Consider the following 111051-nt stretch of genomic DNA (forward strand, 5'->3'; position numbering starts at 1 on the left):
TTTCCAGAGCCAGAGGGGCCTACCAGAAAGACAAATTCACCATCGTCAATGCGCATATTGACCCCCTTCAGGGCCTTGGTTCCGTTGTCGTATTCTTTGTAGACGTCAATAAAACGTATCATAATATGTAAACCCTCGTATACTTAAAATAGCTGTCATAATTTTTGACGATAACCAGGAAAGTTTGTTCCCTCTTTGGAGCACATTTCCCGGGAAAGATTTCACTATTTAGGTTACACCCGTAACCCTTCCCTTGTCAATGGGAAATTGCGGTTTTATGTCACCTTTTCCGATTTCCCTCAGGAAATACAAAAAGGCCTCCGCCTGCCTCAGGGCAGACGGAGGCCTCGTCCTGTCTTTAAGGAAGGGCGTGAGACCGCCGGAAAATCAGTGCATCAGGACTCAATTCCCCGGGAAATCAGATACTTCTTGACCATCAGAGCCACCTTGAAGGTGATGGCATCGTCAAACTCACGCAGATCCAGTCCAGTCAGCTTCTTGATCTTCTCCAGACGATAGACCAGCGTATTACGGTGTACGAACAGCTTACGGGCTGTCTCGGACACGTTCAGGTTGTTCTCAAAGAACTTGTTGATAGTGAGCAGAGTCTCCTGATCCAGGGCGTCAATGGGATTCTTCTTAAAGACCTCCTGGAGGAACATCTGACACAGAATCGTGGGCAGCTGATAGATCAGACGGCCAATACCCAGATTCTCATAGTTAATAACCGTCTTTTCGGTGTCAAACACCTTGCCCACATCGATGGCCACTCCGGCCTCTTTATAGGCCCGGGCCAGATCGCGGATATGGTTGACCACCGTACCGATACCGATCACAACCTTGATACCCAGCTCCTGGGTCACGGCAGTAGCGATCTGCTTGGCGATCTTCTGCAGCTCCTTGGCGTCCGCTCCCTCGGGCAGCTGCTTAATGAGGGCCACGTCAGTCTCGTTGATGGAGATGACGAAATCCGTCTGCTTGTCCGGGAAGAGGTTCTGGATCACGTCGATGGTAGTCACATCGGCAGGACCCAGCTGGCGCACCAGGAAGGCGGCACGGGGAGCCTCGGAGACGAAGTGGAGCTCCTTGGCCTGGGTATAAATATCTCCCAACAGGATGTTGTCGGAGATAATATTCTTTACAAAAGTAGCCTTATCATGCTTTTCTTCATAATAAGTCTTGGCGCCGTTGAATGCCACTACCGCCATGGCGCACAGCGCCCCGGCCAGATCATCCTCGCCCTTTACAAACGCGGCATAATCAAACTGGGCCCCCCAACCGGCAAGGGGTTTAAAGGTCTTGCCCTCAAAATGGGCTGTGGCATTGTCCGAGGAGTTGACCGCGGCGACAGCGCCAGACCAATGCTCTCCAATACAAGTGAGCTCACTGCAGGCCACCACGATTCCGTCTGCATCGATCACGCCTACCATGCGATCGATGCTGTCCTTCATTTGGAGCACGACTCCTTGAAACATCCTGCTGGACACGATAATCCCTCCCAAGTTATTCTCATAACACTATTGACATTATAACGGTACGCCCCCGGTTTTGGCAAGGGGGTTGTCCCATTTTTTTGTTCAAAACGCACAATTTTTTTGTCTCTTCATCCTCGAGCGGCCTTGAGGCCCTGTACTTCCTGCTCTGTCAGGAACCGCCACTGGCCTTTTTCCAGCTTTTCATCCAGCTTCAGCGGCCCCATGGACAGCCGTTTGAGGTAAAGTACCGGCTTGCCCCGGGCAGCCAGCATCCGTTTGACCTGGTGGTATTTTCCCTCCCGGAGAGTGACCAGACACTCACTTCCATCGCCCAGAGGCTCCAGGCCGGCAGGAAGGCAGACCAGGCCGTCTCCCAATGTCATGCCCTGGGACAGGATCCGGACATCTTCTTTATCAATCTGTCCATCCACTCGGGCATAATAGACCTTATCCACATGTTTGCGGGGAGAGAGCAGGTCGTGGCCCAGAGGGCCGTCATCGGTGAGCAGCAGCAGCCCTTCCGTATCCTTATCCAACCGTCCCACCGGAAACAGTCCCCGGCGGCGCAGATGCTCTGGCAGCAGATCCAGCACGGTGGACTGCTTCTTATCCTGAGTAGCGGAAAGCAGCCCGGCTGGCTTATGCAGCATGATGTACACACAAGGAGCGCAGTCCACGACCTCCCCATCCACTTGGATGCAGGCGCTCTGGGGCTCGCATTTATCCTCCGGCCGTCCCGCGGGGCGTCCGTCCACCAGCACTCGTCCCCGGGCAATGAGTTCCTTGACCTCTTTGCGGGACCAACGTCCTGTAGATGCCAGAAGCTTATCCAGACGTTCCATCGCCACGGTTGATACCTCCTCGCTTATGTGGTATGTTTCGGTTCATTTTACCAAGGGAGAGAAAAAATTTCAATCAAAACCCATTCTCTCCCACAAAAGCACTCCCCAGCCATGAATATTCCGGTCCTTTGGTACATAAACTGCACCAAGATGCTGGATGTGGAAGGAGAATGCGCTGTGTTTATTCTTACCGCCAGACTGCCAAGGCGAAAGCTGGCGATCAGCGTGGCCGCCGCGGCGCTGCTGTGCTGCGCCGGACTGGTGATGAATCTCGATCCCCCCGCCCTGCCCACGGTGGCCGCCAGTACCGCCCCGGACACTACAGGGATCAGTTCCAACGAAGACCGGGTCTCGTTTTTGAGTCAATACGGCTGGCAGGTAAACCAGGAACCTCTGGTCACAGAGGAGCTTACCATCCCCAAAGAGATGGACGAGAGCTATGACGAATATTTGGAGCTGCAAACCGCTCAGGGATTCGATTTGACCAAATATGCCGGAAAACGGGTCAAGCGGTACACCTATGAAATCACCAATTATCCCTCTGGGGAGACGGGCGTACAGGCCAACCTTTTGATCTACCGGGACAAAGTGGTGGGCGGGGAAGTCCTCTCTCCCCAGATGAACGGCTTTGTCCACGGACTATCCATGCCACAGGGATAATACAGAACACACGCGGCGGCGCGCCGGAACAGTTCCGGTGCGCCGCCGCAGTGCTGGCAGAGATTATTTCCCGGTCATCTTTTCCATATCTGTCTTGGCATCTTTGGCGGCATTTTCTACCCCCTGCCCAATGTCCTTGGCAGCATTTTTGGTATCCTTGCCTGCGTCTTTCAGGGTATTTTCCGTACCTTTCATCAATTCGTTCCAGCTATCTTCCAAGGCCTTGCCCAGCTGCTCCCACTCGCTGCTGCCCGCTTGGCGATAGCGCTTCACGGTACCATCTCCGTCAGCATAGTATCGGCTGTCCGGCAAATACTGCCGTCCAGTCGATGTTGAGGTCCGGTAGCCCGCGGCGGACATGCCGGTATTGTTCAGCATACCCACCCCGTTCTCCTGCCCCTTGGCGCTGCAGGAGGCCAGAGAAACTGTCATCACCACGGCCCCGCACAGGCCCAGCCATCTCCCATTCATCGCTGTTTCCTCCCCATCATCCGATGATTTGGATGTGCCATCCGGCATTTAGTATGGTCGGGATAGATCCAGACATGCGGGTAAAACCTTGACAGCCACGCAATGGAAACACATTTGGCATAAAAATGCCGCAAAGCTTCCGCTTTGCGGCATTTATGCGATTGATTGACGGAAGAGTGCTTACTCCTCCTCGTCCGCCTCCACAGTGTCGTCGGACAGGTCCAGAGAGAAGCGGGTCTCACAGTTGGGGCACTGGATCTCTCCGGCAGCGAGGGCCTCGTCATCAATGACCAGCGGCTCCTCACAGTTGGGGCACTCGACCTCAAAGAAGTCGTCCTCCTCGTCATCGTCTTCCTCGTCTTCACCGAACACCTCGGACTCCACGTCAGCCAGGTCGTCGGAGAGCACATCGATCTCCTCACCCAGGGCCAGGGCGTTCTCCTCCAGATCCTCGATGGACAGGCCCACCTCTTCCAGGATGCCGATCATCACAGAGATCAGCTTACCCTCCTTGGACTTCTCAGTGTCCAGATTCAGGCCCTCAGCCAAGCCCTTCAGATAAGCGACTTTTTCAGAAATGGTCATGGGGTACTCCTTTCTGAGGCGCAGCCTCAAACACGATTACTTTTTTCAGGGGACGGCATAATTGCAGCGGCTCGGGCGCTTAGCATTATCACGCCTCGCCTGCTCACGACGCGCGGCTTCCCTTCGTCTCAGAACACAAACAGACCCGCTTTGCGGCTCTTGGTTTGTATTCCTCGCTCCGGTCCATCCGCGCTGTTCACAACGGCTCGGGCGCTTAGCCCTTGCAGCGCTCCAGGTACTCGCCGGTACGGGTATCGATCTTGATCTTGTCGCCGGGGTTGATGAACAGGGGAACCTTGATCTCAGCGCCGGTCTCCAGGGTAGCGGGCTTGGTCACGTTGGTAGCGGTGTCGCCCTTAAAGCCGGGATCGGTCTCGGTGACCTCCAGCTCCACGAAGGTGGGGGGCTCCACGCCGAAGACACTGCCCTTGTAGGACATGACCTTGCAGCTCATGTTCTCCTTCACGAAGCGGAAGGAGTCGCCCAGCAGATCCTTGCTGATGGGCAGCATGTCGAAGGTTTCCATGTCCATGAAGTAGTACAGATCACCATCGTTGTAGCTGTACTCCATGTCCTTGCGCTCAACAAAGGCCTGCTCAAACTTGGCGGTGGGGTTGAAGGAGGTCTCGGTCACGCCGCCGGTGATGATGTTCTTCATCTTGGTACGGACAAAGGCGGCGCCCTTGCCGGGCTTTACGTGCTGGAACTCGACGACCTGCATGACCTTACCGTCCATCTCGAAGGTCACGCCGTTGCGGAAATCACTGGCGGAAATCATTGCCATAGGAATCATCCTCCATTGTGTTTTTAATGAACTAATTTATTTTACCCTGTTTCCCTTGTTTTGACAAGGGGGTTTGCTAAAATTCCGGCAAATCACAGAACAATCAGGTCTTTGGGGGAGCGGGTCAGGTCTTCGCAGCCTCCCTCCCGCAGTACCAGAACGTCCTCAATGCGCACTCCGAACTTGCCCGGCAGATAGATCCCCGGCTCGGCGGAGATCACCGCACCGGAAGGCATCGCTTCCTGCTGGGAGGGCGAGGCGTTGGGCGCCTCATGGATCTCCAGTCCCAGAGAGTGGCCGAAGCTGTGGGTGAAGTACTCGCCGTACCCCGCCTCAGCGATTACCTGACGTGCCGCAGCGTCGATCTCACTGCCTGTCACCCCGGCCCGCGCAGCGGCAATCCCCGCCTTCTGAGCCTGGAGAACAGTATGGTACACCTTCTCCATCTCCTCCGTGGGTTGTCCCACCGCCACGGTACGGGTCATGTCGGAGCAATAGCCGTCCCAGATGCAGCCAAAGTCCATGGTGACGAACATCCCGGCTTGGATTACGGTCTCTCCCGGCACCGCGTGGGGCATGGAGCCGTTGGCTCCCGCCGCTACGATGGGATCAAAGGACACCTTGCGGGCGCCCCGGCGCAGCATCTCATACACCAGCCGGGCAGCTACCTGCTGCTCGGTCATACCCGGACGGATAAAGTTCAAAATCTCCCGAAACGCCTGGTCAGTGATCTCCTGAGCCCGGCGCATGGCGGACAGCTCCTCCTCGTCCTTAGACGCCCGCAGCTGGGTAAGCAGCTTCTGGGCCGGTACCAACTGGCAGGGCAGCGCGTCGCACAGGCGCTGATACTGCTCTACATTCATATATCCACTCTCAAAGCCCACCCTTTCAAATCTCTGGGCACGGATATAATCCCGAGCCAGGGACAGATGTCCCTTCTGCGCCGAGATCAGGGAGAGTTGAACCCCCTTCACCTGTTTTTGCGCGGCTTCGATATACCGCCCGTCGGTGGAGTAGTGAGCCCCCTGCCTGCCTACCAGCAGCCAGCCCTCTCCCTGAAAACCCAGAGCGTAGCGCTCCCCCGGCTCGCTGGTGATCAGCATAGCGTCCAGGTTATATTCCTCCAGAGATCTGGAGATTTTTTCAATGTGATTCATGCTTATGCCTCCTCAGAGCTGCAAAAGCCCTGGTAAATTCTCTTCATCTCCACCGCGTCCTCCGCTTGAGTACCCGCGCTTTCGCAGATGAAGGTGGGACTCCAGCCCCGGCGGGCCACTTCCCGGGCCAGAGGCGTCCAGTCCGGTCCAAAGCCCCCGTGGTCTGCAAAGGTACGGTGGCGTTTTTCTCCGCCGTTGGGAGTGAACTCGATGCGGGAGAAGTGGCTGTGGAAACGGCTTGCCCGCTCCTCACCCAGCACCCGCTCCACCTTGTCCAACATCTCCCGGCAGGCCTGCTCTCCCTCCAGCTCACCCAGCGAGCGGGCGTACAGGTGGCCAAAGTCGATGCAGGGGATAAGCCGCTCATCCAGGGTACACAGCGTGAGCACCTCGTCCAAGTTTCCCAGCTGGTTGATCTTGCCCATGGTCTCCGGACACAGGGTTATGTTCCCATACCCTTGCCGGTCACAAGCCTCCAGCACCTGCTTCAAGGTCTCCTTGGCGATGTCCAAAGCCTCCTGGCGGCTGCGCTTCATAAGCGCCCCAGAGTGGATCACGATCCGCTCCGCCCCCATCACCTGGGCCACAAAGCAGCTCTCCAGCACATAATTGGTGGTTTTTGCCCGGCTTTCCGGGTCGGGGTTGGCTAGGTTAATGAAATAGGGAGCATGGACAGACAGGGCGATGCCCGCCTCTCTTGCCTTCTCCCCCAGCTTCCGGGCGGTATCCTCTCCCACGTGGACTCCCTTACCGCACTGGTACTCGTAGCAGTCCAGCCCCTGCTGGGCGATCCAGGCCGGGGCGGCCAGGGAGGATTTGTGGACCTTGGAAAAGCTCTCCGCGTTGCCCGCCGGGCCAAATCGTGCACTCACAGGAAGGGCCTCCTTCCTCCCAGCAGTCGGAAGGGGGTCTCTGCCGCGTAGCGGATATACCGTCCGGGATTGCCCGCCAGACGGATAGGCTGGATGAGCAGAGGTGTCACCCCCGCCCGATTGGCTCCCAGGGTGTCGGTGAAGATCTGGTCCCCCACCATCACAGTCTCCTGCGGGGTGCGGCCCATGCGCTCCATAGCCTTCAGGTAGCCCGCCTTCTTGGGCTTGCCCGAGTGTCCCTGATAGGGGATCCCCACCTGCTGGGCAAACTTCTGGGCCCGTCCGGGCTTACGGCTGTTGGACAGAAGGAACAGGTCGATTCCCTCCTCCTTCAGCGCTGCCATCCAGGCGGCCACCTCAGGGGAAGGCTCCAGCACCTTGTAGGGCACCAGGGTGTTGTCCAGGTCGGCCAGCACCAAGGTGATTCCCTTCTCCTTTAACTTTTTCGGGTCCAAACTGGTCACCGAGGGGTAGACCCCCCGGGGAATCGGTGAAAAGGGCACGGATGTGTCCTCCTTTGTTCTAGTTTTCCTGTCGGTCTCATAGAGTGTCTAAGACCGGACCGGCCTGCGGCCGTTTCGGCCGTGCATGGCATATCATAATGCGCCAGGCATTATCATATCACGTTCGAAAAATTTGGACAAGGGGGAGTCACCATGTCTTCCATTCGCTTTTCCATCACTGTCACACCGGACCAGCTCCGGGAGATCCGGGGCCTGCCTGTCACCCCCGCCCACCTGGCCTACCGTATGGGCCAGGGTCCTCACCTGTTCCGCACCGGAGGCAGTTCGGCCCCTTCCGGTGGATGGATGGTGCTGGACTGCCGGGACTTTGACGGTCTGGGCCGCCCCGGCCCCTTCTGTCAAGAGGTAATACGGGAGTGCGCCGCCCGGAATTTTACCGGTGTGGTATGCGACTTTGAGGCCGGCCGGCTGCCCCCACTGGAGGAGACCGTGGCCCAACTGGGCAAAGAGTGCAAGCGCCGGAATTGGGCCCTGCTTGTACCTGAACACTACGCCTCCTGCTCTCCCCACACCCAAGTGATGATCTCCTCCGCCCTGTCCGGAGGCTCTCTGGAACTGCGGCTGGAGGAGGCCCAGCAGCGCTTTGGCCGGGAGCGGGTCGTGTTGGCACTTCAAAGGACGGCAGAGGATTTCTTTCTCCCCTCCCCTACCGGAAGCGGCCGTCCGCTGACCCAGCAGCAGCTGCATCAGCTGATGGAGGAGCGCAGTCCCTCTGTCTTTTTCTCCCGGGAGCTGTGCGCCCGCTATTTTACTTACATGAGCCGGGACTCAGGGGCACATTTCGTCCTCTTTGACGATGCTCAGACCATGGCCAAGAAGGTGGAGATCGCCCGGCAGCTGTCCATCCCCACAATTTTAGGTGCGTGGTCCGATCTGCAGGACGCCATCCCGGCTCTGGGACTGTCCTCTTCTTTCCCCAGCCGTTCCCAGATTCTTCGTTGACGAACCTTCCCCATACCTTTATAATAAAGCCATCTAAATTTGACAAACGAAAGGATGTCCCATCATGGTTCGTCACATTGTTTCCTGGAATTTCAAGCCTGAACTGACCGAGCAGCAGCGCAAGGAGCTGGCTGTCCAGGTCGTGGAGCAGCTCAATGCTCTCCAGGGACAGATCCCGGGTCTTGTCCACATTCAGGCCCACTGCCCCCCCATGGACAGCAGCAACTGCGACCTGGTGCTCTACTCTGAGGTCTCCTGCCCTGAGGATTTGCCCGCCTATCAGAACCACCCCGCCCACCAGGCAGTGCTCCCCCTGATCAAAGAAAACTTCTGTGACCGCCGCTGCTGCGATTTCTGATCGGATCCACAACCTATAAAAAGAAGGGAAGATTGCTATGATCCTCACTACCACTCCCAGTGTGGAAGGCCGCTCCATTGCCGAGTACAAGGGCATCGTCTTCGGCGAGGTCATTTCCGGCGTGGATGTGATCAAGGACTTTACCGCCGGTCTGAGCAACTTCTTCGGCGGGCGCTCCGCCACCTATGAGGATGAGCTGACTTCGGCCCGGGAGCAGGCGCTCCAGGAGCTGGAGCAGCGTGCCGCCCGTCTGGGCGCCGACGCGGTGGTGGGTATCGATGTGGACTATGAGGTGCTGGGTTCCAACAATGGAATGCTGATGGTCACCGTCAGCGGCACCGCCGTTACTCTGCGCTGAATCTTCTCCCGCCTCCGGGTGTTCCCCGGGGGCGGGAAATCTTGAATTTTTTTGAAAAAACACTTGACGGGCAGACCCGATTGTGCTAGATTAGATCTTACCTGTGAATAGGGGCTTTTTTGTCGCGGGCATTTTTACGGTGTAATGGCTGTGACCCCCTTCTCCCATTGGGAACACAGGGAGGCAATCGCCGGGTCCCACCGTAACGGATTAGACGCGGAGTTTTTCGCGTCCGTACGTCGCTGGATTCGGCAGCAAGCCGCATCCAGCGTTTTTGCTTTTTGCGGCGTTTCAAGCGGGATGTCTTTCTTCCCGCAACACAATAAGGAGGTGCCGAACGTATGGCAAGCAAGGCCGGCGCGCGCATTAAGATCACCCTGCGGTGCTCTGAGTGCAAGCAGAGAAACTACAACACCATGAAGAACAAGAAGAATACCCCCGACCGTCTGGAGCTCAACAAGTACTGCCCCTTCTGCAGAAAGCACACTGTCCACAACGAGACGAAGTGATTTCTCGCATGAGGCTAAAAGGAAAGAAGGGTAATCAGAATGGCTGAGAACGAAAAGCTGGAGCAGACTGCGAAGGCTGCTTCCGACAAGGCTGAGAAGGCCAAGAAGGACAAGAAGTCCGACAAGAAGTCCAAGCCCGGATTCTTCGCCCGCATCGGCCGCTGGTTCCGGGAACTGAAGGTCGAGCTGAAGAAGGTGGTCTGGCCCACCGGAAAGCAGACCCTGAACAACACGCTGATCGTGATCGCCTGCGTGGTGTTCGTCGGTGTTTTCATCTGGATCTTCGACGCGGTGGCTGGCGGCCTGATTCAGGCCCTGATCCACCTGGTGGCAGGTTAAAGGAGACGGATATGGCTGACAACGCGAACTGGTATGTGGTCCACACTTATTCCGGCTATGAGAATACCGTGAAGGCCACCATCGAGAAGTATGTTGAAAACCGCCATCTCCAGGATATGATCCATGAGATCAGCATCCCTCTGGAAACCGTAACCGAGATCACAGACAACGGTCCTAAGGAAGTGGAGCGTAAGGTCTTCCCCGGCTATGTTCTGGTGAAGATGGTCATGAACGACGAGACCTGGCACGTGGTGCGCAACATCCGTGGCGTCACCGGCTTCCTGGGCGAGGGCAACAAGCCCATCCCCCTCTCTGAGGACGACGTGGCCTCCCTTGGCGTGGAAAAGCGCGAGGTGGTCGTAGGTTATCAGGTGGGCGACAGCGTAAAGATCACCGACGGCGCTCTGGAATCCTTCCTGGGCACCGTGGAGGAGCTGGATCTGGAGCGCGGCAAAGTCCGGGTGGTGGTGTCCATGTTCGGACGCGAGACTCCCGTGGAGCTGGAGCTGGACCAGGTCGAGCCCATGGAGCAGTAATCCCGGCAACAAACCTTTGCAACCCCGCGGCCTGAGGCCGCAAAACGTGGGAGGGACGGCACCGTCCGTTCCGCCAAACTGGGCCTAGCGCCCAACCCAACCACATTTTTTCATATGGAGGTGCTCATTCGTGGCACAGAAAGTAACTGGATATGTAAAACTGCAGATTCCCGCCGGCAAGGCGACTCCCGCCCCCCCTGTTGGTCCCGCTCTGGGCCAGCACGGCGTGAACATCGCCGCCTTTACCAAGGAGTTTAACGAGCGTACCAAGAACGACGTGGGTATGATCATCCCCGTTATCATCACCGTGTACGCTGACCGTTCCTTCTCCTTCATCACCAAGACTCCTCCCGCCGCTGTGCTCATCAAGAAGGCTTGCGGCATCGAGTCCGGCTCTGGTGTGCCCAACAAGACCAAGGTTGCCACCATCAGCAAGGAGGACGTGCGCAAGATCGCTGAGACCAAGATGCCCGACCTGAACGCCGCCAGCATCGAGGCCGCTATGAGCATGATCGCCGGTACTGCCCGCTCCATGGGCATCGTCGTGGGCGAGTAAGGAGGGTGACGAGAAATGTTTAGAGGCAAGAAATATCAGGAGAGCGCCAAGAAGATCGACAAGAACGCTCTGTACGATACCAACGAGGCTATGAGCCTGGTCGTGGAGACCGCTCCTGCCAAGTTCGACGAGACCGTCGAGCTGCACGTGAAGCTGGGCGTTGACTCCCGTCACGCTGACCAGCAGGTCCGCGGCGCCATCGTGCTGCCCCACGGCACCGGTAAGACCCAGCGCGTGCTGGTGTTCGCCAAGGCCGCCAAGGCTGACGAGGCCCGTGCCGCCGGCGCTGACTTCGTGGGCGATATGGACCTGGTGGAGAAGATCCAGAAGGAGAACTGGTTTGACTTCGACGTGGTCGTGGCTACCCCCGACATGATGGGCGTTGTGGGCCGTCTGGGTAAGGTTCTGGGCCCCAAGGGCCTGATGCCCTCCCCCAAGGCCGGCACCGTCACCATGGACGTGACCAAGGCCATCAACGAGATCAAGGCCGGTAAGGTTGAGTACCGTCTGGACAAGACCAACATCATCCACTGCCCCATCGGCAAGGTTTCCTTCGGCGCTGAGAAGCTCTCTGAGAACTTCAACGCTATCATGGGCGCCATCGTGAAGGCTAAGCCCGCCGCTGCCAAGGGCCAGTATATCAAGAGCTGCGTGGTGGCTTCCACCATGGGCCCCGGCGTCAAGGTCAACGGCGCCAAGCTGATGTAATTCATCAAAAAATATCCAATTTCCCGCGGATTTTGCTTGACAAAGTCCGCGGGAATGGATATAATAATTATCGCGTTCAAAGACAGCAGGCTGCGTAAGCGGAAGTCCTGCCGAGAGTGCAGTGAGAATTTATCTATGTAATTTCACGCTGTGTCCGTCTTTGTGCGCGGAAACAGCGTTTTTTCATTATTTCTCTGGAGGTGAATCCCAAATGCCTAACGCAAATGTCCTGGAAGCCAAGAAGGCTATCGTGGCTGAGATGACCGAGAAGCTGCAGAATGCCGCCTCCGGTGTGCTGGTCGACTATAAGGGCATCACCGTGGCTGAGGATACCGCGCTTCGTACGGAGCTGCGTAAGAACGACGTAGAGTACGCCGTTGTCAAGAACACCCTCACCCGTTTTGCTGCCGAGGGCGCTGGCCTGGGCGAGCTGTCCGAGTGCCTCAACGGCACCACTTCTCTGGCTATCAGCCACAGCGATCCCATCGCTCCCATGCGCGTCATCAACAAGTTTGCCAAGCAGTTCAATGGCTCCAAGTTCGTCATTAAGGCCGGCTTTATGGACGGCAAGGTGCTGCCCCTGAACGAGATCCTGGCTATCGCTGAGCTGCCCTCCAAGGAGGTCCTGCAGGCTCAGGTTCTGGGCACCATGCTGGCTCCCATCACCAGCCTGGCTATCGTCCTGAAGGCCATCGCCGAGGAGAAGGGCGGCTTCGTAGAGGCCGCTGCCGAGCCCGAGGCTGCCCCCGCCGAGTAAGAATTCGGCACATCATTATCATTTAAGAAATTATCATTCATTTAGGAGGTATTTTATCATGGCTAGCGAGAAGATTACCGCTCTCATCGAGGAAGTTAAGGGCCTGACCGTTCTGGAGCTGTCCGAGCTGGTGCACGCTCTGGAGGAGGAGTTCGGCGTTTCCGCCGCTGCTATGGCTGCTCCCGCCGCTGGCGGCGCTGCTGCTCCCGCTGCTGAGGAGAAGACCGAGTTCGACGTTATCCTGGCTGGCTTCGACGCCGCTGCCAAGATCAAGGTCATCAAGGCTGTCCGTGAGATCACCGGCCTGGGCCTGGCTGAGGCTAAGGGCATGGTCGAGGGCACTCCCAAGGCTCTGAAGGAGGGTGTCTCCAAGGACGAGGCCGAGGAGCTGAAGAAGAAGCTGGAAGAGGCCGGCGCCAAGGTGGAGCTGAAGTAATTTCACTTCTCTTGCTTTTTACAGGTCTGAGACATAGTCTCAGACCTGTTTTTTTATTCTCTGTTATCCTAACCCTCTCCCCTCCCCTATCTGCGTAAGTCCCCTCTCCGTTAGGCTTGGTTGTGTAAGGGGGACCATGGTTCTATTATTCTAAAGCATACAAAAGAAGCGGCACAGCAATTGCTGTGCCGCTTCTTTGATTTGTAATCGAAGGATCAGATCTCGTACCAGCGGATCTCGTTGGCAGCCAGATCCAGCTGGAAGCTGGAGCCGTCGCCCTTGTAGACCGTGGTGGACTGAGGCTCATAGGTGTTGTTGACCACGCAGTACTTGCCGTTCTTCACGTAAGCGTGGACCTCCACGTTGTAGTTGGAGGAGAACCACTTGTTCAGCTCCGCCTCATCGTGGGTGCTCCACAGGATGGAGCGGTACAGCACACGGCTGTTCTCGAAGGAGTAAGGCAGGCCGGACAGGTACACCGCACGGCCGGAACCGTACTCGTTCACCGCCATCTGGACCTCCTTGTCCTTCTGCACCAGGATCTCCGCAGTGGGCAGAGCGTAGATGCTCTTCTTGCCCTCGCCAAAGTCCATCTCGCCCTTGCAGTCGGCCAGGATGAAGTGGTCGGGATGCTGCTCCCAATTGTACTTATCGTAGCCCAGGGTGAAGCCGGTCTCCTTCTCCACGCCCAGCACCTGAGCCAGTTGCAGATAGCGGCCCTGATACTGGTGGCCGGTGGGCTCGCCCACGCCGATGAAGCCGCCGCCGTTGTAGACAAAGGCCTTGATGGCGGAGGAGATGGAGGGATCCTCCCACCAGTAGCCGCCGGTGTGAGCAGTGTCGCCGTCGCCGATGTTCAGGATGACATCAATGCCCTCCAGGCACTTGGGATCGTTCTTGATGTCATCAAAGCTGATGAACTTCACATCAAAGGGAGCGCCGGACAGGGCCTCGATCACGCCGGCATAGGAGTAGTTCTGCTTCTGATACAGGGCGTGGTGAACCATGTGGCAGCCCCAGGAACGGGCCTTGCCCCAGGCGTTGAGGACGGCCACGGTCTTGACACAGTAGGGAGTGGTACCCTTAATGTTCTCATACAGCTCCCGGAACTCGTTGCACACGCTCTCCAGGTAGTCGATGAACTCGGGGAACTGGCAGGCCAGCTTCAGATAGCCGCCATAGCCGATGCGGTCGATGGGCTTGCGGAGGATGGCCCGGCGGGCGGTCACCCAGTTCTCCTTGCCCTCCTTCACAGGGTCGCCACCCTCGTGGAAGGTGTCGGGGAAGAAGTAAGGCAGGAAGCGGCCCTCGGTGTACTTCACGCCGGGGATGTCGGAAATAAGGCGCAGGGTGGAGCCGTTGCCCACGGAGCCAACCACAGCGTCCAGACCGATGGTCTTGAACTCGTCCATATAGGGCTCGGTGCCAATCCAGTGGTCGCCCAGGAACATCATGGCCTCTTTGCCCAGCTCGTGGGTGATGTCCACCATCTCCTTGGCCAGCTTGGCCACTTCTCGGCGCTGGAAGGCCATAAAGTCCTTGAACTCCTTGCTGGGGATACGGTACTGGTTGTTGTAGTAGCCCTGGTCGATGATGAACTCGGGGCGGAACTTATAGCCCACTTCCTTCTCAAACTGCTCCAGGATGAAGGGAGAGACGGAGGCAGAGTAGCCATACCAGTCCACATACTTCTCACGCTTGAGCTCGTCAAACACCAGAGTGAACTGGTGGAAGAAGGTGGTGTAGCGGATGACGTTTACATAGGGATGCTCGGCGATGAACTTGCGCAGGCGCTCCATGGTAAACTTGTGGGTCTTGGGCTGACGCACGTCAAAGGTGATCTGGTGCTCAAAGTCCTTCCAGTCGTTGGTGACGGCGTTATACATGTGCACAGGATCCCAGATGAGATAGGCCAGGAAGCTGACGGTGTAGTCGTGGAAAAACTCAGGCTTGTCCAGCACCACACAGCCGCTCTCCTCGTCATAGCGCCACTGGTCTGCAGGCACAGGCTGGCCGGTGGTGCGGTCCATCACTTCCCACCAGCGCTTGATGTCGTCCCGGGTGTTCACCTGCATCAGCTCCGGGCTGATGCCCTTCATCAGAGGGATGGACAGGGCTCCCTGGCTGGCAGTATAAAAGCCGGTCATGATGTAGCACTGCTGCACCTCGTCCGGGTTGGCCTTAGCCCAGGCGTTGTCCTTACGGGTGGTGTAATAGGTGGAGTACACCTTGGCATCGACGCTTTTGAGCTGCTCGGGATAATCGGTGCCGTCACAGTCCCGGATGGCGTCCGCCCCCCAGCGCTCCAGCAGCTCCAGAGTCTCGGGCACCACGTCCACATCGGTGGGGATGGTGACCCGTCCCCGGTTTTGCTTCAAATCACTCATAGTTCAATCTCCTTAATAAAAGGTCCAAATCCGTTTCTCTCCTACGCCCCATTGGGGCGCACACAAAACCGGGCGGGCACGGGACTGCACTCGCCCGGCATGCTGCAATGGTTTCTCAGCGTCTGCGTTCGTCCTGGAAGGGCTTGTTGTAGATGGCCAGAGCCGCAATGAGCAGCACCAGGCCCACCAGCATAATGATCAGGCCAGTCATCTGGCCGGTCATTTTCCAGCCGCCGATCACCATACCCAGACCCACGACAGTCAAAATCAGGATCAGGCTGACCCGCAGGGCCACATGTTCTTTCCAAAATCTCATAGCTGCACCTTAACCTTTCAGTCCGCCCACGGTCATGCCCTGGATCAGCTTCTTCTGCACGCAGATATAGAGGATCAGGGTGGGCAGCATCACCAGCACCAGACCGGCATACATGGTGCCGTACTGGGCCGCAGACTGCTGGGCCTGCATCAGGTTCAGCAGACCAACGGGGAGGGTCTTGCTGCCGGTGGAGGAGCTCATCAATGTCATAGAGATGATGTACTCATTCCAGAAAGACAGGAAGTTGAAGAGGATGATGGTTACGATGGAAGGCTGCGCCATGGGGAAGATAATCTTGACCATGGTCTTGCCGTATCCGGCGCCGTCGATGTAGGCCGCCTCCTCAAAGTCATGGGGCAGGGTGGCAAAGTAGCCCGACAGCAGATAGATGGTGAAGGGCAGCGCCGTAGCGGCGTACACCAGGGCCAACACCACCAGATTGTTGAGCAGGAACTGGGTACCGATGGTGTTCTTCAGGAAGGTATCGCCGTCCCGCAGCATCAGGAAGATGGGGACCACGATGTAGTTCACGTTGATGAACAGGCCGGCCATAAAGGCGGTGTTCAGGAACTTGCGTCCCTTAAAGTAGAAGCGGGACAGACAGTAGGCGGCGGGCAGAGCCACCACCAGCAGGATCACCAGAGCCAGGGCAGTGACGATCACGGAGTTGAGCATATACTCGCCCATCTTGGCGGTATTCCAGGCGTTAACGAAGTTCTGCCAGTAGAAACCGGCGGGCAGTGCCCAGGGGTTGCCGTAGAACTCACTGTTCTGCTTGATAGAGGCCATGAACACCCAGAAGACTGGCACCACAATGGAGACCGCCAGGGCAATGAGGGCCACGTAGATAAATACCTTATAGATCCGGCTTCCGGAGGTTTTCTTCTCTTGCATCGGGGCACCTCCTTAAAATTCCAGGGGCTCCCGCTTGGTGGCGTGGTTGACCAGGGCGGAGAGCAGGAAGGAGAACAGGAAGATCACCACGCCGATGGCCATGGAGTAACCATACAGGCCGGCGTCCTTCTGTCCGTACATGTAGGAAAGGGCGACCTCAGAGGCGCCGTTGGGGCCGCCGGAGGTCATGGCCTTGACAAACAGGAAGGCCATATTGATGGTGGAAATGATGAAGAAGGTGAGGGTGGTGCGGATGTTGGTCCAGATCAGAGGAATGGTGATCTGGAAGAACTGGCGCATCCGGCCCGCGCCGTCCAGGCTGGCGGACTCATAGAGGCTCTCAGGCACGCTGGCCATAGAAGCCATGTACATGACCATGTAGTAGCCGATGGCCTGCCAGATCATGGCGATGATGATACTGACCATGACCAGGGGGGCGTCCTTCCACAGGACCGTCACCGTTTTTCCTGCGAACATAGAGATGATGCTGTTGAGCATACCGTTCTCAGGCTTATAGATCGCGGAGAAAATACCGGAGATAACAACAACGGACAGGATATTGGGGATATAGAAAATGACCCGGAACAGATTCTTGCCCTTGACGTTCTCATGGGTCAAAATGCTGGCGAAAATCAGCGCGAAGGCAAACGTCACCATGGTGACCACGACCACCAGCAGAATGGTATTCTGCATGGAGCGGATAAACAGGGTATCGTTGAGCAGTGCTTTAAAGTTGCTCAGACCCACAAAGGTCTCGGTAGGCGAATAAGCGCCTCGTTCATACAAAGACATGCGGAACACGTTCAACGTGGGAACGATCATAAAGATGAAAAACAGGATGGTGGCAGGAGCCACGCACAGCACAAGGAAGCGGCTGCGCCCTTTGTTCCTTCTCACACACTCAGCTCCTTTCAGTTCGGCCGCTGCTGCGGCCCGTTTACAGCTTGTTCACATTTTTTGAAAAAGAGGGACGGCGAGCGAGTTACCGCTCGCCGTCCCCGTACGATCGTGTTTACGTTTCGAACTCAGGAACTCAGGTCAGGTTGGCACGCATCTGATCGCTGGCGGTCTTGATGCTGCTCACCCACTCGTCCTTGGTCATGGAACCGGAGACCAGAGCGTTGACGGGATCGAAGAAGACCTCGCGCTGGGTGCCCAGGCCGGCCACAGACTTGTAGGAAGCGAAAGCGCCCAGGGCGGCCTTGGCGCCGTCGTCATAGATGCCGTAGAAGATCTGGTTGTCGCCAGTCAGCTTATCCACGATGCCGGTAACAGGCTGGGCAGCGCCGGCCTCGGCGAACAGATCAGCGGCGGTGTCGCTGTACATGAAAGCGATGAACTGCTTGGCAGCGTCGATGTTCTCAGCGCCCTTGGGGATCCACATCTGCTCGAAGAAGGTGTAGCTGTAGCGGTCGCCGCCCTCGGTGATGGCAGGCAGAGCGGTCATGCCCCACTCGAAGCCGTCAGCGCGGGGAGCCTCAGCCATCTCAGAGACGATCCAGGTGCCGTTGGGCATGAACAGGGCCTTGTTGTCCAGCACCAGCTGCTGGTTCTGGGTGAAGTCCTGATCGTTGGCCTGGGCAGGAGTGATGGGGTTGGTGTAGGAAGCCAGCTTCTCCACGATGTCGAAGCAGGTCTTGGCAGCATCGGTATCCCAGATGCCCTCAGCGTAGTGAGTGGCGTCGTAGAAGAACTCCTCGCCGCCGGCCTCATACATCAGAGCATAGAAGAAAGCGTCAAAGTAACCGGTGGTGGGGTAAGTGAACAGAGAGATGCCCTCAGCCTTGGCCTTGTCGCCCAGCTCCCACATCTCGTCCCAAGTGGTGGGAACCTCCCAGCCCTTCTCCGCAAACAGGCCCTTGTTGTAGAACAGGCCGCAGGGAGAGTAGAACATGGGAGCCAGATAGGTCTTGCCGTCAGCGTAGGGGTTGGTGGTGGAGTTGTCGTTGACGAAGCCGGGGATGATCTTGTCGCCCACGGTGACGTCCTCACCAGGAACCTTCATGGACAGCACGTCGGTGATCTCAGCGATGTTCTTGTCCTTGATGAACTGCTCGGTCAGGCCTGCCTCACGGCCGACAGCCAGGTGCACCACGTCGGGATACTCACCGCCCTGCATAGCGGGGCCGATGACGTCCTCCAGCTTCTTGTCGATGGTCAGCTCGACCTTGATGCCGGTCTGCTCGGTGAAGGCTTCGCACACCTTGTTCCAAACCTCGGTGCCGTAGCTGGTCTCGATGGCAGCTACCTTAATGGTGCCGCCGGCAGTGTTGCTGCCGTCACCGCTCTTGCTGGCGTCGCTGCCGCCGCCGTTGCTGCTGCCGCAGCCGGCCAGGAGCGCAAGAGACATGGAAGCGGCCAGAGTCAGGCTCAGGAACTTTTTCATGTTTCATCATTCCTCCTCTAAAATGTTACGTTTTTGCAGGTGCCAGGCAGGAAGTCATCTGCGTCTGATTTCTTCCCTTAAGTCCATCAGGACCTGCCCAATGCCCTGCATCTACGCCGTTGTCCGCAAGCAGCCAACCGAAGTTTTCGCTCGCGGCTTTCTAAATTCAAGTATACGCTTCCAATTTCCTTAAGCAATTCCTTTCTTGCTGTACTTTTTATATATATTGCTTTTTTCGCAGTTTTGCCGGAAAGTCTCCGTTCCATTCCCTTTCCTTTTAGGAAGAATGAATAATTTGAAAGTTTTGTCGGATTTTCATCTTTTCGTTTCGCGCAAGTTTTTTTTAAATTCAAGTCACCTTTTTTAGAAGTTGCACAATTCTCCTCCAGGCTTTATAATAGTAACAAACCAATCAAAAGCAAAATCTGTGCGATTCCTTTTTTTACAAACCACTATTTCTATAAAACTTTCCCTGCGGGCAGCGCAATTTTCCTACAACTGTCTCCCGCCCGATTTTTTCTTTGCTGTTCCTGTTTTTGGAAGGAGGTGCGCGCTTTATGAGCACCAGTCATCATATTTTCTCCCAGGAATCCCAATCTCCTACGGTGCAGAATCAAGCCAAGCTGCTGTATATCACCTGCGCCCAGTACAGCCAGGAGTGGAACTGCACCATCCACACCCACTCCTGTACAGAACTGTTCTTTGTCACCGCCGGGCGAGGCCGTTTTCAGCTCCAGCATGAGAGCTTCTCGGTGGCTGTCAGCGACCTGGTGCTGGTCAACGCCGGCGTCCCTCACACCGAGCTGAGCCAGGCGGGCAGCCCCATGGAATATACGGTACTGGGCGTAGAAGGCCTGGAAGTACTGGCCGACACGGGGGGCTATGCCCTGTCCCACATCACCTCCGGCTGGGAAGAGCTGACCACCTGCCTGAAGCTGATGCTCCAGGAGGCCCGGGGCGGCCAAACCGGCTATCATCAGGTCTGCCAGCATTTGCTGGACATTATTTTGCTGCGGCTCCAGCGTCAGGACGACCTGGCCATCGCCTCTTCAGAGCCCGGGCACAAGATCAGCCGAGAGTGCGATCTGGTACGGCGCTACATTGACAACCATTTTAAAGAGAACCTGACGCTGGACCAGTTGTCCGCCATCGCCCACATTAATAAATACTATCTGGTCCACGCTTTCCGCAAAGAATACAACATCTCCCCGATCAGTTATCTGATTGCCCGCCGCACCCAGGAAAGTCGATTTCTTCTGACCAACACCGACTACACCCTATCCCAGATCGCTCAGATCCTGGGCTTTTCCTCCCCCAGCTATTTTTCCCAGAGCTTCCGCCGTCTGGAGGGCATTAGCCCCATGGAGTACCGCAAACGCTACCGGCACTCACAGGAGAAACACACGTAGCGTTAAAAAGGAGTTTTTGCCATGGCCTATCTTCCCCTGCTCCCCCAGCGCCCCATCCACGTGCATGAAATCTACACGGTACACTACTTTGAATATGCCGGAAGCTATGCTTTTTCCGGAGAATCCCATGACTTTTGGGAGCTGCTGTACGTAGACCGGGGCACGCTTCGGGTGACTGCCGGCGATCAGGTCTGGGAACTGTCCCGGGGACAGATGATTTTTCATGCTCCGGGCGAATTTCATGCTCTGTCTGCCACCGGGGTAGCCCCTGACCTAGTGGTAGTCAGCTTCGGTTGCAACAGTCCGGATATGAACTTTTTCCAGGGACTCATCACCACAGCGGGAGAAGCGGAACGTGCTCTGCTGGCCCGTATCGTGGAGGAGAGCACCGCGGCATTTTCCACTCCTCTGGACGATCCCTCCACCCAGAGTCTCCAGCGCCGGGAGATTTCTCCCTTCGGCGGGGAGCAGCTGGTATGCGCCGCACTGGAAGAACTGCTCATCCGTCTCATCCGCCGCCGGGAACAGCCCGCACCCCCGCTCACCGCACCTGGAGGCGATGAGAGCCTCAAGCGGGTGGCCTCCTACATGGAGCAGAACCTGGACCGTCCACTCACCCTGGAAGAGATCTGCCGGGACAATCTCATCGGCCGCAGTCAGCTGCAAAAGCTGTTCCATACCTACACCGGCGGCGGGGTGATGGAGTACTTTGGGAACCTGAAGATTCAGGCCGCCCGGCGGATGATCCGGGATGGCCGGCTCAACTTTACACAGATCGCCGCCCGGCTTGGATTCCAGTCGGTCCACTACTTCTCCCGCCGCTTCCGCAAGGTCACCGGCATGTCCCCCAGCGAGTATGCCCGGAGTGTGAAAATGCTCTCCGAACTGCCCGGCGTTTCTGCGGACGATAGTGCAAACAATGTGTAGAATCATCTATTTTCTTTCCCTGCGCCAGCTACTACAATGAAGGTATGAATTTGGGGTCAAAACGGCCCATTTGCGCGGCAGCGCGCTTATTTTGAAAGGAGTGCTTCCCATGTCTATTCTGGTCAGCGGCGGCGCCGGTTACATCGGCAGCCACACCTGCGTGGAGCTTATCCAGGCGGGTTATGAGATCGTGGTAGCAGACAATCTGGTCAACTCTTCCGAGGAATCCCTGCGTCGGGTGGAGAAGATCACCGGTAAAAAAGTTCCCTTTGTAAAAACCGAGCTGTGCGACGAGGCTCAGGTGGAGGCTCTCTTTGCCCAGTACCCCGACATCGACGCGGTCATCCACTTTGCCGGTCTGAAGGCAGTGGGCGAGAGCGTAGCCAAGCCCCTGGAGTACTACACCAACAACCTGGTCAACAGCCTGGTGCTCCTCAACGCCATGCGCCGTCACGGAGTGAAGAACTTCGTCTTCTCCTCCTCCGCCACCGTTTACGGCGACCCCGCCAGCGTGCCCATCCGTGAGGACTTCCCCACCGGCGGCACCACCAACCCCTACGGCACCACCAAGCTCTTCCTGGAGCGTATCCTCACCGACATCTGCGCCGCCGATTCCACCATGAACGTGGCTCTGCTGCGCTACTTCAACCCCATCGGCGCCCACGAGTCCGGCCTCATCGGCGAGGACCCCAACGGTATCCCCAACAACCTGGTGCCCTACATCGCCCAGGTGGCCGTGGGCAAACTGGAGAAGCTCCACGTCTACGGCAACGACTATCCCACCCCCGACGGCACCGGCGTGCGTGACTACATCCACGTGGTAGACCTGGCCAAGGGCCATGTGGCCGCTCTGAAGAAGCTGGACACCAAGTGCGGCCTGTTCGTGTGCAACCTGGGCACCGGCAAGGGCTACAGCGTGCTGGACATCCTCCACGCCTATGAGAAGGCCTGCGGCAAGACTCTGCCCTACGTCATCGATCCCCGCCGTCCCGGCGACATCGCCGAGTGCTACGCCGATCCCGCCAAGGCTCTCAATGAGATGGGCTGGCAGGCCCAGTACGGTATCGAGGAGATGTGCGCCTCCTCCTGGAAGTGGCAGTCCATGAACCCCAACGGCTACAAGGGCTGAGCCGCTTCTCCTGTGTAACATCCACTGGCCGGAGGCGGTCTCCCACCTCCGGCCTTACAGCGCCCGAAGGGCGAGAAAGAAAGGAATGGATTTTATGAAAAAACCGGTTCTTGTGGTCATGGCCGCCGGAATGGGCAGCCGCTACGGCGGCCTCAAGCAGGTGGACCCCGTTGGAAACCACAATCAGCTTATCATCGACTACTCCATCTACGACGCCCGCCGCGCTGGCTTTGAGACTGTCGTCTTTGTCATCAAGCATGAGATTGAGGACACCTTCAAGGCCGCCATCGGTGACCGTCTGAGCAAGGTCATCAACGTGAAGTACGCCTATCAGCAGCTGGACGATCTGCCCGAGGGCTACTCCGTTCCCGAGGAGCGCGTGAAGCCTTGGGGCACTGCCCACGCCATTCTGGCCGCCCGCAAGGTGGTGGATGGTCCCTTCGCCGTGGTCAACGCCGACGACTACTACGGCCCCGAGGGTTTCAAGAAGATCTACGACTACCTGGAGTCCCACCCCGACCAGCCCGGCTGCTATGAGTTTGCCATGGTGGGCTACCTGCTGGGCAACACCGTTACCGAGAACGGTCATGTGGCCCGCGGCATCTGCGAGGAGGACAGCGAGAACTACCTCACCCGGGTGACCGAGCGCACCCGCATCGAGAAGGACGGCGCCGATGCCCGCTTCACCGAGGACGACGGTGCCACCTGGACCCACCTCAGCGGAAACACCATCGTGTCCATGAACCTGTGGGGCTTCACCGAGAGCTTTTTGAAGGAGGCCGAGGCCCGCTTCCCCGCCTTCCTGGACAAGGCTCTGGCGGAGAACCCCCTGAAGGGCGAGTACTTCCTGCCCAGCGTGGTCACCCAGCTGCTGGAGGAGAAGAAGGCCCGTGTTAAGGTGCTGCGCAGCACCGACAAGTGGTACGGCGTTACCTATCGGGAGGACAAGCCCGTGGTGGTCAACGCCATTGCGGAGATGACCGCCAGCGGTCTCTATCCCGACAAGCTGTGGGAGGTATAAGAACATGTCTCAGGCTGAACAGTTTCTGCAGGACGCTCTGAACGCCTTTGATTTCGGCGGTCAGGTCGTTGGCGCGGTGCGCTATGGCTCCGGCCACATCAACGATACCTTCTGTGTCCACACTCAGCCCGGCGAGGATCCCTGCCGCCGGTTCATTCTCCAGCGCATCAGCTCTGCCGCCTTCCATCACCCCGAGCAGGTGATGGCCAACATCGTGGGCGTCACCTCCTATCTGGGCAAGGTCATCGCCGAAGCCGGCGGCGACCCCACTCGGGAGACTATGTGTGTCTACGCCACCAAGGACGGCAAAAACTTCTATACCGATCCCGAGGGCGGCGCCTGGCGTGTCTACCCCTTCATTGAGGGCACCAAGTGCCTCCAGTCCGCCGAGACCCCCGAGCTGTTTGCTGCCTCCGCCCGGGCCTTTGGCCGCTTCCAGCAGATGCTCAAGGACTACCCCGCCGACACCCTGTATGAAACCATTCCCCGCTTCCACGACACCGAGGACCGCCTGGCCAAGCTGAAGGCTGCCGTGGCCGCCGACACCATGAGCCGGGTGAAGGACGTGCAGGCGGAGCTGGACTTTGTCACCGCCCGGGAGGCTGATTGCTCCGTGGCTCTCCAGGCTCTGCGGGATGGCAAGCTGCCCCTGCGCGTGACCCACAACGACACCAAGCTCAACAACGTGCTCATGGACCGCAAGAGCGGCGAGGGCGTGTGCGTCATCGACCTGGACACCGTAATGCCCGGCCTGTCCATCAACGACTTCGGCGATTCCATCCGCTTTGGCGCCAATCACTGTGCCGAGGATGAGAAGGACCTGTCCAAGGTGAACTTCGACCTGTCCCTGTTTGAGGTGTACACCCAGGGCTTCCTGGAGGGAGCCAACGGCGCTCTTACCCAGGCCGAGCTGGACTACCTGCCCTGGGGCGCCAAGCTGATGACTCTGGAGTGCGGCATCCGCTTCCTCACCGACTATCTGGAGGGCGACCACTACTTCCGCACCCACCGCGAGGGCCAGAATCTGGACCGCTGCCGCACCCAGTTTAAGCTGGTGGCCGACATGGAGAACCAGTGGGAGGCTATGAAGGCTGTGGTGGACAAGTACCGCCCCAACTGATGCTTGCTTACTTTCATTCCTTTCCATAAGAAAAACGGACGGTTTCCTGGAAACCGTCCGTTTTTCTATGTATTCTCTTAATACTTGGCAAAGCCCCGTCCAAACTCCCGGCACTGCTCCAATCCATCCTCGTCAGGAGTCTCGTTGATCATCAGACCCTGTTCCTGGTAGAGGTTGGCGTTGGCGTCCTGGGTGCGCTGCACCCAGTCCCGCATCCACTGGCCATCCCCCCAGCCGTACGAGCCGAACAGGGCTACCGGGCGGCCGCTGAGACGGCGCTCCAGCTCGGTGAAGAAGGGCTCAAAGTCCATCTCCTCCAGCACCTCGGCTCCCATGGCGGGGCAGCCCAGGGCCAGCTTCTCATATTCCGCAGCCTGGTCGGCGCTCACCCCAGGCAGAGCAAACACATCGCACTCCGCGCCCGCTTCCCGGATGCCCTCCGCGATGGCGTTGGCCATCATCTCGGTGTTTCCGGTCTGGCTCCAATAGATCACAGCAATCTTACTCATGGTGAACCTCCTAAAATATTCATATATACTTGGCTATGCCACAGCAAACACTTCAAACAGGGTCTCGCCCTGCTCTACCCGCCGCACACAGGTGCGGCACACCTGGGTAATCCGGGCAAACTGTCGGGAGGCACTGGGCACATCGCCATATACCTTCCAGCAGCCGCACAACTTACAGCCCGCACCGCCATAACGGATGAATCCTTCTACGTCCTCCACAGGGTAGCCCAGAAACAGCCCGATCTCATGGGGAAATCCTCCCTGTCCCGCTGCCCGGCGGGCCAGACGGTCCAGCTTGGTTTCCAACGACTCCTCCCGGTGATAGCCAAACTGCTCCAGCAGCGTGACCACCTTCTCCTGCGCAAGACACTGCTCCAGCAGGCGACGGCGGTAGACCAGCAGCAGATAGCGCTTGGAACAGGCACATAAAATCCGAAAGTGTACGTCTTTGGGAGCAAAGGCCCTGCGGTACTCCTCCAGCTGCCGGGACAGCTGAGGAAACTGACTGCGCTGGCAGGAAACCAGATTGGCTGGCTTGATCCCCGCCAAAGCCGGGGCGCAGTGGGCGGCAAGCAGATGATCCAAGGTAGTCAGAGTAATTCCTCCTTATGGTTAGCTTAAGCTAACTAATTATAAGTTAGCATCAGTTAACTGTTTTGTCAAGTATCATTTTTGCCCGGCGGAGCAATCTGCTCCGCCGGGCCTTTGCTCACATCCCCATGGCGTCGGTAAGAGTCTCCACCGCTTCGGTGACATTCTTAGCCGCCTTGTGAGCCACCCGCCGCATCTCACGGCGAGAGGGAGCCATGGTCATGCCCATAGCGGCGCCAGCCGCCATGCCCATGGTCATGCCCAGAAAAAACTTTCCATATCCGCATCCGTTCATCGCTTCTTCACGTCCTTTCCCGCACCAAAACGGCTTGTTTGGCGCGCATTGTTATTCTTTCCGGTTTCGGGGAAAAATGCGTTGCTAAATCCTGTGGATTCCGCTATAATTTAGTTTGAGTATGTACGCGCATTCCTGCGCGTTTTTCGAAAACTGCATTGGGCATTTGCCCTACCCTTTGGAGGATTCTTTATTATGAAACTTCTGATCAAACACGGACGAGTCGTGGACCCGGTAAGCGGCACCGTATCCATTCAGGACCTGTATATCGAAAACGGAAAAGTGGTCCAGCTGGAAAAGGATATTCGTCAAGAGGCTGACCAGGTAATCGATGCGGACGGTCTTGTGGTGTGCCCCGGTCTGGTGGACATGCACGTACATCTGCGTGACCCCGGCCTCACCTACAAAGAGGACATTTTTACCGGTACTGCCGCCGCCGCTCACGGCGGCGTTACTTCGGTGGCCTGCATGGCCAACACCGATCCGGTGGTGGACACTCCGGAGCAGGTCCGCTATGTCAAAGACAAGGCTGCTCAGGCCAACGGCGTGCACGTCTACCCCATCGCCGCCGTCTCCATGGGCATGCGTGGCGAGGAGCCTTCGGATGCCGACGCCCTGAAAAAGGCGGGCGCGATCGCTCTGTCTGATGACGGCTGCAATGTGGACAACGCAAACCTGATGCGGGATGTGATGATCCACGCCAAGCGTCTGGAGATGCCGGTACTGTGCCACTGCGAGGACACCACCATGGTGGAAGGCCGTGCGGTCAATGAGGGCAGCGTATCCCGCCAGCTGTGGCTGGAGGGTCGGCCCGCCATCGCCGAAGAGATCATGGTCATGCGGGACGCCATGCTGGCCGAAGAGACCGGCGCCCACGTCCACATCTGCCATGTATCTACTGCCAAGAGCGTGGATATCATCCGCCGGATGAAAAAGCGGGGCGTTGCCATCACCTGTGAGACCTGCCCCCAGTACTTCACCCTCACGGAGGATGAGATCCTCACTCAGGGCTCCATGGCCCGGGTCAATCCTCCCCTGCGCACCGCTAAGGACATCAAGGGGATCATTGCCGGTCTGAAGGACGGCACCATCGACGCCATCGCCACCGACCATGCGCCTCACTCCGCCGAGGAGAAATCCCGCCCCCTCACCCGGGCGCCCAGCGGTATGGTGGGTCTGGAGACCTCTCTGGCCATCACCCTTACCGAGCTCTACCACACGGGCAAGATGAAGCTGCCCGAGATCATCAAGCGCATGACCTACACTCCCGCCTCCATTCTGCGTCTGAGTTCCAAGGGCCGCCTGTCCCTGGGCAGCGACGCCGACATCACTATTTTTGACCCCGAAGAGGTCTGGACCATTGACCCGGAGCAGTTTGCCTCCAAGGCTCGGAACACCCCCTTTGCCGGACGGGAGGTCAAGGGTAAGGTAAAGTACACCATTGTAGGCGGAAATGTGATTTATCAGGACCGCTGAAGCAGATAGAAACTGCCGCTGGCAGAATTCGATTTTAAAAAGAGAAGGGAAGATCAACCATGTCTTTTGACGTGCTGCAGGAGAAGATCCGCGAGAAGAAAAACCCCACCGTGGCCGGGCTGGACGCCCGCATCGAGTATGTCCCCGAGTATATCCGCAAGGAAGCCTTTGAGAAGTATGGCGTGGGCCTGAAGGGGGCCGTGGAGGCCATCTGGCAGTTCAATGTGGGCCTCATTGACGCCCTGTGCGACATTGTCCCCGCTGTTAAGCCCCAGAGCGCCTACTATGAGAACCTGGGCTGGCAGGGCATGGAGATGCTGGAGCGCACCATCCGCTATGCCAAGGAGAAGGGTCTGTTTGTCATTGCCGACATCAAGCGTGGCGACATCGGCTCTACCGCCACCGCCTACGCGGAAGGCTGGCTCTCCGGTGCTCCCATCGAGGGTCAGGTGTTCAAGTCCTTTGACGCTGACTGTGTCACCCTCAACGGCTACATGGGCTCCGACTCCATCAAGCCCTTCCTGGAGGCCGCCAAGGGCGAGGACAAGTGTGCCTTCGTACTGGTGAAGACCTCCAACCCCGGCTCCGGCGAGCTTCAGGACGTGAAGGCCGCCGACGGTCGCACCATCTATGAAGTGATGGGCGAGCTCAACGAGCAGATCGCCGCCGGCACCGAGGGCAAGTACGGCTTTACCATGGCCGGTGCCGTCACCGGCGCCACCTATCCCCAGCAGATCCAGGATTTACGCGCCCGACTCCCTCATACTTTCTTCTTGGTCCCTGGTTATGGTGCTCAGGGCGGTACCGCGGCCGACGTGAAGTACGCCTTCAACGAGAAGGGCCACGGCGCCATCGTCAACTCCTCCCGCGGCATTATGTGCGCCTGGAAGAAGACCGGCGGCGACGGTCACGACTTCAAGGAGGCGGCCCGGAACGCCGCTATTGCTATGCGGGACGACATTGCTCAGTTTGTGACCGTAGAATAATATAAAATTCCTGCTGGGGCCATGGCCCCGGCAGAAACATCCTCGTCCGGTTCGTAACAGTGGATTCGTTGACTCTGCATAAGGAGGGGATTCTATGGCTTACTGTGTGCTCTGCGGTAAAAAAGTTGGACTGCTCGATCAGATCGATTTGGATTTTCACGGCAGCAAGCAGGTTTTGTGCAGTGCCTGTGACGTCCGAATGAGCAAAGCATCCCCCGGAGAACGGCAGGACCTGGAACAGCAGATCCTGGCCTCCCCCTATTTACAGAGGGCAGACACGGTACAAGCAAATGTGAATACCGGAAAGGTCTGCCCGGCCTGCGGCGCCATACTGGAACGCAAGCTGGAACACTTCTCCATCGGCGCGGATGGCGGCGGCGGATTGATGACCCTTCTGGCCGACCAGTACGAGGTGGATCTGTATGCCTGTCCTCAGTGCGGTAAGGTGGAGCTTTATACCGCCGGGTTTGTCCCCCCTTCTTCCACACAGAAAAGCGAGCTAAAGGAGCAAGCCTCCCAGGCCGCTCCGGAGACGATCCCGGCCCAGTCCGATGAAAAACGCAGTTTCCGCTTCCCCTGGCAGAAAGAAGAGAAAGCCCCCTGGGAAAAATAAGGAGGGAGAGCCATGGCAAAACGGTGCATTTTCTGCGGCAAGGAATTTGGTCTGTTCGGTGGCTGTCTGATCCAGTGCGGCGACTCGGACCTGTCCGTGTGCTCCGCCTGTTACGATCAGCTCTCCCCTCTTTCCCCCAAGGAGCGGGCAGTCAAAGCCCTGGCTACCGGCCGGGCGCCCAATCCCCAGGAACTTCAGGCCTGGCTAAAACAGGATGAGGCTTGGCTGGAGGAAGAGCGCTCCCGGCTGGAGCGGGCCCGGCAGGCCATCAGCGCGGACAAGACCTGCCTGAGGTGCGGCGGACCCATGGAGCGGTACGGGGACAAGCGGTTTCATCTGCACCCAACGGTTCAAGATATCCTCTCCCCCGTCTGGCTGGAGGTGGAGGTCATCCGGTGCGCCCGGTGTGGCAAGGCGGAATTCTACATCCCCCAGCCACCGGATTTGCCCGAGATCAAGGACAATCCCCCCCGACCTGAGGCCGCTGACCAGGAGGAACCCTTCTCCCGGCCAGATACTAGCCGGCATGGGGGCAAACCCCCCTGGGAAAAATAACAGTCAGACAAAGGTGTGACACGATGAAAGTAGAACGCAAATGTAAAATCGTCTCCAAAGAGCAGATGGGAGACGCCATCTATATGACGCTGGAGTGCGGCGACATGGTCCGCACCTCCTTCAAGGCCCCCGGCCAGTTTGTCCATGTCAAGTGCGGTGAGGGACTGCTTCTGCGCCGTCCCATTTCCGTGTGCTCCTGCCAGGAGGATGAGCCTCAGGACCTTCTGACCATCGTCTTTGAGGTCCGGGGCGAAGGCACCCAGTGGCTGGCGGGCCGCCCCGTTGGCCACAGCCTGGACGTGCTGGGACTGGCTGGCAACGGCTTTACCATGAAGCCCGAGGGCCGCTATCTGCTGGTGGGCGGCGGCATCGGTATCCCTCCCATGCTGGGCTGTGCTCAGTATACCAGTGGAAAATCCACCGCCATTCTGGGCGGCCGCTCTCAGGACAAGATCATCCTGACCAATTGTTTTGAGGACGAATGCGCCAAGGTGCTGGTAGCTACCGACGATGGCTCCATGGGTCACCACGGCTTTGTGGATGCCCTGGTGCGCCAGGAGCTGAGCGAGAACAACAACTATGACGCTGTGCTGGCCTGCGGTCCCAAGCCCATGCTGCGCAACGTAGCCAAGGTGGCCGAGGAGTTCGGCGTTCCCTGCCAGGTATCCATGGAGGAGCGCATGGGCTGCGGCGTGGGCGCCTGCTTGGTGTGCGCCTGCGATATGGCCGATGGCTCCCGCAAGCACGTGTGCAAAGACGGCCCCGTCTTTGACTCCAAGGAGGTGGACTGGAATGCCTAATGTGGATATGAGCGTCACCCTGGCCGGGATGACCATGAAAAACCCCATCTGTGTAGCCTCCGGCACCTACGGTTTTGGCCGGGAGTACGGCCAGTTTTATGACCTGAGCGAGATCGGCGGTATCTGTGCCAAGGGACTGACCCTCCACCGCCGTGAGGGAAATCCTGCCCCCCGTATTGCAGAGACCCCTATGGGCATCCTAAACTCCGTGGGCCTGCAAAATCCCGGGGTAGACGCCTTTATTGCGGAAGAGCTGCCCTTCCTGCGCCAGTATGACGTGAAGGTCATCGCCAACATTTCTGGTAACACCCCCGAGGAATACGGCATCATGTGTGAAAAGCTCTCGGAAGCTGGGGTGGATATGATTGAGGTCAACATCTCCTGCCCCAACGTAAAAGCAGGTGGCCTGGCCTACGGCACCCGCCCTGAGCTGGCCGCTGAAGTCACCCAGGTGGCTAAGGCCCATGCAGGCAAAGTGCCCGTCATGGTGAAGCTCTCCCCCAATGTCACCGACATTACCGAGATTGCCCGGGCGGTGGAGGACGGCGGCGCTGACGCCGTGTCCCTCATCAATACTCTGCGCGGCATGCGTATCGATGTGAATACCCACCGTCCCATTTTGAAGATGAACACCGGCGGCATGTCCGGTCCCGCCGTCCTGCCTGTGGCAGTGCGGATGGTCTGGGAGGTTGCCCAGGCGGTGAAGATTCCCATCCTTGGCATGGGCGGCGTAAGCCGCGGCGAGGATGCGGCTCAGCTGATGCTGGCCGGAGCCACCGCGGTTGCCGTAGGCACCGCCATGTTTGCCGATCCGTTCGCTCCCATCAAGGTTCGGGATGAGCTGGCCGATATTGCCTCCCTGCAGGGTCTGGAGCGTGTGGCTCAGCTCACCGGAGGCGTTCAGCCCTGGTAAGGGAAGGAGGGCTTTTCGATGGACGAAAACACCTTTTTGGTCTCCTTGTCTATGGAAGAGACCGCCAAAAAGATCCACTCCGCTGTGGTGGACGGAAGCATCACCGGAGAACTTCTTGATCACTATGTGATCCAGGGCCAGGGAGAGCAGTATTGCATCGTGGCCGTCTATGAAAAGCACTACTGGCGGGCAGGCAATCGTCTGACCCTCACGGTTACCATCGATAATCTCTCCGGCCCCACCCGGGTGCACTGCATTGGCGGCGGCGGAGGCGAGGGGCTGTTCCGTTTCGACTGGGGCGCGGCCTCCTCCTTCTCCTCCCTGGTCTATGAGTGCCTGCGCGACGATATGTTATAATCTTTTAGGAGGTTGCCATGCTGGAAGAATTGATCGCCATGCTTCTGCCCCCGATCATCTCCATCTGTGAGCTGATGGGCATCTTTGTAGTGGCTGTTTCCGCTGTGCGCGCCTTCTGGAACTACTGCAAAGGCCTGGTCACCCACGTCCCGCTGGACGTAAAATTTGACCTGGCCAACGGACTGGCCACCAGTCTGGAATTTAAAATGGCGGCAGAGATCCTGAAAACCGTGCTGGTGCGGGATCTGAACGAACTGGTTGTCCTGGGGGCGGTGGTCTTGCTGCGGGCGCTGCTGTCTCTGCTGATCCACTTTGAAATGAAGTCCCACGGCTGATCTCTTATGCAAAGGACTGGAATGATATGACAACAATTTACCTGATTCGTCATGCGGAGGCAGAGGGAAACCTCTATCGCCGCATCCACGGTTGGTACGATTCTCTGATCACGAAAAATGGAGAGCGTCAGATTCAGGCGCTTCAGCAGCGGTTTGACTCGGTTCCCATTGACGCGGTCTACTCCAGCGACCTCATCCGCACCCAGCTCACCGCAGGGGCTGTATATCTCCCCAAAGGTCTTCCTCTCCACCTGCACCCCGGACTGCGAGAGATCCACATGGGCGACTGGGAGGACCGCACCTGGGGCGAAGTGCGCCACTTCCAGGGAGAACAGCTGGCTCTGTTCAACCATACCGATCCCAGCTTCCAGGCTCCTGGCGGCGGAGAGGGCTTCGGCCCGCTGGGAGACCGGGTCTATGAAGCCATCCGCTCCATCGCCCAAAAGCACCCCGACCAGAATGTGGCTCTCTTCAGCCACGGCACTGCTATCCGGCAGTTTTTAGGCAAGGTCAAAGGAACAGAACCTGAGCAGTGGAAGGACCTGCCTCACTTTGACAACACCGCCGTTACCTGCCTGGCCTGGGACGGAAACGCCTTCCATATCGTCTATGAGGGCGACAACTCCCATCTGGATGAGTCCATCTCCACGCTGGCCCGCCAGTCCTGGTGGCGCAAGGGCGGCCAGAAGGCGGAGGACGTAAACCTTTGGTTCCGCCCCCTGGACCCGGAAAAGGAACAGGAGCTCTATCTCGCCGCCCGGCGTGACACCTGGATCACCGTCCACGGTACCGAGCTGCCCTTTGACGGTCCCGGCTTCTGGGAAGTCGCCCGGCGTGATTTGGAAATGTCCCCCTGGGGCGTATCCGTGGCTATGGCCGGAGACCAATTTGCCGGCATGATCCAGCTGGATCTGGAGCGCTTCCGCTCGGACGGAGCGGGTTACATCCCCCTGTGCTACATGGCTCCCGAGTTCCGCAACCGCGGGCTGGGCGTGCAGCTGCTGGGACACGCTGTATCCATCTTCCGCAAGGAGGGCCGCCAGGGTCTGCGTCTGCGCTGTGCACTGAATAACGATCACGCTCAGCATTTCTATGATAAATACGGTTTCCACAAGATCGGCGTGGAAGAGGGCGAATGGTTCCCCCTGGACGTGTTGGAAAAGCCCATCTGCCGCCCCGATATTCCAAATGTGGCAGAATAACTGCTTTGCTGCGGGACACCCAGTGTCCCGCATTTTATACTAAGGAAGAGAGGTTTCCCTATGGGATTTGACCGCGACCTATTTTTACCTGTAAGCCGGGAGGATATGGACCGCCGGGGCTGGGACAGCTACGATGTGCTGCTCATCACCGGCGACGCCTACGTGGACCACCCCTCCTTCGGCCCCACGATTATTGGCCGGGTGCTGGAGGCAGAGGGCTACCGGGTGGCCATTCTCGCCCAGCCCGACTGGCACAGCGCCGCCCCCTTCCAGGCTCTTGGGCGTCCCCGGCTGGCGGTGATGATCTCGGCGGGCAATCTGGACTCCATGGTGGCCCACTATACCGCCGCCCGGAAACGCCGTCACGACGACGCCTACTCTCCCGGTCGGAAAGCCGGACTGCGTCCCGACCACGCCACGGTGGTCTACTCCAACCGGGTGCGGGAAGCCTTTGGCGACATTCCCATCATCATCGGCGGCCTGGAGGCCTCCCTGCGCCGCTTTGCCCACTACGACTACTGGGAGGACAAGGTGCGCCGCTCCATTCTCTTTGACGCGCAGGCAAACATCCTCACCTATGGCATGGGCGAGCTGGCCTCCAAGGAGATCATCTCCCGGCTGGCCAGCGGCACTCCTGTGGAGGAAATCACCGATGTGCGGGGCACCTGCGTGGCCGCCGCCCATCCCGGTGTGTGCGCCTACCCCTGGGTGGAAGTCCCCTCTTTTGAGGAGGTATCCTCCAGCAAGGAGGCCTATGCCCGGGCCAATATGGTAGAGTACAACGAGCACGATCCCTTCGTAGGCAAGGCCATCCTGCAAAAGCACGGCCGCCAGTTCCTGCTGGTCAACCCGCCCGCCCGGCCTCTTACCACGCCGGAGATGGACGAAGTAGCCGAGCTGCCCTATGTCCGAGAGCCCCATCCCATGTACAATGAGATGGGCGGCGTGCCCGCGATTGAAGAGGTTCGCTTCTCGGTGACCCACAATCGTGGCTGCTTTGGCGCTTGCAACTTCTGCTCTCTGGCCTTCCACCAGGGGCGAGTCATCTCCTGCCGCAGCCACCAGAGCGTCATCCGGGAGGTAAAGGCCCTGACCGAGCACCCCGGCTTCAAGGGCTATATCCACGACGTGGGCGGTCCCTCTGCCACCTTCCGCCGTCCTTCCTGTCAGAAACAGCTCAAGCACGGCATGTGCAAAAATCGGGCCTGTCTGGCTCCCGAGGCCTGCCCTAACCTGGACGCCGACCACACCGACTACATGATGCTGCTGCGCAAGCTGCGGGAGATTCCCAAGGTAAAGAAAGTATTTATCCGGTCGGGCATCCGCTTTGACTATCTGATGAAGGACCCCAGCGGAGAGTTTTTCACCGACCTCATTCAGCATCACATCTCCGGCCAGCTGAAAGTAGCTCCGGAACATTGTGTGGCCCACACTCTGGACTACATGGGCAAACCCCATATCGAGGTCTACGAAAAATTCCGGGAGAAGTACTTTAAGCTGAACCGCCGCTACGGGAAGGACCAGTATCTGGTCCCCTACCTCATCTCCTCCCATCCCGGCTGCACCCTGGAAGATGCGGTCCAGCTGGCCGAGTGGCTCAACAAGCAGGGCCATATGCCCGAGCAGGTCCAGGACTTTTATCCCACTCCCGGCACCCTGGCCACCTGCATGTGGTACACCGGCCTGGATCCACGGACCATGAAGCCGGTGTTTGTCCCCAAGACACCCCATGACAAGGCCCTCCAGCGGGCTCTCATGCAGTGGCGCAAGCCTCAGAACCGTGCTCTGGTGTTGGAGGCCCTCCACAAGGCGGGCCGGGATGACCTGATCGGCTACGGCAAGCACTGCCTCATCTGCCCCGGCAAGGGACAGTCCTACGGGGCACAGGGCAGCAAGGACAGCCGTCCTGCCGCCAAGGGAAAGGGCGGAAGTGCTTCCCAAGGCAGAAGGAAAGCCCCCGGCGATCCCAGAAAGGAGCGCTTTGACGGACGACACACCGCAGAAAAGAAGAACGCTCCCAGCACTCCCAAGCGCAAGGCGGGCTGGGCCAAGCCCAAGCCCCCGGTGACAAAGGGCACCAAGGGTCGCAAAAAGCGATAAAATGTAAGGACGGAAGCCATAGGCTTCCGTCCTTTTTCTTATCCTTTATCGGAAATTTTCTTTTGCGTAGGCCTCCAGCTCCGCGCGGAACTGGGGATGGGCCACCGAAATCATAGCCTGGGCCCGCTCAGGCAGGGACAGGCCAGACAGCTTGACCACGCCGTACTCCGTAGCCACATACTGGATCATCCCCCGGGGAGCGGACACAGTACTGCCCGCCGGAATGAAGGGAACGATATTGGACTTCAGGGTCCCGTCCTTGGTCTTACGGGCGGAGTTCATGCAGATAAATCCCTTTCCGCCGGGAGATCGGAACGCTCCCTCCAAGAAGTCCAGCTGGCCGCCGGTGCCGGAGAGCTGACGGGTACCCGCCGATTCCGCGTTTTCCTGACCCATCAGATCCAATTGCACTCCGCCGTTGATGCTGATGAAATTGGACATGTCTCCCATACGGTGAGGATCGTGTACATAGTCCACATCGGCGGGACGGAAGAGCTGGGGCTCCTCCTTCAGCCAGTCGTAGAGCTCCTGGGAACCCATGGCCAGGTTCCAGGTAGCGTAACCCCGGTCCACCTCCTTGCAGGCATTGGTCAACTTGCCCGCCCGGTACAGGGTAAGGAAGGCGTCGCTGATGGTGCCGGTATGACAGCCCAGGTCCTTCAAATCGGACTGGGCCAGCATCTGGGCCACGGTAAAGGGCACGCCGCCCACCCCCAGAGACAGTACCGCTCCGTTGGGGATCTCCTCGACTACCCGCTTGGCAATCTGGATGTCCACCTCGGTGGGCTCCTTGTAGGAGCGGGTGGGCAGAGGCTCGTGCTCCCCTTCCACGATGTAGTCGGCCTCAGACAGGTGGACCCTGTGAGAGCCGTCCACCCCCTGGAGGGTGGGCAGATGCTCGTTGATCTCAAAAACCACCGTGCGGGCAACCTCAAAGATGGTGCGCCAGGCGTAGTTGGAGATACCCAGTCCGCAATAGCCCTTTTCATCGGGCTTGGACACCGGTACAAAGGCCACATCTACCCGGATGTGATGGCGGTAAAACTGGGGCAGATAGCGCAGAAGCATAGGCATAAAGGTACACAACCCACGGCTCTGCAGCTTGCGCTCATAGTCGCCGATGTGCCAGCTGTAGTAGTGGAAGGCCTTCTGCTCCGGATCCCGCTCCACCACTTCAATACGAGGACGGATCACCAGACCGCCCCGGATCTTTACGTCGGTCAGCTCGTCCCGCCGCTCCGCCAGAGCCCGGTCCATCAGCTCCGGAAAACCGCCGCCAAAGCCGTAGTCCACCCAGTCGCCGCTGTGCACTGCCAGCCGGGCCGCCTCCTGGGGAGAGACAAACTTACTTTTATAGTCAGAAAACATGGTTTTCCTCCTTCTTTCTCAAACTAATACCATTATACCGGCAGTTTTGAGAAAGGGCAAGCAAAACACACGCTCCATTACTCCTCATCCAGAGCGATGGACGCCTCTGCCGCCAGCTGCAGCAGACGTCTGAATTCTTCCCGCTCCTGATCCGTCATGGTGTGGGTCATACGCTGAAAACATGCCTCGACCTGCTCCTTGATAAATGGATAGATCTCCCACGCCTTTTCCGTCGGAGAAATATCATAGGTCCGTTTGTCTTTGGCATTGGTGGTGCGAACCAGGTAGCCCCGCTCCTCCAGCTTGTTCACCGTCTTGGCAATGACACTTTTATCCAGAGACAGCCGCTTGGTGATATCATCCTGGGTCAGGGACCGATAATCGCAGATAATCAGGATTACTACGGCCTGCGCCGCAGAAAGATCATACGATGCACAGTTGTTATTCAGCCAGATATGGGACTTTCGATACAGAATGGAAATCGACTTAAACGGCCCCTCTGCCACATAGTCCATGCCCACACCCTCCTTTGTATAAAGCGTGTTTTCATTATACCCTTTTTTGGTGGCACGTGCAACCAGATATTGACGCCGCCCCCTGCGTCATGTTATTTTAAATATAGTGGCATGTGCCACCATTTAGTTTAATGAAACAAAGGAGTCTTGCCTGAATGAGAACAACGGAAAAAATATGGAATCGGAGATTTATTCTCCTCTTTATCACCAATCTTTTGGTTTTAGCCGCTTTTTACGCATCCATTCCTATCATCCCGGTATATTGTCAGGAAATTGGTATTACCGGTTCAAAGGTAGGTATTGTGCTCACTGCTATGTCGGTATCTACGGTTCTGTTCCGGCCGGTGGCGGGCTACCTGCTGGATAATTTCAACCGCTATCACGTATATCTGCTGTTTCTGGCTCTGTTTTGTCTGTCTTTTCCCGCATTTATTGCGTTTCCAGTATTTGCTCTCCTGATTGTGGTTCGCCTCTATATGGGAGTTGTGTACTCGGTATGCGGATCTGCTACCATGACTCTGGCCGGCGACGTCCTCCCCGTCTCCAAAATCACAGAGGGCATCAGCCGATTTGCTTTCACGGTATCCATCGGCATGGCAGTTGGCCCTTTTGTAGGACTTCAGGTCCAAAATAATATGAACAGCAAAGCGTCCTTTCTAACCATCTTTGGCATTACTGTGGCTGCTCTGATCTGTGTCTCCTGTTGCAGGATAAAATACCCCAAGACTCAGCGGAAACCATTTTCTCTGAAAGAGTCTATCTACGGTCCTGCGCTCCCTTTTATGTTTAACATGATGTTTCTGATGATCCCCTACGGCGCGGTCATTGCCTACTGCTCCATTCTGGCTCAGGAAAAGGATGTTATGGGGCATCTGCCCTATTTTTATGTCTGCCTGGTGGCAGGTATGCTACTTTCCAAGCTTTCCACCCAAAAGGCGATTGACGCCGGCAAGCATCGTCTCTTAGTCTATACCAGCCTGGTGGTACTGATCCTTACTATGGTCAGTTTCCTTTTCCTCACAACCGGAATTCATCTGCTGGCATCCGGATTCTTTTTTGGCCTTGGTTATGGGATCCTGCAGCCTCTTTTCCAATCCTTTGTCACTGGAACCACCCCCGGTCCAAAACGCGGTGCCGCCAATTCCACTTATATGCTTTCTTACGACATCGGAATTGGAATTGGCTCTCTCCTAATGGGCTTTATGCAGGAATCTGTGGGTCTGACCACTGGATTTGCTCTGACGGCCATCGCTTATGTGGCAGGGGGCATTATCTATATCACGTATTCAGACGGATACTATTCCAAATTGAAAGCAAGCTGCCAGAATTCCAATACTTCTCTCTGAAAATGAAACAAAAGAGCTGACAGGTTAAATCCTGTCAGCTCTTTTGTTTTAGGGAGGGAATTTGCATCTGTTAGCATGCCGCTGAAATAAGTCACCCAATGTATTTTGGCAAAACTGTCTTTACAGCAGAATAGACGTTCCAGGTCCAATAGGCAGTCCAAGAATCATCCATCCAACCAAAAGTACTATCAAAGCTATCAGAAACGATATACTATACGGCACTGTCATAGAAAACAGTGTGCCGAGCCTGACTTCCGGCTCATTCTTTCCTCGATATTGCTCCATAAGTCCAATAATGACCGGAAGAAAAAAGTTTACCGGGGAAATAGGATTTGTCACCGAGTCACCAATCCGATATAGGAGCTGGGTAAACGCAGGGGAAAAATTAACGACTGAAAACATAGGGACAAAAATGGGGGCTAAGATCAGCCACTTCGCTGACCCGCTGGTCATAAACATATTCAACAGGCTGACCAGCAACACAAATGCAATTGCCAGGGGAATTCCAGAAAGGTTCATTTTCTGCAGCAACTTTCCGCCTGTCACAGCCAGAATGGTAGCTAGCTTACTGTCATTAAAAAACTGGATAAAATATGCGGCGGGCAGTGAAACAATCAAAAAAGACAGCGAGCCTTTTAGACCTTTTTCCATAAACTTCGGAATGTCGGAATTTTTCTTCAGCACCCCGGCACTCTTTCCGTATACAACTGCCACTACAACAAAAACGATAAAAAGCACGAACACCAAACCGTCTGTGAATGGAGAATTGGGCAGCAGCGTTCCATTATCATTTCTCAGGAATCCATCTGACGGAATCACACACCACAGAATCCCTGCTACACAGAGTAAAAAAGCGATGCCGCTCCGCTTCAACCCCTTCTCCTCGGAGGCAGACAACATTTCTGTCCGAATGTCCTGACTGTCCGTTTTATACGACCACCCTGTTTTTACATACTTAGGCAAAATCAATTCGGTCACTACAGTTACACAGAATGCAATCACAAGTGTGGCTGCAACCATGAAAAAGTAATTGATCATAGGCTGATTAATAAAGGGAATATTCATGCTCTTGGCTGCAGACTCTGTAATTCCACCCAGCAGCGTGTCTGTCCCACTGATGATAAGATTGGCGCTGAATCCTCCATGTCCGGCGCAGTATCCAGCAACCGCACCAAGAATTGGGTTTCTGCCCAGAGCGGCAAACAGTGCTGCGCCAATGGTGGCCGCAAAAACAATGCCTGCATTTGATGCGATATTCGCGCACACCCCGACAATTCCCAAAATAAACGTTACCAGATAAGCCGGTGCGTTCATCAGCGTTTTCTTCATTAACGCATCAAAAAATCCGGTCTCCTGTAAAAATCCCACCGCGATCATCATAACCATAACAAGCCCTAAGGGCGAAAAGGTTACATATATCTCCACAAAATTACATATTAAATTTTGCAGGTAGCCTCTTTGCAGCAGGTTTTCTACAAAGACAGTCTTTTCAACTAAGCCATTTCCGTTTTCTTCTGCCGCCAGATACGTGACAGACATCCCCATTGTCCCAAAAATAAAGGACAGCGCCAGGACGATCCCACACAAGACCATGAACAAGAAAAATGGCTGCGGGATATGATTCCCCACTTTTTCTATTCCATTTATAAATGAAAAGAACCAGTTTCTTTTCTTTCCCAGCATAGTATCCCCCCAATCTTCCATTTTTCACCTGACTGCCTAAGGTACTCAGGCCAGCGCAAAGCTACGCTGGCCTGAGAGAGCACCCCGGTTTCATTCAAGCCAGTCCAAGTGCCATTAGGATAATTCTTGTAACAAACATAGCGAAAGCCGCATCAATGAGGGGGCTCATCAAAAGCAGCGGATGCCACTTTTTATTTGCTCCAGTAACAATAACAATCCGCACATAGTGACCAATGAGTGTTCCCATCAGAATACAGGCGGGAAAAAGAATGGTTGCCTGGGCCAATGTAATGACGTCGTTGCTTACCAACAGAGCAGCCGTAGCACAGCCAGAAGCTTTTGCAAAGAACGCCGAAATCAGGACCACAATTGCATCGCCGGGAAGTCCGAAAATTGCCATAACCGGTTGACAAATAGTAGCCAGGATATCCATAATACCGGTCAGCTTCAAAACCTGAACCAGAGCGTATCCCAGGATCATAGCCGGTATAATCTGCTCTACTCCGGTGTAAAAGCCTTTCTTACAGCAAGCCAGGAAAGTCTCGATGATGGACTTCTTCTGTTCCACCGCTTTTTCTTTCACTTCAGCCATAATTAAACTTCCTCCCGCTTTTTCTTTTTGCTGCTAAGATACAGGACAAACCGCACAATATTTGCCCCCAGAATTTTAGACACAAATTCAATCAGGAAAATTGGTCCAAAGGCCAGAAGAGAAATTGCCAGCAGCGGTGCACCGCCATTGATTGTATTGTTGACTGGAGCAGATGCTACATATTGGTATGCAACAAAAATCGTTCGCTCATCATCTGTAATATAGCCTTGGTCGTACAAATCTCTTGTGAGCACTGCGGCTACGTCAGATCCGGTAAAAGAACTAACAAAGGCCAGTCCTGCCTCTCCAGGAATACCAACCAGCGGCTTGAGAATCGGCTTTAAAATAATACCGGCTGCATTCATAGCACCCAAGCTCTGAGCCGCGCCCACCAAGGCAGTACTGAACATAACACTGGGAACCAGTACCAGACCTGCGATAAAGCCATCACGAACACCAGAACCGTTTTTGCCCGTAAAATCAATACCGTCCACAATGGTTCCAAATTTGCCCATCAGATTGTTGATGTCAAAGGCCGCCAAGGGACCAGCCACATCTTTAAAGGCACCAGAGAGGATCATGACCAGAATAATCAGTGAGATCCATCCCTTGATGGTTACTTTATTCTTTCTCTCTTCCATGACACTACCTCTTTATACCAAGTCTTTATCCAAAAGAATGACCGAAGCAGCGATCAGTTTGGCGCGTTCAAACACCGACTCTACCACAGCAAATTCTTCCGGAGAATGGTTTCCTTTTCCTCTTGCTCCCAGGCCGCATACCACAGGGATGCCCTTGGATGCCACCAAGCTGGAATCGGACCAGCCGCCCACTTTAATGGGCTTTACTTTTCCATACCCTGTAAGTTCTGCAGTCTTCTCAATATGGTGGAACAGCGCCATCACCGGCTCAGAATCCTCCATTACTGCGCTGGGAACAGTCTTATGGACAATGGTTTTAGTTCCGTCCACATAAGTCTTAGCCAGGATCTCATCGATCTTCTCCAGCAGCTGATCCAAACGCTCTTTCTGTGTAAAGCGGATGTCAATTTTAATTTCGCAGTGATCCGGCACAGCATTCACAACGGTTCCGCCGGTAATAAGGCCCACATTCAGGGATGTGCCATGCTCATAGTCGTTTAAATTCTGAAGCTCAATGATTTTATGAGACATCTCCAGGATGGCATTGCGTCCCTTTTCCGGTGCATTGCCGGAGTGGGAGACCACGCCCTGAACCTCCACTGTCATGCGGAAAGAGCCCTTTCTTCCCACTACCAAGCCATCGTCCAGGTAGCCTGTCTCAAAGTTGAAGGCAGCGGCCACGCCCTCACATGCCTCCAGCATGACTGCCGCGGCGCCAGACTCTCTGTGTCCGTTTTCTTCATCTCCGGCAAAGGCAATTTTGACCGGCCGCTCATTATAGCCAGCATCGTTCAGCGCCTTAACAATAAACACCGCGATGGTCAGGCCCGCTTTCATATCCAAAACACCAGGCCCATGAGCATTTCCATCCTCATCTACCCGAAACGGATTCTGCTTGGCAGCCCCCTCCTTGAACACGGTATCCATATGCCCAATGAACAAAACCGGCTTCTTCTCCCGGCCTTTTCCCCAGTCAGCCAGAAGGAAATTTCCCTTTTTCTCCATCTGGATCGTTTGAGTTTCAGCGCCGCAGCCTCTGAGTTCTTCCGCGATCTTGGAACAAATCTCATCTACGCCTTCTTTCTGAGACTCGTTTCCGCTCTCGATAGACACCAACTCTTTCCAGAATTGCATCATGTCTTCTCTGTGCGCATCAATGTATTGATTGACCTGCTTGATACACTGCTCTCGATCAATTCCCACGATATTTCCCACCTTTTTTAATTTCCTCGTCCGGCCGGACTTTGCTTAAAAAAAGTCTAGCATGGTGATGACCCAAAAACTTTGTGGTATAATATTTTAAACATTCAGAATATCGCTTTTGGAAACAAAGGGAGATTACATATGATCAGACTTGCCATCCTCGGACCACAAAAAAGCCTGAATTATGTCCAAGAAATTCTATCCGAGATGCACTGTTACCTTGAGGCAGTCTATGTGCCCTACACCGATTACCACGAGGTACTCCCGTTTTTGGAGAAAAGCGAGCGCAATTTTGACGCCATTCTTTTTACCGGAATGACCCCTTACCTGTATGCCAGTCAAAACCTTACTCGTTCTGTCATTTGGGAATATCTTCCCAGAAATAAAATTTCTTTTCTGAGCACTCTCTTAAAAGCAAATCGGCAAAATGGCATCAATATATGCAAAATCAGCCTGGACTGCTACGAAGAGAGCATCGTCTATGAGACATATCGTGAAATCGGCTATCAAAAAAATGATATTCCGATTTTAAAGTATCCTTCTCTTGTCACAGAAGAGAATTATTTGACGCAAGTATGCCAGTTTCATGAACTAAATTACTACAAAAAGAAAGTTGGGCTTTGCGTTACAGGTCTCTCCTTTGTGGCCCAAACTCTGTCGGAAAAAGGAATCCCCTGCGTTAAAATTGAACCTTCTGCTGATGCGATCATCCAACAAATCAACAAAATTCAGCTCAATTATCAGCTGCGCATTAAAGAAGAAAATTCCCTTGCTATTTTGCTTATCGATACAGATTTTTTGGAAGAATATTCCGTGTGTAATCAAAACCTGATTCAGCGCTTCAAAAATAAAAATCAGATTCTGGAATTGATCTATATCTTTGCATCCAAAATGAAAGCTGCCGTGCTGGAATATCCCGATGGCCGATGCTATTTGTTTACCACCACCGCAGATTTAAAGGCTGAAACCGACTCTTTTACGCGCCTAGAATTGCTCTTCTCTATTCACAACAAAAATATAATAAAAAATGTATTTATGGGAATTGGTCTGGGGGAAACTCCGCAATCAGCGAAGTTCCACGCAGAGTTAGGATGTCAAAAGGCCCGTCAAAACGGAATTGACTGCTGTTATATCGTCTACGATGAAAACAGCATTGCAGGCCCCATCTCTCCCTCCAACAAAGAAGAACCTGTTATTCATGCGGATCGGCCCTTGCTTTCCATATCCCAGCAAACAGGAATCAATACGTCAACACTGCAAAAAATGAAGTTGGTGTTGGCACAATACCACCTGGATATCGTCACGCCGCAGAAATTTGCTCAATTGATGCATATCAGCCCCAGAAGTATGAACCGTCTGCTCCTGGCTTTAGAGGATCACGGCTATATCCAAGTGGTAGGCAAAAGCTCCTCCAGCTCTCCAGGACGTCCCAGCCGATTGATTCGATTAAATTTCTAAAATCAAATTTTATCAAAGTACATTGTTATATGATCCGTTATCTATGGATCGAACTGCGCACTCTGTCAGACAAGAAAATTAGAAAAGAGCTAACTGACCTTATTTTGTCAGTTAGCTCTTTTCTAATTTATCCTGGAAAGAATAGGTAACACTGATCGGTCACAGCTTAAAATTCTGCAGACAGAACTTAGTCAGCTGCGCCGCAGGAAAATGGAAAACGTACTTCCCTTATGGTCAGACGACACTTTGATCCATCCCCCCTGTTCCTGAACGACCTTCCGCGCCAACGGAAGTCCCAGGCCCACTCCGTCCACCGTCTGCACACTCTGGCCGCGGTAGAAGCGCTGAAAGATCTTCGGGATTTCTCCAGGCAGGATTCCACATCCAGTGTCGGAAATATTGATGCGGCAGTAGGTCTCGTAGCTTTCCACGGTAAGGGCCACCTGTCCCCCTTGTGGGGTATACTTGACCGCGTTGTCCAGGACGTTGAAGATGGCCTCTTCCGTCCACTTTGGGTCACAGCACACCGCAATTGGTTTGGACGGCGGCTGGATAGAGAGATTGATTTCTTTACTCTCTGCCGCCCGGCGCACCTGCAGTGCAGCATTGAGAACCAGTTCCTCTACTTCAGTAATCCGTGGCTGAAGGCGGATGCTCCCGGACTCCAGACGGGAAAGCTTAACCATGCTGTCCAGTAAAAAGTCCAGCCGCTCCAGGGCGCGCTGCATCCTGCTTCCATACTCCTGCCGCTGCGCCAAAGACAGCTCAGGCTGGGACAGAAGGGACACGTAAATCTGCAGAGTGGCCACCGGTGTTTTCAGCTGATGACTGAGGTCGGACACCAAGCTTTGGATCTCATCCCGCTCTCGCTTTGCCTGCCGGTTCAGTCCCGCCCAGATAGAGGCCAGCCGCTCCACCTGCTGTTGAAGCCGTGAGAGGACGGTATCCTCCAGGGTCGGAAAAACAGGATTCTGCCGAAGCTGGGTCAGCTGATCGATCAGGTCGGATAGTTGAACCACCAGTTCCCTCATGCTGTCTCTTGCAGTCCGGTAGAGAAGAATCTGCACGGCCAGGCATACTGCCAAAAAAAGCCCCACTACCCATGGCATTTGGCGCTGTTCCAAGCACAGCGACGCAATCAACAGTCCCAGCCCGGCCACAGCCAGAATCGTCCACAAAAGGGCTGCTCGCCGCTCATATCGTTTCATGTTGCCTCCCCAAAGGTGTAGCCCAGTCCAAATACCGTGACCACATAGCGCGGATTCTTTGGATCGGGCTCCAGCTTCTGCCGCAGGCGGCGGATATGGACACTGAGGGTATTCTCATCTATAAAGCTTACTTCCACGTCCCAAATCTGCTCCAACAGCATCGTCCGGGTGAGCACCCGGCCACGGCTGCGGGCCAGCCTTTCCAGCAGCTTCCACTCGGTGGCGGTGAGGTGGATGGTTTCCCCCTGTCTGCGTACGGTCTGCCGCTCCAGGTCAATCTCCAGTTCCTGATAGCGGATTATTTGAGCGCCGCTGCCAGTTCTGCGCAGCACAGCCAGCACCCGCTGGCGCAGCACCTCCGGGGCAAAGGGTTTTGTTACATAGTCGTCACCGCCCATTTGGAATCCCCGGACCACGTCCTCATCGGCGTCGTTGGCGGTGAGAAAGATGACGGGGGTGTCCCGTGCCTGCCGGAACCCGGCACACAGGTCCAGGCCGCTTCCGTCGGGCAGACGGATGTCCAGCAGACACAAGTCAAAGCGGACGGCCTGCCAAAGCTTCTGGGCCTGGGCGGCGTTGTGGGCCAGCGCCACGGCGTGGCCGTCCTGTTCCAATGCGGACTTCACCGCCTGCCCCAACAGAACATCATCTTCTACCAACAAAAGCTGGGCCATAGGTACCTCCTAAAAACAGGTCAGCCGGTCTCCCGCAGGCGCTGAATCACCGGTTCCCGGGAAGAGATCCGGTAGGCCAGGGCGGAAATGCAGGGACACAGCACCAACAGGGCCAGTACCAGCCCCACTACCAGCCTGGGCGGCCACACAAAGGAGAAAGCCAGCACCCCTGCATCAATATGGGTATCGGAAAAGGCGGCCCACAGAATACCACAGCCCGCCAGGAACAGGACGGAGGACAAAACCGCGTAGATGCCTCCCTCCCACATGACCATGGTCCGCAGCTGCCGGCGAGTCATGCCCAGGCTCTCCATCATGGCCAGCTCCCGTCGGCGGGTCTGCACCGAGGCGGCCATCACATTTACATAGTTCATAAGACCCATCAGCACCATTAGGATGCACACGCCGTCGCCCACCAAGGCTACGGTCCGCTGATTCTGGGCATAGTCTGCCTGGGCCTGGGCGGCGCTGACATACTCCACATGACTGGGGGCCACAGCCAGAATCTCCTGAATAGCCTGGTCCAAAGTCATCAACTGGCCCTCCTCGGCGTTGATGCAGATATTCCGGATATCTGCATCCGGATTGATCCGATCCATACCGGCCTGGCTGACCAGTATCCCCGGCACATCATTGTTACCGGACGGAGAAACTGCCAGGGGAACGTCCCTGCTCACCACCCCGCCAATAGTAAAGGACTGGACCTGTCCGTCCCGGCCGCAGATGGACAGAGTCTGACCCACCATGCCGGAAAAATCCTCCGGCGGGTCGACATATTCTCTGCTGCTGTCGTAAATCAGCAGTGTATCCCCAGCGGCAAAGGCATCCAAATCCACCGGCTGCTCCGCAGTCTGATTATACTCCTCCAGGGCAGAAAGCTCCAGGGTCACCGCTTCTGTGCGCTCAAATTGGCCCGCGCCGGCCTGATATGCCTCCATTTTTTCTTTCACAGCGGCCGGGTCGTCTTCGCGCACCCACCGGGCAAACTGCTTGGCATAGGGCCAAAGGACCGCTGGGTCACTCTGCATATACAGCGCGGACATCCGGGTGATCTCCATTTCTTCGATGCCGTCCAGTTGGGTGATAGCCTCCATAGCACCCTGATTGAGGTTCGGTGCAAAATCGGAATCTCCATCTTCCTCCAGGTTAGTTTCCCGGAAGGTAAAAATAGTGATGTCATAGCCATTTGTATCATACTCAGGCATATCCAGGTGGAACACGCTGTTCACCGCCAGAATAAGTACCGCCCCCAGGGTGAGGGGGGCAAAAACTCGGAGAGCCTGCTTTTTCTGCCGGAACACGTTGTGCAGGGCCATGGAGCGCAGCCCGGTCCTCCGCTCTGTCTTCCCACGGCGTCCCCCTGGCAGCCCGGTGTAGGACAGAGCCTGCATGGGGGAGATTTTTCCCGCCAGCCGAGCCGGTTTCCAGCTGCTCAGAGCCACCGTCAGCGCCACAAACAGAATGGTGCCCAAAAAGATGACAGGGTAAAAGACCACCGTCCGGGGCATGGCGGACATATTGTCGTTGGTCAATGTCTCCAGAGCCCGGGGCACCACCTCCAGGCAGAGCAGCATCGCCGCCAACAGGCCTGGTACCAGACCGGCCAGGGCTGCCAGTATGGCCTTTGCCCGCACCAGGGTACGCAGTTGCCGGGGACTGGTTCCCAGGGTCTTCAGCATCCCGTAAAATCGGATGTCATGCTGGACGGAGAGGGACAGAATGTTGCTGACAAACAGGTAGCTGCCCACCAGAATGAGCAGCGCCGTAAATCCCAGCAGGCCAAGGACCTGCTCTAGGGAAACGACGGAGCGCTGGGACGTGGAAACCCAGTATTGCGCGTCTGTAAGTGGAATCTGCTGCAAGGCCTCCCAGGTTCCTTCCTCAGACCAGCACACTCCCAGCTGACAGCTGTCCCAGCCCCAGAATTCCGAATAGATCTCCCGCATTCCAGACTCCGAGCGGAGCACCCGGTCCTCCGATTTGTAGTCGGTAAACCAGCCGCTTAGCTGGTAATCCTGGGTCAGGTGGATGGTCATGCCCACCTCCGGATTTTCAATGCCCAGCCGTTTGAGGGTGCCCGTGGACATCATGATCTCCAGTGTGTCCTGAGGGTAGGTTCCCACCACATCGGAGATCATGGGGAGGATCTGGTATTCCCAGGCTGCCTCGTCGTAGTACCAGTGCTGTAAGGGAATCTCGAAACCACGCGCACCTGGAATCGTCTCACTGCCCGGCGACATTCGGATGCCCACCACCTCCACCCCGGGGGTGGCTTTGACCTGCTCATACTGCTCCTGGGTCGGGGCGTACAGGATGGCGTCGGTCACCCCGTCCAGCCGGTCCATCATGGTCTGCAAATTGCGGAAGTAGTTGACGCCGATGGTAAAGATGGAGAAGAGCATCACAGTGGAGAGAAAGACGGCCAGGGCTGTGAGCAGGTGTCGGCCCAGGTTAGCCTTAATGCTTCGTCCGGCCAGCCGCCAAAAGAGACGGCGGTTATGAATGCGGAACATGCTCCCCCTCCTTCCCCAGGATGCGTCCGTCCTCAATGTGGAGGATGCGGTCGGCCAGCTGGGCCAGTTCCTCGTTGTGGGTGATCATGATGAGGGTCTGTCCAAACTTCCGCACGGAATTTTGGAGCAGCAGGGCTACCTCCAGCCCGGTTTTGCTGTCCAGGTTTCCGGTGGGCTCATCGGCCAGGATCATGGCCGGCTTAGTGGCCAAAGCTCTGGCAATGGCCACCCGCTGCTGCTGTCCGCCAGAGAGCTGGTCTGGCATGGCATAGCGCTTCTCCTCCAGTCCAAGAGCATGGATGATCCCGTCCAAAAACTCCTTGTCAGGCCGCAGCCCATCTGCCTCCAAGGTGAAGGTGATATTCTCATACACATTGAGCATTGGGATGAGATTGAAATTCTGAAAGACAAAGCCGATGTTTCGCCGACGGAAGATGGTGAGCTGCTCGTCATTGAGTTTTCCCAGGTCGTGCCCCCGCACCCACACTTCACCAGAGGTTGGCTTGTCCAGCCCACCCACTAAATTTAAAAAGGTGGACTTCCCGCTGCCGGAGGTTCCTACAATGGAAACAAACTCACCCTCTTCCACCGTCAGGGATACGTGGTTCAGCGCGTGGACGGCATTGTCTCCGCTGCCGTATGTCTTGCACAAATCTTTGGTAATTAAAATCGCCATAGGTATCCCTCCTACGAGTTGTTACCGATAGAATACCATAAACTTCTTACGGTTTTGTGACAGGCATTTATTATCATCAGCTCAGGTCGCAAACTTAATCTCCAAACTCTTTGTGTTGCTCAAAACAGTCATAAAAAGAGCTAACTGATCCAATTAAAACCAGTTAGCTCTTCTTAAAAGCCAAGGAAAAATTGTTGCCACAGAGGGCATCAAGCCTTGGAAACTTCTATCATTACAGGCTTTTTCGGGCCTTCTAAGTTACTCCCACTCGATGGTCCCCGTGGGCTTCGGCGTGAGATCATAAAGCACCCGGTTGACGCCCTTTACCTCATGGGTGATGCGCTGGGTAATATGCTGCAGGAGCGCAAAGGGTACATCCTCCACGGTGGCGGTCATGGCGTCCACCGTATTGACCGCCCGAATGATGACCGGCCACTCGTCGGCCCGCACGCCATCCCGCACGCCCACGCTCTTGATGTCGGGGATGGCGGTAAAATACTGCCAAACCTTGCCCTCCAGGCCATTCTTGGCAAACTCCTCCCGGAGAATAGCGTCAGACTCCCGCACCGCCTCCAGACGGTCCCGGGTAATGGCGCCCAGACAGCGCACACCCAGACCAGGGCCGGGGAAGGGCTGACGGTAGACCATGCTGTCGGGCAGGCCCAGGGCCTTGCCGCAGGCGCGCACCTCGTCCTTGAAAAGCATCTTCAGAGGCTCCACCAGTTCAAAGTTCAGGTCCTCAGGCAGGCCGCCCACGTTGTGATGGCTCTTTACCGCCTTGACCGTCTTGGTGCCGGACTCGATGATGTCGGGGTAAATGGTACCCTGACCCAGGAAGGAAATGCCCTCCAGCTTCCGGGCCTCCTCCTCAAAGACGCGGATAAACTCTCCGCCAATGATCTTACGCTTCTGCTCCGGGTCACTGACCCCGGCCAGCTTGTCCAGGAAGCGGTCCACTGCATCTACATAGACCAGATTGGCATCCATCTCATCCCGGAACACCTTGACTACCTGCTCCGGCTCGCCCTTACGGAGCAGGCCGTGGTTGACGTGGACACAGGTGAGCTGCTTGCCAATGGCCTTGATGAGCAGAGCGGCCACCACAGAGGAGTCCACGCCGCCGCTGAGCGCCAGCAGCACTTTCTTGTCTCCCACCTGGCGGCGGATGAGCTCCACCTGGTCTGCAATGAAGTTTTCCATGTTCCAGTTGGGCTCAGCCTGACACAGGCCAAAGACGAAGTTGGCCAGAGCCTCTTTCCGGTCCGCCTCATCCTCGGGCCAGCCCACCTCGCCCTTGTGGTCCACCAGCAGCACGGGCAGCTCGCAGTTATAGATCTCGGTGGATACATCGATCTCCACACCGTCTACCACACGGTTGGGGCCGCCGTTAACAATGATGCCCTTCACATTGGGCAGCGCATGCACCTGCTCCAACGTAATGTCGTGGGGGTGGATCTCACTGTACACGCCCAGGGAACGGATTTCCCGGGCCAGGCGGGGATTTTCCTGGCTGCCCAGGTCCAGAACAAGGATCATATCCTGCTTCATTGGTCTTCCTCCTGCATCTTTTTCTCTGCCGCAGCGGGGCAGGCGATATCTGGGTTTATTTTATCACACCACGCCCTTCTCCCACAATCCCGAATTTTCCACGGATTGATTCCCGACGGAGAACATGGTACAATTTTGATACTTGAACAAGCAAGGATGTTGCACATGGAAGCAAAACAACTTTCCGTGGGTCTGCTGGCCCATGTTGACGCGGGTAAGACCACTCTGTCGGAGGCTCTGCTCTATCGAGGCGGGCGGCTGCGCAAGCTGGGCCGGGTGGATCACCAGGATGCCTTTCTGGATACCGACCGCCAGGAGCGGGAACGCGGCATCACGATCTTCTCCAAGCAGGCAGTGCTGCCTCTCAAGGATTTGACCATTACCCTGTTGGACACACCGGGGCACGTGGACTTCTCCACGGAGATGGAGCGCACCCTCCAGGTGCTGGACTATGCCATTCTGGTCATCAGCGGCACCGACGGGGTTCAGGGTCACACCCGCACCCTGTGGCAGCTGCTGGCCCGGTACCATATTCCTACCTTCCTTTTTATCAATAAAATGGACCTGCCCGGCACGCAGCGGCAAGAGCTGCTAGGCAAGCTGAAAGCCTCCTTCGGGGAGGGCTGTGTGGACTTTGATCCCGCCCAGGACCAGGACGTCTTTGGGGAAAATGTAGCCATATGTGATGAGGGCATTTTGGAACAGTATCTGGAGAACGGAACTCTGGAGGACCGAGACATCGTCTCTCTCATCCGTCACCGGAAGGTATTTCCCTGCTACTTTGGCTCCGCGTTAAAGTTAGAGGGTGTGGACGAGCTGCTGGAGGGACTGGAGCGCTATGCCGCGCCCCCGCTCTATCCCCAGGAGTTCGGCGCCCGGGTGTTCAAAATTGCCCGGGATCCTCAGGGAGGCCGCCTGACTTATCTGAAGGTCACCGGCGGGTGTTTAAAAGTAAAGGATCTGCTCACCAACCAACGCCCTGACGGGAGTCTGCCCTCCGACCAGGTTTGGCAGGAGAAGGCCGACCAGCTGCGTATCTACTCCGGTGCTCAGTTTCAAACTGTGGACCGGGCAGAAGCGGGAACCGTGTGCGCTGTCACCGGTCTGAGCCGCACCTTCCCCGGCCAGGGACTTGGCTTTGAGGGTGCCTCCCCCCTGCCTATGCTGGAGCCGGTGCTCACCTACCAAGTCCAGCTCCCCGAGGGAGCAAACGTCCACACCGCGTTAAAACAGCTCAGCCAACTGGAGGAGGAGGACCCTCAGCTCCACATAGCCTGGGACGAGCACAGCCGGGAAATTCACTTGCAGCTCATGGGCCAGGTCCAGCTGGAGGTACTGAAGCAACTGATTTCTGACCGCTTTGGTCTGGATGTCACCTTCGGCCAGGGCAGCATCATTTACAAGGAGACCATTCTGGAGCCGGTGGAGGGAGTAGGCCACTTTGAGCCCCTGCGCCACTACGCCGAAGTACACCTTTTATTGGAGCCCGCCCCTCGGGGCAGTGGTCTGCAATTTGACACTGCCTGCAGCGAGGACGTGCTGGACCGGAACTGGCAGCGGCTCATTTTGACCCACCTGATGGAAAAGGAGCACCGGGGCGTACTCACCGGATCCCCCATCACTGATCTGCGCATCACCCTGCTCACCGGGCGGGCCCACGCCAAGCACACCGAGGGAGGCGACTTCCGCCAGGCCACCTACCGGGCCGTGCGTCAGGGACTGAAAATGGCCCAGAGTGTGCTTCTGGAGCCCTGGTACCAGCTGCGGCTGGAGCTGCCTCAGGAGCAGGTGGGACGAGCTATGTCCGATGTACAGCGAATGGGAGGCAGCCTGGAGCTGTCCGAGACCATGGGGGACCAGTCCGTCCTCACCGGCTCCGCTCCCGTCTCCCAGGCCAGGGACTACGCCCTGGAGGTGGCCGCCTACACCAGGGGGCAAGGGCGGCTGTTCTGCACCCTGGACGGCTATCGCCCCTGTCCCGACCAGCAGGCGGTGGTAGACGCCATTGGCTACGACAGCGACCGGGATGTGGATAACCCCGCCGACTCGGTATTCTGCGACCATGGGGCAGGCTTTGTGGTCAAGTGGAATGAGGTCCGCCAGTACATGCACGTGGACAGCGGCCTTACGTTTGATATTCCAGAGCCAGAAGAACCGGAGTTTCGCCCCGCCGCTCCCAGGAAGGGCTCGGTGTATTCCGGCTCCCTGGAAGCTGACAAGGAACTCCAGGCCATCTTTGAGCGCACCTACGGCCCCATCAAGGCCCGTGATCTGCGTCCCCAGCCCAAGCCCCGCAAGCGGGACGAGCTGCCGGAATACCAGGCCATCAAAACTCCGGAGCAGTTAGGGCCGGAATACCTGTTGGTGGACGGCTACAACATCATCTTCGCCTGGGACGAGCTGAAAGCCATCGCCCAGGACAATCTGGACGCCGCCCGGCAGCGGCTGATGGACATTTTGGAAAACTACCAGGGGTTTCGTAAGTGCCAGGTTATCCTGGTCTTTGATGCCTACCGGGTGCCTCGAGGGGTAGGCGAGGTGGTCCACTACCACAACATCCACGTGGTATACACCAAGGAGGCGGAAACCGCCGACGCCTACATTGAAAAGGCAACCTATGAGCTCAGCCGGAAAAAGTACCGGGTACGGGTAGCCACCTCGGACTATGCCGAGCAGCTTATCATTCTGGGCCACGGAGCGCTGCGTCTATCCGCCACCACCTTCCACGCTGAGGTAGAGCAGGCCACAGGAGAGATCTCCGCTCTGCTGCGGCAGCAGAACAACACCAGCACCCCTTCCCGGCCTATCCAGCACGCCATGGAACGGGCTCAGAAGCGCCGCTCTTGACGCAGCGGACGCTTCATGGTATGATACCAATAATCGCCTGGCAGAAGCCGGCACCTTTTTTGCCCCCGCACTTCCTGCAATCAGTACCGCGAAGGTATGTTCCGCCCCGAAGGGTGAAGCCGCCTTTGCGGTATTTTTTGTAAAGGAGTTTTGTTCATGTACGCAACCGAATCCTCTTCCCGCCTGCGCATCAAGCGCCTGGTCCTGTCCGCTCTTATGCTGGCTCTGGCCTATGTGCTCCCCTTCTTCACGGGGAACATCCCCCAGATCGGCTCTATGCTGCTGCCCATGCACCTGCCGGTGCTGCTGTGCGGCTTTCTCTGCGGCGGCCCCTGGGGCGCTCTGGTTGGCTTTATTGCTCCCCTGATGCGCTCGGTTCTCACCGGAGGCTTCCCTCCCATGTTCCCCACTGCTCTGGCCATGGCCTTTGAGCTGGCCGCCTATGGTTTCATTTCCGGCCTGCTTTACCGCCGCCTGCCCCATTCCTGGGCTGGCACCTACGCTTCTCTGGCAGCAGCTATGATCGGTGGCCGGATCGTGTGGGGTATTGTCGAGGTAATCCTGCTCACCTCCACTGGCAGCGCCTTCACCTTCGCTGCTTTTGTGGCAGGCGCCTTTACTAACGCCATCCCTGGCATCATCCTGCAGCTCGTGGCTCTGCCCGCCATTGTCCGTGCTCTGGAGAAAGCCAATCTTATCCCTCAGGAGTGATCATATGAACCCACTGGCCCCTCTGCTGGAACAACATGTCCGGAGCCATCCGGAACTGGAGCTTCAGGACGCCATCAAATTTCTCTATCAGAGCTGTATGGGCCCCGGCCATCTTGGGCTGGACTCCCAGGCTGTTCTGGACCGTCTGGAGGCGGAGTGGGCCGATGTGGAGGGTGACGCCGATGCGCCCCTTACAGAACCTCTGGGCGGTGGTCTGTGCCGGCTGTCTCTGGCGGCCTGCAAAGGGCAGGGGCTGGAACCCTCTACTCTGGCCGCCCTCTTTCTTCATACAGCTCAGACGGTCACACCGGACCGGAAGGGGCTGGAAGACAGCCTGAAGCTGCTCTACACCCTGCCCTTCCCCCAGGCTGAAGTGGATCAGGTTCTGGAGGACTACCGCAAGGCCGGCATGCCGGCGGTCCACCACAGCGACCGCTACCGCATGGCCTACTCCCCCGCTTACCGGGTCGTAGATCAGGATCTGGCCCGGCTGCTGCCTCTGCTGTCCGCCATCGACCGCCACCGCCGCACCCATTCCCAGACTCTGGTGGCTCTGGACGGTCCATGCGCCACGGGTAAAACCACTCTGGGTGGTTTTCTCTCCCGCCTCTACCGCTGCCCTCTGTTTGATATGGACGACTTCTACCTGCCCCCGGAGCGCAAGACTGCCCAGCGGCTGGCTGAGCCGGGCGGCAATGTAGACGCGGAACGCTTTTTTACCGACGTACTCTCCCCCCTCTCCCGGGGTGAAACCGTACACTACCGCCCCTACCATTGCCACTCCAATGCCCTGGGTGAGGAAATCGCAGTCCCTCCTGCCCCACTGGCTGTGGTGGAGGGCGTGTACTCCCTGCGTCCGGAACTGCAGCCCTACTACCACGTGAAGTGCTTTCTGGATGTCCCCTGGTCTACCCGCCGCGCACGTCTGCTGGCCCGGAATGGGCCTGAGGGTCTGGAACGGTTTGAAAAGCTATGGATCCCCCTGGAGGACGCCTACTTCCGTGCTTTTCCCATTCGTGAGTGCTGCGATGTGATTCTGCAAGGCTGAAAAAGGAAAGACGCTTGTGTCAAGTTTTAAACTTGACACAAGCGTCTTTTTCTCGTATATATGTCAGATTTCTTTGATTGTATCAAAAATTAGGCCAGTTTCGATGTAAAGTTTTTTGCTTGTCCATCGTGCTTCCCTATGGACTCAACGCTTCTCCGTAAAGGCGGTGATCTCAGCATGCGCCTGGGCCAGCTGCGCGCGGATAGGCAGGTGCTGAGGACACAGCCGCTCACACCGGCCGCAGCGGTAGCACTGGTCAGGCCGGGCCTCGGCCTCCATTCCCTTCCAATCCCGGCGGGTGACAGGGTAGTTCTGATACATGGCCATACGGTTCCAGATACGGAAGCTCTTGGGGATGTCCACCCCAGCCGGGCAGGGCATACAGTACCGGCAGCCGGTGCAGCCGTTTTTCACCCGCTGGGCCAGCCGGCGGGCTGTCTCATCCACCGCCGCCCGCTCCTCATCGGACAGAGGACGGAACTGGCTGAAGGTATTCAGATTGTCCTCCAGCTGTTCCATGCTGCCCATGCCGCTGAGCACTACCTTCACCCCAGGCAAACTGCCTACCCAGCGCATAGCCCAGGAAGAGGGCGTGGCATCGGGATCCAGCGCGCGCAGAGGTTCCAGCACCTCCTCCGGGGGCTGAGCCAGCAGTCCGCCCTTCACCGGCTCCATGATGACCAGAGGGACCCCCAGCTCCAAGGCCAGGTCGTGGCCCCGCAGGCCCGCCTGGATGTTCTGGTCCATGTAGTTGAGCTGGATCTGACAGAAATCCCAGTCTCTGGCCCGGAGGATTTCCTCAAAGGCCTCGTACTCATCGTGGAACGAAAAACCGAACCAGCGGAACTTGCCCTCCCGATGGCACTGCTCTAAAAAGTCCACGACCCCAAGTTCCAGCATCTTCTTCCAGCTGCGGCCGCTGAGGCTGTGCAGAAGGTAGAAGTCAAAGTAGTCGGTCTGGAGCCGCTCAAACTGCTTGGCAAAGATATCCTTGGCCTGCTCCAGGCTGTCGATAATGGCGCAGGGCATCTTGGTGGCCAGGCAGTAGCTCTCCCGGGGATAGCGGGAGAGCAGGCGCCCCATCATAGGCTCGCTCTCTCCGTCGTGGTAAAACCAGGCGGTGTCATAGTAGGTCACTCCTGCCTCCATGGCACGGTCGATGAGCTGCTGGGCCTTCTCCTCGTCCACGGTGTGGTCCTTGTTCACGGGAAAGCGCATACAGCCATAGCCCAACAGGGAGGGCCGCAGCTCCATCCCCGGTTTCTCCATGCGGTAGTCCATCAAGCATCCTCCTCTTCCAGGTAGCGGGCGGCTTCCTCTACCACCAGCTTCACATAGCCCGCCAGTCCCATCTCCTGGGTACCGGCCACCCATACGCCGCAGCTGTTCATGGGCACCAGAAACTTTCTGGCCCGGCAGCTGCCCACCGCCTGGGCCATAACAGGGGTAACCTCCCCTAAAATGGCGTCAGATACGACAATACCCATGGGGCCCAGCACTGCATCCGCATCCTGTACTCCCCGCACCACCGGGTTCTCTCCGGTGGCCGCTTGGTCCGCTCCCGCCTTCTGCATGGTGGAGGTGGCCACCCCGTTGGTCCCAATGACCAAAATATGGGCCTGCGGCATCCGGGCGCGGGTCTCCTCCACCAGCAGCTTTCCAAGACGGCCTCCCTGACCGTCAATGATCACGATTTTCTTCATACTCTCTCCTTGTGTATTTCTCTCTCAGCGGCCCAGGAAGGATTCCAACTCCTCCATCCGCTCCACACCGTGCTGATAGCCCTCTCCCCACAGCAGGCGCAGCTTTTCCACATTGTGCTCGATCCGCCCCACTCCGTGGAGGGAGTCGGGAGCAAAGATCAGCACCTTGCCCTGGCGCTCCAGCTCAAACAGCTCCTCTTTATCCGCGTTGTACTTCTCTGCCCGCTCCCGCATCGTCTGGCAGAAGTTGGGGTACTCACGGTAGCGCCGCTCAATGAGACGCTGGAGTTTCTCCGCCTTGCGCACAAAATCCCGGGGCTTGGTCAGGATCACCACAGCCCGGTCACACCCCTGCTCAAAGGCCCGATGGAAGGGGATGGCATCTGCCGCTCCGCCGTCCAGATAGGGTTTGCCGTCCAGGTGATAGATGGGGAACATCAGAGGCAGGGCACAGGTAGCCTGAAGCAGCAGGAACTTTTCATCCCGCCGTGGCACCTCCATATACTCCGCCTTGCCGGTGTCCAGATTGGTCACCACCGCCTCTACATGTCCGGGAAAGGCGGCAAAGGTATCATAGTCAAAGGGGACCAGTTCGTTGGGGATGGTCTCATAAGAGAACTCCAGGCCAAAATAGCTGCGGTTATGCTTATCCACCAGATTTTTCAGCCCCATATACCGCCGGTCGTTTACAAACCGGGTAAGGATCTCCAAGTTGCGCTGAGGTTGTTTGGAGACATAGCTCACCCCGTAGGCAATGCCCGCCGACACACCGATCACATAGTCCACCATCAGATCCTTGGAGAGCATGGCATCCATCACGCCGGTGGAATAAATGGTGCGCAGCGCGCCCCCTTCCAATACCAAACCAGTTTTCATGGTCTTAAAACTCCTTTCCGGAACAAAACGCGTTGGATTGGCTTGCATAAGTCAATTCCGTACCATATATTATACCCTCTTCCCCTTCCCATTGCAAATGGCACATTGACAACCTTTTGGGCGGGCGGTATGATGAGAGACAACAAAATTACAGGAGGCGACCAGCGATGGCCAAGATCGTTCATACCGTAGAGGAGCTGATTGGAAACACCCCTCTGTTCCACCTGGAGACCAATCCCCAGACCGGAGCCCGTCTGCTTGTAAAGCTGGAGTTTCTCAACCCCGGCGGCAGCACCAAGGACCGGGCCGCCCTTTCCATGGTACGTAACGCCGAAGAGCGGGGTCTTCTCGCCCCCGGCGGCACCATTATCGAGCCCACCTCCGGAAATACCGGCATCGGTCTGGCCTGTGTGGCCGCCAGCCGAGGTTACCGCCTGATCCTCACCATGCCCGATACCATGAGTGCAGAGCGGCGGGCCATGCTGGCCGCTTACGGTGCCCAGCTGGTGCTTACCCCCGGCGCTCAGGGGATGCAGGGGGCCGTGGACAAGGCGGAGGCTCTGGCCAAGGAGATCCCCGGCAGCCTCATCGCCGGACAGTTTGAAAATCCCGCCAACCCGGATGCCCACTACCGCACCACCGGTCCGGAGATCTGGGCAGACACCCAGGGGCAGGTGGACGCCCTGGTGGCCTGTGTGGGTACCGGCGGCACCATTACCGGCACCGGCCGCTATCTGAAGGAACAAAACTCCGCCCTCCATGTGGCGGCGGTGGAGCCTGACGCCTCTCCCCTGCTCTCCGTCGGCCAGGCCGGCCCCCACCAGATTCAGGGCATCGGCGCCAACTTCATTCCCGCCGCTCTGGATCGAACCGTGCTGGACGAGGTGGTGCGGGTCACCGACGAGCAGGCCTTCCAGACCGGCCGGGAGCTGGCCAAGCAGTTTGGCCTGCTGGTAGGCATCTCCTCCGGCGCTGCCGTGTGTGCCGCCCGCCAGCTGTGTGCCCGGGAGGAGTTCCGGGGCAAGACGGTGGTAGCCGTCCTCCCCGACTCGGGAGACCGCTACTTCTCCTCCCCCATGTTTGCCCAGAAGTAATGGATTTCCCTCTGATCTGCCGCAATTTTTCCTGAAATTTATCTAATTTTTTCTTGTTGTTTCAGAAAAAATTGTGTATAATTTACATGCAGAGGAGGGTGATTCAGATGGCAACCTTAAAAGATATCGCCGCTGCCACCGGGATTTCGGTATCTACCATTTCTCGGGTACTCAATCAGGATGAGAGTATCAGCGTCACCTCTCAAACCCAGCAGAAGATCCTGGAAGCGGCCCAGGCACTGGGTTATGTTCCGGTGCGCAGCCGGAAAAGTGAGGGGGACCGGACCCTGAAAATGGGGATCGCTCAAATGTTTGAGAGCGAGCAGGTCATGCAGGACCCCTACTATCTGTACATGAAAAATGCCCTGGAGCAAGTGTGCTTCTCCCGAGGGGTTGAGACTACGCCCCTGTTTCGGGACCAGCAGGGCAACTTTGCTATGCAGGGCGAAGGAGGACTGGACGGAATCTTTGCCATCGGCAGCTTCACCTGGCAGGAGATCCGCAGCTTTCAAAAGCTGAGCCGCCACATAGTCTTTGTGGACTCCTCCCCTGATGATGAGCAATTTTTCTCCGCGGTGCCCAACTTTCATCTGGGCGTGCGCCAGGCCCTCAACCATCTGCTGGATGCCGGCCATGTGAAAATCGGCTTCATCGGCAGCCATTTCACCCTGCAGGAGACCCACGATCTAAAGCTGGACGCCCGGCTGTACTACTTCCGAAACAGCTTGCAGGACAAGGGGCTCTACCGTCCGGAGTGGGTGCTGGACTGTGAGATGAATTCTCCCTCCGCCTATCAGGCCCTCAGCCGCGCCATTAAGGAATGGGACCAGGCCCCCACCGCCCTGTTTATCTCCTCCGACGCCATGGTGCAGGGCGTGCTGCGTGCGCTGGACGAGGCAGGCTGGGCAATTCCGGAGCAAATCAGCCTGATTGCCTTCAATGATACGCCCCTGTCTCAAAATGCCACACCACCTCTCTCCTCCGTGCGGGTACTCCAGCACGAACTGGCGGTGGCAGCCATGACTGCCATGGAGCTGAGCCGTTCGGGAGCCCAATACCCCTTTAAAACCGTAGTCCCCTGTGTATTTGTGGATCGGCGCAGCGTGGCCAAGGCAAAAAAATAAAGAAAAGAGATGTGCCCGGGAGAAAACTCCCGGGCACATCTTTTTTACTCCAGAATTCCCTGGTCTTCATAGAACTCCCACGCCCCCGAATGCAGAGGGATGGGCAGATCCTGGCAGACAAATTCTCTGTCTGCCATCTCAGCCAGGGCCGGGTGCTCCTTGGTCAGCTTCTCGGTGGCTGCCCAGATCTCTTGGGTGATCTGATAGACCAAATTTTCAGGCATAGAGGCATCGACACACAGCAGGCACTTGACCCCGAAGGTATCTACATCTTCCTCCTGCCCCGCATAGGTCCCCGCCGGAATGACCACCGGATAATATGACTGATTCTCTGCCAAAATGGCCTCCAGCTCCTCCTGGGTATATTTCAGAAGCTGACAGGGCTGGTTTTGGGCCAGTTCCTTCAGTCCTCCCACCGGCGCGCCAGAGAAGCCATGGATGGCATCCAGTTCGCCCTGCTCTACCATCCGTGCCCCATCGCCCAGTCCGCAATTGATCAGCTGCGTTCCTCCCTGGTCCAGTCCAAGCACTGTCACCGCTGTACGGGCAGACAGTTCTGTGGTGGATTCCTGGGGACCCACGCCAATCCGCTTGCCTACCAAGTCATGGACGTACTCCGCACCCACAGACTGGGGCGCAATCCAGTTGGAGGTACTGACATAGAGGGCCGCCACCGCCCGCAGACTCTCCATGGGCTGGGAAAAATCATCCTGCCCATAGTAGGCAGCGTAGGCCACGTCACCGGATACCAGCCCCAGATCGATTTCTCCCCCAACCAAGCCCCGCACGTTCATCGCCGAGCCGGTGGATGCTCCGATATTCACTTTGATGGAGCTGTCTCCGTTGGTAATGGCCTGGGCAAGGGCGCTGCCCACGGTATACATCGTCCCGCCGCTGTCGGCTGTACCGATGGTCAGCACGGTCAGCCCTTCCTCTCCAGAGCCGGTTCCGCCGCCAGTACCGCAGCCTGTGAGCAAAAGGCACAGTGCTGCCCCCATCAACAGCGTTTTTCTCCACACGTCTGTGTCCGCCATGGTCTCCTCCCGTTTTACAATACACTAATAGGGTCCCTCTCTTCTTTTCGGCACTACTATACCACAGTTCACCCCGTTTTCACAATCGGAAGAACCCACAAAAACCACTCCGCGGCGCTGCTTTTGCAGCGCCGCGGAGTGGTTGTAGGAAGAGGGAAATGTTCAGGCTGCAAAGATGCTTCCGAACAAAGAGAGGAAAATAGGGTTGTAAATGTCGTCGATAATCACGGCGAAGGAGGGGTAGAGCACCCAGGCCACATTGTGCCAGCCATACTGATCCATGACCGCCTTCTCGTTGGCCACGGCGTTGGGTCCGGAGCCGCAGCCCCAACCGCAGTTGCCGGCCGCCATGACAGCCGCACCGTAGTCCCGGCCGAACATGTTGAAGGAAACGAAGATGGCAAACACAGCCATGAGGACCGCCTGAACCAGCAGGATTACACCCATCTGGCCGGCCACACCAGCCAGGGCGGTAATATCGATGGTCATCAGCACCAGAGCCAGATAGAGCTCCAGGAACATGTGCTCAATGGCGTCCACCTCAGGAGTGTAGAACTTGATATTCAGGGCCTCCATCACATTGCGGGCAATGGCGCCAGCAAACAGACAGCCGATGAACTTGGGCATCTCGATCATGGGGATGTTGTCCAGGATGCAGTAGATGGGCATACCCAGAGCACACATCAGCAGTACCATGCCGAACATGGAGACCATACGGCTGTTGCTCAGCTCGTTGATCTTGCCGTCCACAGCGGACTCAGGCTTGTCGTTGGGGTCAGACTTCAGACCGTGGCGGCTGATGAGGAAGGCAGCCACAGGACCGCCGATGAGGGAACCCATCACATTGCCCAGGGTACCGGCAGTGACGCCCACCGCGGTGGCGGACTCAGGAGCACCCATTTTCTCGATAAAGATCGGACCGAAGGAGGCAGCGGTTCCGACGCCGCCGGACATAGCAGAGGAGGAGCACTGCAGAGCCAGGAAGGGATTCAGGCCGATGAGCTGGCCCACCAGCACGCCCAGAACATCCTGCAGGGTAATGAGCAGGCAGGCGGCAATGGCGATCTTCAGGCACAGCTTACCACCGGCGTGGCGGATCAGCTTCCAGCTGAAGCCGAAGCCCACGCACATAAAGAAGATGTTCTGACACAGGTCCTGAATGGTGCTTACATTAAAGGAAATGGCGATGAGGCCGCTGCCCTTCAAAATAGCAACTACAATGGAAAACAGCAGGCCGGACACCACCGGGGCGGGGATCGCGAATTTCCGCAGCAGAGCGGAACGCTTGACGATGGCATGTCCCAGGAAGATCACGATGGCCGCAAAGCCCAGGCTGGTCAGGTACTCAAACTTGAATGAGCTGACCGCCCCGTCTACTCCGGGGGTGTAGGTGCCAAAATACGCTAGGATTTCTTCTACCGTTGGCATAAAAATACCTCCTTGTTTCTCTCTCCGCACACGCTCCGGCTCCCTCTCGCGTGATAGACAGCGTGCGGTTTTCTTAACAAAAAGTTTAAAAAATTCAGTGAAGAAAGTCAATTTAAGTACGTATTGAAGACCTTTTGTAAGTAAAGTAACAAAAGATCCGCTTGTGGGACATCCACAAACGGATCTTTTGTTCCGGGCAATCTGTGCGCATATCTGTATGAGATTTTCGCCATTTACGCCTTTTTTCAGAAGAAATGTACAAATTTGAACGCAGCTTTTTGTTCCTTATGTAGATCCCTTTCCCGCTGCACCAAAGTTTCCGGTGTAGCGGTAGCGGATGGAGGGACGGCCTCCGGTCTGGTAGTCGATAGAGCTGACCAACTCCCCGGTTTCCACCATATAGTTGACATAACGGCGAATGGTGATCCAGGACAAATGCACCTGTTCGGCGATCTCCTCGCTGGTAAGGGCCTGTCCCTGACTGCGGGCCAGGAAGTCCTGAATCAAACGCAAAGTGGCTCCATTGAGTCCTTTGCTCAGCTGAGGCGCGCTTTCCTCTCCGTCCTGGGACTGCAGCAGCTGGTCAATGGCCTTTTGATCCATTCCCCCTGAATTGGACAGCAGCTTCTGTCGCTGAAGGAACTTGTCCAGCGCCTGCCGGAACCGGGCAAACTCAAAGGGTTTGACCAGATAATCCTGCACTCCCCGGCTGAGCAGAGATCGCACAATATCTGTATCGCTGGCCGAGGTGACCATGATCACCGCCGGAGCCCGCCCCATGGCATGCAGGTGATCCAAAAACTCCTGCCCGTTCATCTCCGGGGTGTAGTAGTCCAGCACGATCAGCTCCACGTCCTGGTGTGCCAAATACTCCAGGGCCTGTCCTCCGCTCTTGCACACCTGCGCCACCTGAAAATGGCGATCGCTCTCCACATACTGCCGGTCAATGGCCGCCACCATGGGGTCGTCCTCTAAAATCAGCACCCGATAGGTCATACTGCTCCCTCCTGTCTGGTAAAGGTCAGGGTAAAGCAGCTGCCTGCCCCCGCCTCAGTCACAATGTCGATGGTACCGTTGTGGCTCTCTACAATCTGCTTCACCAGGGGCAGGCCCAGGCCCCGGCCCTCTCCTTTGGTGGAGACTCCTTTTTCAAAAATGTGCTCCCGCACCGCCGGGTCAATTCCCCGGCCCGTATCCTCACAGACAATGATGTTGCAGTCTGGGCGGCAGTATAGCCCCAGCTTGATCTCCAGCAGCTCACCATCTCCCTTTGCCAATTCCTCAATGGCATTCTCCAGCAGATTACCCACCACGGTGATGCAGTCCTGCTCCTCCAGCAGCAGATCTTCCGGTCGGCAGCTGCTGTCAGGCGCTACCGTCAGGCGGATCCCCAGTTCCGCTGCGTGCATCATTTTGCCGATCACCAGAGCGCACAGCCGGGAGGCACGGATGCAGTCGGCGGTCTCCCGGATGGCCTGACTGGAGACAAGGCCGCTGTTGACGATGAAGGAGATGGCCTTTCCGGTCTCTCCGGTCTGGAGATACCCCAGGATGACGTGGAGCTTATTCATAAACTCGTGGTTGAAAAAGCGCAGGGTGTCCAGCATATTCCGGGTGCCCGACAGCTGATCGGACAGCCGCATCATCTCCGTCTTATCATGCAGCACACTCAGCACGCCGTCCAGCCCCTCTTCTCCTCGAATGGGTACTTCGCTGGCCAGTACCTGCCGTTCTCCAATCACGCAGGAACGGTTGTGGAACGTCTGTCCGGTGCTGGCCGCCTGGACACAAGCACTCTCCGGGAAAACCTCCTCCAGCTGCCGCCCCTCCAGTTCCCCCTGGGAAGCGCCCAGAAGGCGCTGGGCAGCCTGATTGGAAAAGATGACCGTTCCTTCCCGGTCGGTGGCCACCAGTCCATCCTCAATGGCGTTGAGCACATCTTCCTGCCTGAGATAGAGTTCCAGCAGTTCGGTGGGATGGTGTCCTTTCAGAGAACCCCGCAGCAACGCTACGATCCCCCGGGACAGCCCCACACCCAGCAGCAGCACCACGCCCAGGATCACCAGGGCGTAAATCACGATCACCCGGTTCTGCTCCCAGATATCGGAGGTAAAGATAGAGGTCATCACAAAGCCGATGATCTCCCCCTGGTCATTTTCCACCGCGTGGAAGGCCCGGCGCTGAGATCCATAGGTACTGTATCCGGTGGTGATATAGGGTTCGCTGCCCTCCAGGATGGGCACCTCCTCCCCTTCCACGAAGGTCTCGCCGCTCTGCTGGCGGTCGGTGTGATAAAAGCGCAGGCCGCTGGTGTTGTAGATGACGATCACGTTCAGATCCTTCACGTTCTCGCTCAGACTGTCCAGCTGCCGGGAAACAGCCGGGTCCGGATACCCCCGTTCCAGCATGTCCTCCACCGCTTCCAGCTGGGCAATATAGGCGGCGCTGCTGCGGATGGTGTCATCCATGCTCCTCAGCTGCCGGGTGATATCCACATACAGCATGATCCCCATGGTCACAAGCAGCAAAATGGATGAGACGCTGACAAAGCTGATAAACAGCTGCCTCTCCAGCGGCATTTGTTTAAATTTGGCCAACATGGCTTTCTCCTCCGTTTCGCCCTTGTGTCTCTGCAGCACAGCAAAAGGCGTGCCCGGTTTTTGTATCCAGGCACGCCTTGTGGTTGCTTGTGTGTATTACGCCTTCACCGGGAAGGTAATTCCGCCCACATTCACATTGACAGCGGCAATCTCCAGGCCGGTCATGGACTCCACCGCGTTCTTTACGCCGTCCTGCACCGCCTTGCCCACCTCGGGGATGGTGTTGCCGTAGGACATGAGAATGGACAGATCCACCGTCACCTTCTCATCTTCCATCTGCACATGCACGCCCTTGGCCAGGGTCTTCTTTCCCAGCAGTTCGGCAATATCGCTGCCCAAATTGGCGGCCAGGCCGCTGACTCCCTCCACCTCCAGGGCGGCGGCGGCGGCAATACCAGCCAGCACTTCTTCGGAAATATGGATATTGCCCAGCTCGTCAGAGCGGGAGACATACTCCTTATTCTCGCTCACGGATGGTCACGCTCCTTCACGTTACAGTTCTTCCAGGATACTTGGTGTTATTGTACCACGCCGGAGCGTCTTTGACAACCAAAACCTAAAATTTCTAGCCCTCACTCCACCTCGATGATGGTCACCTGGTCGGCAGTAAAACCGGCATTCTGGCTGACCACATCCAGGATACGTGCGGTATCCGCGTCGGTGAGTCCCCCTTCGGGCGCAGCGACTGCCAGGCTCAGAGAGTTTTCCCCAATAAAGGCTACACAGTCGGTATACCCCTTGGCAACGATCATGTTTTCGATCTGGGCCTCGGTAACGGTGTAATCGGCCATGGTCTGGATGCTCTGATTGGCCTCATCCCGCAGGGTCTGATCCGCATCCTCCCGAGCGGCGGCATCCTGGAGCAGGCTCAGGGCGCTGTCCCGGGACTGCTGGCGGTTGAGCCTGGCATTGGCAAAGTAGTCATCGCCGCTCTCTGCACCGGTCTGCTGACCGTCGGTGCCGCTCTGGTCCCCCTGCTGGGCAGCGTTGTCCTGCTGGGACGAGCTGGAGTTGTCTGCGCTGGAGCTGCCGGACACCAGCGGGTCCTCGTTCCCCACCATGGTGGACTCTCCCAGCGTTTTGCCTGCCTCCTGCTCATAGCTCCAGTTTAAGTACACCGCCGCACACACGAACACGGCGATCACCGCTACCACCGCGTTGCGCTTCCAAAGCTGGGACATGCCCTTCTTGTTCCCTGTTTTCATTGCTGACTTCCTCCCTATTCATTTCAAAGTTTCGGCCTCAGGCCGCGCTTTTGCATACGGAAATATGATTGCTGCCCAGCCCGGTGACGGCGGAGACCGCCTCCATCACCGCCAGTCGCACCTGGGGATCATCCCCGCCGGGACATACCACCAGTGCCCCTCGGAACTGGGGAGCCACCGTCTGGAGGGGTACTACATCCTGACTGCCCGACCCCCGGCCCACCGTCACGGTGGTTGTGCTGCTGTCGCCCTGGCTTCCCTGTTCCTTGTCCTGGGCCAACACCTGGCGGCTGCTGCTCTGCAAGGACAATACCACCTGGGCCTCTCCGGCTCCCTGGATTTGGGAGATGGTATGGGCCAGCTTCTCTTCAAACGCCTCCAGATCAAATTCCTCCTGGACCGTCTCCTGGGTCGCGGACTCCGTTTTTTCTCCTCCCTGAGGCCATAGCAGCAGGACGATTCCAACCGCCACCACCAAAAGGACATAGCCATACCGCTCCAGCCCCTTCTTCCAGACAGACAGCCCTGGGGGCCATTGAAATTTCACGGTGATTCCTCCTTTGTTCCATACTGCTGGCGCTCCGGCGGCACCCCCAGATCCTCCTGGATCTGCTGGGTGAGCTGTTCCCGCTGCACGGAGGTCAAATCCCCTGTCACGGTGACCTGCCATGGAAGAAATGCCCCGTCCCCCTCCGGGGCACACAGCACTTCCACCTGACACTCTGCCCCCAACTGGGCCGCCTTGTCCACAATATATGCACTGCATTCCTCTTCTATGATGGTTTTCATCGTCTCATCCCGCTGCTGCTCCAGCTCTTGTACCTCCTCCTGAGGCTGCCAGCTCTCCAACCACTCTTCCGGCTCCACGCCCTTCAGACTGGCCAGAGGAGAAAGCAGGGCCGCCGCCATCACCAGCCCTGCCGTCAGCCGTCCCACCCGGCGCACCGGCCCAGGTGGGATCAGCCCCTGGGCCAGGGCGCACAGGATGGCCGCCGCCGTCACCGACAGCAGCCACTCGCGCAGCGCCCCTATCATGGCGCTACCGCCGAGACGGCGGACACAATGCTCAAAAGCAACATGAGGGCACAGCTGCCCGTCATACCCAGCAGCAAACCAAAGGCCCCGCCGATGCTGTCCATCAGAGCGCCCAACCGGGAGTGATCCACTGTCCCAGCCAGGGCGGCAGCCAGCTTATAGGCCAAGTAGTGGAGGGCCAGCTGCAAAAATGGAGTCAGGCAGATGGCCAGCACCACCAGCATCCCTGCCACGCCCACCGTCCCTCGCAGTACACTGGTGCTGGCCAGGGCGCTTTCCGCCGCATCAGAGAGGATACCTCCCACCACAGGCACCGCCCGGGAGATGGTCATGCGGGCGGTCTTTACCACCGCCGCGTCCACCGACCCAGCGATAGCCCCGCTGGCGGTGAGGTAGCCGGTAAAAGCCAGCAGCATGGCGGTGAGGAAAAAGACCGCTGTCCCCCGCACCAGCCCGGCCAGTTTTCCCAGTCCTCCGTTGCCCAGGGCGGCCTGGGCACAGGACAGGGCGATGTAGGTGTATACCAAAGGCACCAACAGGCTGTCCACCGCGGTGATGAGCAGGTCAGAGAAGAGGACCGTCACCCCTTGTCGCACGGCCGCCCCGGTCACCGAGCCGGTGGCAGCGGTAAGCGTAGCCATGGCAGGGAGAATAAGGTCGGCAAAGTCCCCCATCTTGGAGATAGTTTCCCGCCCCAATCCCACCATGGTGGTCATATCGCTCACCGTCAGAGCGGTGATAGCCAGCGCTCCCGCCAGTTCCACCGCTCCCAGTCCCACGGGCTTGTCCTCCTCCAGCCCCTGCGCCAGGCCGCACAGCAGTACCACCGCCAGCAGCTTCAATGCAGTGCCCAGACTGTGGCGCAGCAATCCACCCAACTGATCCACGGCCGCTTCCAGCAGATTCTGTACCCCTTGGCCCAGTCCCCCGTCCGTGGACACGCCATAATCCTGGGCGCTCTCCAGCACCTGGTCGGCCTGAGAGAAGGAGATATCCACGCCGCATACCGGCAGCACGGTCAGAGGTAACAGTACCAACAAAGCCAAGATCCGCACCTTCACATCAGCATCCCCTCCATCATCTTCAGTACTCCTCCCACCAGAGGCAGAGAGACTGCCAAGGCTAAAATGGTTCCCGCCGTCTCCACAAAGGCGGCCACACCGCTCTCCCCCGCGCTTTTGCACACCTCTGCGGTCAGCCGGGTGAGGATGGACAGAACCACCGTTTTAAAGACAGGCTCAATTAACCAGTCCTCCAGCCCTGCCAGCTCACACAGCCATTTCATCCAATCCGTCACCAGCTTCAGGCTGTCCGCCACCGTCCACAGAACCCAAATTCCTGCCGCCAGCGCCAGCAGGAAACCCAGTTCAGGCGTGCCCCGGCGTACCACTGTGGCACACACAGCAGCAGTCACCGCTCCGGCGGCTACCTTGATCATCACCTCTATCATAGCTGAAACAGAGTTTTGACCAGGGCAAACAGATCGGCGATCTCCTGCACCACCATCATCAGCACCACCACCAGCCCCGCCAAGGTGGTCATCATGGCCTGCTCGTCCCGCCCCGCCCTGCTCAGCACCTGATTGAGCACCGCCACCAGAATGCCGATGGCGGCAATTTTAAAGATCATATCCACATCCATACCCATGCCCTCTTTCGTGATCTTATCCCATTACAGCAGCAAAATCACAAGAAACGCGCCGCCGGACAACCCCAAAGCCTGATAGACCCGACCCAGACGCCGCCGCTCCTCCTGGGCTCGCTGCTCCTCCCGCTCCAGGGCCTGCCTAGCGTGCTCCAGCGCCTTCCGCTGGCTGTCCGCTTCGTACCGGCCCAGCACCTCCCCCAGAGGCAGCAGAGCAGCCCGACTATCCAGGGAAAGAAGTTCCAGCTCGTCCACCGCCTGCCGCCAGCTCTCCCCAAAAGGAACCTGGTCCAGCCTGGCACAACCTTCGGCGCACCGTTGGAAAAAGCCGGCCGCCGGCTGGGCACACCGCCGTGCCAGGGCCGCCATCAGCTCGGGCAGGGCCGCCCCCCGCTCCCACAGTTCCCGCTCCAGAAGCTCCAACCCGGCTATCATGGCCTGCACCGCCCGCAGGCGCTTTGTCAGCCCGGAGGCCGCGCTCAACCCCAGCCATCCACTTCCCGCTGCCACCAGCACTGCTCCCACCAGCTTCCACATCTACGCCAACACCTCCACCTGATAGCTCCGCCGTCCGTGTTCCGTATGGATCAACAGCAGCCGCTCAAATACCTTGGCCGCCATCAGCTCCCGATACAGGGGGCGGCGGGACAGATCTTCCCGATCTCTGCCGTGAGCGGTGGCCAGCAGCTTCACCCCACACCCCGCCGCGGAAATGAGGGCGGCCACGTCCTCCGGAGCGGTGATCTCATCCGCCGCCAACACCTGGGGATTCATGGCCCGCAGCAGCATCATGAGCGCCTGGGCCTTAGGACAGCCCTCCAGCACGTCGGTGCGCTCCCCCACATCCAACTGAGGCACCCCGTTCCACAGGGCGGCCACCTCTCCCCGCTCATCCGCCACCGCCACCCGCTGAGGGGCCATCCCCTCCCCGTGGGAGACCATGCGGATGAGATCCCGGAGCAAGGTGGTCTTGCCCGCCCCCGGCGGCGCCAGGATCAAGGTGCTGCAAAACGCTCCACTCTGTCCCAGCAGCTTTTGTGCTACCGGCGCAGCTGCCCCGGTTACCTGCCGAGCCACCCGGATGGCCGCCGAGGACAGCCGCCCCAGGCCGTGGATCTGGCCGTCCCGCAGTACCGGTGTGCCGCACAGTCCCACCCGGTGCCCCCCCTCCACGGTCAGGTAGCCCCGGCGGAGCTGGTCAGCCACCGTATGGACGGAGGCCCGGCTGGCCAGCTCCAGCAAATGCTCCAGATCCCGGCCAGTCACCGGGTTTGTCCCCAGAGACAGCTCCCCCTGGGGAAACACCACCGTTACGGGATGTCCGATCCGCAGACGAAGCTCCTCCGCTCTGCCCTGCTTGTCCTCCGGAAGATCAAGAGCCCCCCCCCGCAGAGACAGAGGCAATACCTGGGCCGCTTGCCGGTAGGCCTGACCGTTGTCCATTCTCATTGGTACTCACCGCCTTCGCTTTGTTCCCTACACGTTATGTGGACTGGAGCACAGTTATGACAACAAAAAAGCGCCCCTGGCCAAAGCCAGGGGCGCAAAATCGGTGGTATTTTACTGTTTTCCGTGCTGTTTCGCCGCGTACAGGGTGTTCTCCATCAGCATGGCCCGGGTCATGGGACCAACGCCGCCCGGAACGGGGGTGATGTAGGAGGCCCGCTGGGCAGCTTCCTCAAAGACCACATCGCCGCACAGCTTGCCCGCCTCGTTGCGGTTCATGGCCACATCTACGACCACGGCTCCCTCCTTCACCATGTCGCCGGTGATGAGGCCTACCCGGCCTGCCGCTGCCACCAGGATATCCGCCCGCAGGCACTCCGCCTTCAGGTCGGGGGTCTTGGTGTGGCAGACGGTAACGGTGGCATTCTCCCGCAGCATCAGCATAGCCTGGGGCTTGCCCACAATATTAGAGCGGCCCACGATCACGCAGTGCTTGCCCGCAGGGTCAATGCCGTACTCCTTCAGCATGCGCATGACGCCCGCAGGGGTACAGGGCTGGAAGCCCTGCTCGCCGATCATCAGCTGCCCCACATTAAAGGGATGGAAGCAGTCCACATCCTTGTCGGGACGGATGGCCAGCAGTACTTCTTTCTCATTGAGGTGGCGGGGCAGAGGCAGCTGGACCAGGATACCGTCAATGTCCTCCCGGCCATTGAGGGTCTCCACCAGTTCCAGCAGCTCCTGCTGGGTGGTTTCCGCCGGGATGGCATACTCCTCGCTGTAAATGCCGCACTCGGCGCAGTCCTTCTTCTTTCCGTTTACGTACACACGGGAGGCGGGGTTATCTCCCACCAGCACCACAGCCAGGCCGGGCTTGCGCTCCATGCCCGCCACCTGGGCCGCTACTTCCTCCTTCACCTTGGCCGCCAAGGCCTTGCCGTCCATATGAATGGCCGCCATGTTCAGTCCTCCTTTGTCTCTTCCGCCTGCTCCTGCTGAGCCTTAAGGCGGTTTACGTAAAGATTGTTCTTGTCGTGGGGGCGGAAGCGGTTGTACAGCAGGATTCCGCCTGCCACCACAAAGCAAACCGCCGCCACCAGCTGAGATACCCGGATGGAGCTGCCTACAAACAGGTAAAGGCTGTCAGTACGCAGGCCTTCGATCCAGGCCCGGCCCAGACCGTACCAGGCCAGGTAGAACAGGAAGCACTCTCCGTCGTAGCGCCGCCACTTCTTCCCCAGGAAATACACCAGGATAAGGCCCACAAAGTTCCAGGCCGACTCATAGAAAAAGGTGGGGTGGACGCCCAGCGTGCCGCTGAGAATTGCCTCATAGCCCGCCTGGTCCACATAGCCCTTGGAGAACATCTCGGCAGCAATGGACTCAGAGCACATCCGCCAGGGCAGCGTGGTCGCGCTGCCATAGGCCTCCACATTCATAAAGTTGCCCCACCGGCCGATGAGCTGGCCGATGAACAGGCCGTGGACGCCAACATCGGCAAAGGCCAGGAAATTGATCTTCCGTACCTTACAGAAAATGAGCAGGACGATAACCGAGGAAATAATGGCTCCGTAGATCGCCAAGCCACCATCACTGTAACGCAGGATGGCCGCCCAGTCCAGAGAGCCATCCTCCCGCTGGTATAGGCTCAGATTGAAGATCACATAGTAGGCCCGGATGGCCACCAGGGCCGCCGGAACAGCAAAGAGCATCATATCCAGAATGTGGTCGGGCACAATACCGAACCGAGGCGCCCACCGCATACACAGGTAGACCGCCAGCAACAGACCGGAGACAATAATGATGCCGTACCAGTAAACAGGCCGGTCAATAATAGGGATGGTGAAGGCCACCCGGTTCAGGGTAAACTCCAGTCCCAGACCGGGGAAGGTCACTACATGGGTCATTTCGCTTCCTCCTCTCCCGGACGGACCACCGACAGGGCCGTGCGCTCCGGCGTCACCCAGCGGGCAATCAGGTTTTCCACATCTGCCTTTTCAATGGTGTCAAACAGGCGGGGGAAATCCAGCAGATCGGACCCGGCAAAAAAGCTCTGGGCCTGACCTACGCACAGGTTTTCAAAAGAATTGAGGCTGCGCACCTTGCCGCCGTAGCTGCCCTTTTTGATACGCCGCCACAGGTCAGGGTCTACTCCCTCCCGAACGATACGTTCTGCCTCCTGTTGCACCGCCTGGCGCACCGCCTCCGGGTCCTTGGACTCGCCTCCGGCAGCCAGGAAGGCCGCGCCGGGCACCGCCTCGTAGCCGTAGGAGAAATTGCGGTTAATGAGCCCCTCCCGGTAGAGCCGGGCATACAGGGGAGTGGAGTTGCCCAGCAGGGCCTCGCAGGCCAGCTCACCCAGCAGCTCCTGCCGAGCGCCTGCCTCGCCCCGCTGGGGGGCATCGCCCTTATAGCCCAGCTGGAAGATGGGGATGGACACCTCCATGGCCTCTTGAATCAAAGGCTGCGCCACCTGCTCCGGCTCCTGAGGACCGTAATCCCGTCCGGCAATAGGTCCCGCTTCTTTGGGCAGAATCTCCCGGGCAATGTCGCAGATTTTTTCCGCCTCCACGGGACCTGCCACGCACAGGACCATATTGGCCGGGTCGTAGAAAGCCTTGTGGCAGGCGTAAAGGGTCTCGGGAGTGATCTCAGCGATGGACTCCACACTGCCCGCCACGCTCAGGCGGATGGGGTGGTGCTGGTACAGAGCGGCCATCAGGTTGGTAAATACCTTCCAGTCCGGGTTGTCCTGAATCATGCCGATCTCCTGGCCGATGATGCCCCGCTCCTTGTCCACACTCTCCTGGGTAAACCAGGGCTGGGAGACAAAGGAGAGGAGAATACGCAGATTTTCCTCAAACTTCTCGGTGGATTCAAAATAGTATCCGGTAATGGCGCTGGAGGTAAATGCGTTGGGGCTGGCTCCGTTGGCCGCCAGATCCTGGAGGGCATTGCCCTCCTTGGTGTCGAACATCTTGTGCTCCAGATAGTGGGCCACTCCGGCCGGGCTGTCCGTCCACACCCCGTACAGGCAGAAGCGCACATCCATGCCCCCGTAGTTGGTGGCAAAGAAGGCATAGCCCTTTTGAAACTCCGGCTTGGGGAAGACACACACGGTCAGGCCGTTTTCCAGCTTTTCGCGGTACATCCGCTCCCCTACCCGGTCAAATGTCAGCTGTTCCATGTCAGCCCTCCCGTCCTCTCAGGAAATAAATGGTGTCCAGTTCCAGCTTTCGCGCTGCGGCGGCTACCTGCTCCCGGGTGACCCGGCGGATACCCTCCACCAGCTCCTCGATGCCGATATCCAGACCTGCCGCGCTCTGGCCCAGCCAGAACTCCTCCAGCCGCCCCTGGTCGTCCAGGGTGCTGCGGTGACCGTTTATCAGGATGCTACGGGTCCCCTCCAGCTCCCAGTCTTCGATCTCTCCCCGGCGGATGGACTCCAGCTGGGCCAGGATCTCCTCCCGGGCAGTGTCGTACTTATCAAACTCAATGCCCGAGGACACCAGCAGCAGCCCCTTCATCTTCTCCAGGGTGGAGCTGGCATAGTAACAGAGAGACAGCTTCTCTCTTACATTTAAAAACAGCCGGGACATGGTGGTGCCGCCGAACAGGGCGTTCAGGACGGTCAAGGCGGGGTAGTCCTCCTCCCAGCAGGTAATACCGCCGGTACGGAAGCCCATGGCCAGCTTGCCCTGGGTCACGTCCAGCCGATCCTCCACATACCGGGGCTCTGTACCGGCATGGAGGGCTACCTCACACTCCGGACACAAACGCTCCCGCGCCTGCGGCAGTCCGGCCAGAGCCTGGCGCATGGCCTGCTCCACCCGCTCCGGCTTGGCGGAGCCGCAGTAGTAGAGCTCAATTTGGGCCGAGGCGAGCAGGGTTTGATACCGCTCCCACAGGCTCTGGGGGGTGATGGTCTCCACGTGGGCCACGTCGCCCAGCTTGTCGACCCCGAAGGCCTCCTCCCGACACATCTCCTCCACCAGACGGTGGGTGGCATAGCGGCGCTTATCATTCATCTGACCCCGAATCCGGGCAATGAGGTTCTCCTTTTCTCCCCGGACATAATCCGGGCAAAAACAGCCGTTCTGGGTATAGGGCCGCAGCAGCAGCTCTCCCAGCAGGGCAGCCGCCCCCTCCAGAACCGTCTCTCCCTCCAGGGTATAGGCGTCGTCCAGGAAGCTGGCCACAAAACCCACGCACTGGGTCTCGCCCTTTTTCCGCACCACCGGTTCGATGGCGCCGCCGTACAGCTCGTCCAGAGCCGCGGACAAGGACTCCAGGTCGGGGTGGTCCGCCGTACCCTGGCGCAGCACCGTAGGGATCAGGGCGTTCTCCGAGGCCGTCTCCGCCTCCAGAGGGGTCAATAGGGTCACCGACAGGTAGGCACTTTTGAACTTGCCCGTGTGGATGCTCCGCAGCCACACTCCGGGCATCAGCTCCCGCCGTGTTACTTCACTCATGATCAAATAGTTCCTTTCTTATGGGATCTCTCAGCGTTTTGCTTATGGCCGTTTCTGATCGTGGAAATTATCATACCATGCTTTTAGTGGAAAAGCAAAACTTTCCTCTGCCCCGCCTGCCTCCCATTCTGCCCCCGCTCTCGGGGAATATACCAAAAAACGCCCCGGTTTCTAACCATTTTTCAGGTTGACAAACGAGGGCAAATATGGTATGATTCCGCTTGTAAAGTTTTTGAACTTTACATTATTACGAGAGGAGGCCTCCCTTTGAAGAGTCAGGCATACCGTATGGCTCTGCTGTACGACTTTTACGGCGATGTGCTCACCGAGCGCCAGAAGGAATTTTATGACCTCTACTACAATGAGGACCTCTCTCTGGCTGAGATCGCGGAAAACAACGGCATCACCCGCCAGGGTGTGCGGGATGTGATCGTCCGGGCGGAGGGTATCCTCACCGACCTGGAGGACAAAACCGGTCTCATCAAGCGTTTCCATGCCATGCAAAAGCAGCTGCAGGAAATCAAGCAGGCTGCTGGCGAAATTCTGGAGCGCTCCCATCGCTACGACGACCCCCAGCTGGAGGCCCTGGCTGTGAAGATCCAGGACATTGCCAAGCTGATGGAGAAGGAGTAACCCATGGCATTTGAAGGACTGACCGAAAAGCTCTCTGCCGCCTTTAAAAAGCTGCGGGGCAAGGGACGGCTGTCCGAGGCCGACGTAAAGGAGGCCATGCGGGAAATCCGTCTGGCTCTGCTGGAGGCCGACGTCAGCTACAAGGTGGTCAAGCAGTTCATTGCCCAGGTCACCGAAAAAGCGGTTGGCGCCGACGTGCTGGAGGCCCTGTCTCCCGCCCAGATGATCATCAAGATCGTCAACCAGGAGCTCACCGACCTGATGGGCGGCACCAGCGCCAAGCTGGAGATCGCCTCCAAGCCCCCCACCATTGTGATGATGGTAGGTCTTCAGGGCGCAGGCAAGACTACCAACTGTGCTAAGCTGGCCGGTCTCATGAAAAAGCAAAACGGCAAGCGGCCTTTGCTGGCCGCCTGTGATATCTACCGCCCCGCCGCCATCAAGCAGTTGGAGGTTGTGGGCCAGCAGCTGGATCTGCCCGTCTTCCAGATGGGCCAGGCCAATCCGGTAGACATTGCCAAGGCCGCCATCGCTCACGCCAAGGAGCACGGAAACGACATGGTGTTTCTGGACACCGCCGGCCGCCTCCATGTGGACGAGGAACTGATGGACGAGCTGCGTGCCATCAAGGCCGCTGTGGAGCCCACCGAGATTCTCTTGGTGGTGGACGCCATGATCGGTCAGGACGCAGTGAATGCCGCCAAGGCTTTCGACGACGCCCTGGACATTGACGGCGTGGTGCTCACCAAGCTGGACGGCGACGCCCGAGGCGGTGCCGCTCTCTCTATCAAGGCAGTCACCGGCAAGCCCATCAAATTTGTGGGCGTGGGTGAGAAGCTGGACCAGATTGAGGTCTTCCACCCCGACCGAATGGCCAGCCGAATCCTGGGCATGGGCGATATGCTCTCCCTCATTGAGAAGGCAGAGCAGAACTTCGACCGCCAGAAAGCCCTGGAGATGCAGGAGAAGCTGCGGAAAAACAAGTTTACTCTCACTGATTTCTATGAGCAGATGGCTCAGATCAAAAATATGGGCTCTCTCAGCGACCTGGCCGGGATGCTCCCCGGCGTGAAGGCCTCCGACCTGGAGGGAGCCAACATGGATGACGGTATGCTCAAGCAGATGGAAGCCATCATCCTGTCCATGACCCCCTATGAGCGGGAAAACCCCAGCTGTCTCAACTCCAACCGTAAAAAGCGCATTGCCGCCGGTTCCGGCACTCAGGTGGTGGATGTAAACCGCCTGCTCAAGCAGTTTGAGATGCTCCAGCTCATCACCAAGCAGTTCTCCGGCGGAAAAATGCCCCGGAACATGCGCAAGCTGATGGGCAAAAAGGGCGGCTTCCCCGGAATGGGCGGCGGAATGCCCGGCCTGCCCTTCTAACCTTTCCCTGTTGGTGAAGCGTGGTACACGCTTTCCATATATGAAACAAATTCTTTGGAGGTGAATATAAATGGTCAAGATCAGACTGCGCCGTATGGGCGCGAAGAAGGCTCCCTTCTACCGCATCGTGGTGGCTGACTCCCGCTATCCCCGTGACGGCCGTTTCATCGAGGAGATCGGCACTTACAATCCCGTCGTCAACCCCGCTGAACTGAAGGTGGACGTGGACCGCGCTCAGGCCTGGATCAAGACCGGCGCTCAGCCCACTGAGACCGTTCGTGATCTGCTGAAAAAAGCCGGCGCACTTTAAGGCTGGAGGTCTTGCACAATGAAAGAGCTTCTGACCTATGTGGCCCGGAATCTGGTGGATCATCCGGAGCAGGTCTCCGTTACGGAGATCGATGCCGACGGCGAGACCATTCTGGAGCTGCGTGTGGCTCCGGAGGACACCGGCAAGGTGATCGGTCGCCAGGGCCGCATCGCCAAAGAGATCCGCACATTGATTCGCTCCGTGGCCCAGCGGTCCGGTAAGCGCGTCTCGGTGGAGATCGTCGATTAAAGGGCTTTGCCCCAAAAACGTCTGGCGCAGGAATTCCTGCGCCAGTGTTTTTATCCCAAAGGAGGTACCCGCGGATGAAAGAACAGTATTTGGAAGTGGGAAAGATCACCAACGTCCATGGTTTGATGGGCGAGGTGCGGGTCCAGCCCTGGGCCGACTCCCCCGACTTTCTGTGCCGTTTTAAGACCCTTTATGTGGACAAGACCCACTGGCCCATCGAAGTAGAGCGGGCCCGGGTTCATAAGAATATGGTCATCATCAAGTTCCACGGAGTCACCGATGTAAACGGCGCTCTTGCCATGCGCAACGCCATTCTTTACATCGACCGCGACGACGCCAATCTCCCCAAGGGGAGCTTCTTCCTGGCCGACATCTACGGCCTGGAGGTACGGGATGCTCAGACTGATGAGGTGCTGGGCAAGGTAGATGATATCCTTACTCCCCCCGCCAACAACGTGTATGTGGTTCGGGGCGGCAAGCGTGAAATCATGATCCCGGCCGTGGATCAGTTCGTCAAGGAGATCAACGTGGACGAGGGCTATATGAAAGTGGCCCTCATTGAAGGCATGTAAAAGAAGCGCTTCCCGATGGGAAGCGCTTCTTTTTTACTCTTGGATCTGGACAGGCACGCCGTTGAGCTCTACGCCCTCCTCCACCCGCACCAGGATGTACTTTACCCCATTGAGCACCCGGGTCTGGACCAGGTCACTGCGGTCGGGGTTTACCTTAATGGTCACATCGGCGGTCTTCAGTTCCACCCGTTTGGGATCCACCAGATTCCGGGGGCTGAGCTGGGCGTCCGCGCCGAAGGCCTCGTCGTACTTTCCCTCAAAGGCATCCATATGTTCCTGCGAAACCCCGTTGGCTGACAGAGCCTGACGCACTTCCCGCTTGCCCACCACCAGAGGCTGGGGCTCGTGGCTCTCCTTGTGGTCCTCCATCAGGCCACACAGCTGATCGTGGACCGCCTGGACCACCTCGTAGCTGCACTCCTCCCCCAGGGTGTCAGAGAGCACCGAGGCAAAGGTGGCCTTCTGGGTCTCGGCAGGCATGGGAGCCGGGGTGTGGAACAGGGCATCGATCAGGGCCTCATGGACGTCCTGCACGTCTTTGGAATAGTACAGGGCGTTATAGAGATTGGTGCTGCGGTCGTCAAAGGCAGGGAACAGGAAGCCCATCTCGGGCTGGGCTACCACCCAGTCGGGAGACAGGTTGTGGAACTGGTTTTCCTGTACCGAGTAGCTGAGAGCCGGCTTGGTCTCCTTGATGGGGCAGATGCTGCACAGGATGTAGGAGTAGACTTCTGCGGAGCTATCCTCCAATTCCTCCCCGTCCTTAGCTTTGTAAGGCACATCGTAGGCGTCGTGGACCAGGAGGACCAGATAGTTGGTCTCCATCTCCACTGCTCCAATGACCTTCTGGAAAAATTCCTGCACTGCCTCCTCGTCCTGGAGCTGAGAATTACGCAGGGTCATGAGCAGCTTGTGCTCTGCCCCGCTTACCACCTGCTGGGTCTCAAAGGTGATGTCCAACAGGTTCTTGCCCAGGGTCCCCGACAGAGTCTTTTTCAGCAGGCCCAGGATCTTCTCATTCTCCTCCTGGGTCATGACTCCAAGAGACTGGTCAAACTGAGAGATGATCTCCCCGTTTTGATTCACATAGCACCCACGTACGTGGGAAATGCCGCTCCGGTCCTGCCGGAAGCGCCGGCGGAGCTCCGCCACTTCTTTTTCGTTCATAGGGTTTCCTTTCCTTGGTATCCCGGCCGGAGCGCCGGGCATCTTTTGTCTCGCGGAGCCCATTATACCACAAAACCGCTCTCCCGGGACGTGGAATTTGTCTGTCCCTTGCTTTTTCCGAAAATCGGGGTACAATATATTTGAGGTGTTGTATGATGAAAATCGCGGTAACTTACGAAAACGGCCAGGTGTTCCAGCACTTCGGCCACTGCGAACAGTTTAAACTCTATGATGTCCAGGACGGCCAGGTGGTTTCCTCCCAGGTGGTCAGCGCCATCGGCAGCGGCCACGGCGCCTTGGCTGGGTTCCTTCAGCAGCATCAGGTGGACACCCTGATCTGCGGCGGCATCGGCGGCGGCGCCCGCACTGCCCTGGCCGAGGCGGGCATTCAGCTCTACCCCGGTGTCTCCGGCGACGCAGACAGCAAGGTAGCTGACCTGCTGGCGGGCAAGCTGGCCTTCGATCCCGACACCCAGTGCAGCCACCACCACGGCGAGGACCACAACTGTGGAAACCACATCTGCGGTGAAGATAAGCACGGCTGTGCTGGAAACCACTGATCCTTTTCTTGAAAGAAAAGGACCAAAAGAACTTTCTGCGAAACTTCGTTTCGCCCCGTTGTCCCTCGGACTGACATGCAGGCGGTTTCGTCGGACGGGCAGTACCACATTGCATCTTGTCTGATACGCCAAAAAATCCGTGACTGGACCATCCAGCCACGGATTTTTTATGTGCTTTGCGTCATGTCTGTGTAGTCGGAAATCACCTGATGGGCCGCTCCCTCGTCTTCACCAGGTCGGCCTACATACACCAGATACAAGTGCTCCTCCTTTGCTGCATGGAGAACAGCCGGGTCAGTGGTAAAAACCGCCGTAGCCCGGGGAGCTGTGCGCAGACGTTTGACCACCTTGTAGTACACCTGAGGGTCATCCAACCCAGTTCCATGCTCCTGGGCCTGCATGAGGCCCCGGAAATAGGAAGCAAGTCCTACCCCCTCCAGGGCGCGGCGGCACTCCTCCAAAGACTGGTCGGTCACGCCATACATCCAGACCCCCTCCATCTTCATGACAGACAGGAACTCCTTTACCCCACTGCGGGGCACTCCCGCCGCATCCAGCAGAGCGTCGGGCAGCTGAAAAATAGCTCCTTGCAGCCGCATCTTACTCTCTCCCCTTCCCAAATTCGTCCCAGCTCACCGGCCGCAGGCCGTCTCGTGTCCACAGGTTGGTGTGGGTGAAGCCCGCCGCCTGGGCCAGCTCCGCCGCCTGATCAAAGCCGAAGCACAGCTGGGGAGCGTAGTGACAATCAGAGTTTACAATGATTTCTCCGCCAAATTCCTTCAGCTGGCGCAGCAGGGCATTGCCGGGATAGGGCGTGGTACGGTAGCCCCGGGCAATGGCCCCGGTGTTCACTTCAAAGGCCACCTCCTGTTTGACCAGGTACTCCATAACCTCCAATGCCCGGCGCAGATACCGGGGACTGTCCTCATCGATGGTATGGGCCTGTTCATTGAACTTGGTAACCAGGTCAAAGTGGCCGATCCACTGACACCCCGTCTTTCGGGGCAGATCGGCCACCAGGTCGTAGTAGGCATCCGTATAGCGGTACCAGTCGCCGCCGAAGTACTCGTCCACCGCCCGCTGGCTGGCTTGGGCGCTCTCGTCCACATAGCAGGCCGCATCCCCCTGCTTCACACAGTGGACAGAACCAATCACATAGTCCAATCCACCGGGATTTTCCCCAAAGTAGTCCAGCTCCATGCCCACAAAGACTTCCATCCGGCCCCGGTATGCTTCCTGGAGTTTTCGGGCAGTCTCCAGGTAGATGGGCACATCCTTTTTGGGCAGGCAGAAGTCCTGGCCGTACTCCTCAAAGCTATGGCCGGAAAAACCGAAGTGGGTCACCCCAAAATCATAGGCCGCCGCCGCCATCTCCTCCAGTGTGCTCTTTCCGTCATCCAAAGTAGAGTGGGTGTGAAAATCGCCAAGCAGCATGGTGAATTCTCCTTCCGTGGCACGTTCTTAAATCATGCAGGTTCGTGATGGGCTCCTGCCTTAGGGACTTGTACTCTCTCAGTCAAGGGCAGACGCGAAACGAAGTTTCGCACAAAGTTCTTTTGCTGACTTTTCTTTTAAGAAAAGTCGGAGGCCATTTTTTCCTGCTTCACCTTGTGGTCAATGACGTGACGGGAAGCCAGCTCCGCCTTGATCTCGTCCAGGGTGATCCCGGAAGCCACCATCAGCACCATCACGTGGTAGGCCAGGTCGGCGATCTCATAGACCGTCTCCTTGTGATCCTGGTCCTTGGCGGCGATAATCACCTCGGTGCACTCCTCGCCCACCTTTTTCAGAATCTTATCCAGACCCTTTTCAAACAGATAGGTGGTATAAGAACCCTCTGGGCGCTCTTTGTTGCGCCCCTCCAGCAGGGCGTAGAGCCCCTCGTAAGAAAATTCACTCATTGTCAGTCTTCCTCGCTCTCATAAATTAGGTTGCCGTCAAAGCAGGAGTCGGTGCCCAGGTGGCAGGCAGGTCCCTCTTTGTTGACCCGCACCAACAGGGCGTCTTTGTCGCAGTCGGCCCGCAGCTCCACAATGTGCTGGTAGTTGCCGCTGGTCTCCCCCTTGAGCCACAACTCCTGGCGGGAGCGGGACCAGAAGCAGGTAAGCTTCCGCTTCAGGGAAATCTTCAGAGACTCCCGGTTCATATAGGCCAGAGTGAGCACCTTGCCCGTCTTGGCATCCTGCACAATAGCGGGGATGAGCCCGCGGTCGTCAAATTTCAAGGTATCCAGATCGATCATAGCCGCACACACACTCCGTTTCGTCTCAGCTCCGCCTTCAGGTCGGGGATGGCCACCTCACCGAAGTGGAAAATACTGGCCGCCAGACCGGCGGACAGCTGGGGCAGCTCCCGGAACAGGTCCACAAAGTCCTGGGTACCTCCCGCGCCTCCGGAGGCGATGACCGGTACCTTGACAATGGCACTCACATCCCGGAGCATCTCAATGTCAAAGCCCTTCTTCACACCGTCGGTGTCGATGGAGTTGACCACCACCTCACCGGCGCCTCGGTCCACGCCCTCTTTGATCCACTCCAGGGCATCCATGCCGGTGTCTACCCGGCCACCGTTGAGGAACACGTGGTACTTGCCGTCCACCCGCTTGGCATCCACCGAGAGCACCACGCACTGATCGCCGTAGCGCTTGGCGGCCTCACCGATGAGCTCGGGGCGCTTGATGGCCCCGGAGTTCACTGACACCTTGTCGGCCCCGCAGGCCAGGACCCGCTCAAAGTCCTCCACGCCGTTGATGCCGCCCCCAACAGTGAGGGGGATAAAAATGGTGGAGGCCACAGCAGTGAGGATGTCGGTAAAAAGCTTCCGACCCTCAAAAGAGGCGGTGATGTCGTAAAAGACCAGCTCGTCCGCGCCAGAGCGTGAGTAGTAGTCGGCCAGCTTGACGGGATTAGACACGTCCTGGAGGTTCAGAAAGTTGACCCCCTTCACCACCCGGCCATCTTTAATATCCAAGCAAGGGATGATGCGTTTGGTTACCACTCTTATCCCTCCATTTCCCTTAAAGCGGCTTTCAAGTCCAGTGCTCCAGTATACAGAGCCTTGCCCAGAATGGCCCCGTAGAGCCCCAACTCCTTAAGGCGCGTCAAATCCTCCCGGCTGGACACCCCACCGGAGGCAATGAAGTCCAGGGAGAACTTCTGGGAGAGCTGACGGTAGAGATCTACATTGGTCCCTGCCAGCATACCGTCCTTGGACACATCGGTGCAGATGACGGTGCTCACACCCAGCTTGCACAGTTTGGTGAAGAAGTCCTCTACGCTGTCTTGAGCGGTCTCCAGCCAGCCCTTGATGGCGATTTTCCCGTCCTTGATGTCCACGCCCACGGCGATGTGGCTGCCGAACTTGTCTAAACTCTCCTCCAGGAATGCGGGATCGGTCACCGCCTTGGTACCCAGAATCACCCGCTCCACCCCGGCATCCAGATACTTCTGGATGGTGTCCAGGCTGCGGATGCCGCCGCCGATCTCCACCTTCAAGCTGGTATCCTTGCAGATGGCCTCAATGACCGAGTAGTTGGGGGTGGAGCCGTCCTTGGCCCCCTCCAGGTCTACCGTGTGGAGCCACTGCGCTCCGGCATCCTGAAAAAGTTTCGCCTGGGCTACCGGGTCGTCGTTGTAAACGGTCATCTGGGCATAGTCCCCCCGGGTGAGGCGGACTACTTTTTTCTCATACAGGTCAATGGCAGGCAGTAAAATCATGCTCTTACCTCCATTGGCAAAATGCCTTCAAGATTTTCAGTCCCACGTCCCCACTCTTCTCCGGGTGGAACTGAGTTCCGAACACGTTGTCCTTCTGGACGGCGGCGGTGAGCTCCGGTCCGTACTCCGCCGTGGTGGTGCAGCACTCCCCGCAGTCAAAGCCGGCGAAGGAGTGGACAAAGTACACGTGGTCCCCCTCATTGAGGTCGGCAAAAATGGGGCTGCGTTCCCGGTCTTTGGGAAAGTGCAAGCCATTCCAGCCCATGTGAGGCACATCCAGCTCCGCTGGGATCACCGGACGGATGGGGCGCACTTCGCCGGGGATGAGTCCCAGACCCTGGTGTTCCCCGTACTCAAAGGAGCGCTCCAGCAGCAGCTGCATGCCAAGGCAGATACCCAGCAGGGGCTTTCCCGAGGCGGCCTGATCCAGCACCACCTGGAACATGCCTGTCTCCCGCAGCTTGTCCGCCGCGTCGCCAAAGGCACCCACGCCGGGGAGAATAATGTGGTCAGCCTGATTGAGCACTTGCTGGTCCCGGGTGACCACCGCCTCCGCGCCGATGGCGGAGAGGGAACTTTTCAGGGAGAACAGATTGCCCACCCCGTAGTCGATGATGGCGATCATGTTCCCGCCTCCTTCTCGTCAAAGCGGATATCCACCGCACGAGCGTGGGCGGTAAGGCCCTCCTTCTTGGCAAACAGGCTCACCTGACGGTACTCTTTCTCCAGAGCCGGACGGGTGTAATAGCTGAACTGGGACTTTTTGATGAAATCGTCCACCGACAGGGGGCTATAAAATCGTGCGGTACCCGAGGTGGGCAGGGTGTGGTTGGGCCCGGCGAAGTAGTCCCCCATGGGCTCCGGGTTCCACCGGCCCAGGAAGATGGAACCGGCGTTTTTGATCTGGCTCAAATAATCAAAGGGGCTGTCCACGCACAGCTCCAGGTGCTCCGGAGCGATGCGGTTGGCCACGTCGATGGCCTGCTCCAGGTCGGGAGCCACGATGATTTTGCCGTTATTATCGATGGAGGCCCTGGCAATCTCCTCCCGCTCCAGCAGGGGGATCTGGCGCTCCAGCTCCTGAGCCACCGCCTGAGCCAGCTGGCGGCTCTCGGTGACCAACACGGCGGAGGCCATCTTGTCGTGCTCCGCCTGGCTCAAAAGGTCGGCGGCCACAAAGGCGGGGTTGGACTTTCCGTCGGCAATAACCAGCACCTCGGAGGGGCCGGCAATCATGTCGATGTTCACCTGCCCAAAGACCTGCTTTTTGGCCTCAGCCACATAGGCGTTGCCGGGACCGACAATCTTGTCCACCTGGGGGATGCTCTCCGTTCCATAGGCCAGAGCGGCGATGGCCTGGGCTCCGCCCACCTTGTAGATCTGGGTAACGCCGGCAATCTTGGCGGCGGCCAGAATGGCGGGGTTCACCTTGCCGTCCTTTCCCGGCGGAGTGACCATGACGATTTCTCCTACTCCGGCGATGTGGGCAGGGATAGCGTTCATCAGCACGGTGGAGGGATAGGCGGCGGTGCCGCCGGGGACATAGATGCCCACCCGGGCCAGGGGCATGATCTTCTGCCCCAGGATGACCCCCTCTTTTTCCTCCATGATAAAGCTCTGCCGCTTCTGCTTGGCGTGGTAGGCCCGGATGTTCTTCGCCGCCTGCTCCAGCACGGCCAGAAACTCCGGCTCCTCGGCGGCCAGGGCCTCGTCCAGCTCCTGCTCCGTCACAGCCAGTGCAGACAGCTCCACCTTATCAAACTCCCGGGCGTAGTGGTAGAGGGCGGCGTCTCCCTCGGCCCGCACCCGGCGAATGATCTCCGCCACCGGCTGAGACACATCCTTTACCGCGTCGTGGCGCAGGAAGATATCCTGGTCCCGCACTTCATTCATATCATAAATCTTGATCATAAGCCGCCTCACAGATCCCGTTCCAGCGCGTCCCGCAGCCGGATGATTTCCTCGTGCTTAAACTTATAGCTCACCTTATTGCAGATAAACCGGGCGCTGATCTCCACGATGGTCTCCAGGGGAGCCAGGTGGTTTTCCAATAAAGTTTTGCCCGTCTCCACAATATCCACGATCACATCGGACAGGCCCAGGATAGGGGCCAGCTCGATGGAACCGTTCAATTTAATGATATCGATGTCCCGGGAGCGGGAATCGTAATACTCCGTGGCAATGTGAGGGAACTTGGTGGCTACCCGAAGCTGCCGGTTGGGGTCGTCATAAAAGTCCTTGGGACCGGCCACGCACATGCGGCACTTGCCCATCTTCAGATCCAATAGTTCATATACATCGGGGCGGTACTCCAGTAAAATATCCTTGCCCGCGATACCCACATCGGCGGCGCCCCGCTCCACATAGATGCTTACGTCGGAGGGCTTGACCCAAAAATAGCGCACCCCTTTTTCCGGATTTTCAAAGGTGAGCTTCCGATTCTTCTCTAAAATGGAGGGACAGTCATACCCGGCGGCGGCCATGCGCTCGTAGGCGCTCTCCCCCAGCCGTCCCTTGGGCAGGGCTACGTTGATCATACCAGCACCTCCTCGGGTTTCATACCCCGGACATAGCGTTCCGTCTTCCGGCAGCGTACCCCTCCAACCGGGTCGCCCTGCCGCTGGCAGCGCACTCCCAGCCCCCGGGAACGCAGCTTCTCCACAAAGGCAGCCAGATCAGCCAGGTCGGCGTCGGGGCCGTAGGTAAGCATCAGATCGGCGTCATACTGTTTCTCCCGGCCGAAGTAGGGCTCCAGACGCCCCATGTACAGGGCAAAGCCGATGGCTCCCACCTGCTTGCCCATCTTCCGGGGCAGATTGTCATACCGCCCGCCGGAGAGTACCGGGAAGGGGATGTTTTGAAGGAAACCCTGGAAGATGACCCCGTTATAGTAGTCCATACTGTTCACCAGGGAGAAGTCCAGGTGGACCCGGTCCCCCAGGCCAAAGCCCTCCAGGATGGAGGCCACCAGAGACAGCTGCCGCAGGGCGTCCCAGGAGGCATCATTCCGGGCCAACTGTCCGGCCTGGTCAATTCCCTGCCGCAGAGGGGCGTAGATGGACATAAGCTGGGCGATGGTCTGGGCATTCTCTATGGTAATCAGCCCCCGGTCGGCCAGAGCCTGGACACCGGGGGCATTCTTCTGGGCAATAAACTCCAGCACCTGCTCCCGTACCTGACCTGAGAGGGCCATATCGTCCAACAGGCACGAGACAAAACTTACATCAGACAGATCCAGTACACAGTCCTCGGAAAGCAGCTCCAGGGATTTGGCAGCCAGGGCAATGACCTCCGCCTCGGCGTAGGGGTCCAGCTGGCCTACCGACTCCACCCCCACCTGGAGGATCTCCTTAAAGGTGCCCCCCATGTCCCGGTAGACGTTCTCGTTGTAGTAGACCTTCTCGTTACTGCCATTGTTGTTCTTCATAATGGACAGGGTAATGTCGGGCTTGAGAGCCTTTAACTCACCGTCCACATCGGTAAAGGTAATGATATGTCCGCTTTTCAAAAAGTCCTTGTTCTGTGCGTACAGGTCATAGTCCTCAAACTTGGACATACGAAATTTGCGATAGCCGTACTGTTCGTACAGCCCGTTGAGTTGTTCTTCCAGCATTGATCCTTCCTCGCTTACAGCATCCCTTTGGTGGATGGAATTTCCGTTTCAAACCGGGGGTCGATGGCCACCGCCTGGCGCAGTGCCCGGCCCAGAGCCTTGAAGGCCCCCTCTACGATATGGTGGGAGTTGCGGCCGCAGACCTGGCGCAGGTGGAGGGTGAGGCCGGCGTGCTTTGCAAACCCTTCCATAAACTCATACACCAACTGGGTATCAAACGTGCCGATCTTCTCGGTAGGGATCTCCAGACCGTCGTAGTAGCCTCCCCGGCCAGAGATATCAACAGCACACAAAATCAATGCCTCATCCATGGGAAGGTGGAGGGAGGCGTAGCGGTTGATCCCCCGCTTATCCCCTAGTGCCTGGGCAAAAGCGTCCCCCAGGGCAATACCGATGTCCTCCACGCTGTGGTGGTCGTCCACTTGGGTATCCCCGTGGCAAGTGACATCCAGGTCCAATCCGCCGTGGCGGGCCAGCAGGGTGAGCATGTGGTCTAGAAAACCCACACCGCTCTCCACGGTGCTCTTTCCCGTGCCGTCCAGGTTGAGGGACAGGCGAATGTCGGTCTCGTTTGTTTTGCGGGCAACAGAAGCGGTTCTCATAGCAGCTCCTCCAGCTTCGTCAGGAAAATATCCATCTGCTCCTGGGTACCGATGGTAATGCGATTATAATCCCGGATGGGGTCCTTGTCAAAGTGACGCACCAGAACGCCCCGCTCCTTGAGGCCGCGGTAGATCGCTCCGCCGTCAGTACCCGGTTTCATGGCAAACAGGAAGTTGGAGCGGGAGTCCAGCACGGTAAAGCCCAGCTTCTCCAGCTTTTCCTTGGTATAGGCCCGGGTGGCCATGATCTTCTTACAGTTTTCCGTGTAGTAATCCTGCTCGGCGATGGCCTGTACGCCCGCCCGCAGAGTCAGCCGATTCACATTATAGGGGTTGGTGGAAAACTTCACCGTCTCTAGGTCCCGGATGAGCTCCGCATTACCGATGGCGTAGCCCAACCGGGCTCCTGCCATGGAGCGGGACTTGGAGTAAGTCTGCACCACCAGCAGGTTGGGGTAGGTCTTGATCAGCTCCACACAGCTCTCTGCACCGAAGTCCACATAGGCCTCATCCACCACCACCACGCTGTCCGGGTTGGCCTTGACGATGCCCTCAATGGCGTCTCGGCTCAGGGCCATACCGGTAGGAGCATTGGGGTTGGCAATGACGATGGTCTTATTGAGACCGTAATAGTCCTCAGGGGCGATGGAAAAGTCGGACTTCAAGGGAACGATCTGCACGGGAATGTGGTATAAGTCAGCAAACACGGGATAGAACCCGTAGGTGATGTCAGCGAAGGCCACCCCTCGGCCGTCGGTGGCATAGGAGAGGAAGGCAAAGTTCAGTGCCTCGTCGGAGCCGTTGCCCACATAGATGTTCTCCGGCTCCACCTTGTAATAGTCTGCCAGGGCCTTTTTCAGCTCCTTGCACTCGGGATCGGAATACAGGCGCAGGTCGGAGGCCTCCTTGGCATTGAGGGCAGTGATTACCCCAGCCGAGGGGGGATAGGGGGATTCGTTGGTGTTGAGCTTCACATACTGCTGATCTTGGGGCTGCTCACCGGGGGTGTAAGGCGCAAGATTTTTCAGTGCACCGCTGAAAAAGGTGGACATAGGTAGGCCTCCTTGTTTATTTCGCTAGTTCGCTAAAGTAATAACGTAATAATAAACACCTATCCTCGGTTTGTCAACCCCTCCCAGTCTGTTTTGGAAAAACCGTTGCCATATTTTTTGCCCCGTGCTACCATACTATTAAAAATGCCGGGGCTTCAGCCCCATGGATCAGGAGGTTCCCTATGTCAAAACAAAAATCCATCCCCCAGCGGGATGCCATCCCTCAGGAGTATACCTGGAACACCGCCGACCTCTACCCCACTGATGAAGCCTGGAAGGAGGAGTTCCAAACTCTGAAATCCCTCACCCAAAAGCTGGAGGGCTATGCCGGCCGTCTGGGCGAGAGCGCCCAGACCCTCTACGACTTTGTCACCTTAGAGCAGCAGGCCGGAGAGATGCTCAGCAAGCTCATGGACTATGCCCAGCGGAAAAGCGACGAGGACACCCGGGTAGCTACCTACCAGGCCATGGTGGGCCAGATCTCCACCCAGTATGTGGAGCTGGTGCGTGCCACCGCCTTTGAGGTGCCTGAGCTGCTGGCTCTGCCCGAGGAGCGTCTGGAGGAGTTTTATGCCCAGCTGCCCGAGCTCACCCTCTACCGCCGCTACTTCCACAACATCCAGCGCCGCCGCCCCCACACTCTCTCCCAGGCGGAGGAGCAGCTGCTGGCCGCCGCCGGGGAGCTGTCCCAGGCCCCCGATGACATCTTCTCCAAGCTCGCCGACGCCGACCTCACCTTCCCCGACGCGGTGGACAGTCAGGGACAGACTCACCCTCTCTCCAACGGCTCCTACACCCTGCTCATGTCCAGCCCCGACCGGGCATTGCGGAAATCCGCCTTTGAAAACCTGTACTCCGTCTACGGCGGTATGAAAAACACCCTGGCCGCCACTCTGGCCGCCCAGGTCAAGCAGCTCCAGTTCTTCTCCAAGGCGCGCCGCTACCCCAGCGCCCTGGCCGCCTCTCTGGACGGAACCCACGTCCCTGAGGAGGTCTATCACAACCTCATTTCCACCGTCCGGGCCAATCTGGACAAGATGCACCGCTATGTGCGTCTGCGGAAAAAGTTGCTGGGGGTGGACGAACTCCACATGTACGACGTGTACGCCCCCATGGTCTCGGGCGTAGAGGCGGAAATTCCTTATGAACAGGCCAAGGAGACCGTCTACCAGGCGGTAGCCCCTCTGGGTGCGGAGTACCAGGCTATCATCCGTCAGGCTCTGGACAACCGTTGGATCGATGTGTACGAGAACGTGGGTAAGCGCTCCGGCGGCTATATGTCGGGCGCCCTGGTCCACCCCTATATTCTGCTCAACTACCAGGATGACCTGGACAGCATGTTCACCCTGGCCCATGAGCTGGGCCACGCCGTCCACTCCTACCTCTCCAACCGCACCCAGCCCACCGTCTATCGGGACTATGTGATTTTCGTGGCCGAGGTGGCCTCCACCTGCAACGAGGCCCTGCTCATGGAGCATCTGCTCAAGCAGACCGACGACAAGCGCCGCCGGGCCTGGCTCATCAATCACTTCCTGGAGCAGTTTAAGGGCACCCTGTACCGCCAGACCATGTTCGCAGAGTTTGAACTGCGCATGGGCGAGCTGGTGGCTCAGGGCGAGACCCTGACTGAGGAGCTTCTCTGCCGGGAATACAAGGCCCTCAACGAGGCCTACTTCGGCCCCGACATGGTCTCCGACCCCCAGATCGCTCTGGAGTGGTCCCGCATCCCTCACTTCTACTACAACTACTACGTCTTCCAGTACGCCACCGGCTACTCCGCTGCCATCGCCCTGGCAAACCGCATCCTCACCGGCGGTCCCCAGGCGGTGCAGGACTACCTCACCTTCCTGTCCGGCGGGTGCAGCCAGGACCCCATCGACCTGCTGAAGGGCGCCGGGGTGGACATGGCCTCCCCCCAGCCCATCCAGGACGCCCTGGACCAGTTTGGCCGTCTGCTGGACGAGATGGAAGAACTTATGGCCTAAGCAAAAGAGCCGTTGGAACCAAGGTTCCAACGGCTCTTTTTAACTCAACCGCAGCGATTTGTAAAAGTCCAGGGTACTAAAGCCCCGCTCCAGCTGGGTAAGCAGATAGGCCTCGGCCACATCGGCAAAGGCGGACAGACTCTTCTCCTCCAGCTGGAAGGAAAATAGCCGTTTGGGGTCTCCGTAGGCCACGTGGCGCATGGCGGCTAGCGCCCCCTGATCCAGAGGCATGGACACCCCGTCCCCCACCTCGCCGCGGCAGCGGGCACAGTGAAGAACCCCTTCCCGCAGGTGGAACCGGGGTTCCTCCGGCTGGCAGCCGCACACCGCACAGGCATCCAGCACCGGCTCGTACCCCGCCAGACACATGGCACGCAGCTCAAAGGCTCCCTTCACCAGGGCCAGAGGGCGGTCCAACCGGTCCAGGGCGTGGAGGCTGTTTAAAATGAGGGACAGTAGCTCCGGACTGGGCAGCCCCTCCAGTGCCAGCGCCTGGGTCACCTCACCGAAGTAGCAGCCCAGAGAGAACTTGTCCAAATCCTCCCGCATGCCGCGAAACTCCCGCTCCACCTCGGCCTCTTTCACGCTCCAGCGGCCCTGGTACTCGTAGAGGATGAAATCCGACCACACCAACAGCTGACTGCCCGCAGCCAGAGGACTGCCTTTCCGGCGGCAGCCTCGGGCGGAAGCAGTAAGCTTTCCCTGCTCCTGAGTGAGCAGGGTGAGGATCTTGTCCGATTCCTTATACGCTGTTTCCCGCAGAACCAGGGCCTTGGTATGCAGATGCATGGTCAAACGCTCCTTTTATGTACGATGGGCCCGCTCCAGGCGGAGCGGGCCCCAGTCTCACTGCCATGGTGGAGGCAGCGAAGAAATGGTCTCCCCGTTTCGGGGCGGCAAGGTCGGTTCAGAACGGCCCCGCGGCTTCTCCCGCCGGGCAGCCAGGTAGGCCTGAGGCAGCCCGGTGGCAAAAAACAGTTCCCACATTCCATCCATGTCCGTCCCTCCGTTTTCTGTTTCTGGCCTTAGTATGGCGGAAGGAGTCGAAATTTATAGATGGAAGGTTTTGTTTATTCGTCCCGATAGCCGAAATTGTGAATGAGGTTGATGTTATCTCTCCAATTTTCCCACAAAAGCAGGCTTTTGTGGGAACCCTGATCTTATCCTTCCACCGGCAAAGTGAATTTGCCGGTGGACAAGGTTTTTGCAGCGCAAAAACACTTGGACGCGCCAAAGGCGCGGCTCGCTTGCGCTCGCAAAGAAAATTGGCCGAACTGCAAACTGCTTGAATTACTCATCCCGGTATCCAAAATTATGGATCAAATTGATGTTATCCCGCCAATTTTCTTTTACCTTCACCCAGGTCTGGAGATACACCTTGGTGCCCATAAACCGCTCCATGTCCTGCCGGGCCAGGGAGGACACTTTTTTCAGCATGGAGCCGCCCTTGCCGATGATAATACCCTTGTGGCTGTTCTTTTCGCAGTAAATGGTGGCATCGATCTCGATGACCTCGTCGTCCCGCTCAGAGAACTTGGTGATCTCCACGGCGGTCCCGTGGGGAATCTCCTTGTCCAGGCACTGGAGCAACTTCTCCCGCAAAATCTCCGCCATCATCTGCCGCTCGGGCTGGTCGGACACCATGCCCTCGGGGAAGAGCTGGGGGCCGTTGGGCAGGAATCCCTCCAACACGTTCAGCAGCTCGTCCACACCCTCGCCGGTTTTGGCGGAGATGGGCACCACGGCGGTAAAGTCGTGGGCCTGAGTGTAGACCTGGATGACCTCCAGCAGCTTTTCCTTCTGCTCCAGAGTATCCACCTTGTTGATAACCAGCACAGAGGGACAGCCCAGGGTCTTAATGCGGTCGATGAGCTGCTGCTCGGGCGCGCCGATATTGGGAATGGGCTCCACCAGCAGCATGATACCGTCTACGTCGGCCACGCTCTCCTTGACCACATTTACCATGTAGTCGCCCAGGCGGGTGCGTGCCTTGTGGAGGCCGGGGGTGTCCACAAAGACAAACTGGCTCTCTCCCCGGTTCAAAATGGCGGTAATGCGGTTGCGGGTGGTCTGGGGCTTATTGGTGACGATGGCCACCTTCTCCCCCACCAGAGCATTGGTCAGAGTGGACTTGCCCACGTTGGGCCGTCCGCACAGGGTGATGATACCCGACTTTTTGATTTCCATAAATTGATCCTCAACTTTCTTTCTGCGGCTTGAGCTATTGGCCGCGTGTTATTTTCTCACAATGCCCAGCGTTCCCAGAATTTCTTCCTCTCGCTGGCGCATTTGCTTTTTCATGGGGCCCTCGTCCATATGGTCGTATCCCAACAGGTGGAGCACCGAGTGGACGGCCAGGTAGGCCACTTCCCGGCGGGTGCCGTGGCCGTACTCCTCTCCCTGAGCCTTCGCCCGCTCCAGAGAGATCACCATATCTCCCAGAGGAACCAGGTTGTCGCCGGGGTCGGCGTCCTCCTGGGTGGGATGTTCCCCGGGCTGAAGGTCAAACATGGGAAAGGAGAGCACATCCGTGGGCCGGTCCACCTCACGTTGCTCCAGGTTGATCTGATGGATGCCCTCATCATCGGTGAACAACACGTCCACCTCGCAGGGCACATCCACTCCCTCAGCAGCCAGGGCGGCAGGGATCACCTGCCGCAGCAGGTCGGCATACTCCTCCGCTCCGTCCACCTCGGTCTCAATGATGATCTCGTGGTTCAATGTTGCCTCCTCCTCTGGCCCATCTAAGGGCTCGTCCAGCACCCAAGGCAGGTACAAACTGATGTCCAGGTCAAAGCTCGGCTCAGGGAACTCAGGCTGGATATTGTAACACTCATGGCCCACCATCATCTGAAATGTGGGGAATACGACCGGTGGGCCCCAAGCGGTGCCGTTATTCTGTTTCTTCTCCGGCGTTTGGACCACCGTGCCCGCCACGCGCCAGCTGATCTCGTAGAGCAGCCCCTTCTTTTCCCAGCTTTCGTCGTGGTAGAGTTCGCACACATACGTGGCCTTCTCCACCGGGATGGACAGGCTGTCCAGGATATGCAGGATCTCCTCCGGCAGCTTCCGTTCCCTGGCCAAAACCAGGAAGTTGCGGCAGTGTCCGCAGGTACAGCTCCATTCCTCCGCCTGAGCATACCAAGCTCGGGTGGCCTGTTCATCTACCTCCAACTCATAGCCCCAAAGGGACAGCCGGGTCATCTCCGGTTCTCCTTTTTATTCTTGCGCTCCTCGTCCACCTCGTAGGCCTTGATGATGCGCTGCACGATCACATGGCGGACCACATCGCTCTCATTGAGACGGCAGATGGCAATATCCTCCACGCCCTTGAGCACCCGCATGGCCTCCCGCAGGCCGGACACTTTGTCTCCGGGCAGGTCGATCTGGGTAATATCGCCGGTAATGACGATCTTGGAGCCAAAGCCCAGGCGGGTCAGGAACATCTTCATCTGCTCCCGGGAGGTGTTCTGGGCCTCATCCAGGATAATGAAGCTGTCGTCCAGGGTACGACCGCGCATGTAGGCCAACGGAGCCACCTCAATGTTGCCCCGCTCCAGATACTTCTGATAGGTCTCCGGACCCAGCATATCAAACAGGGCGTCGTACAGGGGGCGCAGGTAGGGGTCTACCTTACTCTGCAAATCGCCGGGCAGGAAGCCCAGCCGCTCTCCCGCCTCCACAGCAGGACGGGTCAGGATGATGCGGTTAATTTCCTTGGCCCGGAAGGCAGCCACTGCCGCCGCCACCGCCAGATAGGTCTTGCCGGTACCGGCAGGGCCGATACCCAGAGTGACTGTATTCTTCTGAATGGCCTCCACATACTTCTTCTGGCCCAGGGTCTTAGCCTTGATGGGCTTCCCCTTGGCGGTGATGCACAGCACGCCGGCAGACAGCTGCTGTACCTCCTGCTCCCGGCCCTCCCGCACCAGCTGAAGGACATAGCGCACATTCTGTTCGTTGATAGCCTCTCCCCGTGCGGCCAGGCCCATCAGGTTCTCGATGGCATGCACGGCAAATAGGACTTGCTCCGGGTCCTCCCCGGACACCTTCAGCTGGGAATCCCGGCTGATCACCGAGACCCCCAGCTCATGCTCGATCAAACGGATATTCTCGTCAAAGGAGCCAAAGAGGCTGATGGTATCCTCCAAGCGCTCCAAACTGATGGTCTGTTCTGTCATTGGTATGATTACTCCTGTTCGGCAGAGGAGTCCTCCTCTGGAATTTCCCGTGAGCTGGGCGTCTCCTGGCCAATTTCCTCCTGGCACTCGGCGCTCAGCGTGACTTCCAGCATCCCGTCTGCCACCCGGGCGGTGAAGTTTTGGGACAGCACCTGTCCATCCGGGCCGATCAGATCCTGGAGCCGGCGTGCCAGTCCCTCCTCCACCAGAGCTTGGGCCGCTTCCACATCCACGTCCACACTCTGCGTCTCATAGGCACGGCAGCGCTGAGCCGTAAGCATCATGGGCAGGCGCTGGCCGCCGGGGAGGCTTCCCTGGTACACCGTCGTTATTTTATCATAAGACTCCCATGGAATGCTACTGTTTCGGAAAAAATCCAGGGAAAATCCAAAAAAGCTTATCGACCACAGGGTACGCTCTTTCCCGGTGTACTCCTTCACCTGGGCCTGGAGAGGTATGGCACCCCGCAGGGTACGCCACGTTCTGGCCCACACCCGTCCCCGGGCGTGGGTCTGGTAGTAGCGGGTGGGCAGGTCGCTGTACTGAGGAGGCGGCATGCTGACCAGGCCCGAAATCACCACCTCGCCTTTTGCTACCGTATCCCCCTCCGCTACCAGCGCCTCTCCGGCCAGCGGCTCCACCTGGAGGATGATCCCGTCGGCCTGGGACACCACATCGTAGTACCCCTCCTCCCGGTCCAGCTCCGGCGCCTTGACCGCCTCCCGCACCACCACCTCCAGCCGGGTACCGTAGAGATTGATGGACATCCAGGACAGATCTGGCATCTCCAACAAGACACGTTGGGCAATACTCTTGCGGTCCAGACTTGGTCCGTATACCCCCGGGCGCACCCCCTGCTGGCGCAGTTGGGAGAGGATGGTGGCCGAGGATACCTGCTCATTGCCCGTGACCTGGATGGTGAGAATAAACCGGGAGAGAATACACACCGCCGCCACACTCAGTGCCAGCCCCACCAAAAACGCGTAGCGCTTGCGGAAGCGGCTCAGGAAGGCAGGCAGTCCCCTGCTGTCCTCTATTTCGATCTCGCACCCCACACGCTGCGCCAGCTCCTCCAGCCGCCGCAGTTTCTGACGCAGAGTAATGAGCCGCAGGGCGTGCTCGTCCACCCACTCCAGCCCCCAGCAGGGCACCTGCTCCTGGGCGCACAGATTCAGCAGCCGCTCCGGAAAGGCTCCCCGGGCCGTGAGAGTTACCGTCCCTCGCAGGAGATTTTCTACCTGCCTCATGCTCCCCCTCCTACTCCATGCGGATGTCCGCGATCTGCCCGGTGATGAGCAGCTCCAGGCCCGTCATAGCCCGCAGCTCCAGCTCCCGCCCGGTGACCCGCACCACATAGGAGCCCGCGCTGATATGGATCTCCTCGCTCCCATAGGCCAAAATTCCCTTGTGGTTCTCCATACGCAGCTCTCCCGTTCCCACCAGTTCCAGCCTGGGCACCCCCGCCATCGCATCCGCGGGCAGGTCCAGCAGCTGAGCGGTCTTTTCCAACAGGCTTCCCTTTCTGCCCCCCATACCATCACCCTTTCCCGCTATTTCTATGCCTTAGGGGACAAAAACATGCGGCCGGCGAACCTCTTGTCCGCCGGCCGTTTGCCGTTTTTTATGTAATTACACCGGTCCCTGCCGGAAGCGCTGGATCATCTCCCGGGTCAGCGATATATCCGAGCCTCCCACAGGCAGGTTTTCCCGGTCAAACCAGGTCCCCTCGCCCAGTTCATCCGCCTGAAGGGTCACCGTCTCATCATCGGTATCCAGGTCGCAGTAGAACCCGGCCAGCAGGCTGCTGGAAAAGCTCCAGGGCTGGCTCTTGTAGAAACGGATGTTCTTCACCGGAAGCCCCACTTCCTCCATGACCTCCCGGCGCACCGTATCCTCCAGAGGTTCGCCGATCTCAGCAAAACCGGCAATGAGGGCATAGTTGCGGTACGCCCCCGGGCGGGAGTACTTGGTGAGCAGCAGGCGGTCACCGTGAGTCACGGCCACGATAACAGCCGGAGAAATGGTGGGATAGACCAGATTCCCGCAGGCGGGGCAGCGCATGGCGCGCTCTACCTTATCGTGCTCCATATTCTGGCCGCACCGGCCGCAGAAGCGGTGGTTTCCGTACCACTGGTGCAGCTGGCTGGCGGTGATGCCTGCAAAGGCCAGCCACCCGGGCTGCATGGAGCGGAAGTGGGAATCTTTCACCAGCAGAGAGGCCTCCAGCACGCTCTGGGGAACCTCCCGGCTCCAGTGAAAGGCAGTCTCATCGATACGGAAGAAGTAGGTGGTCTCCAGCGTCTCACCGCCGGTGAGGTCCGTAACCTCCTCCCAGGTGAAGGGCTCGCCGGTGGCGGCAGAGAGCAGAGTGCTGCCCTCATGATAGAAAAAGACCCGATCCCCAGCTTTGGGCTGGGTGGGATGATAGGCATTGTCGTAATGGTGGGGAGCGATGTCCTGGATCATATGGTTCCTTCTTTCTCTGTTTTGGCCCAATTATAGCAGGTTTTCACCCTGTTATTATGACCCAGCGGCATCAGCCTGTCAACCATTCTGAGATAAACTCTCCTGCGCGCGCAGGGTAACCGCCACCAGCTCCGGACCGTTCCACAGACGCGGGAAAGGGGTTCCGTTGCCCAGTCCCCGGCTGACCACCACCTGGGTCTGCCCGGCGGTATGGACCCCCGCCGTCACCTGCGGCCAAAGCCCCTGATCCGGAGCAAACACCGCTCCAAGCACCGGCAGGCGTACCTGTCCTCCGTGGGCGTGACCGGAGAACACCAGGTCTGCCCCGCAGGCCCCGTAGGTCTCCAGCAGGCTGGGCCGGTGGGAGAGCAGCACATGGTAAGCCCCGTCCACAAACTGCTCGCTGGCCGTCTGTCCCATAGCGCGGATGGCCTCCGTCCGGCTTCCCGAATAGGCGGTCACATCCTTGACCCCCACCAAATTCAAAGACGCACCATGGTGCTCCAGCACTACGCCTTCGTCCTCCAGAATGGTGACTCCAGCCTCCTCCAGCCCCCGGCGCAGGATGGCATAGTCCGGATTATCCACCTCGTGGTTGCCCCGGACAAAGTAAGTGGGGGCAAAACGGACGGCCAGCGCCGCCGTAGCCAGAGCCTGGGAAAAGTCCCTGTCCTCCCGGTTCACCAGGTCACCGGTCATCACGATCAAATGGGGCTGGAGCTGTTCCAGTGCCTGCTCCAGTTCCTGATCCAGCTTTGCACTGTGCAGGTCCGCGATCTGGACGATCCGGTACCCGTCCAAACCTTCCATCCCCTGAGGCAGCGCAACTTCATATTGGCTGACCCCAAGCGCGCTCTGCAGCGCCCAGACACATGTTCCCAGAAAAGCTGCCCCAGCCAGGGCCGCTGCACCAAAGAGTCTTTTTTTGTGGCTTCGCTTCATTTTACCTCCTGCTCTGCCTGTACCAACAGGCCCAGTTTGTCATCCAGTGTAACCCGTACAGGTCCTTGCTCCATCTTCACCTGACAGCGGCCAAGACTGTGCTCATCCATATCCCACAGTTCCACCATGACCCGCCCCGTCTCCGACACCTCAAACCCGTAGGATTCTCCCCGCTCCAGAGGGCTGCCATCCGCCATGGTCACGCCCTGACTCTCCTGGTCGGAGCTGACGGTAATAGAGCCAATGATGGCCGTACTGTCATTATACACCACCAGATCCGGCGTTTGCTCCCCCAGAGCGCGATTCGAACCGGCGCAACCGGCCACATTCAGGGCCAACAACAATCCTGACAACAGGACACAACTTTTTTTCATGTTGTCCTCCTTATTCAGCAGTCCACTTCCAGGACATACAGCAGTCCTGTCTCCGCATCCAACATGGCAAAGGTACAGTTTTGCATCACCGGATTGTAGGCACAGACCTCGCCATACCGCTCTTTGTACCGGTCCCGGTAAAACCAGAACCCTTCTGTGTTCTGAGGAAGTGTCCCCAGTGTCTTTCCATAGTCCGTCCAGACCGACTGGAACTGCTCCATCCAGTCTTCCTCTACCGGAAGAGGTGTCCACTGCTTTGCAATCGACTGCACCGTGCTCTCCCCCGCCTGGGAATTCGGGATCCGTACAACTGCAGCCAGTACTCCGTCGCCATGAAAACCTCCGTGGCTGTCCTCACAGACGATTTCGGTCCCTGCGGGAAAAAACAGGCCCAGCCGACTCTCCAGATGTCCCTTAGTCCCCGAAGCGCTGGAAACAGCCCACAAAGCGACACATGCCACAATCACTGCCGCGGGTATCAAAAGAAAGAAGCGCTTTTTCATGTCTCCTCCTAGGCATCTGCTCTTTAGAATTTCATCTCAAAATAGTACCAGCACGGAGCCAACGGTTCCACATAGCAGCGGTTATCTCCTGGATTCTCTTCCCAGAGCCAACCTTCTCCATCGGGGACCGCTCCCTCCATAGACATTCCCTGAAATCCTACCAAACGATTGTCTGTCACATAATTTACACCCCAATACCGGGTAGACGAACCAAATCCCCACCCGCCATAGTCAAAGCAGACTACATCGTCAAACCGGCTCACATCCCGCCAGCCGGAAGGCGCCTCCGCCTCCTGCCCTGCCAGGACTAATTCCGCGGTTTGAGTCAACTCTTCCAGGTCGGCGTGGAACTGCCGTTCCACCCGGGACTTTTGCTCTGCCTCCCAGGGTATCCGAAGATCTGAAACAGCAAATACATGACCCGATCCAGCCCAAAACAAGTACGCCCAACGTAATATCCAGCATGATCGTTTTAACTCCTACCTATCGCACCTAGAATCAGTACACCAAGCTGCGTCATCTGTACTCTGGAATATCCCATGGGATTTCTGACCACCCCAGAGATTCTCCCAGCAGGAAGGGCCCATTGTAGCGGTAATAGGAGTAGGTGGCATCCCGAAAGGAAGACTTCTGCATAACTACCTGCTGCCCCTGCCAAGTTCCCACCTCTTCCGTCCGGGTAATCAACACCAAATAGAAAAATCCCACCAAAAACACAGCAAACACAGACAGTGCACATCCTATTTTTACAAGGCAGCCAATCCATTTCGCGGGAAAGTGCTGTACGGCGTACCAGGCTACGGCAATCAACAGCACAATCGATACTGCTCCCCAGAAATATACCGGCACGGTGTACACACAGTTTCGCAGCCGGACGCTTACGTTCGACTCTGCCCAAGCTGTCCCCAGAAGCAGGACCATTGACAGACCCCAAAGGCCAAACAGCACGCCCAGCTTCCGCCGGCAACTTGGCCGGAGAACCAGTAAACCGATCCCCACTCCCAGTGCAGGCAGCCACAGAAAGGCGGAGCAAATACCCAAGAGGAACAAATAAAGGGGCAAATACATCAGAGCCACGGCTCACCCCTCCTCATCAGGGACATACTCCAAAATGTCTCCCGGCTGGCAGTCCAGCGCCTTGCAGATGGCCTCCAGAGTGGAAAAACGTACCGCCCGTGCCTTGTTGTTTTTTAGAATAGACAAGTTGGCCATGGTAATATCTACTTTCTGGGCCAGTTCTCCCAGGGACATCTTCCGTTTGGCCATCATCACATCCAGATTCACTACAATCCCCACGGAACATCCCTCCTTAAATGGTCAGATCCTGGTCCTCTTTCAGCTCCGCCGCCTGACCAAATAGGGCGGACATGACCAGAAACAGCAAACCGGCCATAAAGAAAATAGGAATCGCCACCGCATTATAGGTAATCAAAGGCGCTACGTTCCGAAGTGCTACGATTTCCGCCACAACACGCACCACAGCCGCACCGGAAATCACCCAGCAGCAAACGGCCGCCTGTTTCATGGCTCTCGCGTTTTCCCGCACAAAGGGACTTGTTTTTAGGATGGTATTCAAAATGCGGTTTGCCCGGTTTAAGATCATCGCGGTGCAGCCGCCGCACAGGAGCAAAAACGCGGAATATGCCACGTGGACCCAGTCTTTCCAGATCTCTGCCCAGGCAACGAATGCCAATCCCAGCATAGGCACATAGACGTCATCCTCGCCAAAGGGGCGGATCTGCAGCAGGTGTAAGATCCGGTCCGCTAACTGCTGAAACAACCCCAGCGGAGACAGCAAAACGACACAGGGAACGAAGAACAAGGCGATAAGATTACAGATAAAAACCGCCAGCACAAGCCCTTTCAGCAAGCGAGCCAATTTTTCCACATTACTCTTACCCATAGAAAGCCCTCCTTGTCTTTGAGGCTATTCTAGCGTCCTCTGTTTTGAATGTCAATATTTATTTATTGTTTTTCAATAAATTTTTGTTGATAAAGAATTTACTCATCTAACGCACATATATACTCCCGCAGAGCCTTGCGACGCCGCCTCCAGTCCGGCATCCGGATATCCATGGCGGCGTAAAAGCCCGGGCCATGGTCGTGGTGAAGAAAGTGGACCAGTTCATGGAGGGCTACATAGTCTCGCAGTTCCTGGGGACAGCGGGCCAGAGCGCTATTTAACGTAATGTACCCCTGGCGGTAGTGGCAATTTCCCCACTGGCTTTTCATCTTCCGCACCCGTACCTGAGGCAGCGGCACTCCCGCATCCGATACCAATGGATAGACCCGAAGCACCGCCTCTCCCAGCAGCCGCTTACATTCCTCCCGATCTACCGGCGGCGGCAGCGGCTGAGATTGGGGCGCAGGTTGATTGCGCAAAATCCAGCCGATTTTCTCACGAATAAACTGGTCTGCCTGCTCCTCGGGGCAGCGAAGAGGTACAGACAAAATCGCTTGTCCTTGACGGTTAAGCCGCAGATTCAGATTTTTGACCCGCTTTTTCACCAGCAGGTAAGTCAGCGCTCCCTGAGGAGTATCCACTACCCGGTACTGTTCCATGTTGCCGCCTCATTTTCCAAAAGTTTTGGGTATTGTATCAGGATTTTTTCTAAAATACAAGTGACCCCCCTGGTCCACGCCTTGATATAATTTTGAAATACCTTAGTTTTTTTAGGGTTTCTCTTGATTTCTTTCGTCTGTTCTGCTATTCTATGGTATAGTCTGATTTGACAGGCTGATCTTTATATGCAGCGGTATCGAAGTGGTCATAACGGGGCTGACTCGAAATCAGTTTGCGAGCAATCGCACGAGGGTTCGAATCCCTCCCGCTGCGCCATATCGCCGCAAGCGTTACAGCGCTTGCGGCGACTTTTTTTGCCCGAAATAGGCAGCGGCATGGAATAAATTCCATGCCGCTGTGTCATTTCTTTGTCTAATACAGGTTCTATATATTTCACCCCTATGGATGCTATAAAAAGTGCCGCAGGAGCAAGCTCCTGCGGCACTTTTTAATTTAAGATCGATTAGACCTCGTACATCTTCTGCATCCGGATCAGCTTCTCGTAACGGGCCTTGGCGGTCTCCTCGTTGAGAGCGAAGAGCTCCTTGGCGCGGTCGGGGAAGGACCGGGTCAGGCTGGAGTAACGGGCCTCGTTCATCAGGAACTCCTGATAGCCGCCAGCGGGAGCCTTGGAGTCCAGGGTGAAGGGGTTCTTGCCCTCGGCCTTCAGAGCGGGGTTGAACCGGAACAGGTTCCAGTAGCCGCACTCAACAGCCTTCTTCATCTCGGCCTGGCAGTTAGCCATGCCGCCCTTGATGGAGTGCATCTCACAGGGAGCGTAGCCGATGATCAGGGAAGGACCGTGATAGGCCTCAGCCTCAGCAATGGCCTTCAGAGTCTGGTTCATGTTGGCGCCCATGGCGATCTGGGCCACATAGACGTAGCCGTAAGTCATGGCGATCTCAGCCAGGCTCTTCTTGGCAACGGTCTTACCGGCAGCAGCGAACTGAGCCACCTGGCCGATGTTGGAAGACTTGGAAGCCTGTCCACCGGTGTTGGAGTACACCTCGGTGTCGAAGACGAACACGTTGACGTCCTCACCGGAAGCCAGCACGTGGTCCACGCCGCCGAAGCCGATGTCGTAGGCCCAGCCGTCGCCGCCGAAGATCCACACGGACTTCTTGTTCAGGTACTCCTTCTCAGCCAGGACGTACTTGCAGTCCTCGCAGCCGGCAGCAGCGCCCTTCTCCAGCTCAGCAACCAGCGCCTTGGTGGCCTCGCCGTTGGCAGCGCCGTCGTCCTTGGTGTCCAGGAAGGCCTGGATGGCAGCCTTAGCCTCAGCGGGAGTAGCCTCGGCAGCAGCCATGGCCTCCAGCTTGGTGATCAGGCGCTCACGGATAGCCTTCTGGCCCAGATACATGCCCAGGCCGTGCTCAGCGTTATCCTCGAACAGGGAGTTGGCCCAAGCGGGACCCTTGCCCTCGGCAGTGGTGGTGTAGGGAGAAGTAGCAGCGGGGCCGCCCCAGATGGAGGAACAGCCGGTGGCGTTGGAGATATACATCCGATCGCCGAACAGCTGGGTGATCAGGCGAGCATAAGAGGTCTCGGCGCAGCCGGCGCAGGAGCCGGAGAACTCGAGCAGAGGCTTCTTGAACTGGCTGCCCTTCACGGTCAGGTCGGTCACGTCGGCCTTGGCGGAAACCTTCTCCACCATGTAGTTGAAGACCTCCTGCTGAGCAGCCTCCTGCTCCTGAGGCACCATGGTCAGAGCCTTGGTGGGACACACGCCGGCACACACGGTGCAGCCCATGCAGTCCAGGGGGCTGATGGCCATAGCAAACTTGTACACGCCCTTGCCTTTGCCGGCCTTCACGTCCACGATCTTGGCAGCCTCGGGAGCGGCAGCAGCCTCCTCCTCGGTCAGCATGAAGGGACGGATGGTAGCGTGGGGGCAGACGAAGGAGCACTGGTTACACTGGATACACTTGGTAGCATCCCAAGTGGGAACCATAACGGCCACGCCGCGCTTCTCGTAAGCGGCAGCGCCCAGCTCGAAGGTGCCGTCCACGTGATCCACGAAGGCGGACACAGGCAGGCTGTCGCCGTCCATGCGGTCCACGGGATCCAGGATGTCCTGAACCATCTTCACCAGCTTGGCGGGACCGGTCAGGGCAGAATCCTTCTTCACATCCTCGGCGGTAGCCCAGGAAGCGGGAACGTCGATCTTCACGAAGGCGGTAGCGCCGGCGTCGATGGCCTTGTGGTTCATGTCCACGATATCCTGGCCCTTCTTCAGGTAGGACTTGGTGGCGGCATCCTTCATGTACTGGATGGCCTCCTCCTGAGGCATAACCTTAGCCAGGGTGAAGAAAGCGGACTGCAGGATGGTGTTGGTGCGCTTGCCCATACCGATCTTGGCAGCCAGGTCAATGGCGTTGATGGTGTACAGCTGGATGTTGTTGGCCGCGATGTAGCGCTTGGCGCTGGCGGACAGGTGATGCTCCAGCTCCTCCATGTTCCACTGGCAGTTGATCATGAACACACCGCCGGGCTTTACGTCGCGGACCATGGGGAAGTCCTTGGTGACGTAGGAGGGGTTGTGGCAGGCCACGAAGTCGGCCTTGTTGATGTAGTAGGGGCTGCGGATGGCCTTGTCGCCGAAACGCAGGTGGCTGATGGTCACGCCGCCGGTCTTCTTGGAGTCGTACTGGAAGTAAGCCTGCACGTACTTGTCGGTGTGGTCGCCGATGATCTTGATGGAGTTCTTGTTGGCGCCCACGGTGCCGTCGCCGCCCAGGCCCCAGAACTTGCACTCGATGGTGCCCTCAGCAGCGGTGTTGGGGGCGTCGTGCTCCTCCAGAGAGCTGTTGGTGACGTCGTCCACGATGCCGATGGTGAAGTGGTTCTTGGGAGCGTCCTGAGCCAGGTTCTCATAGACAGCAAACACGCTCTTGGGCGGGGTGTCCTTGGAACCCAGGCCGTAACGGCCGGCCACGACGGTCTTGTCGGTGATACCGGCAGTGGACAGGGCAGTGATGACGTCCAGATACAGAGGATCGCCCAGAGCGCCGGGCTCCTTGGTGCGGTCCAGGACGGCAATCTTCTTGGCGGTAGCGGGGATGGCAGCGATCAGCTTGTCCGCACGGAAGGGGCGGTACAGGCGGACCTTGATCAGGCCGACCTTCTGGCCGTTGGCATTCAGGTAGTCGATGACTTCCTCAGCCACGTCGCAGATGGAGCCCATGGCGATGATGACGCGGTCAGCATCCTCAGCGCCGTAGTAGTTGAACAGCTGATAGTTGGTGCCCAGCTTCTCGTTGACCTTGCCCATGTACTCCTCAACGATCTCAGGCAGAGCGTCGTAGTAGGGGTTGCAGGCCTCGCGGTGCTGGAAGAAGATGTCGCCGTTCTCGTGAGAGCCGCGCATGGTGGGACGCTCGGGGTTCAGAGCGCGCTTGCGGAAGGCCTCAACAGCGTCCATGTCGACCATCTCAGCCAGATCCTTGTAGTCCCAAATAGCGACCTTCTGGATCTCGTGGGAGGTACGGAAGCCGTCGAAGAAGTTGATGAAGGGGACGCGGCCCTTGATGGCGGACAGGTGAGCCACAGGAGCCAGGTCCATGACCTCCTGCACGTTGCCCTCAGCCAGCATAGCAAAGCCGGTCTGGCGGCAGGCCATAACGTCGGAGTGGTCACCAAAGATGTTCAGAGACTGAGCAGCAACGGTACGGGCGGACACGTGGAACACCGCGGGCAGCAGCTCGCCGGCGATCTTATACATGTTGGGGATCATCAGCAGCAGGCCCTGAGAGGCGGTGTAGGTGGTGGTCAGGGCGCCGGCGGCCAGAGAGCCGTGGACGGTACCGGCAGCACCGGCCTCAGACTGCATCTCAATGACCTTAACGGTGGTGCCGAAGATGTTCTTCTGGCCCTGAGCAGCCCACTGGTCCACATAGTCGGCCATGGGGCTGGACGGAGTAATGGGGTAAATGCCGGCTACTTCGGTGAAGGCATAGCTGACATATGCGGCCGCATTATTGCCGTCCATGGTTTTGAACTTTCTTGCCATAGAGTTCCCTACTTTCTTCCTTATTCAATCGTTCTCTGAAAAACCGATTCCCCATGGATCCGGTTTTCCAGGGAGTCTCTGCCCTATTTTACTGTCTCTCCGCCGGAATGCCAATTGTTGAATTAGTTATAAGAATTATAACTAATTACTTATAATTGCGCATAGCAGCGCCGCTCCCGGGCAGTTGGGAGCGGTTTGTGTGTTTCGACGGGAAATAGTTTATCACTTTTTCCCCCTTTTGTAAATTCATCCACCTGGATTTTTCCTTGTTTTTCTCACAAAGTTGAGGGTTCGTATTGCAATATTTCTTGCAAGAGCTTACAATGAGCTACAATGGAGCCTCTGTTTTTTGGGCTGTTATCGGTCTTTACCCATAAATTTTTTCTATCTTCTCCTTGAATTGGAGGATTTTACCATGGTTTACAACGTGCGTTCTCTCGGCCTGCATGGTATCGCCGGTTATTCCGTGTCTGTGGAGTGCGATCTGTCCAGCGGCCTGCCCGCCTTCACCATTGTGGGTCTACCCGACGCGGCGGTAAACGAGGCACGGGAGCGGGTACGCGCCGCCATCAAAAACTGCGGTTTCTCCTTCCCGGTCAGCCGTATCACCGTCAATCTGGCGCCCGCCCATGTGAAAAAGGTGGGCACCCTCTATGACCTGCCCATTCTGGTAGGCCTGCTGGCGGCAGCCGGACAGCTGAAAATCAAGGTCCAGGACTGCGCTTTTGTGGGGGAGCTGTCCCTGTCCGGCAAGTTGCGTCCGGCTGCTGGGATGCTGCCCATGGCTCTGCACGCCAAAGCGGAGGGCATCCGCGCCCTCTTTGTCCCCAGCGCCAACGCCGCCGAGGCCACCCTGGCCGGCGGCCCGGCAGTCTACCCGGTGGACCACGTGATGGATCTGGTACGCCACTTTACCGGTGAGGCCCCCATCTCCCCCGCGCCCCCTTGGTTGAGTGAGACTGCCCCAGAGCCCGGTCCCGACTTCTCCGAGGTAAAGGGCCAGGAGGCGGTGAAGCGTGCTCTGGAGATTGCCGCCGCTGGTGGCCACAATATTTTAATGGTGGGACCACCGGGCTCTGGCAAGTCCATGCTGGCTAAACGCCTGCCCTCCATTCTTCCCGACCTCACCCAGGAGGAAGCTCTGGAAGTCACCCAGATCCACTCGGTGCTGGGCCTCACCGACTCCAGACACCCTCTCATCACCCGCCGTCCGTTCCGCTCCCCTCACCACAGCGTCTCCGCCGCCGCTATGGCCGGAGGAGGCTCCAATCCCAAACCGGGGGAAATCTCTCTGGCTCACCACGGGGTGCTGTTTCTGGACGAACTGCCGGAATTTCAAAAGGATGTGCTGGAGGTGCTGCGCCAACCCCTGGAGGACGGACAGGTTCAGATCTCCCGGGCCTCCGGCTCGGTGGTCTACCCCAGCCAGTTCATGCTGGTATGTGCCATGAACCCCTGTAAGTGCGGATGGTACGGCCATCCCTCCGGCCGCTGCCGCTGCTCCGAGGCGGAAGTACAGCGCTATCTCTCCCGGCTCTCCGGTCCCCTGCTGGACCGCATCGACCTGTTTGTCGAGGTGGCCGCCATGGAATTTGACGAGCTTGCCCGCCGCGCTCCTGCTGAATCCTCCGCCGCGGTCAAGGCGCGGGTGGACGAGGCCCGGGCCATCCAGAACCGCCGCAGCACCAGCAACGCCCACCTGGCCCAGCCCCAGTTGGAGGAGTGCTGTGCTCTGGACGACTCCTGCCAGAAGATTATGCGGGGCGCCTTTGAGCGCATGGGCCTCACCGCCCGCAGCTATGACCGCATCCGCCGGGTGGCCCGCACCATTGCCGACCTGGATGGAAGCGAAGACATCCAGCCCCAGCACCTGGCCGAGGCCCTGCAATACCGTCCCCCGGCCTATTTGAGGCGCTGAACGTTCAAAATACTGGACATATCCTGGTTTTTTCATTATAATATTTGATTACCCATGACCGGAAAGGAACTATTGATTATGAACGAGATCATTCTGCTCAAGCTGGGTGAGCTGGTCCTCAAGGGCCTGAACCGCCGCAGCTTTGAGGATAAACTGCAAGCCAACATCCACCGCCGCCTCCACCCCTTTGGCCAGTTTAAGGTGTATACCCGTCAGTCCACCACCTATGTGGAGCCCAAGGACGACACCTGTGACGTGGAGGGCGCCTACGAGGCACTGACCAAGGTCTTCGGCATTGTGGGCATCTCCCTGGCCCGCCCCTGTGAGAAGGACAAGGACGCCATTTGGGCCTGTGCCAAGGAATTTCTGGATGACCAGCTCCGTGCCGCCCGCACTTTTAAGGTAGAGACCAAGCGGGCCGATAAGACCTTCCCCATGACCTCCATTCAACTCAGCCAGTATGTGGGTGGGGAGCTTCACGAGGCCTATGATAACCTGGAGGTAGACGTCCACCACCCCGAGTTCACGGTCTACGTGGAGGTGCGGGACTATGCCGCCTACGTCCACGCCCAGCCCCAGCCCGGCGCCGGCGGCCTGCCCGTGGGCATCAACGGCCGTGCCGTCTCTCTGCTGTCCGGCGGCATCGACTCCCCGGTGGCCAGCTGGATGATCGCCAAGCGTGGTGTGGCTCTGGAGATGGTCCACTTCTTCTCCTACCCCTACACCTCCCCCGAGGCGAAAGAAAAGGTTCTGGAGCTGGCTAAGCTCCTCACCCCCTATACCGGACGGCTCACCGTCCACGTGGTCCCCTTCACCGCCATCCAGGAGGAGTTGCGCCGCTCCTGCCCCGAGGAGTTGTTCACCGTCATCATGCGCCGCTTTATGATGCGCATTTCTGAGGCAGTAGCCAAGCGGTGCGGAGCCAAGGCTCTGGTCACCGGCGAGTGCCTGGGCCAGGTGGCCAGCCAGACCATGGACGCCATGATGGTCACCGGTTCTGTGGTGGACCTGCCCATCCTGCGCCCCTGCGTGGGCATGGACAAGGAGGAGATCGTCCAGATTGCCCGGAAGATCGGCACTTTTGAGACTTCCATTCTCCCCTACGAGGACTGCTGCACCGTCTTTACCCCCCGCCACCCCCGTCTGCGTCCCATGCCCGGCGAGGTGGCCGAGGCCGAAAAGAATCTGGACATTGACGCCATGGTCCAGGCGGCTGTGGACGGCATCGAGCGGGTCCAGGTGAACCTGTAAGGGAGGCGCAAACCATGGCTCATACGGTCGAAATTTTATCGGTGGGCACGGAGCTTCTGCTGGGCAACATTGCCAACACCGACGCCCAGATGCTCTCTCAGGGCTTAAGCGCCCTGGGGCTCAATGTCTACTGGCACACTGTGGTGGGAGATAATCCCCAGCGTGCCAAGGAGGCAGTGGAACTGGCCCGGAAGCGGGCGGATATTATCATCACCACCGGCGGTCTGGGTCCCACCTGCGACGACCTGACCAAAAACGTGCTGGCCGAGGCTTTCGGCAAGAAGCTGGTTTATGATGAGGAATCTCTGGAGCGCATCAAGGCCTATGGCAAGGCCACCGGCCGCCCTTTGACGGAAAACAATTTTCAGCAGGCGCTGGTACCCGAAGGGTGTACCGTTTTGACCAACGACTGGGGCTCTGCTCCCGGCTGTGCCTTTGAGACCGACGGTGTCCATGTCATCATGCTCCCCGGCCCTCCCAGTGAGTGTACCCCCATGTTCCGCTACCGGGTTGTCCCCTATCTCCAGGCCCTGTCTGAGGGAGTCATCGCCTCCCACACGCTCAAGCTCTTCGGCATCGGAGAGTCGGCCATGGAGGCCCAGCTGCGGGATCAGATGAACGCCATGGCCAACCCCACCCTGGCTCCTTACGCCAAGGAGGGCGAGTGTGAGCTGCGGGTGACTGCCAAGGCTCCCACCATGGAGGAGGCCCAGACTCTTCTGCTGCCCAAGGTAGAGGAGCTGAAACAGCACTTCGGAGCCCTGGTCTACGGAGTGGATGTGCCCTCTCTGGAATTCGTGGTGGAAAACCTGCTGCGGGAAAAGGGACTGACCATCGGCACCGCGGAAAGCTGCACCGGCGGACTGATGGCCAAACGGTTCACGGATGTGTCCGGCGCCTCTCAGGTGTTCAAGGGCGGCATCGTCTCCTACACCAATGAAGTAAAGCACCACGTTCTTGGGGTCCCCCAGGAGCTTCTTGACCAATACGGAGCCGTATCCGCTCCCGTAGCCAAGGCTATGGCAGAGGGCGCCCGGCGCGCTCTGGGATGCGACATTGCTCTCTCCTCCACCGGCGTAGCCGGTCCGGACAAGGACGATTGGGGCAATGAGGTGGGTACCATGTTCGTGGCTATCGCCACCCCGGAGGGAACCCACGTGCGGGAACTCCATCTGGGCAACCGCCCGGTGCGGGCGCGGCTGCGCACCCAAACCGCCCACCACGCCTTTGATCTGGCCCGGCGGTATGTAAGCGGCCTTCCCCTGGAAGACTAAAAGCGGGCGGCATACGCCGCCCGCTTTTTATTTGAACTTCCAATAGAGCCAGCCTGCCAGTGCCAGCTGGAGCGCCAGCAGAGCGGGCAATCCATAGCGGAAATACCAGTGCTTGGTCTTGTGGTGGAACACCCGCATTCCAAGGATTGCTCCCACGGTTCCCCCCAGCAGGGGAGGCAAAAACAAGCTTTTTTCGGAAATACGCCACGCACCACGCTTGGCCCGGCGCTTGTCGATTCCCATAAGCAGGAATCCCACCCCATTGATGAGCAGCAGATATAGCCCAGCTATTTGCATGATATCTTTCATAATATGAGCCCTCTTCCAGGAATTTGGGCCATTGTACCTGATTTTTCTCAAAAAAACAACCCCGCTTTTCAAAGCGGGAGAAGGAGTTTTTCCCATGCTGCATCTCTACTGTGGAAATGGAAAAGGAAAGACCACTGCCGCTATGGGCCTGGCGCTCCGGGCCGCCGGACGGGGCAAACGTGTCGTCATCGCCCAGTTTCTCAAAGGAGCAGACAGCGGCGAGCGTCTCGCTCTGGCCCGCCTGCCCCAGGTCACCCTGCTGCCCGTTCCCGACGCCGTCAAGTTTTCCTTCCGCATGTCGGAGGATGAGCGCCGCTCGGAAGCCCAGCGCTATCAAGACCTGCTGAAGCTGATCAGCCGCACGGCCCGCGGCTGCTTTCTCCTGGTGCTGGACGAGGCCTGCGCAGCTGTCAACACCGGCCTTCTTCCCTTGGAGGATCTGCTTGCCTGCCTGGACAGCCTGGAATGTGAGGTCGTGCTTACCGGACGTGACCCGGCTCCTGAACTGATGGAGCGGGCGGACTATATCACCTCGAT

At 57.9% G+C, this 111051-nt stretch carries 124 protein-coding genes and 1 tRNA gene (2 of these 125 running past the window's edge); 46 read left to right on the top strand and 79 right to left on the bottom strand.

Annotation, left to right across the window (positions count from 1 at the left end):
• The 3 genes from ftsE to ACEVJL_RS07810 all read right to left on the bottom strand — a co-directional run.
• A protein-coding gene (gene ftsE / locus ACEVJL_RS07800; protein WP_008980233.1) for a cell division ATP-binding protein FtsE crosses the window boundary here: on the bottom strand, positions 1-122 show its start. Its footprint begins 568 nt before the window's first position; the window shows 122 of its 690 coding nt (coding positions 1-122); it begins with the start codon at positions 120-122; the stop codon falls past the left edge of the window.
• 273 nt (positions 123-395) lie between these two features.
• A complete protein-coding gene (locus tag ACEVJL_RS07805) occupies positions 396-1487 on the bottom strand; it encodes a PucR family transcriptional regulator (protein WP_110441099.1) in 1092 nt (363 codons plus the stop codon).
• Between the two features lie 116 nt (positions 1488-1603).
• Complete coding sequence (locus tag ACEVJL_RS07810) at positions 1604-2317, bottom strand: pseudouridine synthase (protein ID WP_374737506.1); 714 nt, start codon at positions 2315-2317, stop codon at positions 1604-1606.
• 177 nt (positions 2318-2494) lie between these two features.
• On the opposite strand from ACEVJL_RS07810, the gene ACEVJL_RS07815 reads away from it, so the two are divergent.
• Positions 2495-2977, top strand: coding sequence for a DUF4830 domain-containing protein (locus ACEVJL_RS07815; RefSeq protein ID WP_020989516.1), 483 nt, complete (start codon positions 2495-2497; stop codon positions 2975-2977).
• A gap of 63 nt (positions 2978-3040) precedes the next feature.
• Here the strand turns inward: ACEVJL_RS07815 and ACEVJL_RS07820 are convergent, their stop codons facing one another.
• The 6 genes from ACEVJL_RS07820 to ACEVJL_RS07845 form a co-directional block, all read right to left on the bottom strand.
• On the bottom strand, positions 3041-3448 hold the full coding sequence (locus tag ACEVJL_RS07820; RefSeq protein WP_110441101.1) for a hypothetical protein: 408 nt from the start codon (positions 3446-3448) through the stop codon (positions 3041-3043).
• Positions 3449-3628: 180 nt separating this feature from the next.
• Positions 3629-4033 carry a CD1247 N-terminal domain-containing protein gene (locus ACEVJL_RS07825; RefSeq protein WP_020989514.1) on the bottom strand — a complete coding sequence of 135 codons (405 nt, stop codon included), beginning with the start codon at positions 4031-4033 and terminating at the stop codon, positions 3629-3631.
• 214 nt (positions 4034-4247) lie between these two features.
• Positions 4248-4811 carry an elongation factor P gene (gene efp / locus ACEVJL_RS07830; RefSeq protein ID WP_008980227.1) on the bottom strand — a complete coding sequence of 188 codons (564 nt, stop codon included), beginning with the start codon at positions 4809-4811 and terminating at the stop codon, positions 4248-4250.
• A 98-nt stretch (positions 4812-4909) separates the two neighbouring features.
• Entirely contained in the window at positions 4910-5974 is a 1065-nt protein-coding gene (locus tag ACEVJL_RS07835; protein ID WP_374737410.1) for an aminopeptidase P family protein, read from the bottom strand.
• A 2-nt stretch (positions 5975-5976) separates the two neighbouring features.
• Complete coding sequence (locus ACEVJL_RS07840) at positions 5977-6846, bottom strand: TIM barrel protein (RefSeq protein WP_008980225.1); 870 nt, start codon at positions 6844-6846, stop codon at positions 5977-5979.
• Positions 6843-7349: a YqeG family HAD IIIA-type phosphatase gene (locus ACEVJL_RS07845; protein ID WP_374737411.1), complete on the bottom strand. Its 507-nt coding sequence runs from the start codon at positions 7347-7349 to the stop codon at positions 6843-6845. The genes ACEVJL_RS07840 and ACEVJL_RS07845 overlap by 4 nt, the downstream gene beginning before the upstream one ends.
• Positions 7350-7502: 153 nt before the next feature.
• Between ACEVJL_RS07845 and ACEVJL_RS07850 the strand changes: the two genes are divergently transcribed.
• The 10 genes from ACEVJL_RS07850 (at position 7503) to rplL (ending at position 12869) form a co-directional block, all read left to right on the top strand.
• Entirely contained in the window at positions 7503-8312 is an 810-nt protein-coding gene (locus ACEVJL_RS07850; RefSeq protein WP_374737412.1) for a glycoside hydrolase family 18 protein, read from the top strand.
• Positions 8313-8376: 64 nt separating this feature from the next.
• On the top strand, positions 8377-8670 hold the full coding sequence (locus tag ACEVJL_RS07855; RefSeq protein ID WP_110441106.1) for a Dabb family protein: 294 nt from the start codon (positions 8377-8379) through the stop codon (positions 8668-8670).
• A gap of 37 nt (positions 8671-8707) precedes the next feature.
• Positions 8708-9028 carry a putative heavy metal-binding protein gene (locus tag ACEVJL_RS07860; RefSeq protein WP_374737413.1) on the top strand — a complete coding sequence of 107 codons (321 nt, stop codon included), beginning with the start codon at positions 8708-8710 and terminating at the stop codon, positions 9026-9028.
• Between the two features lie 341 nt (positions 9029-9369).
• Entirely contained in the window at positions 9370-9537 is a 168-nt protein-coding gene (rpmG, locus tag ACEVJL_RS07865; RefSeq protein ID WP_008980220.1) for a 50S ribosomal protein L33, read from the top strand.
• Between the two features lie 39 nt (positions 9538-9576).
• Positions 9577-9876 (top strand): preprotein translocase subunit SecE, encoded by a 300-nt coding sequence (gene secE / locus ACEVJL_RS07870; protein ID WP_008980219.1) that lies wholly within the window; start codon positions 9577-9579, stop codon positions 9874-9876.
• An 11-nt stretch (positions 9877-9887) separates the two neighbouring features.
• Positions 9888-10412, top strand: coding sequence for a transcription termination/antitermination protein NusG (gene nusG, locus ACEVJL_RS07875; protein WP_008980218.1), 525 nt, complete (start codon positions 9888-9890; stop codon positions 10410-10412).
• 130 nt (positions 10413-10542) lie between these two features.
• Positions 10543-10968 carry a 50S ribosomal protein L11 gene (rplK, locus tag ACEVJL_RS07880; RefSeq protein WP_008980216.1) on the top strand — a complete coding sequence of 142 codons (426 nt, stop codon included), beginning with the start codon at positions 10543-10545 and terminating at the stop codon, positions 10966-10968.
• A 15-nt stretch (positions 10969-10983) separates the two neighbouring features.
• Positions 10984-11676 (top strand): 50S ribosomal protein L1, encoded by a 693-nt coding sequence (rplA, locus tag ACEVJL_RS07885; protein WP_008980215.1) that lies wholly within the window; start codon positions 10984-10986, stop codon positions 11674-11676.
• Positions 11677-11887: 211 nt separating this feature from the next.
• The gene (rplJ, locus tag ACEVJL_RS07890) at positions 11888-12433 is read left to right on the top strand and encodes a 50S ribosomal protein L10 (RefSeq protein WP_008980214.1); all 546 of its coding nucleotides are present in this window, start codon (positions 11888-11890) and stop codon (positions 12431-12433) included.
• Between the two features lie 58 nt (positions 12434-12491).
• The gene (gene rplL, locus ACEVJL_RS07895; protein ID WP_008980213.1) at positions 12492-12869 is read left to right on the top strand and encodes a 50S ribosomal protein L7/L12; all 378 of its coding nucleotides are present in this window, start codon (positions 12492-12494) and stop codon (positions 12867-12869) included.
• Between the two features lie 215 nt (positions 12870-13084).
• Here rplL and gnpA read toward each other — a convergent pair whose 3' ends face one another.
• From gnpA to ACEVJL_RS07920, 5 genes are all read right to left on the bottom strand, one after another.
• On the bottom strand, positions 13085-15256 hold the full coding sequence (gene gnpA / locus ACEVJL_RS07900) for a 1,3-beta-galactosyl-N-acetylhexosamine phosphorylase (protein ID WP_235396009.1): 2172 nt from the start codon (positions 15254-15256) through the stop codon (positions 13085-13087).
• 115 nt (positions 15257-15371) lie between these two features.
• Positions 15372-15572 carry a DUF6903 family protein gene (locus ACEVJL_RS07905; protein ID WP_008980211.1) on the bottom strand — a complete coding sequence of 67 codons (201 nt, stop codon included), beginning with the start codon at positions 15570-15572 and terminating at the stop codon, positions 15372-15374.
• 9 nt (positions 15573-15581) lie between these two features.
• Complete coding sequence (locus ACEVJL_RS07910) at positions 15582-16466, bottom strand: carbohydrate ABC transporter permease (RefSeq protein ID WP_008980210.1); 885 nt, start codon at positions 16464-16466, stop codon at positions 15582-15584.
• Positions 16467-16478: 12 nt separating this feature from the next.
• The gene (locus tag ACEVJL_RS07915) at positions 16479-17363 is read right to left on the bottom strand and encodes a carbohydrate ABC transporter permease (RefSeq protein WP_020989512.1); all 885 of its coding nucleotides are present in this window, start codon (positions 17361-17363) and stop codon (positions 16479-16481) included.
• 136 nt (positions 17364-17499) lie between these two features.
• Positions 17500-18852: a carbohydrate ABC transporter substrate-binding protein gene (locus ACEVJL_RS07920; protein WP_110441115.1), complete on the bottom strand. Its 1353-nt coding sequence runs from the start codon at positions 18850-18852 to the stop codon at positions 17500-17502.
• Between the two features lie 557 nt (positions 18853-19409).
• On the opposite strand from ACEVJL_RS07920, the gene ACEVJL_RS07925 reads away from it, so the two are divergent.
• The 5 genes from ACEVJL_RS07925 (at position 19410) to ACEVJL_RS07945 (ending at position 24458) form a co-directional block, all read left to right on the top strand.
• Positions 19410-20261 (top strand): helix-turn-helix transcriptional regulator, encoded by an 852-nt coding sequence (locus tag ACEVJL_RS07925; RefSeq protein WP_008980207.1) that lies wholly within the window; start codon positions 19410-19412, stop codon positions 20259-20261.
• A 21-nt stretch (positions 20262-20282) separates the two neighbouring features.
• On the top strand, positions 20283-21188 hold the full coding sequence (locus tag ACEVJL_RS07930) for a helix-turn-helix domain-containing protein (protein WP_008980206.1): 906 nt from the start codon (positions 20283-20285) through the stop codon (positions 21186-21188).
• Between the two features lie 109 nt (positions 21189-21297).
• A complete protein-coding gene (galE, locus tag ACEVJL_RS07935) occupies positions 21298-22317 on the top strand; it encodes a UDP-glucose 4-epimerase GalE (RefSeq protein ID WP_235396007.1) in 1020 nt (339 codons plus the stop codon).
• Positions 22318-22411: 94 nt separating this feature from the next.
• Positions 22412-23338, top strand: a complete 927-nt coding sequence (locus ACEVJL_RS07940) for a nucleotidyltransferase family protein (protein ID WP_325208140.1) — start codon at positions 22412-22414, stop codon at positions 23336-23338.
• Between the two features lie 4 nt (positions 23339-23342).
• Positions 23343-24458, top strand: a complete 1116-nt coding sequence (locus ACEVJL_RS07945; RefSeq protein ID WP_374737416.1) for a phosphotransferase enzyme family protein — start codon at positions 23343-23345, stop codon at positions 24456-24458.
• Between the two features lie 77 nt (positions 24459-24535).
• On the opposite strand, the gene ACEVJL_RS07950 is transcribed toward ACEVJL_RS07945, so the two are convergent.
• The 3 genes from ACEVJL_RS07950 to ACEVJL_RS07960 form a co-directional block, all read right to left on the bottom strand.
• Positions 24536-24967, bottom strand: a complete 432-nt coding sequence (locus ACEVJL_RS07950; RefSeq protein WP_374737417.1) for a flavodoxin — start codon at positions 24965-24967, stop codon at positions 24536-24538.
• Positions 24968-25000: 33 nt separating this feature from the next.
• Positions 25001-25552, bottom strand: a complete 552-nt coding sequence (locus ACEVJL_RS07955) for a DUF3793 family protein (RefSeq protein WP_374737418.1) — start codon at positions 25550-25552, stop codon at positions 25001-25003.
• Between the two features lie 124 nt (positions 25553-25676).
• The gene (locus ACEVJL_RS07960) at positions 25677-25853 is read right to left on the bottom strand and encodes a hypothetical protein (protein ID WP_008980202.1); all 177 of its coding nucleotides are present in this window, start codon (positions 25851-25853) and stop codon (positions 25677-25679) included.
• 195 nt (positions 25854-26048) lie between these two features.
• Between ACEVJL_RS07960 and ACEVJL_RS07965 the strand changes: the two genes are divergently transcribed.
• The 10 genes from ACEVJL_RS07965 to ACEVJL_RS08010 all read left to right on the top strand — a co-directional run bounded on the left by ACEVJL_RS07965 (position 26049) and on the right by ACEVJL_RS08010 (position 35190).
• Entirely contained in the window at positions 26049-27329 is a 1281-nt protein-coding gene (locus ACEVJL_RS07965) for a dihydroorotase (RefSeq protein WP_008980201.1), read from the top strand.
• Positions 27330-27388: 59 nt separating this feature from the next.
• Positions 27389-28315, top strand: coding sequence for an orotidine-5'-phosphate decarboxylase (gene pyrF, locus ACEVJL_RS07970; RefSeq protein WP_325208144.1), 927 nt, complete (start codon positions 27389-27391; stop codon positions 28313-28315).
• A 94-nt stretch (positions 28316-28409) separates the two neighbouring features.
• Entirely contained in the window at positions 28410-28928 is a 519-nt protein-coding gene (locus tag ACEVJL_RS07975; RefSeq protein WP_374737419.1) for a hypothetical protein, read from the top strand.
• 12 nt (positions 28929-28940) lie between these two features.
• Positions 28941-29483 (top strand): hypothetical protein, encoded by a 543-nt coding sequence (locus tag ACEVJL_RS07980; RefSeq protein ID WP_374737420.1) that lies wholly within the window; start codon positions 28941-28943, stop codon positions 29481-29483.
• A gap of 23 nt (positions 29484-29506) precedes the next feature.
• Complete coding sequence (locus ACEVJL_RS07985; protein ID WP_325208147.1) at positions 29507-30283, top strand: dihydroorotate dehydrogenase electron transfer subunit; 777 nt, start codon at positions 29507-29509, stop codon at positions 30281-30283.
• Complete coding sequence (locus tag ACEVJL_RS07990; RefSeq protein ID WP_374737421.1) at positions 30276-31196, top strand: dihydroorotate dehydrogenase; 921 nt, start codon at positions 30276-30278, stop codon at positions 31194-31196. Before ACEVJL_RS07985 ends, ACEVJL_RS07990 begins: the two co-directional genes overlap by 8 nt.
• An 18-nt stretch (positions 31197-31214) precedes the next feature.
• On the top strand, positions 31215-31553 hold the full coding sequence (locus ACEVJL_RS07995) for a DUF6054 family protein (RefSeq protein WP_235395982.1): 339 nt from the start codon (positions 31215-31217) through the stop codon (positions 31551-31553).
• A 17-nt stretch (positions 31554-31570) separates the two neighbouring features.
• The gene (locus tag ACEVJL_RS08000; RefSeq protein WP_008980194.1) at positions 31571-31888 is read left to right on the top strand and encodes a DUF1622 domain-containing protein; all 318 of its coding nucleotides are present in this window, start codon (positions 31571-31573) and stop codon (positions 31886-31888) included.
• A 26-nt stretch (positions 31889-31914) separates the two neighbouring features.
• Positions 31915-33090: a GNAT family N-acetyltransferase gene (locus ACEVJL_RS08005; RefSeq protein ID WP_325208149.1), complete on the top strand. Its 1176-nt coding sequence runs from the start codon at positions 31915-31917 to the stop codon at positions 33088-33090.
• Positions 33091-33150: 60 nt separating this feature from the next.
• Positions 33151-35190, top strand: coding sequence for a YgiQ family radical SAM protein (locus ACEVJL_RS08010; protein WP_302667372.1), 2040 nt, complete (start codon positions 33151-33153; stop codon positions 35188-35190).
• A 45-nt stretch (positions 35191-35235) separates the two neighbouring features.
• Here ACEVJL_RS08010 and ACEVJL_RS08015 read toward each other — a convergent pair whose 3' ends face one another.
• The gene (locus ACEVJL_RS08015; RefSeq protein ID WP_374737422.1) at positions 35236-36558 is read right to left on the bottom strand and encodes an acetyl-CoA hydrolase/transferase family protein; all 1323 of its coding nucleotides are present in this window, start codon (positions 36556-36558) and stop codon (positions 35236-35238) included.
• A gap of 77 nt (positions 36559-36635) precedes the next feature.
• A complete protein-coding gene (locus tag ACEVJL_RS08020) occupies positions 36636-37073 on the bottom strand; it encodes a MarR family winged helix-turn-helix transcriptional regulator (RefSeq protein WP_008980190.1) in 438 nt (145 codons plus the stop codon).
• Positions 37074-37228: 155 nt separating this feature from the next.
• Between ACEVJL_RS08020 and ACEVJL_RS08025 the strand changes: the two genes are divergently transcribed.
• Positions 37229-38419, top strand: coding sequence for an MFS transporter (locus ACEVJL_RS08025; RefSeq protein ID WP_008980189.1), 1191 nt, complete (start codon positions 37229-37231; stop codon positions 38417-38419).
• Positions 38420-38539: 120 nt separating this feature from the next.
• Here the strand turns inward: ACEVJL_RS08025 and ACEVJL_RS08030 are convergent, their stop codons facing one another.
• The 4 genes from ACEVJL_RS08030 to ACEVJL_RS08045 form a co-directional block, all read right to left on the bottom strand.
• The gene (locus ACEVJL_RS08030) at positions 38540-40102 is read right to left on the bottom strand and encodes an AbgT family transporter (protein ID WP_374737424.1); all 1563 of its coding nucleotides are present in this window, start codon (positions 40100-40102) and stop codon (positions 38540-38542) included.
• A gap of 94 nt (positions 40103-40196) precedes the next feature.
• Positions 40197-40694, bottom strand: coding sequence for a nucleoside recognition domain-containing protein (locus ACEVJL_RS08035; RefSeq protein WP_374737425.1), 498 nt, complete (start codon positions 40692-40694; stop codon positions 40197-40199).
• 2 nt (positions 40695-40696) lie between these two features.
• Positions 40697-41335 (bottom strand): nucleoside recognition domain-containing protein, encoded by a 639-nt coding sequence (locus ACEVJL_RS08040; protein WP_374737426.1) that lies wholly within the window; start codon positions 41333-41335, stop codon positions 40697-40699.
• Between the two features lie 12 nt (positions 41336-41347).
• The gene (locus tag ACEVJL_RS08045) at positions 41348-42538 is read right to left on the bottom strand and encodes a M20 family metallopeptidase (RefSeq protein ID WP_374737427.1); all 1191 of its coding nucleotides are present in this window, start codon (positions 42536-42538) and stop codon (positions 41348-41350) included.
• Positions 42539-42679: 141 nt separating this feature from the next.
• Between ACEVJL_RS08045 and ACEVJL_RS08050 the strand changes: the two genes are divergently transcribed.
• Complete coding sequence (locus tag ACEVJL_RS08050; protein ID WP_374737428.1) at positions 42680-43996, top strand: hypothetical protein; 1317 nt, start codon at positions 42680-42682, stop codon at positions 43994-43996.
• A gap of 191 nt (positions 43997-44187) precedes the next feature.
• On the opposite strand, the gene ACEVJL_RS08055 is transcribed toward ACEVJL_RS08050, so the two are convergent.
• The 5 genes from ACEVJL_RS08055 to guaA all read right to left on the bottom strand — a co-directional run bounded on the left by ACEVJL_RS08055 (position 44188) and on the right by guaA (position 50615).
• The gene (locus tag ACEVJL_RS08055) at positions 44188-45204 is read right to left on the bottom strand and encodes a sensor histidine kinase (protein WP_374737429.1); all 1017 of its coding nucleotides are present in this window, start codon (positions 45202-45204) and stop codon (positions 44188-44190) included.
• Positions 45201-45878 (bottom strand): response regulator transcription factor, encoded by a 678-nt coding sequence (locus tag ACEVJL_RS08060; RefSeq protein ID WP_374737430.1) that lies wholly within the window; start codon positions 45876-45878, stop codon positions 45201-45203. The genes ACEVJL_RS08055 and ACEVJL_RS08060 overlap by 4 nt, the downstream gene beginning before the upstream one ends.
• Before the next feature lie 20 nt (positions 45879-45898).
• Entirely contained in the window at positions 45899-48391 is a 2493-nt protein-coding gene (locus ACEVJL_RS08065) for an ABC transporter permease (RefSeq protein WP_374737431.1), read from the bottom strand.
• On the bottom strand, positions 48375-49067 hold the full coding sequence (locus tag ACEVJL_RS08070) for an ABC transporter ATP-binding protein (protein WP_374737432.1): 693 nt from the start codon (positions 49065-49067) through the stop codon (positions 48375-48377). Before ACEVJL_RS08070 ends, ACEVJL_RS08065 begins: the two co-directional genes overlap by 17 nt.
• A 258-nt stretch (positions 49068-49325) precedes the next feature.
• Positions 49326-50615 carry a glutamine-hydrolyzing GMP synthase gene (gene guaA / locus ACEVJL_RS08075; protein WP_008980168.1) on the bottom strand — a complete coding sequence of 430 codons (1290 nt, stop codon included), beginning with the start codon at positions 50613-50615 and terminating at the stop codon, positions 49326-49328.
• Between the two features lie 156 nt (positions 50616-50771).
• On the opposite strand from guaA, the gene ACEVJL_RS08080 reads away from it, so the two are divergent.
• The 3 genes from ACEVJL_RS08080 (at position 50772) to ACEVJL_RS08090 (ending at position 55221) form a co-directional block, all read left to right on the top strand.
• The gene (locus tag ACEVJL_RS08080) at positions 50772-53462 is read left to right on the top strand and encodes an NYN domain-containing protein (protein ID WP_374737433.1); all 2691 of its coding nucleotides are present in this window, start codon (positions 50772-50774) and stop codon (positions 53460-53462) included.
• Between the two features lie 156 nt (positions 53463-53618).
• Positions 53619-54173, top strand: a complete 555-nt coding sequence (locus ACEVJL_RS08085) for an ECF transporter S component (RefSeq protein ID WP_374737434.1) — start codon at positions 53619-53621, stop codon at positions 54171-54173.
• 4 nt (positions 54174-54177) lie between these two features.
• Positions 54178-55221 (top strand): uridine kinase family protein, encoded by a 1044-nt coding sequence (locus tag ACEVJL_RS08090; protein ID WP_374737435.1) that lies wholly within the window; start codon positions 54178-54180, stop codon positions 55219-55221.
• 144 nt (positions 55222-55365) lie between these two features.
• Here ACEVJL_RS08090 and ACEVJL_RS08095 read toward each other — a convergent pair whose 3' ends face one another.
• From ACEVJL_RS08095 to ACEVJL_RS08105, 3 genes are read right to left on the bottom strand one after another with little or no spacing between them, the layout of a single operon-like run.
• Positions 55366-56502 carry an aldo/keto reductase gene (locus ACEVJL_RS08095; RefSeq protein ID WP_008980164.1) on the bottom strand — a complete coding sequence of 379 codons (1137 nt, stop codon included), beginning with the start codon at positions 56500-56502 and terminating at the stop codon, positions 55366-55368.
• Positions 56502-56924, bottom strand: coding sequence for a DUF3842 family protein (locus ACEVJL_RS08100; RefSeq protein WP_008980163.1), 423 nt, complete (start codon positions 56922-56924; stop codon positions 56502-56504). Before ACEVJL_RS08100 ends, ACEVJL_RS08095 begins: the two co-directional genes overlap by 1 nt.
• A 24-nt stretch (positions 56925-56948) precedes the next feature.
• The gene (locus ACEVJL_RS08105; protein ID WP_235397596.1) at positions 56949-57800 is read right to left on the bottom strand and encodes a patatin-like phospholipase family protein; all 852 of its coding nucleotides are present in this window, start codon (positions 57798-57800) and stop codon (positions 56949-56951) included.
• 167 nt (positions 57801-57967) lie between these two features.
• Between ACEVJL_RS08105 and cysK the strand changes: the two genes are divergently transcribed.
• Both cysK and ACEVJL_RS08115 read left to right on the top strand, forming a co-directional pair.
• On the top strand, positions 57968-58894 hold the full coding sequence (gene cysK, locus ACEVJL_RS08110) for a cysteine synthase A (protein WP_374737436.1): 927 nt from the start codon (positions 57968-57970) through the stop codon (positions 58892-58894).
• A gap of 107 nt (positions 58895-59001) precedes the next feature.
• Positions 59002-60018, top strand: coding sequence for a LacI family DNA-binding transcriptional regulator (locus tag ACEVJL_RS08115; protein WP_374737437.1), 1017 nt, complete (start codon positions 59002-59004; stop codon positions 60016-60018).
• 44 nt (positions 60019-60062) lie between these two features.
• Here ACEVJL_RS08115 and ACEVJL_RS08120 read toward each other — a convergent pair whose 3' ends face one another.
• From ACEVJL_RS08120 to yfmF, 17 genes are all read right to left on the bottom strand, one after another.
• Entirely contained in the window at positions 60063-61052 is a 990-nt protein-coding gene (locus tag ACEVJL_RS08120) for a TAXI family TRAP transporter solute-binding subunit (RefSeq protein WP_374737438.1), read from the bottom strand.
• A 162-nt stretch (positions 61053-61214) separates the two neighbouring features.
• Positions 61215-62480, bottom strand: a complete 1266-nt coding sequence (locus ACEVJL_RS08125) for a sodium/glutamate symporter (RefSeq protein WP_374737439.1) — start codon at positions 62478-62480, stop codon at positions 61215-61217.
• Between the two features lie 285 nt (positions 62481-62765).
• A complete protein-coding gene (locus ACEVJL_RS08130) occupies positions 62766-63476 on the bottom strand; it encodes a response regulator (protein ID WP_374737440.1) in 711 nt (236 codons plus the stop codon).
• Positions 63473-65080, bottom strand: a complete 1608-nt coding sequence (locus tag ACEVJL_RS08135; RefSeq protein WP_374737441.1) for an ATP-binding protein — start codon at positions 65078-65080, stop codon at positions 63473-63475. Before ACEVJL_RS08135 ends, ACEVJL_RS08130 begins: the two co-directional genes overlap by 4 nt.
• A gap of 96 nt (positions 65081-65176) precedes the next feature.
• On the bottom strand, positions 65177-65551 hold the full coding sequence (locus tag ACEVJL_RS08140; RefSeq protein WP_008980155.1) for an Asp23/Gls24 family envelope stress response protein: 375 nt from the start codon (positions 65549-65551) through the stop codon (positions 65177-65179).
• Between the two features lie 101 nt (positions 65552-65652).
• A complete protein-coding gene (locus tag ACEVJL_RS08145) occupies positions 65653-66285 on the bottom strand; it encodes a SpoIIIAH-like family protein (protein WP_302667880.1) in 633 nt (210 codons plus the stop codon).
• 37 nt (positions 66286-66322) lie between these two features.
• Entirely contained in the window at positions 66323-66832 is a 510-nt protein-coding gene (locus ACEVJL_RS08150) for a translation initiation factor IF-2 (protein ID WP_008980153.1), read from the bottom strand.
• Positions 66829-67320 carry a hypothetical protein gene (locus ACEVJL_RS08155; protein ID WP_008980152.1) on the bottom strand — a complete coding sequence of 164 codons (492 nt, stop codon included), beginning with the start codon at positions 67318-67320 and terminating at the stop codon, positions 66829-66831. The genes ACEVJL_RS08150 and ACEVJL_RS08155 overlap by 4 nt, the downstream gene beginning before the upstream one ends.
• Positions 67317-68381, bottom strand: a complete 1065-nt coding sequence (locus ACEVJL_RS08160; RefSeq protein WP_374737442.1) for a stage III sporulation protein AE — start codon at positions 68379-68381, stop codon at positions 67317-67319. Before ACEVJL_RS08160 ends, ACEVJL_RS08155 begins: the two co-directional genes overlap by 4 nt.
• Positions 68378-68758: a stage III sporulation AC/AD family protein gene (locus ACEVJL_RS08165; RefSeq protein WP_302671012.1), complete on the bottom strand. Its 381-nt coding sequence runs from the start codon at positions 68756-68758 to the stop codon at positions 68378-68380. Before ACEVJL_RS08165 ends, ACEVJL_RS08160 begins: the two co-directional genes overlap by 4 nt.
• An 8-nt stretch (positions 68759-68766) precedes the next feature.
• Positions 68767-68961, bottom strand: a complete 195-nt coding sequence (spoIIIAC, locus tag ACEVJL_RS08170; RefSeq protein WP_289519387.1) for a stage III sporulation protein AC — start codon at positions 68959-68961, stop codon at positions 68767-68769.
• Positions 68962-68991: 30 nt separating this feature from the next.
• The gene (locus tag ACEVJL_RS08175) at positions 68992-69501 is read right to left on the bottom strand and encodes a stage III sporulation protein AB (RefSeq protein WP_374737443.1); all 510 of its coding nucleotides are present in this window, start codon (positions 69499-69501) and stop codon (positions 68992-68994) included.
• Positions 69502-70413 (bottom strand): stage III sporulation protein AB, encoded by a 912-nt coding sequence (locus tag ACEVJL_RS08180; protein WP_374737444.1) that lies wholly within the window; start codon positions 70411-70413, stop codon positions 69502-69504.
• 111 nt (positions 70414-70524) lie between these two features.
• The gene (folD, locus tag ACEVJL_RS08185; RefSeq protein WP_235397537.1) at positions 70525-71370 is read right to left on the bottom strand and encodes a bifunctional methylenetetrahydrofolate dehydrogenase/methenyltetrahydrofolate cyclohydrolase FolD; all 846 of its coding nucleotides are present in this window, start codon (positions 71368-71370) and stop codon (positions 70525-70527) included.
• 2 nt (positions 71371-71372) lie between these two features.
• The gene (lgt, locus tag ACEVJL_RS08190; protein WP_008980145.1) at positions 71373-72317 is read right to left on the bottom strand and encodes a prolipoprotein diacylglyceryl transferase; all 945 of its coding nucleotides are present in this window, start codon (positions 72315-72317) and stop codon (positions 71373-71375) included.
• Positions 72314-73597, bottom strand: coding sequence for an EF-P 5-aminopentanol modification-associated protein YfmH (yfmH, locus tag ACEVJL_RS08195; RefSeq protein WP_374737445.1), 1284 nt, complete (start codon positions 73595-73597; stop codon positions 72314-72316). The genes lgt and yfmH overlap by 4 nt, the downstream gene beginning before the upstream one ends.
• A 1-nt stretch (position 73598) precedes the next feature.
• Positions 73599-74882: an EF-P 5-aminopentanol modification-associated protein YfmF gene (yfmF, locus tag ACEVJL_RS08200; protein WP_374737446.1), complete on the bottom strand. Its 1284-nt coding sequence runs from the start codon at positions 74880-74882 to the stop codon at positions 73599-73601.
• Positions 74883-75149: 267 nt separating this feature from the next.
• Between yfmF and ylxM the strand changes: the two genes are divergently transcribed.
• From ylxM to rimM, 5 genes are all read left to right on the top strand, one after another.
• On the top strand, positions 75150-75515 hold the full coding sequence (ylxM, locus tag ACEVJL_RS08205) for a YlxM family DNA-binding protein (protein WP_374737447.1): 366 nt from the start codon (positions 75150-75152) through the stop codon (positions 75513-75515).
• 3 nt (positions 75516-75518) lie between these two features.
• Positions 75519-76898 (top strand): signal recognition particle protein, encoded by a 1380-nt coding sequence (ffh, locus tag ACEVJL_RS08210; RefSeq protein WP_008980140.1) that lies wholly within the window; start codon positions 75519-75521, stop codon positions 76896-76898.
• 70 nt (positions 76899-76968) lie between these two features.
• Complete coding sequence (gene rpsP, locus ACEVJL_RS08215; protein WP_008980139.1) at positions 76969-77208, top strand: 30S ribosomal protein S16; 240 nt, start codon at positions 76969-76971, stop codon at positions 77206-77208.
• An 18-nt stretch (positions 77209-77226) separates the two neighbouring features.
• Positions 77227-77457, top strand: coding sequence for a KH domain-containing protein (locus ACEVJL_RS08220; RefSeq protein WP_008980138.1), 231 nt, complete (start codon positions 77227-77229; stop codon positions 77455-77457).
• A 74-nt stretch (positions 77458-77531) separates the two neighbouring features.
• Positions 77532-78029, top strand: a complete 498-nt coding sequence (gene rimM, locus ACEVJL_RS08225; protein WP_235397527.1) for a ribosome maturation factor RimM — start codon at positions 77532-77534, stop codon at positions 78027-78029.
• 33 nt (positions 78030-78062) lie between these two features.
• On the opposite strand, the gene ACEVJL_RS08230 is transcribed toward rimM, so the two are convergent.
• A complete protein-coding gene (locus ACEVJL_RS08230) occupies positions 78063-79196 on the bottom strand; it encodes a DUF4317 domain-containing protein (RefSeq protein WP_374737448.1) in 1134 nt (377 codons plus the stop codon).
• A 155-nt stretch (positions 79197-79351) separates the two neighbouring features.
• Between ACEVJL_RS08230 and ACEVJL_RS08235 the strand changes: the two genes are divergently transcribed.
• The gene (locus tag ACEVJL_RS08235; RefSeq protein ID WP_235397525.1) at positions 79352-79756 is read left to right on the top strand and encodes a NifB/NifX family molybdenum-iron cluster-binding protein; all 405 of its coding nucleotides are present in this window, start codon (positions 79352-79354) and stop codon (positions 79754-79756) included.
• A gap of 167 nt (positions 79757-79923) precedes the next feature.
• On the opposite strand, the gene ACEVJL_RS08240 is transcribed toward ACEVJL_RS08235, so the two are convergent.
• The 12 genes from ACEVJL_RS08240 to hisC all read right to left on the bottom strand — a co-directional run bounded on the left by ACEVJL_RS08240 (position 79924) and on the right by hisC (position 88739).
• Entirely contained in the window at positions 79924-80355 is a 432-nt protein-coding gene (locus ACEVJL_RS08240; protein WP_374737450.1) for an HAD family hydrolase, read from the bottom strand.
• A 1-nt stretch (position 80356) separates the two neighbouring features.
• Positions 80357-81190 carry a histidinol-phosphatase HisJ family protein gene (locus tag ACEVJL_RS08245; protein WP_374737451.1) on the bottom strand — a complete coding sequence of 278 codons (834 nt, stop codon included), beginning with the start codon at positions 81188-81190 and terminating at the stop codon, positions 80357-80359.
• 137 nt (positions 81191-81327) lie between these two features.
• Entirely contained in the window at positions 81328-81657 is a 330-nt protein-coding gene (gene hisE / locus ACEVJL_RS08250) for a phosphoribosyl-ATP diphosphatase (protein ID WP_020989505.1), read from the bottom strand.
• 2 nt (positions 81658-81659) lie between these two features.
• Positions 81660-81998 carry a phosphoribosyl-AMP cyclohydrolase gene (gene hisI / locus ACEVJL_RS08255; RefSeq protein ID WP_325207198.1) on the bottom strand — a complete coding sequence of 113 codons (339 nt, stop codon included), beginning with the start codon at positions 81996-81998 and terminating at the stop codon, positions 81660-81662.
• On the bottom strand, positions 81995-82753 hold the full coding sequence (gene hisF / locus ACEVJL_RS08260; RefSeq protein WP_008980129.1) for an imidazole glycerol phosphate synthase subunit HisF: 759 nt from the start codon (positions 82751-82753) through the stop codon (positions 81995-81997). The genes hisI and hisF overlap by 4 nt, the downstream gene beginning before the upstream one ends.
• 2 nt (positions 82754-82755) lie before the next feature.
• On the bottom strand, positions 82756-83472 hold the full coding sequence (gene hisA, locus ACEVJL_RS08265; protein WP_374737452.1) for a 1-(5-phosphoribosyl)-5-[(5-phosphoribosylamino)methylideneamino]imidazole-4-carboxamide isomerase: 717 nt from the start codon (positions 83470-83472) through the stop codon (positions 82756-82758).
• A gap of 4 nt (positions 83473-83476) precedes the next feature.
• Positions 83477-84097, bottom strand: coding sequence for an imidazole glycerol phosphate synthase subunit HisH (gene hisH / locus ACEVJL_RS08270; protein ID WP_374737453.1), 621 nt, complete (start codon positions 84095-84097; stop codon positions 83477-83479).
• The gene (hisD, locus tag ACEVJL_RS08275; protein ID WP_374737454.1) at positions 84094-85383 is read right to left on the bottom strand and encodes a histidinol dehydrogenase; all 1290 of its coding nucleotides are present in this window, start codon (positions 85381-85383) and stop codon (positions 84094-84096) included. Before hisD ends, hisH begins: the two co-directional genes overlap by 4 nt.
• Before the next feature lie 8 nt (positions 85384-85391).
• Entirely contained in the window at positions 85392-86009 is a 618-nt protein-coding gene (gene hisG / locus ACEVJL_RS08280; protein ID WP_235397511.1) for an ATP phosphoribosyltransferase, read from the bottom strand.
• Positions 86006-87085, bottom strand: a complete 1080-nt coding sequence (locus ACEVJL_RS08285) for an ATP phosphoribosyltransferase regulatory subunit (protein WP_374737455.1) — start codon at positions 87083-87085, stop codon at positions 86006-86008. The genes hisG and ACEVJL_RS08285 overlap by 4 nt, the downstream gene beginning before the upstream one ends.
• A gap of 14 nt (positions 87086-87099) precedes the next feature.
• On the bottom strand, positions 87100-87687 hold the full coding sequence (gene hisB, locus ACEVJL_RS08290; protein ID WP_235397507.1) for an imidazoleglycerol-phosphate dehydratase HisB: 588 nt from the start codon (positions 87685-87687) through the stop codon (positions 87100-87102).
• Positions 87684-88739, bottom strand: a complete 1056-nt coding sequence (gene hisC / locus ACEVJL_RS08295; RefSeq protein WP_374737456.1) for a histidinol-phosphate transaminase — start codon at positions 88737-88739, stop codon at positions 87684-87686. Before hisC ends, hisB begins: the two co-directional genes overlap by 4 nt.
• Before the next feature lie 182 nt (positions 88740-88921).
• Between hisC and pepF the strand changes: the two genes are divergently transcribed.
• Positions 88922-90724 (top strand): oligoendopeptidase F, encoded by a 1803-nt coding sequence (gene pepF / locus ACEVJL_RS08300; protein WP_374737457.1) that lies wholly within the window; start codon positions 88922-88924, stop codon positions 90722-90724.
• Positions 90725-90763: 39 nt separating this feature from the next.
• Here the strand turns inward: pepF and recO are convergent, their stop codons facing one another.
• Together recO and ACEVJL_RS08310 are read right to left on the bottom strand one after the other, a co-directional pair.
• Positions 90764-91513, bottom strand: a complete 750-nt coding sequence (gene recO, locus ACEVJL_RS08305; protein WP_191905422.1) for a DNA repair protein RecO — start codon at positions 91511-91513, stop codon at positions 90764-90766.
• A 57-nt stretch (positions 91514-91570) separates the two neighbouring features.
• Complete coding sequence (locus ACEVJL_RS08310; protein WP_235397338.1) at positions 91571-91720, bottom strand: hypothetical protein; 150 nt, start codon at positions 91718-91720, stop codon at positions 91571-91573.
• Positions 91721-91818: 98 nt separating this feature from the next.
• Here ACEVJL_RS08310 and ACEVJL_RS08315 point away from each other — a divergent pair, with 98 nt between their 5' ends.
• Entirely contained in the window at positions 91819-92013 is a 195-nt protein-coding gene (locus ACEVJL_RS08315) for a hypothetical protein (protein WP_235397336.1), read from the top strand.
• 1 nt (position 92014) lies between these two features.
• Here ACEVJL_RS08315 and era read toward each other — a convergent pair whose 3' ends face one another.
• From era to ACEVJL_RS08385, 14 genes are all read right to left on the bottom strand, one after another.
• Positions 92015-92911: a GTPase Era gene (era, locus tag ACEVJL_RS08320; RefSeq protein WP_374737458.1), complete on the bottom strand. Its 897-nt coding sequence runs from the start codon at positions 92909-92911 to the stop codon at positions 92015-92017.
• A 48-nt stretch (positions 92912-92959) separates the two neighbouring features.
• Positions 92960-93445, bottom strand: a complete 486-nt coding sequence (gene ybeY / locus ACEVJL_RS08325; protein ID WP_235397348.1) for an rRNA maturation RNase YbeY — start codon at positions 93443-93445, stop codon at positions 92960-92962.
• Positions 93446-93924: 479 nt separating this feature from the next.
• On the bottom strand, positions 93925-94905 hold the full coding sequence (locus tag ACEVJL_RS08330; protein ID WP_235397334.1) for a PhoH family protein: 981 nt from the start codon (positions 94903-94905) through the stop codon (positions 93925-93927).
• An 8-nt stretch (positions 94906-94913) separates the two neighbouring features.
• Positions 94914-96152: a sporulation protein YqfD gene (locus tag ACEVJL_RS08335; protein ID WP_374737459.1), complete on the bottom strand. Its 1239-nt coding sequence runs from the start codon at positions 96150-96152 to the stop codon at positions 94914-94916.
• 10 nt (positions 96153-96162) lie between these two features.
• Positions 96163-96438 carry a YabP/YqfC family sporulation protein gene (locus ACEVJL_RS08340; protein WP_008980114.1) on the bottom strand — a complete coding sequence of 92 codons (276 nt, stop codon included), beginning with the start codon at positions 96436-96438 and terminating at the stop codon, positions 96163-96165.
• A 96-nt stretch (positions 96439-96534) separates the two neighbouring features.
• Entirely contained in the window at positions 96535-97371 is an 837-nt protein-coding gene (gene nudC, locus ACEVJL_RS08345; protein ID WP_374737460.1) for an NAD(+) diphosphatase, read from the bottom strand.
• Positions 97372-97449: 78 nt separating this feature from the next.
• Positions 97450-98313 (bottom strand): metallophosphoesterase, encoded by an 864-nt coding sequence (locus tag ACEVJL_RS08350; RefSeq protein WP_374737462.1) that lies wholly within the window; start codon positions 98311-98313, stop codon positions 97450-97452.
• Positions 98310-98687, bottom strand: a complete 378-nt coding sequence (locus ACEVJL_RS08355) for a hypothetical protein (protein WP_008980111.1) — start codon at positions 98685-98687, stop codon at positions 98310-98312. The genes ACEVJL_RS08350 and ACEVJL_RS08355 overlap by 4 nt, the downstream gene beginning before the upstream one ends.
• Positions 98688-98701: 14 nt before the next feature.
• The gene (locus ACEVJL_RS08360; protein ID WP_235397324.1) at positions 98702-99190 is read right to left on the bottom strand and encodes a hypothetical protein; all 489 of its coding nucleotides are present in this window, start codon (positions 99188-99190) and stop codon (positions 98702-98704) included.
• A 23-nt stretch (positions 99191-99213) separates the two neighbouring features.
• Positions 99214-99552, bottom strand: coding sequence for a hypothetical protein (locus ACEVJL_RS08365; RefSeq protein ID WP_235397322.1), 339 nt, complete (start codon positions 99550-99552; stop codon positions 99214-99216).
• A 154-nt stretch (positions 99553-99706) separates the two neighbouring features.
• Positions 99707-100267 carry a hypothetical protein gene (locus ACEVJL_RS08370; protein ID WP_374737463.1) on the bottom strand — a complete coding sequence of 187 codons (561 nt, stop codon included), beginning with the start codon at positions 100265-100267 and terminating at the stop codon, positions 99707-99709.
• Positions 100268-100270: 3 nt separating this feature from the next.
• Entirely contained in the window at positions 100271-100486 is a 216-nt protein-coding gene (locus ACEVJL_RS08375) for a helix-turn-helix domain-containing protein (RefSeq protein ID WP_008980106.1), read from the bottom strand.
• Between the two features lie 13 nt (positions 100487-100499).
• A complete protein-coding gene (locus ACEVJL_RS08380) occupies positions 100500-101093 on the bottom strand; it encodes a DUF2975 domain-containing protein (protein WP_008980105.1) in 594 nt (197 codons plus the stop codon).
• A 98-nt stretch (positions 101094-101191) separates the two neighbouring features.
• Positions 101192-101752 (bottom strand): M48 family metallopeptidase, encoded by a 561-nt coding sequence (locus ACEVJL_RS08385; RefSeq protein WP_374737464.1) that lies wholly within the window; start codon positions 101750-101752, stop codon positions 101192-101194.
• A 188-nt stretch (positions 101753-101940) separates the two neighbouring features.
• Between ACEVJL_RS08385 and ACEVJL_RS08390 the strand changes: the two genes are divergently transcribed.
• Positions 101941-102029, top strand: a tRNA-Ser gene (locus ACEVJL_RS08390).
• Between the two features lie 187 nt (positions 102030-102216).
• Here ACEVJL_RS08390 and nifJ read toward each other — a convergent pair.
• Positions 102217-105762, bottom strand: coding sequence for a pyruvate:ferredoxin (flavodoxin) oxidoreductase (gene nifJ, locus ACEVJL_RS08395; RefSeq protein ID WP_008980103.1), 3546 nt, complete (start codon positions 105760-105762; stop codon positions 102217-102219).
• Between the two features lie 415 nt (positions 105763-106177).
• Here nifJ and ACEVJL_RS08400 point away from each other — a divergent pair, with 415 nt between their 5' ends.
• The 3 genes from ACEVJL_RS08400 (at position 106178) to ACEVJL_RS08410 (ending at position 110205) form a co-directional block, all read left to right on the top strand.
• Positions 106178-107680 carry a YifB family Mg chelatase-like AAA ATPase gene (locus ACEVJL_RS08400; protein WP_374737465.1) on the top strand — a complete coding sequence of 501 codons (1503 nt, stop codon included), beginning with the start codon at positions 106178-106180 and terminating at the stop codon, positions 107678-107680.
• Positions 107681-107758: 78 nt separating this feature from the next.
• A complete protein-coding gene (thiI, locus tag ACEVJL_RS08405) occupies positions 107759-108931 on the top strand; it encodes a tRNA uracil 4-sulfurtransferase ThiI (RefSeq protein ID WP_374737466.1) in 1173 nt (390 codons plus the stop codon).
• 14 nt (positions 108932-108945) lie between these two features.
• On the top strand, positions 108946-110205 hold the full coding sequence (locus tag ACEVJL_RS08410; RefSeq protein WP_374737467.1) for a competence/damage-inducible protein A: 1260 nt from the start codon (positions 108946-108948) through the stop codon (positions 110203-110205).
• 27 nt (positions 110206-110232) lie between these two features.
• Here the strand turns inward: ACEVJL_RS08410 and ACEVJL_RS08415 are convergent, their stop codons facing one another.
• On the bottom strand, positions 110233-110514 hold the full coding sequence (locus ACEVJL_RS08415) for a DUF1294 domain-containing protein (RefSeq protein WP_235397310.1): 282 nt from the start codon (positions 110512-110514) through the stop codon (positions 110233-110235).
• A 94-nt stretch (positions 110515-110608) separates the two neighbouring features.
• On the opposite strand from ACEVJL_RS08415, the gene ACEVJL_RS08420 reads away from it, so the two are divergent.
• A protein-coding gene (locus tag ACEVJL_RS08420) for a cob(I)yrinic acid a,c-diamide adenosyltransferase (RefSeq protein WP_235397308.1) crosses the window boundary here: on the top strand, positions 110609-111051 show its 5' portion. Its footprint extends 61 nt past the window's final position; the window shows 443 of its 504 coding nt (coding positions 1-443); it begins with the start codon at positions 110609-110611; its stop codon lies off the right edge, out of view.

This window comes from Flintibacter porci, assembly GCF_041925195.1.
Classification (GTDB): Bacteria; Bacillota; Clostridia; order Oscillospirales; family Oscillospiraceae; genus Lawsonibacter; species Lawsonibacter porci.

Excerpts from the sequence above, each read along its gene's own strand:
- ACEVJL_RS08415 (WP_235397310.1), bottom strand. The coding sequence starts at position 110,514 with ATGAAAGATATCATGCAAATAGCTGGGCTATATCTGCTGCTCATCAAT.
- ACEVJL_RS08115 (WP_374737437.1), top strand. The coding sequence starts at position 59,002 with ATGGCAACCTTAAAAGATATCGCCGCTGCCACCGGGATTTCGGTATCT.
- ACEVJL_RS08060 (WP_374737430.1), bottom strand. The coding sequence starts at position 45,878 with ATGGCCCAGCTTTTGTTGGTAGAAGATGATGTTCTGTTGGGGCAGGCG.
- ACEVJL_RS08145 (WP_302667880.1), bottom strand. The coding sequence starts at position 66,285 with ATGAAAACAGGGAACAAGAAGGGCATGTCCCAGCTTTGGAAGCGCAAC.
- ACEVJL_RS08005 (WP_325208149.1), top strand. The coding sequence starts at position 31,915 with ATGACAACAATTTACCTGATTCGTCATGCGGAGGCAGAGGGAAACCTC.
- ACEVJL_RS08330 (WP_235397334.1), bottom strand. The coding sequence starts at position 94,905 with ATGACAGAACAGACCATCAGTTTGGAGCGCTTGGAGGATACCATCAGC.
- hisE (WP_020989505.1), bottom strand. The coding sequence starts at position 81,657 with ATGAGTGAATTTTCTTACGAGGGGCTCTACGCCCTGCTGGAGGGGCGC.
- ACEVJL_RS07975 (WP_374737419.1), top strand. The coding sequence starts at position 28,410 with ATGGCTTACTGTGTGCTCTGCGGTAAAAAAGTTGGACTGCTCGATCAG.
- ACEVJL_RS08220 (WP_008980138.1), top strand. The coding sequence starts at position 77,227 with ATGAAAGAGCTTCTGACCTATGTGGCCCGGAATCTGGTGGATCATCCG.
- guaA (WP_008980168.1), bottom strand. The coding sequence starts at position 50,615 with ATGAAGCAGGATATGATCCTTGTTCTGGACCTGGGCAGCCAGGAAAAT.
- hisD (WP_374737454.1), bottom strand. The coding sequence starts at position 85,383 with ATGATCAAGATTTATGATATGAATGAAGTGCGGGACCAGGATATCTTC.
- ACEVJL_RS08380 (WP_008980105.1), bottom strand. The coding sequence starts at position 101,093 with ATGGGTAAGAGTAATGTGGAAAAATTGGCTCGCTTGCTGAAAGGGCTT.
- hisA (WP_374737452.1), bottom strand. The coding sequence starts at position 83,472 with ATGATTTTACTGCCTGCCATTGACCTGTATGAGAAAAAAGTAGTCCGC.
- ACEVJL_RS07810 (WP_374737506.1), bottom strand. The coding sequence starts at position 2,317 with ATGGAACGTCTGGATAAGCTTCTGGCATCTACAGGACGTTGGTCCCGC.
- ACEVJL_RS08180 (WP_374737444.1), bottom strand. The coding sequence starts at position 70,413 with ATGAGAATGGACAACGGTCAGGCCTACCGGCAAGCGGCCCAGGTATTG.
- ACEVJL_RS08360 (WP_235397324.1), bottom strand. The coding sequence starts at position 99,190 with ATGAAAAAGCGCTTCTTTCTTTTGATACCCGCGGCAGTGATTGTGGCA.
- spoIIIAC (WP_289519387.1), bottom strand. The coding sequence starts at position 68,961 with ATGGATGTGGATATGATCTTTAAAATTGCCGCCATCGGCATTCTGGTG.
- era (WP_374737458.1), bottom strand. The coding sequence starts at position 92,911 with ATGGAAATCAAAAAGTCGGGTATCATCACCCTGTGCGGACGGCCCAAC.
- pyrF (WP_325208144.1), top strand. The coding sequence starts at position 27,389 with ATGTCTTTTGACGTGCTGCAGGAGAAGATCCGCGAGAAGAAAAACCCC.
- ACEVJL_RS07965 (WP_008980201.1), top strand. The coding sequence starts at position 26,049 with ATGAAACTTCTGATCAAACACGGACGAGTCGTGGACCCGGTAAGCGGC.
- ACEVJL_RS07990 (WP_374737421.1), top strand. The coding sequence starts at position 30,276 with ATGCCTAATGTGGATATGAGCGTCACCCTGGCCGGGATGACCATGAAA.
- ACEVJL_RS08355 (WP_008980111.1), bottom strand. The coding sequence starts at position 98,687 with ATGAAAAAAAGTTGTGTCCTGTTGTCAGGATTGTTGTTGGCCCTGAAT.
- rplJ (WP_008980214.1), top strand. The coding sequence starts at position 11,888 with ATGCCTAACGCAAATGTCCTGGAAGCCAAGAAGGCTATCGTGGCTGAG.
- hisH (WP_374737453.1), bottom strand. The coding sequence starts at position 84,097 with ATGATCGCCATCATCGACTACGGGGTGGGCAATCTGTTCTCCCTGAAA.
- thiI (WP_374737466.1), top strand. The coding sequence starts at position 107,759 with ATGAACGAGATCATTCTGCTCAAGCTGGGTGAGCTGGTCCTCAAGGGC.
- ACEVJL_RS07820 (WP_110441101.1), bottom strand. The coding sequence starts at position 3,448 with ATGAATGGGAGATGGCTGGGCCTGTGCGGGGCCGTGGTGATGACAGTT.
- secE (WP_008980219.1), top strand. The coding sequence starts at position 9,577 with ATGGCTGAGAACGAAAAGCTGGAGCAGACTGCGAAGGCTGCTTCCGAC.
- nusG (WP_008980218.1), top strand. The coding sequence starts at position 9,888 with ATGGCTGACAACGCGAACTGGTATGTGGTCCACACTTATTCCGGCTAT.
- ACEVJL_RS08235 (WP_235397525.1), top strand. The coding sequence starts at position 79,352 with ATGAAAATCGCGGTAACTTACGAAAACGGCCAGGTGTTCCAGCACTTC.
- ACEVJL_RS07910 (WP_008980210.1), bottom strand. The coding sequence starts at position 16,466 with ATGCAAGAGAAGAAAACCTCCGGAAGCCGGATCTATAAGGTATTTATC.
- ACEVJL_RS07950 (WP_374737417.1), bottom strand. The coding sequence starts at position 24,967 with ATGAGTAAGATTGCTGTGATCTATTGGAGCCAGACCGGAAACACCGAG.
- ACEVJL_RS08105 (WP_235397596.1), bottom strand. The coding sequence starts at position 57,800 with ATGAAAACTGGTTTGGTATTGGAAGGGGGCGCGCTGCGCACCATTTAT.
- ACEVJL_RS08340 (WP_008980114.1), bottom strand. The coding sequence starts at position 96,438 with ATGGGGGGCAGAAAGGGAAGCCTGTTGGAAAAGACCGCTCAGCTGCTG.
- ACEVJL_RS07930 (WP_008980206.1), top strand. The coding sequence starts at position 20,283 with ATGGCCTATCTTCCCCTGCTCCCCCAGCGCCCCATCCACGTGCATGAA.
- ffh (WP_008980140.1), top strand. The coding sequence starts at position 75,519 with ATGGCATTTGAAGGACTGACCGAAAAGCTCTCTGCCGCCTTTAAAAAG.
- ACEVJL_RS08175 (WP_374737443.1), bottom strand. The coding sequence starts at position 69,501 with ATGTGGAAGCTGGTGGGAGCAGTGCTGGTGGCAGCGGGAAGTGGATGG.
- ACEVJL_RS08400 (WP_374737465.1), top strand. The coding sequence starts at position 106,178 with ATGGTTTACAACGTGCGTTCTCTCGGCCTGCATGGTATCGCCGGTTAT.
- ACEVJL_RS07835 (WP_374737410.1), bottom strand. The coding sequence starts at position 5,974 with ATGAATCACATTGAAAAAATCTCCAGATCTCTGGAGGAATATAACCTG.
- nudC (WP_374737460.1), bottom strand. The coding sequence starts at position 97,371 with ATGATCCAGGACATCGCTCCCCACCATTACGACAATGCCTATCATCCC.
- gnpA (WP_235396009.1), bottom strand. The coding sequence starts at position 15,256 with ATGAGTGATTTGAAGCAAAACCGGGGACGGGTCACCATCCCCACCGAT.
- ACEVJL_RS07860 (WP_374737413.1), top strand. The coding sequence starts at position 8,708 with ATGATCCTCACTACCACTCCCAGTGTGGAAGGCCGCTCCATTGCCGAG.
- ACEVJL_RS07960 (WP_008980202.1), bottom strand. The coding sequence starts at position 25,853 with ATGAACGGATGCGGATATGGAAAGTTTTTTCTGGGCATGACCATGGGC.
- ACEVJL_RS08085 (WP_374737434.1), top strand. The coding sequence starts at position 53,619 with ATGTACGCAACCGAATCCTCTTCCCGCCTGCGCATCAAGCGCCTGGTC.
- ACEVJL_RS08050 (WP_374737428.1), top strand. The coding sequence starts at position 42,680 with ATGATCAGACTTGCCATCCTCGGACCACAAAAAAGCCTGAATTATGTC.
- ACEVJL_RS07855 (WP_110441106.1), top strand. The coding sequence starts at position 8,377 with ATGGTTCGTCACATTGTTTCCTGGAATTTCAAGCCTGAACTGACCGAG.
- ACEVJL_RS08080 (WP_374737433.1), top strand. The coding sequence starts at position 50,772 with ATGTTGCACATGGAAGCAAAACAACTTTCCGTGGGTCTGCTGGCCCAT.
- ACEVJL_RS08035 (WP_374737425.1), bottom strand. The coding sequence starts at position 40,694 with ATGGCTGAAGTGAAAGAAAAAGCGGTGGAACAGAAGAAGTCCATCATC.
- ACEVJL_RS07925 (WP_008980207.1), top strand. The coding sequence starts at position 19,410 with ATGAGCACCAGTCATCATATTTTCTCCCAGGAATCCCAATCTCCTACG.
- hisG (WP_235397511.1), bottom strand. The coding sequence starts at position 86,009 with ATGATCAACGTAGCCCTGCCCAAGGGACGGCTGGGGGAGAGCGCCTAC.
- ACEVJL_RS07850 (WP_374737412.1), top strand. The coding sequence starts at position 7,503 with ATGTCTTCCATTCGCTTTTCCATCACTGTCACACCGGACCAGCTCCGG.
- ACEVJL_RS08095 (WP_008980164.1), bottom strand. The coding sequence starts at position 56,502 with ATGGACTACCGCATGGAGAAACCGGGGATGGAGCTGCGGCCCTCCCTG.
- ACEVJL_RS08020 (WP_008980190.1), bottom strand. The coding sequence starts at position 37,073 with ATGGACTATGTGGCAGAGGGGCCGTTTAAGTCGATTTCCATTCTGTAT.
- ACEVJL_RS07825 (WP_020989514.1), bottom strand. The coding sequence starts at position 4,033 with ATGACCATTTCTGAAAAAGTCGCTTATCTGAAGGGCTTGGCTGAGGGC.
- nifJ (WP_008980103.1), bottom strand. The coding sequence starts at position 105,762 with ATGGCAAGAAAGTTCAAAACCATGGACGGCAATAATGCGGCCGCATAT.
- rimM (WP_235397527.1), top strand. The coding sequence starts at position 77,532 with ATGAAAGAACAGTATTTGGAAGTGGGAAAGATCACCAACGTCCATGGT.
- ACEVJL_RS08310 (WP_235397338.1), bottom strand. The coding sequence starts at position 91,720 with ATGGATGGAATGTGGGAACTGTTTTTTGCCACCGGGCTGCCTCAGGCC.
- rplA (WP_008980215.1), top strand. The coding sequence starts at position 10,984 with ATGTTTAGAGGCAAGAAATATCAGGAGAGCGCCAAGAAGATCGACAAG.
- hisB (WP_235397507.1), bottom strand. The coding sequence starts at position 87,687 with ATGAGAACCGCTTCTGTTGCCCGCAAAACAAACGAGACCGACATTCGC.
- ACEVJL_RS07995 (WP_235395982.1), top strand. The coding sequence starts at position 31,215 with ATGGACGAAAACACCTTTTTGGTCTCCTTGTCTATGGAAGAGACCGCC.
- ACEVJL_RS08070 (WP_374737432.1), bottom strand. The coding sequence starts at position 49,067 with ATGGCGATTTTAATTACCAAAGATTTGTGCAAGACATACGGCAGCGGA.
- ACEVJL_RS08155 (WP_008980152.1), bottom strand. The coding sequence starts at position 67,320 with ATGATAGGGGCGCTGCGCGAGTGGCTGCTGTCGGTGACGGCGGCGGCC.
- ACEVJL_RS08125 (WP_374737439.1), bottom strand. The coding sequence starts at position 62,480 with ATGCCAACGGTAGAAGAAATCCTAGCGTATTTTGGCACCTACACCCCC.
- ACEVJL_RS07980 (WP_374737420.1), top strand. The coding sequence starts at position 28,941 with ATGGCAAAACGGTGCATTTTCTGCGGCAAGGAATTTGGTCTGTTCGGT.
- ACEVJL_RS08030 (WP_374737424.1), bottom strand. The coding sequence starts at position 40,102 with ATGCTGGGAAAGAAAAGAAACTGGTTCTTTTCATTTATAAATGGAATA.
- ACEVJL_RS08100 (WP_008980163.1), bottom strand. The coding sequence starts at position 56,924 with ATGAAGAAAATCGTGATCATTGACGGTCAGGGAGGCCGTCTTGGAAAG.
- ACEVJL_RS08000 (WP_008980194.1), top strand. The coding sequence starts at position 31,571 with ATGCTGGAAGAATTGATCGCCATGCTTCTGCCCCCGATCATCTCCATC.
- cysK (WP_374737436.1), top strand. The coding sequence starts at position 57,968 with ATGGCCAAGATCGTTCATACCGTAGAGGAGCTGATTGGAAACACCCCT.
- hisI (WP_325207198.1), bottom strand. The coding sequence starts at position 81,998 with ATGATCGATCTGGATACCTTGAAATTTGACGACCGCGGGCTCATCCCC.
- lgt (WP_008980145.1), bottom strand. The coding sequence starts at position 72,317 with ATGACCCATGTAGTGACCTTCCCCGGTCTGGGACTGGAGTTTACCCTG.
- ACEVJL_RS08335 (WP_374737459.1), bottom strand. The coding sequence starts at position 96,152 with ATGAGGCAGGTAGAAAATCTCCTGCGAGGGACGGTAACTCTCACGGCC.
- ACEVJL_RS08165 (WP_302671012.1), bottom strand. The coding sequence starts at position 68,758 with ATGATCAAGGTAGCCGCCGGAGCGGTGACTGCTGCTGTGTGTGCCACA.
- ACEVJL_RS08025 (WP_008980189.1), top strand. The coding sequence starts at position 37,229 with ATGAGAACAACGGAAAAAATATGGAATCGGAGATTTATTCTCCTCTTT.
- ACEVJL_RS08090 (WP_374737435.1), top strand. The coding sequence starts at position 54,178 with ATGAACCCACTGGCCCCTCTGCTGGAACAACATGTCCGGAGCCATCCG.
- ACEVJL_RS08285 (WP_374737455.1), bottom strand. The coding sequence starts at position 87,085 with ATGCTGGAAGAACAACTCAACGGGCTGTACGAACAGTACGGCTATCGC.
- ACEVJL_RS08245 (WP_374737451.1), bottom strand. The coding sequence starts at position 81,190 with ATGCTGCTTGGCGATTTTCACACCCACTCTACTTTGGATGACGGAAAG.
- galE (WP_235396007.1), top strand. The coding sequence starts at position 21,298 with ATGTCTATTCTGGTCAGCGGCGGCGCCGGTTACATCGGCAGCCACACC.
- ACEVJL_RS08230 (WP_374737448.1), bottom strand. The coding sequence starts at position 79,196 with ATGAACGAAAAAGAAGTGGCGGAGCTCCGCCGGCGCTTCCGGCAGGAC.
- ACEVJL_RS07945 (WP_374737416.1), top strand. The coding sequence starts at position 23,343 with ATGTCTCAGGCTGAACAGTTTCTGCAGGACGCTCTGAACGCCTTTGAT.
- ACEVJL_RS08130 (WP_374737440.1), bottom strand. The coding sequence starts at position 63,476 with ATGACCTATCGGGTGCTGATTTTAGAGGACGACCCCATGGTGGCGGCC.
- efp (WP_008980227.1), bottom strand. The coding sequence starts at position 4,811 with ATGATTTCCGCCAGTGATTTCCGCAACGGCGTGACCTTCGAGATGGAC.
- rplL (WP_008980213.1), top strand. The coding sequence starts at position 12,492 with ATGGCTAGCGAGAAGATTACCGCTCTCATCGAGGAAGTTAAGGGCCTG.
- ACEVJL_RS07905 (WP_008980211.1), bottom strand. The coding sequence starts at position 15,572 with ATGAGATTTTGGAAAGAACATGTGGCCCTGCGGGTCAGCCTGATCCTG.
- ACEVJL_RS08010 (WP_302667372.1), top strand. The coding sequence starts at position 33,151 with ATGGGATTTGACCGCGACCTATTTTTACCTGTAAGCCGGGAGGATATG.
- ACEVJL_RS07940 (WP_325208140.1), top strand. The coding sequence starts at position 22,412 with ATGAAAAAACCGGTTCTTGTGGTCATGGCCGCCGGAATGGGCAGCCGC.
- ACEVJL_RS08350 (WP_374737462.1), bottom strand. The coding sequence starts at position 98,313 with ATGAAGCGAAGCCACAAAAAAAGACTCTTTGGTGCAGCGGCCCTGGCT.
- ACEVJL_RS08055 (WP_374737429.1), bottom strand. The coding sequence starts at position 45,204 with ATGAAACGATATGAGCGGCGAGCAGCCCTTTTGTGGACGATTCTGGCT.
- folD (WP_235397537.1), bottom strand. The coding sequence starts at position 71,370 with ATGGCGGCCATTCATATGGACGGCAAGGCCTTGGCGGCCAAGGTGAAG.
- ACEVJL_RS07985 (WP_325208147.1), top strand. The coding sequence starts at position 29,507 with ATGAAAGTAGAACGCAAATGTAAAATCGTCTCCAAAGAGCAGATGGGA.
- yfmH (WP_374737445.1), bottom strand. The coding sequence starts at position 73,597 with ATGGAACAGCTGACATTTGACCGGGTAGGGGAGCGGATGTACCGCGAA.
- ACEVJL_RS08385 (WP_374737464.1), bottom strand. The coding sequence starts at position 101,752 with ATGGAACAGTACCGGGTAGTGGATACTCCTCAGGGAGCGCTGACTTAC.
- ACEVJL_RS08065 (WP_374737431.1), bottom strand. The coding sequence starts at position 48,391 with ATGTTCCGCATTCATAACCGCCGTCTCTTTTGGCGGCTGGCCGGACGA.
- ACEVJL_RS08240 (WP_374737450.1), bottom strand. The coding sequence starts at position 80,355 with ATGCGGCTGCAAGGAGCTATTTTTCAGCTGCCCGACGCTCTGCTGGAT.
- hisC (WP_374737456.1), bottom strand. The coding sequence starts at position 88,739 with ATGTCCACCTTTTTCAGCGGTGCACTGAAAAATCTTGCGCCTTACACC.
- rpsP (WP_008980139.1), top strand. The coding sequence starts at position 76,969 with ATGGTCAAGATCAGACTGCGCCGTATGGGCGCGAAGAAGGCTCCCTTC.
- ACEVJL_RS08015 (WP_374737422.1), bottom strand. The coding sequence starts at position 36,558 with ATGTTTTCTGACTATAAAAGTAAGTTTGTCTCTCCCCAGGAGGCGGCC.
- recO (WP_191905422.1), bottom strand. The coding sequence starts at position 91,513 with ATGCATCTGCATACCAAGGCCCTGGTTCTGCGGGAAACAGCGTATAAG.
- yfmF (WP_374737446.1), bottom strand. The coding sequence starts at position 74,882 with ATGAGTGAAGTAACACGGCGGGAGCTGATGCCCGGAGTGTGGCTGCGG.
- rpmG (WP_008980220.1), top strand. The coding sequence starts at position 9,370 with ATGGCAAGCAAGGCCGGCGCGCGCATTAAGATCACCCTGCGGTGCTCT.
- ACEVJL_RS07920 (WP_110441115.1), bottom strand. The coding sequence starts at position 18,852 with ATGAAAAAGTTCCTGAGCCTGACTCTGGCCGCTTCCATGTCTCTTGCG.
- ACEVJL_RS08120 (WP_374737438.1), bottom strand. The coding sequence starts at position 61,052 with ATGGCGGACACAGACGTGTGGAGAAAAACGCTGTTGATGGGGGCAGCA.
- ACEVJL_RS08040 (WP_374737426.1), bottom strand. The coding sequence starts at position 41,335 with ATGGAAGAGAGAAAGAATAAAGTAACCATCAAGGGATGGATCTCACTG.
- ACEVJL_RS08135 (WP_374737441.1), bottom strand. The coding sequence starts at position 65,080 with ATGTTGGCCAAATTTAAACAAATGCCGCTGGAGAGGCAGCTGTTTATC.
- pepF (WP_374737457.1), top strand. The coding sequence starts at position 88,922 with ATGTCAAAACAAAAATCCATCCCCCAGCGGGATGCCATCCCTCAGGAG.
- ACEVJL_RS08410 (WP_374737467.1), top strand. The coding sequence starts at position 108,946 with ATGGCTCATACGGTCGAAATTTTATCGGTGGGCACGGAGCTTCTGCTG.